At 71.4% G+C, this 112,818-nt stretch carries 99 protein-coding genes and 1 pseudogene (1 of these 100 only partly in view); 50 read left to right on the top strand and 50 right to left on the bottom strand.

The genetic code is table 11. The features are described 5' to 3' along the window. Nucleotides 1-751: the 5' portion of an endo-1,4-beta-xylanase gene (locus ACIHFD_RS53165; protein ID WP_397373403.1), read on the bottom strand. The gene continues 641 nt to the left of window position 1, outside the view; only the first 751 of its 1,392 coding nucleotides appear in the window; the start codon lies at nucleotides 749-751; its stop codon lies off the left edge, out of view. Nucleotides 752-1,448: 697 nt separating this feature from the next. On the opposite strand from ACIHFD_RS53165, the gene ACIHFD_RS53160 reads away from it, so the two are divergent. The 3 genes from ACIHFD_RS53160 to ACIHFD_RS53150 all read left to right on the top strand — a co-directional run bounded on the left by ACIHFD_RS53160 (nucleotide 1,449) and on the right by ACIHFD_RS53150 (nucleotide 4,131). Further along, nucleotides 1,449-1,622 (top strand): hypothetical protein, encoded by a 174-nt coding sequence (locus ACIHFD_RS53160; RefSeq protein WP_363967140.1) that lies wholly within the window; start codon nucleotides 1,449-1,451, stop codon nucleotides 1,620-1,622. Between the two features lie 101 nt (nucleotides 1,623-1,723). After that, entirely contained in the window at nucleotides 1,724-2,251 is a 528-nt protein-coding gene (locus ACIHFD_RS53155; protein WP_397373401.1) for a TlpA family protein disulfide reductase, read from the top strand. Continuing rightward, nucleotides 2,248-4,131, top strand: coding sequence for an ABC transporter ATP-binding protein (locus tag ACIHFD_RS53150; RefSeq protein ID WP_397373400.1), 1,884 nt, complete (start codon nucleotides 2,248-2,250; stop codon nucleotides 4,129-4,131). The genes ACIHFD_RS53155 and ACIHFD_RS53150 overlap by 4 nt, the downstream gene beginning before the upstream one ends. Here ACIHFD_RS53150 and ACIHFD_RS53145 read toward each other — a convergent pair. From ACIHFD_RS53145 to ACIHFD_RS53135, 3 genes are all read right to left on the bottom strand, one after another. Further along, on the bottom strand, nucleotides 4,056-4,535 hold the full coding sequence (locus ACIHFD_RS53145) for a S26 family signal peptidase (RefSeq protein ID WP_397373399.1): 480 nt from the start codon (nucleotides 4,533-4,535) through the stop codon (nucleotides 4,056-4,058). The two genes, ACIHFD_RS53150 and ACIHFD_RS53145, sit on opposite strands and share 76 nt — an antisense overlap. 181 nt (nucleotides 4,536-4,716) lie before the next feature. Then, nucleotides 4,717-4,845, bottom strand: a complete 129-nt coding sequence (locus ACIHFD_RS53140; protein ID WP_397373398.1) for a hypothetical protein — start codon at nucleotides 4,843-4,845, stop codon at nucleotides 4,717-4,719. 36 nt (nucleotides 4,846-4,881) lie between these two features. Continuing rightward, the gene (locus ACIHFD_RS53135) at nucleotides 4,882-6,195 is read right to left on the bottom strand and encodes an RNA-guided endonuclease InsQ/TnpB family protein (protein ID WP_397373397.1); all 1,314 of its coding nucleotides are present in this window, start codon (nucleotides 6,193-6,195) and stop codon (nucleotides 4,882-4,884) included. Nucleotides 6,196-6,254: 59 nt separating this feature from the next. Here ACIHFD_RS53135 and tnpA point away from each other — a divergent pair. After that, nucleotides 6,255-6,491: pseudogene (gene tnpA / locus ACIHFD_RS53130) on the top strand (IS200/IS605 family transposase); the annotation flags it as partial. Between the two features lie 57 nt (nucleotides 6,492-6,548). Here the strand turns inward: tnpA and ACIHFD_RS53125 are convergent. From ACIHFD_RS53125 to ACIHFD_RS53105, 5 genes are read right to left on the bottom strand one after another with little or no spacing between them, the layout of a single operon-like run. Next, the gene (locus ACIHFD_RS53125) at nucleotides 6,549-7,520 is read right to left on the bottom strand and encodes a branched-chain amino acid ABC transporter permease (protein WP_397373396.1); all 972 of its coding nucleotides are present in this window, start codon (nucleotides 7,518-7,520) and stop codon (nucleotides 6,549-6,551) included. Then, the gene (locus ACIHFD_RS53120) at nucleotides 7,517-8,377 is read right to left on the bottom strand and encodes a branched-chain amino acid ABC transporter permease (protein ID WP_350736669.1); all 861 of its coding nucleotides are present in this window, start codon (nucleotides 8,375-8,377) and stop codon (nucleotides 7,517-7,519) included. The genes ACIHFD_RS53125 and ACIHFD_RS53120 overlap by 4 nt, the downstream gene beginning before the upstream one ends. Beyond that, entirely contained in the window at nucleotides 8,374-9,033 is a 660-nt protein-coding gene (locus ACIHFD_RS53115; protein ID WP_397373395.1) for an ABC transporter ATP-binding protein, read from the bottom strand. The genes ACIHFD_RS53120 and ACIHFD_RS53115 overlap by 4 nt, the downstream gene beginning before the upstream one ends. Then, nucleotides 9,030-9,785, bottom strand: a complete 756-nt coding sequence (locus ACIHFD_RS53110; protein WP_397373394.1) for an ABC transporter ATP-binding protein — start codon at nucleotides 9,783-9,785, stop codon at nucleotides 9,030-9,032. The genes ACIHFD_RS53115 and ACIHFD_RS53110 overlap by 4 nt, the downstream gene beginning before the upstream one ends. Before the next feature lie 3 nt (nucleotides 9,786-9,788). Beyond that, nucleotides 9,789-10,970 (bottom strand): ABC transporter substrate-binding protein, encoded by a 1,182-nt coding sequence (locus tag ACIHFD_RS53105; RefSeq protein ID WP_350736678.1) that lies wholly within the window; start codon nucleotides 10,968-10,970, stop codon nucleotides 9,789-9,791. Nucleotides 10,971-11,173: 203 nt separating this feature from the next. Here ACIHFD_RS53105 and ACIHFD_RS53100 point away from each other — a divergent pair, with 203 nt between their 5' ends. From ACIHFD_RS53100 to ACIHFD_RS53090, 3 genes are all read left to right on the top strand, one after another. After that, entirely contained in the window at nucleotides 11,174-11,980 is an 807-nt protein-coding gene (locus ACIHFD_RS53100) for a PaaX family transcriptional regulator C-terminal domain-containing protein (protein WP_397373393.1), read from the top strand. 96 nt (nucleotides 11,981-12,076) lie between these two features. Beyond that, a complete protein-coding gene (locus tag ACIHFD_RS53095; RefSeq protein ID WP_397373392.1) occupies nucleotides 12,077-13,516 on the top strand; it encodes a long-chain fatty acid--CoA ligase in 1,440 nt (479 codons plus the stop codon). A 6-nt stretch (nucleotides 13,517-13,522) separates the two neighbouring features. After that, nucleotides 13,523-14,635 (top strand): 5-methyltetrahydropteroyltriglutamate--homocysteine S-methyltransferase, encoded by a 1,113-nt coding sequence (locus ACIHFD_RS53090; protein WP_397373391.1) that lies wholly within the window; start codon nucleotides 13,523-13,525, stop codon nucleotides 14,633-14,635. A gap of 24 nt (nucleotides 14,636-14,659) precedes the next feature. On the opposite strand, the gene ACIHFD_RS53085 is transcribed toward ACIHFD_RS53090, so the two are convergent. Continuing rightward, entirely contained in the window at nucleotides 14,660-15,943 is a 1,284-nt protein-coding gene (locus ACIHFD_RS53085) for a Gfo/Idh/MocA family protein (RefSeq protein WP_397373390.1), read from the bottom strand. A gap of 72 nt (nucleotides 15,944-16,015) precedes the next feature. On the opposite strand from ACIHFD_RS53085, the gene ACIHFD_RS53080 reads away from it, so the two are divergent. The 4 genes from ACIHFD_RS53080 (at nucleotide 16,016) to ACIHFD_RS53065 (ending at nucleotide 20,229) form a co-directional block, all read left to right on the top strand. Beyond that, nucleotides 16,016-17,143 carry an ROK family transcriptional regulator gene (locus ACIHFD_RS53080; RefSeq protein WP_397373389.1) on the top strand — a complete coding sequence of 376 codons (1,128 nt, stop codon included), beginning with the start codon at nucleotides 16,016-16,018 and terminating at the stop codon, nucleotides 17,141-17,143. 72 nt (nucleotides 17,144-17,215) lie between these two features. Then, nucleotides 17,216-18,469: an ABC transporter substrate-binding protein gene (locus tag ACIHFD_RS53075; RefSeq protein ID WP_397373388.1), complete on the top strand. Its 1,254-nt coding sequence runs from the start codon at nucleotides 17,216-17,218 to the stop codon at nucleotides 18,467-18,469. 1 nt (nucleotide 18,470) lies between these two features. Next, nucleotides 18,471-19,418, top strand: a complete 948-nt coding sequence (locus ACIHFD_RS53070; RefSeq protein WP_397373386.1) for a carbohydrate ABC transporter permease — start codon at nucleotides 18,471-18,473, stop codon at nucleotides 19,416-19,418. Next, nucleotides 19,411-20,229: a carbohydrate ABC transporter permease gene (locus tag ACIHFD_RS53065; protein ID WP_350736700.1), complete on the top strand. Its 819-nt coding sequence runs from the start codon at nucleotides 19,411-19,413 to the stop codon at nucleotides 20,227-20,229. The genes ACIHFD_RS53070 and ACIHFD_RS53065 overlap by 8 nt, the downstream gene beginning before the upstream one ends. 57 nt (nucleotides 20,230-20,286) lie before the next feature. On the opposite strand, the gene ACIHFD_RS53060 is transcribed toward ACIHFD_RS53065, so the two are convergent. From ACIHFD_RS53060 to ACIHFD_RS53045, 4 genes are all read right to left on the bottom strand, one after another. Next, a complete protein-coding gene (locus ACIHFD_RS53060; RefSeq protein ID WP_397373385.1) occupies nucleotides 20,287-21,609 on the bottom strand; it encodes a glycoside hydrolase in 1,323 nt (440 codons plus the stop codon). A 174-nt stretch (nucleotides 21,610-21,783) separates the two neighbouring features. After that, the gene (locus ACIHFD_RS53055) at nucleotides 21,784-22,722 is read right to left on the bottom strand and encodes a thermonuclease family protein (RefSeq protein ID WP_397373384.1); all 939 of its coding nucleotides are present in this window, start codon (nucleotides 22,720-22,722) and stop codon (nucleotides 21,784-21,786) included. Nucleotides 22,723-22,795: 73 nt separating this feature from the next. Next, entirely contained in the window at nucleotides 22,796-23,233 is a 438-nt protein-coding gene (locus tag ACIHFD_RS53050) for a VOC family protein (protein WP_350736709.1), read from the bottom strand. 1 nt (nucleotide 23,234) lies between these two features. Beyond that, on the bottom strand, nucleotides 23,235-23,807 hold the full coding sequence (locus ACIHFD_RS53045; protein WP_363967104.1) for a DinB family protein: 573 nt from the start codon (nucleotides 23,805-23,807) through the stop codon (nucleotides 23,235-23,237). Nucleotides 23,808-23,868: 61 nt separating this feature from the next. On the opposite strand from ACIHFD_RS53045, the gene ACIHFD_RS53040 reads away from it, so the two are divergent. Then, on the top strand, nucleotides 23,869-24,840 hold the full coding sequence (locus tag ACIHFD_RS53040) for a helix-turn-helix transcriptional regulator (RefSeq protein ID WP_397373383.1): 972 nt from the start codon (nucleotides 23,869-23,871) through the stop codon (nucleotides 24,838-24,840). Here the strand turns inward: ACIHFD_RS53040 and ACIHFD_RS53035 are convergent. The 9 genes from ACIHFD_RS53035 to ACIHFD_RS52995 form a co-directional block, all read right to left on the bottom strand. Next, on the bottom strand, nucleotides 24,837-25,445 hold the full coding sequence (locus tag ACIHFD_RS53035) for a GPP34 family phosphoprotein (RefSeq protein WP_397373382.1): 609 nt from the start codon (nucleotides 25,443-25,445) through the stop codon (nucleotides 24,837-24,839). The genes ACIHFD_RS53040 and ACIHFD_RS53035 overlap by 4 nt on opposite strands. A 16-nt stretch (nucleotides 25,446-25,461) precedes the next feature. Next, on the bottom strand, nucleotides 25,462-26,841 hold the full coding sequence (locus ACIHFD_RS53030) for an APC family permease (RefSeq protein WP_350736719.1): 1,380 nt from the start codon (nucleotides 26,839-26,841) through the stop codon (nucleotides 25,462-25,464). Between the two features lie 124 nt (nucleotides 26,842-26,965). Next, the gene (locus ACIHFD_RS53025; protein WP_397373381.1) at nucleotides 26,966-27,691 is read right to left on the bottom strand and encodes a TetR/AcrR family transcriptional regulator; all 726 of its coding nucleotides are present in this window, start codon (nucleotides 27,689-27,691) and stop codon (nucleotides 26,966-26,968) included. Between the two features lie 42 nt (nucleotides 27,692-27,733). Continuing rightward, complete coding sequence (locus tag ACIHFD_RS53020) at nucleotides 27,734-29,254, bottom strand: multicopper oxidase family protein (protein WP_397373380.1); 1,521 nt, start codon at nucleotides 29,252-29,254, stop codon at nucleotides 27,734-27,736. A gap of 57 nt (nucleotides 29,255-29,311) precedes the next feature. Then, a complete protein-coding gene (locus ACIHFD_RS53015; protein ID WP_350736728.1) occupies nucleotides 29,312-30,682 on the bottom strand; it encodes a sulfatase-like hydrolase/transferase in 1,371 nt (456 codons plus the stop codon). Between the two features lie 10 nt (nucleotides 30,683-30,692). Continuing rightward, on the bottom strand, nucleotides 30,693-31,499 hold the full coding sequence (locus ACIHFD_RS53010) for a carbohydrate ABC transporter permease (RefSeq protein ID WP_363967094.1): 807 nt from the start codon (nucleotides 31,497-31,499) through the stop codon (nucleotides 30,693-30,695). After that, nucleotides 31,499-32,374 (bottom strand): sugar ABC transporter permease, encoded by an 876-nt coding sequence (locus tag ACIHFD_RS53005; protein ID WP_363967092.1) that lies wholly within the window; start codon nucleotides 32,372-32,374, stop codon nucleotides 31,499-31,501. The genes ACIHFD_RS53010 and ACIHFD_RS53005 overlap by 1 nt, the downstream gene beginning before the upstream one ends. Further along, on the bottom strand, nucleotides 32,371-33,636 hold the full coding sequence (locus ACIHFD_RS53000) for an extracellular solute-binding protein (protein ID WP_397373379.1): 1,266 nt from the start codon (nucleotides 33,634-33,636) through the stop codon (nucleotides 32,371-32,373). Before ACIHFD_RS53000 ends, ACIHFD_RS53005 begins: the two co-directional genes overlap by 4 nt. A 27-nt stretch (nucleotides 33,637-33,663) precedes the next feature. After that, nucleotides 33,664-34,665, bottom strand: a complete 1,002-nt coding sequence (locus ACIHFD_RS52995; protein WP_350736740.1) for a LacI family DNA-binding transcriptional regulator — start codon at nucleotides 34,663-34,665, stop codon at nucleotides 33,664-33,666. Nucleotides 34,666-34,894: 229 nt separating this feature from the next. Between ACIHFD_RS52995 and ACIHFD_RS52990 the strand changes: the two genes are divergently transcribed. The 3 genes from ACIHFD_RS52990 to ACIHFD_RS52980 all read left to right on the top strand — a co-directional run bounded on the left by ACIHFD_RS52990 (nucleotide 34,895) and on the right by ACIHFD_RS52980 (nucleotide 40,260). After that, nucleotides 34,895-38,368, top strand: a complete 3,474-nt coding sequence (locus tag ACIHFD_RS52990; RefSeq protein WP_397373378.1) for a serine/threonine-protein kinase — start codon at nucleotides 34,895-34,897, stop codon at nucleotides 38,366-38,368. An 11-nt stretch (nucleotides 38,369-38,379) separates the two neighbouring features. After that, on the top strand, nucleotides 38,380-39,324 hold the full coding sequence (locus ACIHFD_RS52985; RefSeq protein WP_397373377.1) for a hypothetical protein: 945 nt from the start codon (nucleotides 38,380-38,382) through the stop codon (nucleotides 39,322-39,324). A 78-nt stretch (nucleotides 39,325-39,402) separates the two neighbouring features. Then, nucleotides 39,403-40,260, top strand: coding sequence for an aldo/keto reductase (locus ACIHFD_RS52980; RefSeq protein WP_397373376.1), 858 nt, complete (start codon nucleotides 39,403-39,405; stop codon nucleotides 40,258-40,260). Between the two features lie 50 nt (nucleotides 40,261-40,310). Here the strand turns inward: ACIHFD_RS52980 and ACIHFD_RS52975 are convergent, their stop codons facing one another. From ACIHFD_RS52975 to ACIHFD_RS52965, 3 genes are all read right to left on the bottom strand, one after another. Further along, nucleotides 40,311-42,251: a glycosyl hydrolase family 18 protein gene (locus tag ACIHFD_RS52975; RefSeq protein WP_397373375.1), complete on the bottom strand. Its 1,941-nt coding sequence runs from the start codon at nucleotides 42,249-42,251 to the stop codon at nucleotides 40,311-40,313. A gap of 108 nt (nucleotides 42,252-42,359) precedes the next feature. After that, nucleotides 42,360-43,091, bottom strand: a complete 732-nt coding sequence (locus tag ACIHFD_RS52970) for an aspartate/glutamate racemase family protein (protein ID WP_397373374.1) — start codon at nucleotides 43,089-43,091, stop codon at nucleotides 42,360-42,362. Continuing rightward, nucleotides 43,088-44,569, bottom strand: a complete 1,482-nt coding sequence (locus tag ACIHFD_RS52965; RefSeq protein ID WP_397373373.1) for an NCS1 family nucleobase:cation symporter-1 — start codon at nucleotides 44,567-44,569, stop codon at nucleotides 43,088-43,090. The genes ACIHFD_RS52970 and ACIHFD_RS52965 overlap by 4 nt, the downstream gene beginning before the upstream one ends. A gap of 124 nt (nucleotides 44,570-44,693) precedes the next feature. Between ACIHFD_RS52965 and ACIHFD_RS52960 the strand changes: the two genes are divergently transcribed. Further along, nucleotides 44,694-45,293: a helix-turn-helix domain-containing protein gene (locus ACIHFD_RS52960; protein ID WP_350736760.1), complete on the top strand. Its 600-nt coding sequence runs from the start codon at nucleotides 44,694-44,696 to the stop codon at nucleotides 45,291-45,293. Between the two features lie 3 nt (nucleotides 45,294-45,296). Here ACIHFD_RS52960 and ACIHFD_RS52955 read toward each other — a convergent pair whose 3' ends face one another. The 5 genes from ACIHFD_RS52955 to ACIHFD_RS52935 form a co-directional block, all read right to left on the bottom strand. Continuing rightward, nucleotides 45,297-46,253 carry a VOC family protein gene (locus ACIHFD_RS52955; RefSeq protein ID WP_397373372.1) on the bottom strand — a complete coding sequence of 319 codons (957 nt, stop codon included), beginning with the start codon at nucleotides 46,251-46,253 and terminating at the stop codon, nucleotides 45,297-45,299. A 36-nt stretch (nucleotides 46,254-46,289) separates the two neighbouring features. Continuing rightward, a complete protein-coding gene (locus tag ACIHFD_RS52950) occupies nucleotides 46,290-47,414 on the bottom strand; it encodes a 4-oxalomesaconate tautomerase (protein WP_397373371.1) in 1,125 nt (374 codons plus the stop codon). Between the two features lie 41 nt (nucleotides 47,415-47,455). Continuing rightward, complete coding sequence (locus tag ACIHFD_RS52945) at nucleotides 47,456-48,154, bottom strand: 4-carboxy-4-hydroxy-2-oxoadipate aldolase/oxaloacetate decarboxylase (protein ID WP_397373370.1); 699 nt, start codon at nucleotides 48,152-48,154, stop codon at nucleotides 47,456-47,458. After that, the gene (locus ACIHFD_RS52940) at nucleotides 48,151-48,876 is read right to left on the bottom strand and encodes a PIG-L deacetylase family protein (protein WP_397373369.1); all 726 of its coding nucleotides are present in this window, start codon (nucleotides 48,874-48,876) and stop codon (nucleotides 48,151-48,153) included. Before ACIHFD_RS52940 ends, ACIHFD_RS52945 begins: the two co-directional genes overlap by 4 nt. A gap of 223 nt (nucleotides 48,877-49,099) precedes the next feature. Beyond that, entirely contained in the window at nucleotides 49,100-50,392 is a 1,293-nt protein-coding gene (locus tag ACIHFD_RS52935; protein ID WP_397373368.1) for a PQQ-binding-like beta-propeller repeat protein, read from the bottom strand. 495 nt (nucleotides 50,393-50,887) lie between these two features. On the opposite strand from ACIHFD_RS52935, the gene ACIHFD_RS52930 reads away from it, so the two are divergent. Next, entirely contained in the window at nucleotides 50,888-51,223 is a 336-nt protein-coding gene (locus ACIHFD_RS52930; RefSeq protein ID WP_397373367.1) for a hypothetical protein, read from the top strand. Between the two features lie 874 nt (nucleotides 51,224-52,097). Here ACIHFD_RS52930 and ACIHFD_RS52925 read toward each other — a convergent pair. Further along, nucleotides 52,098-52,367, bottom strand: coding sequence for a hypothetical protein (locus ACIHFD_RS52925; protein WP_394492397.1), 270 nt, complete (start codon nucleotides 52,365-52,367; stop codon nucleotides 52,098-52,100). A 400-nt stretch (nucleotides 52,368-52,767) separates the two neighbouring features. On the opposite strand from ACIHFD_RS52925, the gene ACIHFD_RS52920 reads away from it, so the two are divergent. Beyond that, nucleotides 52,768-52,935, top strand: coding sequence for a hypothetical protein (locus ACIHFD_RS52920; protein WP_397373366.1), 168 nt, complete (start codon nucleotides 52,768-52,770; stop codon nucleotides 52,933-52,935). Between the two features lie 173 nt (nucleotides 52,936-53,108). On the opposite strand, the gene ACIHFD_RS52915 is transcribed toward ACIHFD_RS52920, so the two are convergent. Then, nucleotides 53,109-53,465, bottom strand: a complete 357-nt coding sequence (locus ACIHFD_RS52915; protein ID WP_397373365.1) for an ArsR/SmtB family transcription factor — start codon at nucleotides 53,463-53,465, stop codon at nucleotides 53,109-53,111. Then, entirely contained in the window at nucleotides 53,462-54,376 is a 915-nt protein-coding gene (locus ACIHFD_RS52910) for a ketopantoate reductase family protein (RefSeq protein ID WP_397373364.1), read from the bottom strand. The genes ACIHFD_RS52915 and ACIHFD_RS52910 overlap by 4 nt, the downstream gene beginning before the upstream one ends. Nucleotides 54,377-54,727: 351 nt before the next feature. Between ACIHFD_RS52910 and ACIHFD_RS52905 the strand changes: the two genes are divergently transcribed. Further along, nucleotides 54,728-55,345 (top strand): DUF1932 domain-containing protein, encoded by a 618-nt coding sequence (locus ACIHFD_RS52905; protein ID WP_397373363.1) that lies wholly within the window; start codon nucleotides 54,728-54,730, stop codon nucleotides 55,343-55,345. A 43-nt stretch (nucleotides 55,346-55,388) separates the two neighbouring features. Here the strand turns inward: ACIHFD_RS52905 and ACIHFD_RS52900 are convergent, their stop codons facing one another. Next, nucleotides 55,389-56,027: a GntR family transcriptional regulator gene (locus tag ACIHFD_RS52900; RefSeq protein ID WP_397373362.1), complete on the bottom strand. Its 639-nt coding sequence runs from the start codon at nucleotides 56,025-56,027 to the stop codon at nucleotides 55,389-55,391. 209 nt (nucleotides 56,028-56,236) lie between these two features. Between ACIHFD_RS52900 and ACIHFD_RS52895 the strand changes: the two genes are divergently transcribed. From ACIHFD_RS52895 to ACIHFD_RS52870, 6 genes are all read left to right on the top strand, one after another. Next, complete coding sequence (locus ACIHFD_RS52895) at nucleotides 56,237-56,728, top strand: hypothetical protein (RefSeq protein ID WP_364259395.1); 492 nt, start codon at nucleotides 56,237-56,239, stop codon at nucleotides 56,726-56,728. Next, nucleotides 56,728-58,110, top strand: coding sequence for a hypothetical protein (locus ACIHFD_RS52890; RefSeq protein WP_397373361.1), 1,383 nt, complete (start codon nucleotides 56,728-56,730; stop codon nucleotides 58,108-58,110). The genes ACIHFD_RS52895 and ACIHFD_RS52890 overlap by 1 nt, the downstream gene beginning before the upstream one ends. Continuing rightward, nucleotides 58,107-59,438: a VWA domain-containing protein gene (locus ACIHFD_RS52885; protein ID WP_397373359.1), complete on the top strand. Its 1,332-nt coding sequence runs from the start codon at nucleotides 58,107-58,109 to the stop codon at nucleotides 59,436-59,438. Before ACIHFD_RS52890 ends, ACIHFD_RS52885 begins: the two co-directional genes overlap by 4 nt. A gap of 12 nt (nucleotides 59,439-59,450) precedes the next feature. Next, nucleotides 59,451-60,566, top strand: a complete 1,116-nt coding sequence (locus ACIHFD_RS52880; protein ID WP_350736798.1) for an AAA family ATPase — start codon at nucleotides 59,451-59,453, stop codon at nucleotides 60,564-60,566. Beyond that, nucleotides 60,563-63,319: a DUF5682 family protein gene (locus tag ACIHFD_RS52875; RefSeq protein ID WP_397373358.1), complete on the top strand. Its 2,757-nt coding sequence runs from the start codon at nucleotides 60,563-60,565 to the stop codon at nucleotides 63,317-63,319. Before ACIHFD_RS52880 ends, ACIHFD_RS52875 begins: the two co-directional genes overlap by 4 nt. Nucleotides 63,320-63,512: 193 nt before the next feature. Next, nucleotides 63,513-65,432 (top strand): serine/threonine-protein kinase, encoded by a 1,920-nt coding sequence (locus ACIHFD_RS52870; RefSeq protein ID WP_397373357.1) that lies wholly within the window; start codon nucleotides 63,513-63,515, stop codon nucleotides 65,430-65,432. A gap of 168 nt (nucleotides 65,433-65,600) precedes the next feature. Here the strand turns inward: ACIHFD_RS52870 and ACIHFD_RS52865 are convergent, their stop codons facing one another. Beyond that, entirely contained in the window at nucleotides 65,601-66,488 is an 888-nt protein-coding gene (locus ACIHFD_RS52865) for a polysaccharide deacetylase family protein (RefSeq protein WP_397373356.1), read from the bottom strand. Between the two features lie 307 nt (nucleotides 66,489-66,795). On the opposite strand from ACIHFD_RS52865, the gene ACIHFD_RS52860 reads away from it, so the two are divergent. Continuing rightward, nucleotides 66,796-68,298, top strand: coding sequence for an IS200/IS605 family accessory protein TnpB-related protein (locus ACIHFD_RS52860; protein ID WP_397373355.1), 1,503 nt, complete (start codon nucleotides 66,796-66,798; stop codon nucleotides 68,296-68,298). Between the two features lie 39 nt (nucleotides 68,299-68,337). On the opposite strand, the gene ACIHFD_RS52855 is transcribed toward ACIHFD_RS52860, so the two are convergent. Both ACIHFD_RS52855 and ACIHFD_RS52850 read right to left on the bottom strand, forming a co-directional pair. Further along, nucleotides 68,338-69,852: a cytochrome bc complex cytochrome b subunit gene (locus ACIHFD_RS52855; RefSeq protein WP_397373354.1), complete on the bottom strand. Its 1,515-nt coding sequence runs from the start codon at nucleotides 69,850-69,852 to the stop codon at nucleotides 68,338-68,340. A gap of 65 nt (nucleotides 69,853-69,917) precedes the next feature. After that, entirely contained in the window at nucleotides 69,918-70,538 is a 621-nt protein-coding gene (locus ACIHFD_RS52850; RefSeq protein ID WP_364259372.1) for a hypothetical protein, read from the bottom strand. Between the two features lie 193 nt (nucleotides 70,539-70,731). On the opposite strand from ACIHFD_RS52850, the gene ACIHFD_RS52845 reads away from it, so the two are divergent. Then, nucleotides 70,732-71,922: an Ig-like domain-containing protein gene (locus tag ACIHFD_RS52845; protein WP_397373353.1), complete on the top strand. Its 1,191-nt coding sequence runs from the start codon at nucleotides 70,732-70,734 to the stop codon at nucleotides 71,920-71,922. 203 nt (nucleotides 71,923-72,125) lie between these two features. Here the strand turns inward: ACIHFD_RS52845 and ACIHFD_RS52840 are convergent, their stop codons facing one another. Together ACIHFD_RS52840 and ACIHFD_RS52835 are read right to left on the bottom strand one after the other, a co-directional pair. Beyond that, nucleotides 72,126-72,791, bottom strand: a complete 666-nt coding sequence (locus tag ACIHFD_RS52840) for a response regulator (protein ID WP_397373405.1) — start codon at nucleotides 72,789-72,791, stop codon at nucleotides 72,126-72,128. A 65-nt stretch (nucleotides 72,792-72,856) separates the two neighbouring features. Further along, complete coding sequence (locus ACIHFD_RS52835) at nucleotides 72,857-73,978, bottom strand: sensor histidine kinase (protein WP_397373352.1); 1,122 nt, start codon at nucleotides 73,976-73,978, stop codon at nucleotides 72,857-72,859. A 197-nt stretch (nucleotides 73,979-74,175) separates the two neighbouring features. Between ACIHFD_RS52835 and ACIHFD_RS52830 the strand changes: the two genes are divergently transcribed. The 3 genes from ACIHFD_RS52830 to ACIHFD_RS52820 all read left to right on the top strand — a co-directional run bounded on the left by ACIHFD_RS52830 (nucleotide 74,176) and on the right by ACIHFD_RS52820 (nucleotide 77,030). Beyond that, nucleotides 74,176-74,619, top strand: a complete 444-nt coding sequence (locus tag ACIHFD_RS52830; RefSeq protein WP_397373351.1) for a hypothetical protein — start codon at nucleotides 74,176-74,178, stop codon at nucleotides 74,617-74,619. Continuing rightward, complete coding sequence (locus ACIHFD_RS52825) at nucleotides 74,616-76,082, top strand: multicopper oxidase family protein (RefSeq protein WP_397373350.1); 1,467 nt, start codon at nucleotides 74,616-74,618, stop codon at nucleotides 76,080-76,082. The genes ACIHFD_RS52830 and ACIHFD_RS52825 overlap by 4 nt, the downstream gene beginning before the upstream one ends. A 72-nt stretch (nucleotides 76,083-76,154) precedes the next feature. Then, a complete protein-coding gene (locus tag ACIHFD_RS52820) occupies nucleotides 76,155-77,030 on the top strand; it encodes a fumarylacetoacetate hydrolase family protein (RefSeq protein WP_397373349.1) in 876 nt (291 codons plus the stop codon). Nucleotides 77,031-77,069: 39 nt separating this feature from the next. Here ACIHFD_RS52820 and ACIHFD_RS52815 read toward each other — a convergent pair whose 3' ends face one another. Beyond that, entirely contained in the window at nucleotides 77,070-79,055 is a 1,986-nt protein-coding gene (locus tag ACIHFD_RS52815) for a glycosyl hydrolase family 28-related protein (protein WP_397373348.1), read from the bottom strand. Nucleotides 79,056-79,216: 161 nt separating this feature from the next. Between ACIHFD_RS52815 and ACIHFD_RS52810 the strand changes: the two genes are divergently transcribed. From ACIHFD_RS52810 to ACIHFD_RS52795, 4 genes are read left to right on the top strand one after another with little or no spacing between them, the layout of a single operon-like run. Beyond that, on the top strand, nucleotides 79,217-80,251 hold the full coding sequence (locus ACIHFD_RS52810; RefSeq protein WP_397373347.1) for an ABC transporter ATP-binding protein: 1,035 nt from the start codon (nucleotides 79,217-79,219) through the stop codon (nucleotides 80,249-80,251). Between the two features lie 9 nt (nucleotides 80,252-80,260). Continuing rightward, a complete protein-coding gene (locus ACIHFD_RS52805; protein WP_397373346.1) occupies nucleotides 80,261-81,463 on the top strand; it encodes an ABC transporter substrate-binding protein in 1,203 nt (400 codons plus the stop codon). After that, on the top strand, nucleotides 81,460-82,317 hold the full coding sequence (locus ACIHFD_RS52800) for an ABC transporter permease (RefSeq protein WP_397373345.1): 858 nt from the start codon (nucleotides 81,460-81,462) through the stop codon (nucleotides 82,315-82,317). Before ACIHFD_RS52805 ends, ACIHFD_RS52800 begins: the two co-directional genes overlap by 4 nt. Beyond that, entirely contained in the window at nucleotides 82,314-83,120 is an 807-nt protein-coding gene (locus tag ACIHFD_RS52795) for an ABC transporter permease (RefSeq protein WP_397373344.1), read from the top strand. Before ACIHFD_RS52800 ends, ACIHFD_RS52795 begins: the two co-directional genes overlap by 4 nt. Nucleotides 83,121-83,155: 35 nt before the next feature. On the opposite strand, the gene ACIHFD_RS52790 is transcribed toward ACIHFD_RS52795, so the two are convergent. From ACIHFD_RS52790 to ACIHFD_RS52765, 6 genes are read right to left on the bottom strand one after another with little or no spacing between them, the layout of a single operon-like run. Then, on the bottom strand, nucleotides 83,156-85,381 hold the full coding sequence (locus ACIHFD_RS52790) for a family 43 glycosylhydrolase (RefSeq protein ID WP_397373343.1): 2,226 nt from the start codon (nucleotides 85,379-85,381) through the stop codon (nucleotides 83,156-83,158). Next, nucleotides 85,378-86,847, bottom strand: coding sequence for a sulfatase-like hydrolase/transferase (locus ACIHFD_RS52785; RefSeq protein ID WP_397373342.1), 1,470 nt, complete (start codon nucleotides 86,845-86,847; stop codon nucleotides 85,378-85,380). The genes ACIHFD_RS52790 and ACIHFD_RS52785 overlap by 4 nt, the downstream gene beginning before the upstream one ends. Further along, nucleotides 86,844-87,812 carry an aliphatic sulfonate ABC transporter substrate-binding protein gene (locus tag ACIHFD_RS52780; RefSeq protein WP_397373341.1) on the bottom strand — a complete coding sequence of 323 codons (969 nt, stop codon included), beginning with the start codon at nucleotides 87,810-87,812 and terminating at the stop codon, nucleotides 86,844-86,846. Before ACIHFD_RS52780 ends, ACIHFD_RS52785 begins: the two co-directional genes overlap by 4 nt. A gap of 46 nt (nucleotides 87,813-87,858) precedes the next feature. Further along, nucleotides 87,859-88,629, bottom strand: coding sequence for an ABC transporter ATP-binding protein (locus tag ACIHFD_RS52775; RefSeq protein WP_397373340.1), 771 nt, complete (start codon nucleotides 88,627-88,629; stop codon nucleotides 87,859-87,861). Then, nucleotides 88,626-89,426: an ABC transporter permease gene (locus ACIHFD_RS52770; RefSeq protein WP_397373339.1), complete on the bottom strand. Its 801-nt coding sequence runs from the start codon at nucleotides 89,424-89,426 to the stop codon at nucleotides 88,626-88,628. Before ACIHFD_RS52770 ends, ACIHFD_RS52775 begins: the two co-directional genes overlap by 4 nt. Then, nucleotides 89,423-90,673 (bottom strand): ROK family protein, encoded by a 1,251-nt coding sequence (locus ACIHFD_RS52765; RefSeq protein ID WP_397373338.1) that lies wholly within the window; start codon nucleotides 90,671-90,673, stop codon nucleotides 89,423-89,425. The genes ACIHFD_RS52770 and ACIHFD_RS52765 overlap by 4 nt, the downstream gene beginning before the upstream one ends. A gap of 222 nt (nucleotides 90,674-90,895) precedes the next feature. Here ACIHFD_RS52765 and ACIHFD_RS52760 point away from each other — a divergent pair, with 222 nt between their 5' ends. Beyond that, complete coding sequence (locus ACIHFD_RS52760; protein WP_397373337.1) at nucleotides 90,896-93,757, top strand: beta-galactosidase; 2,862 nt, start codon at nucleotides 90,896-90,898, stop codon at nucleotides 93,755-93,757. A gap of 93 nt (nucleotides 93,758-93,850) precedes the next feature. On the opposite strand, the gene ACIHFD_RS52755 is transcribed toward ACIHFD_RS52760, so the two are convergent. After that, nucleotides 93,851-94,183: a putative quinol monooxygenase gene (locus ACIHFD_RS52755; protein ID WP_397373336.1), complete on the bottom strand. Its 333-nt coding sequence runs from the start codon at nucleotides 94,181-94,183 to the stop codon at nucleotides 93,851-93,853. A gap of 112 nt (nucleotides 94,184-94,295) precedes the next feature. On the opposite strand from ACIHFD_RS52755, the gene ACIHFD_RS52750 reads away from it, so the two are divergent. The 15 genes from ACIHFD_RS52750 to ACIHFD_RS52680 all read left to right on the top strand — a co-directional run bounded on the left by ACIHFD_RS52750 (nucleotide 94,296) and on the right by ACIHFD_RS52680 (nucleotide 110,848). Then, nucleotides 94,296-95,906, top strand: a complete 1,611-nt coding sequence (locus ACIHFD_RS52750; RefSeq protein WP_397373335.1) for an ABC transporter substrate-binding protein — start codon at nucleotides 94,296-94,298, stop codon at nucleotides 95,904-95,906. Beyond that, nucleotides 95,903-96,874, top strand: a complete 972-nt coding sequence (locus ACIHFD_RS52745) for an ABC transporter permease (RefSeq protein WP_397373334.1) — start codon at nucleotides 95,903-95,905, stop codon at nucleotides 96,872-96,874. The genes ACIHFD_RS52750 and ACIHFD_RS52745 overlap by 4 nt, the downstream gene beginning before the upstream one ends. Further along, nucleotides 96,871-97,677: an ABC transporter permease gene (locus tag ACIHFD_RS52740; RefSeq protein WP_350736863.1), complete on the top strand. Its 807-nt coding sequence runs from the start codon at nucleotides 96,871-96,873 to the stop codon at nucleotides 97,675-97,677. Before ACIHFD_RS52745 ends, ACIHFD_RS52740 begins: the two co-directional genes overlap by 4 nt. Beyond that, a complete protein-coding gene (locus ACIHFD_RS52735) occupies nucleotides 97,674-99,281 on the top strand; it encodes a dipeptide ABC transporter ATP-binding protein (RefSeq protein ID WP_397373333.1) in 1,608 nt (535 codons plus the stop codon). The genes ACIHFD_RS52740 and ACIHFD_RS52735 overlap by 4 nt, the downstream gene beginning before the upstream one ends. A gap of 32 nt (nucleotides 99,282-99,313) precedes the next feature. Further along, complete coding sequence (locus ACIHFD_RS52730) at nucleotides 99,314-100,642, top strand: lanthionine synthetase LanC family protein (RefSeq protein WP_350736869.1); 1,329 nt, start codon at nucleotides 99,314-99,316, stop codon at nucleotides 100,640-100,642. Nucleotides 100,643-100,738: 96 nt separating this feature from the next. Then, entirely contained in the window at nucleotides 100,739-102,061 is a 1,323-nt protein-coding gene (locus tag ACIHFD_RS52725; RefSeq protein WP_397373332.1) for an NtaA/DmoA family FMN-dependent monooxygenase, read from the top strand. Continuing rightward, complete coding sequence (locus ACIHFD_RS52720; RefSeq protein WP_397373331.1) at nucleotides 102,058-103,272, top strand: LLM class flavin-dependent oxidoreductase; 1,215 nt, start codon at nucleotides 102,058-102,060, stop codon at nucleotides 103,270-103,272. Before ACIHFD_RS52725 ends, ACIHFD_RS52720 begins: the two co-directional genes overlap by 4 nt. Further along, on the top strand, nucleotides 103,269-104,303 hold the full coding sequence (locus ACIHFD_RS52715; protein ID WP_397373330.1) for an LLM class flavin-dependent oxidoreductase: 1,035 nt from the start codon (nucleotides 103,269-103,271) through the stop codon (nucleotides 104,301-104,303). Before ACIHFD_RS52720 ends, ACIHFD_RS52715 begins: the two co-directional genes overlap by 4 nt. Beyond that, nucleotides 104,300-105,424 (top strand): LLM class flavin-dependent oxidoreductase, encoded by a 1,125-nt coding sequence (locus tag ACIHFD_RS52710; RefSeq protein WP_397373329.1) that lies wholly within the window; start codon nucleotides 104,300-104,302, stop codon nucleotides 105,422-105,424. Before ACIHFD_RS52715 ends, ACIHFD_RS52710 begins: the two co-directional genes overlap by 4 nt. 174 nt (nucleotides 105,425-105,598) lie before the next feature. After that, nucleotides 105,599-106,609, top strand: a complete 1,011-nt coding sequence (locus tag ACIHFD_RS52705; protein ID WP_397373328.1) for an ABC transporter substrate-binding protein — start codon at nucleotides 105,599-105,601, stop codon at nucleotides 106,607-106,609. After that, on the top strand, nucleotides 106,606-107,412 hold the full coding sequence (locus ACIHFD_RS52700; protein WP_397373327.1) for an ABC transporter ATP-binding protein: 807 nt from the start codon (nucleotides 106,606-106,608) through the stop codon (nucleotides 107,410-107,412). Before ACIHFD_RS52705 ends, ACIHFD_RS52700 begins: the two co-directional genes overlap by 4 nt. Then, nucleotides 107,405-108,313: an ABC transporter permease gene (locus ACIHFD_RS52695; RefSeq protein WP_397373326.1), complete on the top strand. Its 909-nt coding sequence runs from the start codon at nucleotides 107,405-107,407 to the stop codon at nucleotides 108,311-108,313. The genes ACIHFD_RS52700 and ACIHFD_RS52695 overlap by 8 nt, the downstream gene beginning before the upstream one ends. Further along, entirely contained in the window at nucleotides 108,310-109,656 is a 1,347-nt protein-coding gene (locus tag ACIHFD_RS52690; RefSeq protein ID WP_397373325.1) for an LLM class flavin-dependent oxidoreductase, read from the top strand. The genes ACIHFD_RS52695 and ACIHFD_RS52690 overlap by 4 nt, the downstream gene beginning before the upstream one ends. Beyond that, nucleotides 109,653-110,177, top strand: a complete 525-nt coding sequence (locus ACIHFD_RS52685; protein WP_397373324.1) for an NADPH-dependent FMN reductase — start codon at nucleotides 109,653-109,655, stop codon at nucleotides 110,175-110,177. The genes ACIHFD_RS52690 and ACIHFD_RS52685 overlap by 4 nt, the downstream gene beginning before the upstream one ends. Before the next feature lie 146 nt (nucleotides 110,178-110,323). Continuing rightward, nucleotides 110,324-110,848 (top strand): flavin reductase family protein, encoded by a 525-nt coding sequence (locus tag ACIHFD_RS52680; protein ID WP_350736894.1) that lies wholly within the window; start codon nucleotides 110,324-110,326, stop codon nucleotides 110,846-110,848. Nucleotides 110,849-110,973: 125 nt separating this feature from the next. Here the strand turns inward: ACIHFD_RS52680 and ACIHFD_RS52675 are convergent, their stop codons facing one another. Further along, nucleotides 110,974-111,876, bottom strand: coding sequence for a TauD/TfdA family dioxygenase (locus ACIHFD_RS52675; RefSeq protein ID WP_355201302.1), 903 nt, complete (start codon nucleotides 111,874-111,876; stop codon nucleotides 110,974-110,976). 400 nt (nucleotides 111,877-112,276) lie between these two features. Next, nucleotides 112,277-112,612 carry a hypothetical protein gene (locus ACIHFD_RS52670; RefSeq protein ID WP_397373323.1) on the bottom strand — a complete coding sequence of 112 codons (336 nt, stop codon included), beginning with the start codon at nucleotides 112,610-112,612 and terminating at the stop codon, nucleotides 112,277-112,279. Between the last annotated feature and the right edge of the window lie 206 nt (nucleotides 112,613-112,818).

The raw sequence follows: 112,818 nt of genomic DNA, 5'->3' as shown, positions 1-112,818 counted from the left end.
TGTTGAAGTGCGACTGCAGGCCCACGCAGTCGATCGGCACGCCGCGCTGCTTGAAGTCGCGGACCATGTTGTAGACGCCCTGGGTCTTGGCCCAGGTCCAGTTGTCGATGTTGTAGTCGTTGTAGCAGAGCTTGGCGGCCGGGTCGGCGGCGCGCGCGGTGCGGAAGGCGACCTCGATCCAGTCGTTGCCGGTGCGCTGCAGGTTGGAGTCGCGCCGGCCGCCGGAGTTGCCGTCGGCGAACGCCTCGTTGACCACGTCCCAGGCGTAGATCTTGCCCTTGTAGTGGGCCATGACGCCGTTGATGTGGTCGATCATCGCCTGGCGCAGCGTGCCGCCGGACAGGGACTGCATCCAGCCGGGCTGCTGGGAGTGCCAGGCCAGGGTGTGGCCGCGGACCCGCTTGCCGTTCTGCACGGCCCAGTTGTAGACGCGGTCGCCGTTGGTGAAATTGAACTGGCCGCGGTTCGGCTCGGTGGCGTCGATCTTCATCTCGTTCTCGGCCGTCACCATGTTGAACTCGCGGCCGGCGATCGTGGTGTACTGCGAGTCGCCGAGCCTGCCCGCGCTGATGGCGGCGCCGAAGTACCGCCCGCTCTGCGCGGCGGCCGCGCCGAGCGTGCTCGCCGCCGCACCGGCCGGCGTGATCGGTACGGTCACCGCGGTGACCACGGCGATAGCGCCGACGGCGGCGGCGATCAGAACCCGCGGGCGCCTGAGGGGCCGCGGCGGAAGTATGGCTGTGTCGCCCATGGCTGAGTGCTCCAGACTGAATCACGGAAAAGCGGACACGCGAGGTCACCCCCACGCGATCGACGCCGCGTCCCGTGATCGGGGAACGCACACCACCAGGGCATCGTGAACGGCGGTCCTCGCCGCGCACCACCACATGTCGGGAGGAAGCCTTCTCGGACACCCAGTCTGGAAACCGCTCCGAAAGTTGTCAAGTAACGGCGAAAGTTTCAGAGTGGCGCTCTCGCCGTCACGTCAGGCGACCCCTATAACGCCTGATGAGCCGCACGCGCGTCCGCCGCCCCGCCGCGGGCGCGAGGTGCCCTCCTTGACGTCGCCTCTTCGTCTCGTATTGGCTCGACCTGCCACCACAGCCATCTGACAGAGAAGGAAACGCGACAGGGAAGAAGACGTGTGAGCGCTAACAGCCGACCCGGGGCCACCAACCGGCGGCCATGGCGCGGGGCGGTCCGGCGGACAGACACCACGTCCCTGGAGCCGCCCCTCTCGGAGAGTCGCCGATGAGGAGGTACACCGAGGCAAAGCGCCGCCGCAGGATCCAGCGCCTGGTCATCGGCCGTCACCTGGCCAAGTGGCCTCTGTCAAGATCCTGAACCGCCGAACGATGTTCCGCAGTGTCGGCCAATCTCTCCATTAACAAGGTGCTCTTGCTGGGTGACGGTGAGCGCGTAAAGATCCCCCATGCAAGGAGGTCGCCATGATCCGCGCACTCAACAAGCTGGGAGACCGACTCCTCGACAAGTTCCTGCCGTCGGCGAACGCCTCGGCAGCGTGCTGGACCGACTGGTGCTGCCAGGGCAAGTTCTGCCGGACCTGCTGCTACCACGACTCCACCGGCACGACCAGCTGCGGCAGCTTCGACTACTGCTGACGCGCCCTACCGACAGCCCCCAGGACAGTGCGGGCCGACACCAGGCCGGCACCGTCCTGGTGGGTTTTCCGTGCTTCGCCGCCCACCCCTGAGGAGCTCGCATGCCGTATCTCGTGGCCGCCGTCGTCGTCGTCGGATTGCTGTGCCTGGTGGATCTGGTGCTGACCCTGGCGGTGATCCGCCGGCTGCGCGTGCACACGCTGCGGCTGGCCGAGCTGGCGCCGACGGGCGCCCCGATGGTGCAGCCGGGAACGACGCTCGGCGATTTCAGCGCGACCGCCCTCGGCGGTGAGACCGTGTCGCGCGCGTTCTTCTCGGGGCCCTCCGTGGTGGCGGTGTTCTCCACCGAATGCGCGTCCTGCCACGAGCGGCTGCCGGAGTTCGCGTCCTACCTGGCCGACAACCGTCCCGAACGCGTGCTGGCCGTGGTCACGGGCGACCCCGACGAGGCCCGGCTGTTCACCGGCGAGCTGACCTCGGCCACCGTCGTGGTCGAGCCGATGGGCGGCCCGGTGAGCAGGGCGTTGCAGGTCTCCCGGTTCCCCAGCTTCTACCTGGTCGACGGGGACGGGGTGGTCGTCGCGGCCGACACCGCCCCGGGCAGGCTGCCGGCGGCCACGCGCCGATGACCTCTCCTGCCGGGCACGGCGGCGCCACGCCGCGACGGCGCTTTCGCGCGGCCGCGGCGTCGGCCTGGCGGGCGCACCCGGCCGCCGTCCTGGCATCCGGGATCACGGTGCTGCTCATGGGCCTGGTCCCGGTGGTCACCGCGTGGCTGACCAAGCTCGTGCTCGACGGGCTGGCGGCCGGGGCGGGCCTTGCCGAGCTGCTCCCGTACGGCGTGGCTCTCGGCGTGACCGGCCTGGCGGGCGCGGCCCTGCCCGCGGCCGCGGAGTACGCCCAGGAGCAGCTGCGCCGCGCGCTCCAGGTGCTGATCCAGGACCGGCTCTTCCAGGCCGTCAACGCCCACCCGGGGCTGAGCCGATTCGAGAACCCGGCCTTCCACGACCGGGTACGGCTGGCGCAGGACGCCGGCCAGAACGCGCCGCAGCGGATCGTCCGCTCCTCCCTGGGCATCGCCCAGGGAGCCGTCACCCTCGCCGGGTTCACCGCGGCGCTGGCCGTGCTGGCGCCGGGGATGATCCTCGTCGTGGCGCTCTCCGCGCTCCCCTCGGTCCGCGCCCAGCTCGACCTGTCCCGGCGCCGCGCCGGGATGATGTGGGGCGTCAGCTCGAGGAGCCGGCGGCAGATCTTCTTCGCCGGCCTGCTCACCAGCCCCGACGCGGCCAAGGAGATCCGGCTGTTCGGCCTCGGCGACTTCCTGCGCGCCAGGATGCTGGGCGAGCTGCGCGCGGTCAACGCCGCCGAGCAGGGGCTCGCCCGCAGGACACTGCGTACCCAGGGGACGCTGTCGCTGCTCGGGGCGGCCGTCGCCGCGCTCGGCCTGCTCTGGGCGATCAGCGGCGCCGCGTCGGGCACGCTGAGCGTCGGCGACGTCGCCGTGTTCGTCGCGGCCGTCGCCGGGGTGCAGTCCGCGCTCGCTTCGATCGTCAGCCAGTCCGCCGACGCGCACAACGCGCTGCTGATGTTCGGGCACTACCTCGACGTCGTCGCCGACGCGCCGGACCTGCCCGTCCCGCGGCGTCCGCGCCCCGTCCCCGCGCTGCGCGAGGGCATCGAGGTGCGCGACGTGTGGTTCCGGTACGACGACGCGCATCCGTGGGTGCTGCGCGGAATCGACCTGTTCATCCCGCGCGGCGGCTCCCTCGCCCTGGTCGGGCTGAACGGCGTGGGCAAGAGCACCCTGGTCAAGCTGATCTGCCGGCTGTACGACCCGGTACGCGGGTCCATCCACTGGGACGGCGCCGACCTGCGGGAGATGGACCCCGCCGAGCTGCGCGGCCGCATCGGCGCGGTGTTCCAGGACTACATGTCGTACGACCTGACCGCGGCCGAGAACATCGGGCTCGGCGACGTCGCGGCGCTCGACGACCGGGACCGGGTCGAGGCCGCCGCCAGGCTGGCCGGTGTCCACGAGACGGTCGCCGGGCTGCCGCGGGGCTACGACACGCTGCTGAGCCGGATCTTCTTCGGCGACCGGGACGACCCCCAGGCCGGAGTGGTGCTGTCCGGCGGGCAGTGGCAGCGCCTCGCGCTGGCCCGCGCCCTGATGCGGAAGGGGCGGGACCTGCTCGTGCTCGACGAGCCGAGCTCCGGCCTGGACGCGCAGGCCGAGCACGCCATCCACCAGAGCCTGCGCCGCCACCGCGCGGGGCGGACCAGCCTGCTGATCTCGCACCGGCTCGGCGCGGTGCGGGAAGCGGACGTGATCGTCGTGCTCGCCGAGGGGCGGATCGCCGAGCGCGGCTCGCACGCGGAGTTGATGGCGCTGGGAGGGGAGTACGCGGGGCTGTTCACCCTGCAGGCGCAGGGCTACGAGCCGACGGAGTCGGAGGAGGGGGCGAGCCGGCGGACGACGACGCCGAGCACGCGGTCGAACGGCACGTAACCCCATGCCCGCGAGTCCTCGCTGACCGGCCCGTCACCGAGGACGACCAGCCGGCCCGCCGGCACCGTGCCGCCCGGCGACGCCTCCACCCGGGCCATGACCTGGGCGGGCACCGGGTCGCCCGGCACGGCCACCGCGCGCTTGATGAACCACATGGCCGCCCCCGGCCGAGGCAGCGGCCCCGTACGCCACTTCCCCCCGGGCAGCGCGGTCTGCAGCACCACGACCTGGCCGCGCCCGACACCCGACCCCGTGGTCCTGCGGACGAGCACCCGGTCGCCCGTGCGGTAGGTCGGCAGCATGCTCGCCCCGCTGATCCGTACGACGACGAACCGCCGCCGGGCGACGACCAGAGCGGCGGCCAGGGCCGCGATCGGGGCCAGCAGGATCATGACGCGCCGCACGGCGCCCTCCAAAGTCGATCACCATGGGTGGACTGCCGACACTAATGCCCCATCGCCTCCGCCGGGGCGGGGGTTCGGCGCACCCGTACCGCCAGCACGATCAGGACGACGGGGAGGAGCGCGTACAGCGCCCACGCGAGCGTGACTGGGCCGCGCACTTGCGGAGGCGAGGCGACGTGCTTCAGCGGACGAGCAGGTGGACGAGAGCGACCCCGCCGACGGCCACGATCAGGAACCGTAGCGTCGCAGGGCTGAAGCGGCGGCCCGCCTCGGCACCGAGCCGGGGGAGCCCATGAGGGACATTTGACATGCTCCTCCCCGTGTATGGGGAGGATTCTCATGGTCGTTACGCGGCCGCCCCTTGCGGGGCGGGCGTGGTCTCACGATGAGTGGCTTGACGCTTCACAGGCCCCAGTACCGCAAGGCCTCCACGTCCGTTTACCGCCTGTCCGACGGCTGAGTTGTACCGGTACACCTGAGTGCGGGCGGCATTGGTGTCGGCGTTGCCGATCCACCCACAAGCTGGGTTTTTGCACACGAACCTGGCCTGGGATTGCCGTGATCCCCGGGTGATCGTGTGGCACTGGTGGCATTCCCGGCTGGTGTTCGCCGCCGGGATGTAGGCGACTTTCCCGCCCTTGTCGAGGGCTTTGTAGGCGAGGAACTCGGCGGTGCGCGACCATGCCTCACCGGCGATGGCCCGGTTCAGGCCGCGCTTTTGGGCGACGTTCGTCCCCGGTTCCTCCACGGTGCCCGATGCGGCGGCCATCATGTTCTTGACCTTGAGGTCTTCGAGCACGATCACGCTGTAGCGGTCGGTGAGTTTCGCGGTGATCTGGTGTTGCCAGTCGATCGCCCGGCGCTTGGCTCTCGCGCGCAGGCTGGCGATCTGGTCATAGGTTCTCTTCAACCGGTTCGAGGTTGGCCGTCCCGGCTTGGCGGCCCGTTTCTGGCGGGCGGCCTTGCGTTCCAGCCGGAGCAGACGCTCGGCCTCCTTGTGCGACAGCCACTGCTCGCGGTGGCGGATCTTCTCCCCTGATGCCAGGGCCAGGGGGACGGTGATGCCCCGGTCGATCGCGGTCACCGGGCCCTCGTGCAGGGCCGGGGGCATCTCCATCGTCTGGGTGCGGAAGATGATGTGCCAGCCGGTGGTCTCCTTGACCAGCCGGGCACCGGTGATCTTCCCGTCGGCGGAGGATCTGGTGATGCCGGGCAGGTCCTTGGTCCACCGGAACCGGACCCGGCCCAGTTTGGGGATGTTGACCTCGCCCCACCGCCGGTTGACCCGGGTGATGTGCAGATCCCGCCCCTGTGGCACATCCACGGCCATCCGGGACCGAAAACGCGCTTTGAACGTCGGCCGCTCAGCGGGATGGTCGGGGTTGAAGAAGTTCGCCCACGCCTGCCGATAGGTCTTGAGCACGGCTTGGGAAGCTTGCGCGGGCAGGTCCTTCAACCAGTCGATGTCCCTGCGCGCCTGCCGGATCGCCTCATCGCAGTCCTTCAGTGTGGCGAAGCGGCCCTGCCGGAAGGTGTAGTACTCGTGCAGCAGGTTCCACAACGTCCGCGCGTTGTGCGCCTGGCCATCCAGGATGGCCGACTGGCGTCTGTCCAGCTCCAGGCGCGCAGCATGAGCGCGGTGGCGTTTCTCCAGCTCCACAAACCACATTTTGTCATTTGGTGTATGTCGGCGAGGTGAGAACCGAACTCGAGATCAGAATGGGTCGCCGTTGCGTTCACGAGCTGACTGCATATTTGGTATTTGTCACCATGTATCGGCGCAACGTCTTCACCGATGAGATGGTCAGCCGCTGCCGGCAGATTATGAAGGAGGTGTGTGAGAAGTTCGCATGCGTCCTCGCTGAGTTCAACGGCGAGGACGACCACGTGCACCTTCTCGTCCGCTACCCGCCCAAGGTCGCCCTGAGTGTCTGGTCAACAGCCTCAAAGGGCCGAGGCGCTCGTACGCGACCTCGATGCCCGACGGACCGACGTTCGACGCCTTCTCAACGGTCACCGATGCATCATCCCCCGGCGCTCCCGGTCGATGCGGCCGGAGACGGCGGGGAGCAGGCCGCGGGGCAGGAAGAGCACGACCAGGATGAGGACGAGCGCGTACACGGCGTACGACAGCACGCCGGGCGCGTACGACGGCATCCCCGGCAGCGCGGCCAGGCTGTTCAGCCCCTGCACGAGCAGCGTGATCGCGGTCGCGCCGACCACGGCGCCCCAGATCGTGCCCAGCCCGCCGACCACGGCCATCACGATGTACTGGATCGAGATGAGCACGGGGAACGAGCCCGGCGCCACGTACCCCGTGTAGAAGCAGTAGATCCCGCCCGCGAGCCCCGCGAACGCCGCCGACAGCGCGAACACCACCAGCTTGTACCGCCCGACCGGGATCCCCGAGGACGCGGCGGCGGTCTCGCTGGTGGCCAGCGCGCGCAGGGCGCGGCCCGGCCGCGAGGTGATCACGTTCCGGGTCACCAGCATCACCAGCGCCAGCCCGATCCAGGTCAGGTACGCGTACGCGGACGCGCCGCCCGCCTCGAACGACCCGACCGAGAACTGCGGGATGGCCTGCAGCCCGATGTCCCCGCCGGTGACCTCCAGCTGCCCGGCCAGCGAGAGCAGGATGAGCTGCATGGCCAGCGTCGCGAACGCCAGATGGTGCCCGCGCAGCCGCAGCAGCGGCACGCCGATCACCAGCGCCGCCGCGGCCGCCACCACGGGTGCGGCGATCAGCCCGGCCAGGGGCGGCACGCCGTGCAGGGACAGCAGCGCGGCGGTGTAGGCGCCGACGGCGTAGAAGGCGCCCTGGCCCAGCGACACCTGCCCGGCGTAGCCCATCAGCAGCGACACCCCGACAGTGACCATCGCGGCCAGCCCGAGCAGGATGTACACGGCCAGCGCGCTGTCGTCGAGCACCGCGGGCAGGGCCAGCGTCACGGCCGCGACCAGCAGCCCGGCCACCAGGCGGATCATGTCTGCTCCTGCGAGATGGCCGAGCGCCGGCTCGCCTGTACGATCATGACGACGATCATGAGACCCAGCGCCACCTCCAGCTGGTGCGATCCGTAGCCGTACCCGGCGGCCATGGTCTCGGCCACGCCCAGCAGCAGCGCTCCGGCCAGCGTGATCACGGGCCGGGTGAGCGCGCCGAAGACGGCCGCGGCGAAGGCGTTCACGATGAGCGTGACGTCGGTGTCGAACGAGATCGGCCGCAGCGGCGTCACCAGCACCCCGGCGATCCCGCCGAGCAGCCCGCCCAGCGCGAACGCCAGCAGCCCCATCAGCCGCGTGTCGATCCCGACCACGCGGGCGGCGTACGGATTGGAGGCGCACGCCGTCAGCGCCTTGCCCAGGTAGGTGCGCCCGAAGAAGAGCGCCAGCAGCGCGAACGCGGCCGCCGTCACGCCGATGACCAGCAGGTGCTGCGTCTGGACGCGCGCGCCCGCCAGCGTCACCGAGCCCGCCAGGCCGGGCGCCGAGCGCGGCTGGTCGCCCCACAGGACGATCTCGACGGCGTACGCGAGCACGCCCACGCCGAGCGTCACGATCAGGGACGACAGCGGCGTGGTGCCCCGCCGGCCGATGGCGGCCAGGCCGGTCAGCAGCCCCGCCAGCGCCGCGACCAGGACGGCGGCCAGCTCGCTCAGCCCGTGCGGGAACCCGAGCCCGAGCAGCGACGACGCGCACAGCCCGGCCACGACCGCGAACGTGCCCTGCGCGAAGTTCACCACGCCCGTGACCCGGTGGATCACGACCAGGCCGCTGGCGATGAGCGCGACCGCGCACCCGACCGCGAGCCCGTTCAGCAGGTACGTGAGGAAGGCGCTCATGTGATCGCCCCGCCCAGGTACGCGCTGGCCACCCGAGGGTCGCCGGCCAGCTCCGCGCACTCGCCCTCGGCCACGATCCGACTGGACTCCAGCACGTACGCCCGCCCGCACAGGTCGAACGCCAGCCGCGCGTTCTGCTCGATGAGCAGCACGGTCAGCCCCTGCTCCCGGTTCAGCTCGGCGAGGTGGCCGGCCAGGTCGGCGGTCACGTTCGGGGCCAGGCCCAGGGAGAACTCGTCCACCACGAGCACCTCGGGCCGCGACATCAGGGCCCGCCCGAACGCCACCATCTGCTGCTCGCCCCCCGACAGCACCCCTGCCTGCCGCCCGGCCAGCTCCGCCAGCCGGGGGAGCAGGTCGTACACGGACGAGGGATCCCGCAGGCCCGACCGCCACCCGCCCAGGGCCAGGTTGTCGGCGACCGACAGGTCCGGGAAGAGCTGGCGGCCCTCAGGGATGAGAGCGAGCCTGCCCCCGATCCCGACCGTGCCCGCGGCGGGCCGGAGCAGCCCGGCGAGGGTGTTGGCCAGCGTGGACTTGCCCGCGCCGTTCGGGCCGAGCAGGGCGACCATCTCGCCCCGCCCCACCGTGAGCGTGACGTGGTCGAGCGCGGTCGCGGTGCCGTACGAGACGACCAGGTCCTTGACGTCGATCATGCGGTCTGCCCGAGGTAGGCGGCGAGCACCAGCGGATCGGCCCGCACCTCGGCGGGCGAGCCGTCGGCGATGACCCGGCCCAGGTCGAGCACCACCACGCGGTCGGCCAGCCGGGTCACGAACGCGACGTCGTGCTCCACGAGCAGGATCGTCAGCCCGTCCGCGCGCAGCTCCTCCACCAGCGCCGCGAGCTGCTCGCGCTCCTGGCCGCGCAGCCCCGAGGCGGGCTCGTCGAGCAGCAGCAGCCGGGGCCGGGCGCACAGGGCGCGGGCGAGCTGGAGCGCCCGCTGCTGCCCGATGGGCAGCAGGTCGGCGGGCCGGTCCGCCCACTCGGCCAGCCCCACGCGGCTCAGCACGGCATCCGCCTCGGCGGTGATCTCGCGCTCGTCGCGCCGGTGCCGCGGCAGCCGCAGCGCCGCCGACACGAACCCCGCACCGGTACGGCCGTGCATCCCGACCATGACGTTCTCCCTGACCGTCATGCCGCGGAACACCCTGGCCGCCTGGAACACGATCGACATGCCGAGCCTGGCCCGCCGGTGCGGCGCGAGCCGGTCCACCCGGTGCCCGCGGAAGGAGATCTGGCCCTGGTCGGCCGTCAGATGCCCGGTGATGAGGTTGAACAGCGTGGACTTGCCCGCCCCGTTCGGCCCGATGACGCCGCAGACTTCGCCGTCCGCGACGGCCAGGGACACGTCGCGGACGGCGTAGACGCCCCCGAAGGAGCGGGAGAGCCCGGTGACCGTCAGCACCCGCTACCCCGCGCCGACGGTCTTGGTGAGCTGCTCCTTGGCCCAGTCGGTGGGAACGAACTTCCCGTTCTGCACCGTGTTGACCGAGATGAACTCGGGGGAGAGCCCGGAGTGGTCGGTGGGGGAGTAGCGGAAGCGGCCGTTGGGCGTGACCAGGTCCATGCTCTCCAGGGCCTGCTGCACCTTGGCCTTGTCGGTGCTGTTCGCCTTCTTGATCGCCTCGAAGAGCAGCAGGCTCGCGCTGTAGCCGTCCTGCGCGAACTGCGGTGGCGGATAGCCGTGTTTCTGCTGGTACGGCTTGGCCATCTGCTCGATGACCTGCTTCTGCTTGCCGTCGGGCAGATATTCGCCGACGACGCCGATGGCGCTCTGCACCGTCATGCCCTCGGCCGCGCCGCCCATCGGCTCCAGCCACAGCTTGCTGGCCTGCGACGCGGTCAGGAACAGCGGCGTCTTGAGCCCCGAGGCCACGTACTGCTTGGCCGCCGTCACGCCGGGCGCGCCCGAGCCCCAGAACACCAGCGCCTCGGCGGCGGAGTCGCGCACGTGGGTGAAGAGCGGGCTGAAGTCGGAGGTGGTCGTCTCGTACGGCTCGTCCACGGCGACCTTCACGCCGTACTTGGACGCGAGCGCGATCATCGACTTGTGGCCGGAGACCGAATAGGCGCTCTTGGAGTCCCAGGCCACGGCGATCGTCTTGATGCCCTTGGCCTGGATGTACTGCAGGTAGCGCTCGGCGTACATGCCGGACAGGGCGGGGGTGACGAAGATGTACGACTTGATCGGCTCGACCTGCTCCTGGGCGGGAGCCAGCGACAGGTACGGCATCTTGTCGCGCTGCGCGAGCGGCTCGACCGCCAGCGCCGAGTTGGAGAACACCGGGCCGATCAGCACGTCGATGTCGCCCTTGATCTGGTTGTAGGCCACGATGCCCTGGTCGGGGGCGGTCTTGTCGTCGCGCGCGACCAGCTCCACCTTGCGGCCGAGCAGCCCGCCCTGCCCGTTGACCTGCTCGACGGCCAGCTCGACGGCCTTCTTGTCCTCGCTGCCCAGCGGCGTGTAGTTGCCGGTGAGGGAGACGATGAGGCCGACCTTGATCGGGTCTTGGGCGCCACCGCCGGAATCACCGCCGCAGGCGGTCGCGGCCAACGCGAGACAAACCAGAGACGGGAGCAGCCTGCGCATCAGGACCCTCCAAGCCGTGCTTATGGCCTCCACTCCGTGGAGGCGGCTCGGTCGCCGGGGAGCCGTCGCCTTCCCTCGTCACTCCGGTCGCTGCGCTCCCTGCGTTCCTCAGTCCAGGCGACGGCGCTCCCTCACGTGGCCCTGAATGTAGGCAGATATATTACGGGTGTCAAGAGAATGCCCAAGATGCGGGGAGGGCTGAGATGCGGCCTCAGTCGGTGATTCTGACGTTCCTCGGCGATCACGTGTACGGCCGCGGGATCTGCGTGTCCTCGGGCAGCTTCATCGAGGCGTTCGCCAAGGTCGGGATCTCGGAGGAGGCGACGCGTTCGACGCTGACCCGGATGGTCCGCCGCGGCCTGCTGCGCCGCCAGCGCGCGGGCCGCCGCATGTACTTCGGCCTCACCCCGACGAGCACCGAGGTGCTCAAGGACGGCGAGCGGCGCATCTGGCACAGCGGCGTCGTCAACGACGCGGACGAGGACCGCTGGACGCTGATCGGCTTCTCGCTGCCCGAGTCCTGGCAGCGGGAGCGGCACGAGCTGCGCTCGCGGCTGGTCTGGGCCGGGTTCGGGCCGCTGCAGAACGGCCTGTGGATCGCTCCCGGCGACGTGGACGCCGCGCACGTGATCGAGGACCTCGGCGCGAACGTGAAGGTCTTCTCCGCCGAGCCCCGGCACCCCACCGACATGCAGGCGCTGGTCGGTGACGCCTACGACCTGTCGGGCCTGGGCGAGCGCTACCGGGAGTTCCTGCGCCGCTGGGACCGGGCCGACCCGGCGGCGGACGCGCCCGACGACCTGGCGCGCTCGCTGACGCTGCTGACCGGCTGGCTGCAGATCATCAGGGCCGATCCGCGGCTGCCGCTGCGGTACCTGCCGCACGACTGGCCGGCGGAGAAGGCCCAGCGGGTGTGCCACACGCTGCACGAGCGGTTCAGGCCGGAGGCGGGGCGGATCGCGGAGCGGCTCCTCGACGTTGTGCCGGATGAAACTTGGGCAGAACGGTGACAGCCATCGCCCAGTGGCCTAACTTGATGGCTTGAGCGTCAAGGAGCGCCGATGCGGAATCAGGGGATTGGCTCATGGCCCGCACGCCGGGCCCGCATGACGCCCGAACGGGTGGCGGTGACGTACCGGGGACATGACCGCACGTACCGTGAGCTGAGCGAGCGGACGTACCGGCTGGCCTCGGCGCTCGGGGTGGGGCGCGGCGAGCGGGTCGCCTTCCTCGGGGTCAACCAGCCCGCGCTGGTGGAGACGTTCTTCGCGGCGGGGCTGGTGGGGGCCGTGTTCGTGCCGCTCAACGCCCGGCTGGCCCGGCCGGAGCTGCGCTACATCCTGGAGGACGCGCAGGCGTCGGTCCTCGTGCTGGGCGAGGAGCAGGACGGCGAGGGGCTGCCGGGGCGGCACGTCACCGACTATGAGGCGCTGCTCGCCTCCGGCTCGCCCGAGCCGATCGACGAGCCGGTGCGCCAGGACGACGTATGCCTCATCATGTACACGTCCGGGACGACGGGACGCCCCAAGGGGGCCATGCTCACCCACGCCAACCTGACCTGGAACACCTTCAACCTGCTGGTCGACGTGCCGCTCGCGCACGACGAGGTCACGCTGGTCAGCGCGCCGCTGTTCCACATCGCGGCGCTGGCCCAGACGCTGGTGCCGACCGTGCTCAAGGGCGGCCGGGTCATCCTGGAGCCCTCCTTCGACGTGGACCGGACGTTCGACCTGATCGAGGCGGAGCGGGTGACCGTGATGTTCGGGGTGTCGTCGATGTTCGGCTTCCTCACGCGGTCGCCGCGCTGGGCGGGGGCGGACCTGTCGAGCCTGCGGCACCTGCTGTGCGGGGGAGCGCCGGTGCCCGAGCCGCTGATCCGGATTTATCAGGATCGGGGGCTGACGTTCCTGCAGGGGTACGGCATGACCGAGACGGCGCCCGGCGCTCTCTTCCTCGGGGCCGAGCACTCGATCGCCAAGGCGGGCTCGGCCGGGGTGCCGTGCTTCTTCTCCGACGTACGGCTGGTCGCGCCCGACGGCTCCCCGGCGGGTCCCGGTGAGCCGGGCGAGGTGTACGTACAGGGGCCCAACGTCATGACCGGCTACTGGCGGCGGCCGGAGGAGACCGCGAAGGTGCTGTCGGCGGACGGCTGGTTCCGCTCGGGCGACGTCGGCATCGCCGACGAGGACGGCTACGTGCGCATCTCCGACCGCCTCAAGGACGTGATCATCTCCGGTGGCGAGAACATCTATCCCGCCGAGGTGGAGAGCGTCCTGTTCGGGCACGAGGCGGTCGCCGAGTGCGCGGTGATCGGCGTGCCGGACGACACGTGGGGCGAGGTGGGCAAGGCGCTGGTCGTGCCGGCCCCGGACGCCGTGATCGAGCCCGATGAGCTGCTGGCGTACCTGGACGGCCGCCTGGCCCGCTTCAAGATCCCGAAATATCTGCAATTCGTGCCTGAGTTGCCGAAGAACGCGGCGGGCAAGCTGCTCAAAGCCCACCTCAGACAGCTCTACGGGCACAACCTTGACGACCAGAGGAGATGATCTTCGATGCGCACCTCGCCGCCGTTCCGCGCGGACCACGTCGGCAGCCTGCTCCGCCCGCCCGCGCTGCTCCGCGCCCGCGAGACCCTCACGGGCGACGCGCTGCGGGAGGCCGAGGACGAGGCCGTCAGGGAGGTGGTACGCCGCCAGGAGGAGATCGGGCTGCAGAGCGCCACCGACGGCGAGTTCCGGCGGGCCTCGTGGCACATGGACTTCATCTACCGGCTCGGCGGCATCGGCCAGGCCAGCGACGAGCACATCACGGTGCGCTTCCACAACGAGCAGGGGGACATCGAGTTCACCCCGGCGGCGCTGCGCGTGCACGAGCGGATCCGGCTGAACGAGCCGATCTTCGCCGACGACTTCACGTTCCTGCGCGACACCGCCACCAGCCGTAACAGCGGGGTCGTGCCGAAGCTGACCATCCCCTCGCCGAGCATGGTCCACTACCGGGGCGGGCCGGCGGCCATCGACCCCGAGGTCTACCCGGACGTGGAGGAGTTCTGGCGGGACCTGAGCGCGGCCTACGCCGAGCAGGTGCGCAGGATCGGCGCGCTGGGGTGCACGTACCTGCAGTTCGACGACACGAGCCTGGCGTACCTGAACGACCCGGCCCAGCGGGCGGAGCTGAGCTCGCGCGGGGACGACGCCGAGCACATGCACCTGCGCTACATCAAGCAGATCAACGCCGCCCTGGCCGCCAAGCCCGCCGGGATGACGATCACCACCCACATGTGCCGGGGGAACTTCCGCTCCTCCTGGGCCGCCTCGGGCGGGTACGACTTCGTGGCGGAGGCGCTGTTCGGCGAGCTGAAGGTGGACGGGTTCTTCCTGGAGTTCGACGACGAGCGGTCCGGGGGCTTCGAGCCGCTGCGCTTCGTGCCGCCGGGGAAGATGGTGGTGCTGGGGCTGGTCACGACCAAACGGGGCGAGCTGGAGTCGAAGGACACGCTCAAGCGGCGGATCGACGAGGCCGCCAAGTTCGTCGACCTCGACCAGATCTGCCTGTCGCCACAGTGCGGGTTCTCCTCGACGGTCGAGGGCAACCAGCTCACGGCCGACGAGCAGTTCGCCAAGCTCCGCCTGATCGTCGAGACGGCCCAGGAGGTCTGGGGCTAGCCCCCACCCGCCCCCGGCGGCGCTTCACGCGTGGGGGGCGAACGTGACGACCGAGCCCGTGCGGCGGGCCTGCTCGGCGGCCCACACCACGCGATGGGTCATGAGGCTCTCGAACGCGTCCGAGCGCAGCGGCGACGGGTCGCCCGAGGCGACGGCGGCGAGGAAGGCGTCCACCAGGCCCTCGTCCCCGCCGCCGTGCCCGTCCGCCGCCGAGGCCCCCTCCGAAGCTCCCCGCGCGCCCGCGTGGGCGGCGGTCGTGTCGACGAGTTCCTCCTCGCCCGTGCGGAAGTCGACCACGCGCAGGGTGCGGCCGTCGCCGTCGACGTAGCCGTGGGTGCCGAACAGCCGCGTCCGCCGGTCCTCCATCGGCGTGAACGCGCTCATCGTGAACGAGCACGTCGCCCCGTCGTCGAACTCCATCACCACCTCCTGGTGATCGACCACGTCGTTGTCGCACGCGTACACGCACCGCCCGTACGGCCCCACCCGGAGCGCCTCCAGCACCGCCTCCCGCGTGCGCCCGGGCGTGACGGCCGACAGCGGCCAGAACTCGCTCGACGCGTCCCCGAGGCACCCGAGATAGAGCCGCGGCGCCGAGTACGGGCAGGACGGCTCCAGGGGGCAGTCCACGCACCGGTCCGCGGCCGACGCGGGGCGGTCCTCGGCGCGGAAGTGGGACAGGGAGCCGAACGACGACACCCGCGCGGGCGGCCGGCCGAAGAGGTGCACGAGCCAGTCGATGTCGTGGCAGGCCTTGGCCAGGAGCATCGGCGCCGAGGTGTCCTGGCGGCGCCAGTGGCCGCGGACGAAGGAGTGCGCCTGGTGCCACCACCCCACCGGCTCGAGGTGCTGGGCGCTGATCAGCCGCCCGATCCGGCCGGAGTCGAGCAGGTCCCGCACGGCCCGCGTGTATGGCGTGTACCGCAGCACGTGGCACACGGCCAGCATGATCCCGTTGCGCCTGGCGGCCTCGGCGATCCGTGCCGCCTCCCGCTCGTCCGGCGCCATCGGCTTCTCCAGGAGAATGTGGTAACCGAGGTCCGCCAGCGCCACCGCGGGGTCGGTGTGCAGCTGGTCCTGCGTAGCGATGACGACCGCGTCGGCCAGCCGATCCGCCGCCGCCAGCTCCTTCCACCCGGGGAACGCCGACTCGGCCGGGACGCCGAACTCCGCCGCGAACGCGGCGCGGCGCCGCGGGTCGGGCTCCGCGACCGCCACCACCCGCCCCGCGCCCGTGGCGTGCGCGTGGCGGGCGTAGGTCAGCCCTCGCAGGCCGCCGCCGACGACGGCTAGAGTCACCTCAGTCATGGAACCTTCCCGGCGAAATATCATGGAGACCATCATTATTAGGAGTCGGCTGGCTGACGGCAAGGGGCGTCCATGGGCGAGGATCTGAGCGGCGGTGACCTGTCGCGGCTCAGGCAGCTCAACGCGCTCGCCGTGATCAAGGCGCTGCGGGGCGGGTCCTCGCTCACGCTCACCGAGGTCGCCAAGCGCACCGGCCTGTCGCGCGCGTCCGCCGAGGACGTGGTCCGCGAGCTGCTGCAGAAGGGCTGGGTGGCGGAGGCGGGCGCCACCGCGGGCAGCGTGGGCCGCCCGGCCAGGCGCTACCGCTTCAGGGCGGACGCGGGGCGGGTGCTCGGCGTCGACATCGGCGGCCACAAGATCCGCGCCGTCGTCGCCGACCTCGACGGGAACGTCGGCGACCGGGCCGCCGTCCCGGTGACGCCGGAGATGGGCAGGCCGGAGCGGCTGGAGGCGGTGGACGCCGCGGTGGCCGCGTGCCTGGAGGGCGCCGGCCTGGCCGCGGGCGACGTCTGGGCCGCCGGCGTCGGCACGACGGGCCTGGTGGACGGCGCGGGCCGGGTGATGCTGTCGGAGGCGCTGCCCGAGTGGACCGGTGTCGACCTGGCCGCCCACGTGCGCCGGCTGGTCCCCGGCCCCGTCCTGGTCGAGAACGACAGCAAGCTCGCCGCCAGGGCCGAGTGCTGGCGCGGCGTGGCCCGCTACGCCAAGGACATGGTGTTCCTGCTGGCCGGGCTCCGCACCGGCGCCGGCCTGGTCATCGACGGCAAGGTGCACCGGGGCTTCGCCAACGCCTCGGGCGAGATCGGCGCGCTGCCCGCGCTCGGCTGGATCCGCGCCCAGGAGCACCTCAAGGCCGCCAGCGGCGAGGCGGGCGACGTGTTCGCGGCGGCCCGGGCGGGCGAGCGGGCCGCCGTCACGGCCGTGCGCCGCTACGTCAGGGACCTGGCGCTCGGCGTGTCCGCCCTGGTCCTGGCGCTCGACCCGCAGATGGTCGTGGTCGGCGGCGGCTACTCCCGCTCGGCCGACGTGCTCATCGAGCCGCTCAAGCGCGAGCTGGACCGCTGGTGCATCCGCACGCCCGAGGTCCTCATGTCCGCGCTGGGCGACGAGGCCGTGGTGCTCGGCGCCGTACGGATCGCGCTCGACGACGTCGAGGACCGCCTGCTCGACGGCCGCACCCCGCTCGTGAGCCATCTGTAACAAAGGAGGCCCTTGAAGAAAATTTCACTGGACTCCATCATTACTCCCACGTTCTAGGAGAGGACACGGGAGATGTGGAAGTCGGCACGGAGCGGTGCGGCGCTCCTTTGCGCGGCGTTGCTGGCCTCCGCGTGCGCGGGCGGTGAGCAGGCTGGCACGGGTGCGCGGTCGCAGGAGAAGGTGACGCTGTCCTACGGCGTCTGGGACGCCACCCAGCAGGCGGTCATGCAGGAGCTGGCCGCCGAGTTCACCAAGACGCACCCCAACATCGCCGTCGACGTCCAGGTCACGCCATGGGCCGACTACTGGACCAAGCTCAAGGCGGCGGTGACCGGCGGCGCGGCCCCCGACGTCTTCTGGATGAACGGCCCCAACTTCCAGCTGTACGCCTCCAACGGCGTCATCAAGCCCATCGAGGAGCAGGTCGACAGCTCCGTCTACCCCAAGCCGCTGGTCGACCTCTACACCTACGACGGCAAGCTGTACGGCCTGCCGAAGGACATGGACACCATCGGCGTCTGGTACAACAAGACGCTCTTCGACGCCGCGAAGGTGAAATATCCGGCAGCCGACTGGACCTGGGCCGACTTCAAGGCCGCCGCCGCCAAGCTCACCGACGCCAAGAAGGGCGTCCACGCGATCGGCGCGGAGCTCACGAGCTTCCAGGAGTACCAGTACAACACCATCTACCAGGCCGGCGGCCACGTGATCTCGCCCGACGGCCGCAAGTCCGGCTACGACGACCCCAAGACCATCGAGGGCCTGCGGTTCTGGACCGACCTGATCGCCGGCGGGCAGTCGCCCGACCTCAAGACCATGACCGACACCGCCCCGATCCAGCTCTTCGAGGCCGGCAAGCTGGCGATGTACTGGGGCGGCTCCTGGGACGTGGCCGAGTTCACCAAGAACGACTACACCAAGGACAAGGTGGACGTGGCCCCGCTCCCCAAGGGCGAGAAGCAGGCCACGATCATCCACGGCGTCGCCAACGTCATGTCGGCCAAGACCGAGCATCCGGCCGAGGCGTGGGAGTTCGTCAAGTTCCTCGGCTCCAAGCCGGCCGCCGACCTGCTGGGCAAGAAGGGGCCGATCCCGGCGTACAACGGCACGCAGAGCGCGTGGGCGGCCGCCCATCCCGAGCTGAAGCTGCAGGTCTTCCTCGACGCCGTCGCGTACGCGGTGCCGTACCCCGTCTCCAAGAACACCGCCGCCTGGCAGGAGGCCGAGCTGACCCACCTCACCAAGGCGTGGTCCGGCGAGGTGCCGGTCGAGAAGGCGGCCGTGGACCTCGCGGCCGGGATGAACGAGCTGCTGGCCAAGGAGTGACGTGACCGCCACCGCCGAGAAGCGCCTCACCAGGGCGGCTCACGCGGCGAGGAGACGTCCGCCGCGCACCGAGGCCCTGTGGGGGTACGTGTTCATCGCCCCCACCGGGCTCGGGCTCGCGATCTTCTACCTCTGGCCGGTGCTCCAGACCGCGTACTTCTCCTTCACCGAGTGGGGCGCGTTCGGGGGCCACACCTGGACCGGGATCGACAACTACGTCCGGCTCGTCGCCGACCCGGAGGTGGGCCGGGCCGTGCTCAACACGCTCGCCTACACCGGGCTGGGCCTGGTGGGGATCCCGCTGGCCATCGTGTTCGCCGCGCTGCTCAACCTGCCGGGGCTGCGGGGCGTGGCCGTGTACCGGACGGCCTTCTTCCTGCCTGTGGTCACCATGCCGGTCGCGGTCGCCATGCTCTGGCGGTGGCTCTACAACGGCGACTACGGCCTGGTCAACCAGGTGCTCGCGGTCGTCGGCGTGGACGGGCCCAACTGGATCGCCGATCCGGACACGGCCATGTACGCGCTGGTCGTGGTGGGGATCTGGAGCAGCATCGGCTACAACCTGATCATCTTCCTGGCCGGGATGCAGGCCATCCCGAAGGAGCTGTACGAAGCGGCGAGCCTGGACGGGGCCGGTCGCGTCCGGCAGTTCTTCTCGGTCACGCTGCCGATGTTGTCGCCGACCGCGTTCTTCATCTCGATCGTGTCCGTGATCGGCTCGCTGCAGCTCTTCGACCTGGTCTTCGTGATGACCGGGTCCGGGCAGGCGGCGCGGGCCAACCCGGCGTACTCGCGGCTCCAGACGGTGGTCCAGCTCTTCTACGAGCGCGCCTTCGTCACCGACGACCGCGGCTACGCCGCCGCCATCGTGATCGCGCTGCTCCTGCTCATCGCGGCGCTGACGGTCCTGCAGTTCCGGCTCCAGCGCAGGTGGGTGCACTATGTCTGAGCGTCGTCGGTCGTTCGGGGTGCACGCGGTGCTGGCCGCGGCGTCGCTGGCGATGGTGGCCCCGTTCGTGTGGCAGGCCGTCACCTCGCTCAAGACGCTCAGCGGCGCCACCCGGGTGCCGCCTAGCCTGCTGCCCGAGTGGCGGTGGGACAACTACGCGAAGGTCTTCGAGCTGCTGCCGTTCGGCGACCAGTTCCTCAACACGGTGGTGATGGCGGCGGGGCGGGTGGCGGGGCAGGTGCTGTTCTGCTCGATGGCCGCCTACGCCTTCGCCCGGCTGCGCTTTCCCGGCAGGAACCTGCTCTTCGGCGTCTTCCTGTCGGTGCTCATGGTGCCGCCGCAGCTCTTCGTGATCCCGCAGTACCAGATCATGTCGTCGCTCGGCTGGCTCAACAGCCTGCAGGCGATCATCGTGCCGGGGCTGTTCAGCGCCTTCGGGGTGTTCCTGCTGCGGCAGTTCTTCCTCGGGCTGCCGCGCGAGCTGGAGGAGGCCGCCCGGCTGGACGGCGCCGGGCCGGTGCGCATCTACTGGTCGATCATGCTGCCGCTGGCCCGGCCGGGCCTGGTGGCGCTGGCCATCCTGGTGCTGCTGTGGGCCTGGAACGACCTGTTCTGGCCGCTGGTGGTCAACACCGACCCGGACAAGATGACGCTGTCGGCGGGGCTGGCCGCGCTCCAGGGCCAGTACCAGACGGACTATCCGGTGCTGATGGCCGGCTCGCTCATCGCCTCGCTCCCGGTGATCGCCGTCTTCGTGTTCCTGCAGCGGCAGTTCATCCAGGGCATCGCCACCACGGGCTCGAAGGGCTGACCGCCCCGCTCATGACGGGAGCCCGGGCCGGCACCTGCCCGGGCTCCCGCGGCCTCCTCAGCGGATGACGATCGTGGTGAGCGCCCGCGGCTGCAGCGTCACCGTGCGGCCCGTCACCGCGGACGGGGTGAGCGAGTTGGCGCCGTCCGTGAGGTACGCGGTCGCCCGGCCGCGCACGCCCTGCCACGTGACCGGCGCGGTGCCCGTGTTGAGCACCTCGACGACGCGCGAGCCGTCCGGGTTGCGGAAGGCGGAGACCTTCAGCGCCGGATCCGCCGCCGCCGTCTCCAGCCTGACCGCGCCCGGCCGGATGAACCTGCTGTACGCCGCCAGCGCCCACAGCCGCTTCGACACGCGATACGTCTTCGCCGTGTCGTCGAGCTGCAGCAGCGCCCGGGTCGCGCCGCGCGAGCCGCCCAGCCAGTAGACGTAGCCGCTGACGTTCCCCAGCGTGAGCGCGTCGTGGACGGCCTGCGCGATCGCGAAGCCGTCGTAGCCGCTGCCGTCGTCCCAGCTCTCGTTCCAGGTGCTGCCGTTCGGGTTCCACTCCGACATCCAGGTCTTCCTGGTCGTCGGCAGCGGCGCGTCCACGGGGCTGGCGTAGGTGTGCCCGGTGTGGGTCTTCACCCAGCGGCGGGCCTCGGGGTCGGCCTCGATCGCGGCCGTGTATGCCTTCGCCTGGTTCCAGCCGAAGGAGTCGCAGCAGGTCACGTGCACGCCCTTGGCCACCGGGCCCAGCACCTTGGCGAACTGGGCGGCCTGCTCCGGGGTGAAGCGCATGGAGGCGTACGTGGCCGTCCAGTCGGGCTCGTTCGTGAACCCCAGGTCGGTGATCTTGATGCCTTCCTTGGCGTAGAACTTCGTGTACGCCACCAGGTAGTTCGCGTACGCCCGCTGCCACTCCGGCTTCAGCGTGCCGCCGCCCTTGTCGTCGCCGTTGTCCTTCATGTAGCCGGGCGCGCTCCAGGCGTCGGCGAAGAACCGCTTCACGCCGTACGCCTGGGCCGCCTTGGCCACCCACACCTGGCTGTTGTCGTCGCCGTCCCACACGTACTTGGGCGTGGCGTCGGGGCCGCCGGGGTCCTCGGGCTGGATCGACACCATGTGGTCGTACGGGCTCCCGGCGGGGGAGGAGCCGATGCCGAGCCGCAGGATGCTGAGCCCGGCGCCCTTCTCACGGTCGAACCACAGGTCCAGGACCTCGCGCTGCTGCGACTCCGGCAGCGCCTTGAGCAGCTCGTTGCGCCGGAACGCCTGGGAGATGCCGAAGCCGTCGATCTCCTGGTGCCTGACGTGCTCGTTCACGGTGATGGCGGGGGGCTGGGAGGGATTCACCGCAGGGAGGCCGAGCAAGGCGACCGCGACGACTCCACGAAACATGACGCCTCCGAAAGTTTCGGATTTATATCGATATATTTCACCGATATCGCCGGAACCGTAAGCGGTCCGGAGGCCTCCCGTCAACCGGTGTTCAGCGCGCGGACACGGCGGGGGCCGGGGCGCTGTGCGCGCGCCCCGGCCCCCACTCTGGTGCGTCACTGCCGATGCGGCCGGTCAGCCGCTCGCGACCGGCGGCGGATTGACGACGGTGCCCGGCGGCGCCGGGTCCGGGGCGATGATGAACTCCTCCGGCCACACCGTGAGCTGGATCTGCTGCCCGGCCCCCTTGATCACGTCGTGCAGGTTGCCGCGTTCGAGCTTGGTGAGCAGGAACACCTCGTCGTCCCGGTTGACCGGGTCCGCGCGCAGCCAGGCGTCGAAGCCGTCGAAGTCGGTGAAACCGGCCGCGAGGTACGGCACGAGGCGGCGGAACAGCTTCGGCCACATCACCAGGCCCTCGGCGTCGGCCAGGCCGGTGACGGTGGCGGCTCCGTTGGGGTCGGCGGTCGAGCCGGGCCAGATGCCGGCGGCCTTCCCCCTGGCCGCCTGCGACACCTCCGCCAGGTGCGTACGCAGCTGCGCCGGCAGCGTCGCGTAGAACGCCGGATAGACCAGCCCGCCGGCCAGCAGCGTGCCGTTGGCGGACGCGTCCACGAGCGCCGGGTCCAGGAACACCGAGGCCCCGTCGGCCCCCGGAGGGTCACCGGCGTAGGCGAACCCGATCAGCCGGCCGTTCGCGTCGACCCCGTTCGTGAGCACGTGCCCGCGGAGGGAGTCCTGGTCCGCCGACTGCACCTTGTTGGGCAGGTCCTCCCAGTAACGCACGTTCGTGAACCCGAGCAGGCGCAGCAACTCGTCCCTGGCCGCGTTGGCCCCGGCGAGCTGCTGGTGCGTCTCCTCGAAGTGGGTCTCCAGCGCGTCGATGGCCTCCAGGCGCACGGAGACACCGCGGCGGTTGATCTTCGGCGGGTGGCCGGAGCGCCGCGGCAGCCCCTCCACCAGCGCGGGCGAGTCGGGCAGGAACTTCACGGTGTCGCCGTCGGGCTCGGGGCCCTGACGCGGGAGATCCGCGTACCGGATCACGAAGTTCCCGCGTAAAAGCGTGTAAGTCATGGATTGCCCCCCATCTTGTGGCGAGCGGAGCGTAACCCGCGCACCTCGCGCCGTCCATGGGGGGCGCGGCCGATCAGTCGAGGCAGAACTCGTTGCCCTCGGGGTCGGCCATCACGATGTGACCGGCACCGAGCGGGGGAGCGGGCTCGTGGCGCTGGAGCCGCGTGGCGCCGTGGGAGACGAGCCGCTCGGCCTCCGCCTCCAGGGCCGCCATCCGCGCGTCGCCCTCGAACCCGGGGGCGGCCCGCACATCGAGGTGCACGCGGTTCTTGACCTGCTTGCCCTCCGGCACCCGCTGGAAGAACAGCCGAGGCCCGGCCCCGTCGGGGTCGATCACCGCCGAGGCGTCGTTGCGGCGCTCGGGCGGCACGCCCATCGCCTCCAGGGCCTGCTCCCACGACTCGAAGCCCTTGGGCGGGTCCTGCACCCGGTAGCCGAGGGCCTCGGCCCAGAACGCGGCCAGCCCGGCCGGATCGGCGCAGTCGAAAGTGATCTGAACGTCGCGGGCCATGTCAGCTCGCCTCCCGGTGAGTGTGCAGGTAGAGGTCGCGCAGCAGGCAGACCTCCGCCAGATGGTGGATCAGTTCGCGGTTGATGTGCAGCACCAAGGCCGCCAGCGGAAACTCGGCGTACGGCCCCTCCGCCTCCCCGCACGGGCGGGCGAGGCCGGCCTCGCCGAGGGACTCGACCCCGGCCAGCCACGTGGCGTATTCGGCGTCGAGCTGGGCCAGCGCCGCGTCCGCGGTCGGAGCGTACTCGAACGACCCGTAGTCGGTCGGCGTGGCGCCGAAGTGCGAGGCGTTGCGCATCGCCAGCACGCCGACGATCACGTGCCCGAGCCGCCAGGCGATCGTCGTCAACGGCGGCGGCTCGGGCATCGGGAATTCGAAGTCGATGGTCATCGCGCCGGCCCCGGCCTGCACCGGCGCGGCGCCGGTGCCGCGCGGCCGCACGCTCCAGCAGCCGGGCGCCGGCTCCCAGAAGTACTCGTCATCGGTGAGCCCGTCGAGGCGATCGCGCAGCTGATGGGTCCAGTGCCAGTCGGTCTGATCTCGGAGCAGGGTGTTCCAGGGCAGGTCGTTCATGGCTCAAGCCTCTCGCATATAGCGGACAGGATCGGTCCGTGATCTGTGGAACGATGAGCGCGTGTCTGTTGAGTCGACGACCGAGCGGGTGCTGCGGCTGCTGGCGCTGCTGCAGCGCCGGCCGTCCTGGACCGCTGTCGAGCTCGCCGCCGAGCTGGGGGTCACCGACCGCTCGGTGCGCCGCGACGTGGAGCGGCTGCGCGCGCTCGGCTATCCCGTGCACGCGACGGCGGGCGTCGGGGGCGGCTACCAGCTCGGCGCGGGCACCCGGCTGCCGCCGCTGCTCCTCGACGACGAGGAGGCGATCGCGACGGCGGTGTCCCTGCGGCTGGCGGCGGGAGGCACGGTCGCCGGGGCGGGCGAGGCGGCGCTGCGGGCGCTCGCCAAGCTCGACCAGGTGATGCCGCCCCGGCTGCGCGCCGAGGTCCGGGCGGTGTACGGCGCCACCGAGACCCTCGTCGACCCCGGGGTCGAGATCGACGCGGAGCTGCTGATGATGCTCGCGCGGGCCTGCCGCGACGCCGTGCGGGTGCGCTTCCGGTACGCCGGCCACGCCGGCGGGGAGCGCGAGCGCACGGTCGAGCCGGTGCGGATGGTCTCCACCGGCCGCCGCTGGTACCTGATGGCCTGGGACGTCGACCGCGACGGCTGGCGCACCTTCCGGCTGGACCGCATGCACGAGGTGGAGGCGACGACCTGGCGCTTCCGGGCGAGGGAGCATCCTGACCCGGCCGCCTACGTGCAGCGGTCCGTGGCCGAGGCGCCCTACCGCTATCTCGCCCGGGTGCGCCTGCACGCGCCGCCAGAGCGGGTGCGGGAGCTGGTGCCGCCCCAGGTGGGGCGCGTCGAGGACGATCGCGACGGGTGGTGCGTGCTCGTCGCCGGAGGGCAGGACCTCGACTGGCTCGCCGTGCACGTGGCCCGGCTGGGCTTCGAGGCGGAGGTGCTGGAGCCCGCCGAGCTGCGGGAGGCCGTCGCCCGGCTCGCCCGCCGCCTCGCGGCGATGGCCGGGCCCGGCTCAGGTCACGGCTAGCGGTAGACCGCCACGGCGGCCTCCCCGACCAGGGTGTCCACGACCGCGACCAGCTCGCCCACCACGGGCGGGGCGGCCGAGGCGATCTCGCGCAGGCGGCCGACCAGCCGGTTCGCCGGCTGGTCGAGGTAGAGCTCCGACTCCAGCCGCAGCACCGCCACCAGCCCGCAGAGCGCGGCGCACCGCGCGTCCGGCGGCTTCCAGCCCTCGACCGCCGAGCGCACCCCCGAAGAGGCCCGGACGACCGAGGCGATGTCGGCGAGCTGGTGACGCGTGTACGGCAGCATGCCCAGGCGGCGCCTGCTCACCCTGACGAGCACGCCCGAGGCGACCAGGGCCTCGCGGGTGCGGTCGTAGAGGCCGTTCGCCGCTTTCTTGATCAGGAGCCTGACGTCGCCGTCCGCCAGGGAGACGGGGATGTCGCCGGCCGGAGGGCGGGAGACGCTCGCCTGGCCGTCGGAGACGGTGACGCGACCGCTGACGGCCAGTTCGAGCACCACCGCGCCGGCCAGCCCGAGAGCCATCGACGACTGGTGGATCAGGGGCTTGCCGGACTGGTCGTGCGCGATGAGATACAGGTCCTCGTGGAGCGGCAGCCGGTTCATGGTGTCCCCTCGCCCGTCAGAGACGTCCGGTCAGGCCCTGGAGGGTGGGCCGGCGGCCGAGCGCGTACAGGCCGGCCAGCACCAGGCCGCCGACGCCGAGCCAGATCAGGCCCACCAGCTGCGCCATCACATGAGCGTTGATCACGACGAAGACGAGGATCCCCATCCCGATCAGCGGCGCGACGAGGTGCGTCCACATGGCGTCCGAGCCGAGGCGCAGCGAGTAGTGCACGATCACCGACGCGTGCAGGACGATGAACGCGACCATGGCGCCCATGCTGATCAGGCTGCTGAGGAGGTCGACGCCGTCGGAGCGGGTGGACATCCAGACCCCGAGGCCGACGGACAGCAGGGAGACGAGCGCGATGGCGTTGGCCGGCACCGACTGCCTGACCGACACCTTCGCCAGGAACGACGGGAGCTGCCGGTCGCGGGCCATCGCGTACAGCAGGCGGGAGGCCGCGACCTGGGCCACCATGGTGTTGGCCACGCCCCAGGAGAGCGCGGTGGCGGTCGAGGTGAGGTGCCTGAGCCACTGGCCGCCGGCCACCGCGGCCGCGTCGTAGAACGCGGTGTCGCCTCCATTCCGCAGGAGGCCCGCCGGGTCGGGCACCAGCAGCGCGGCCACCCACACCTGCACGATGAACAGCACGCCCGCCAGCACCAGGGCCAGCCGCATGGCCCTGCCCACCTGCTCGGACCCGCCGGTGGACTCCTCGACCAGCATGCTGATCCCGTCGAAGCCGATGAACGACAGGACGGCCACCGACACCGCGGCGAACACCACCGGCCAGGAGAACGTCTCCAGGTTGAACAGCGGGGAGAGGCTGAACCCGCGGCCCTTGCCCTGGAGCAGGGCCCAGACGCCGACCACGAGGAACAGCGCCAGCACGACCAGCTCGAACACGATCATGATCCGGGTGAGCTTGACCGTCATGCGGATGCCCCGGAGGTTGATCGCGGTGTTGAGCGCCACGAAGGCGATCAGCCAGACCCACACGGGGATCTCCGGCACGATGGCGTGCATGGCGATGGAGGCGACGAGGTAGAGCAGGCACGGTACGAGGATGTAGTCGAGCAGCACCATCCACCCGGTCAGAAACCCGGCCGGCGGTGCGATGCCGCGGCCGGCGTAGTTGTAGACCGAGCCGGACAGCGGGAACGCCTTGACCATCTGCGCGTACGAGGCTGCCGTGAACAGCAGCGCGATCATCCCGACGAGGTACGCCAGGGCCGGCATGCCGCCCGAGCGGGCGTAGACGGAGCCGAAGATCGCGAATGGGGAGATCGGCACCATGAACACCAGGCCGTAGGACACGAGGTCGGTCATCCCGACCCCGCGACGTAACTCCTGCCGGTATCCGAACTGCTCGACGTTCGCGTGCTGTGTGGGCACGACGGCCACTCCAAGGTCATGCGGGAACGGGGGGTTCGATTGGGCGATCCTTCCGTAGCCCGAGGCCGCGTCGCAAGACCGATGGCAGGCTTATGTCACACGTGAGCAGGGCTCGAAATGGGGTTCAGCCGAGGCGGGACTGGAGGCCGTCGAGGACCCGCTGGAGGCCGTACTCGAAGCCGTCCTGGTCGGCCTGGGAGGAGAGCTGGCCGCGCTGCGCGGCGTAACGGGCGCGCAGCCGCGGGTAGTCCTGCACGGCCCGCTCGGCCGCCGGCCACAGTTGCTCCACCCACTCCTGCTCGGTCTGACCGCTGCGGGCGATCATGGACAGGATCGCGGCCTCGCTGGTGGTGACGCCGAGCACGTACGCGACGAGCGTGCTCATCGCCTGGTCGGCCTCGTCGAGCGGGAACCCGGCGGACTCGAAGACGCCGAGCATGTGCTCCGTCTGGCGCAGCATGTTGGGCCCCAGGTAGGCCAGCCCCACCTCGCCGAGCTTGGCGGCCATCCAGGGATGGCGCAGGATCGTGGCGCGCAGGCCGTGGGCGATGCGCGCGATGACCTCCCGCCACCGGGTGGCGTCGGTCTCCTCGGGCAGCGGCAGCTCGCCGTAGACCGCGTCCACGGCGAGCTCGATCAGCTCGTCCTTGTTGGCCACGTGGCGGTAGAGCGAGGTCGCCCCGGCGTTGAGCCGGCTGCCGAGGCGGCGCATGCTCAGGGCGTCGATGCCCTCCTCGTCGAGCAGCCGGACGGCCTCGGTCACGATCTGGTCGCGGCTCAGCGCCGGCTGCTCCCGCTCGCGGCGGGGCCGCGCCCACACCGAGGGGATGGACTGCTCGTCTTTCGCCATGCCCCTCACCATAGCGCACATTGTACGCATGTGCGAACAGTGTCAGCGACGACGCTTCCGCTTGCGGTCGTGCTGCTGGGGACGGTGGCCGGCGTGGGCCGCGGCCGGGGTCCGGGCGGGGCCGTAGCCGATGGCGCCCATCATGCCCTGCTCCTGGTGATACAGGTTGTGGCAGTGGAACATCCACTCGCCGGGGTTGTCGGCGAGCACGTCCAGGTGGAGCCGCTGGCGCGGCTTGATGTTCACGGTGTCCTTGCGCGGCCCGCGCCCGTCGGGCAGGCGCAGCTGGAACGTGTGGCCGTGCAGGTGCATCGGGTGCCACATGGGCGACTGGTTGTCCAGGATCAGCCGGACCGTCTCCCCCCGGTCCACGCGCAGCCGCAGGTGGTCGCCGGCGACCTTGTCGTTCATCGTCCACTCGTTGCCGGACGGGCGCATGCCGAGCGTCACCGTGATGGCCCTGGACGGGCGGGGGAGATCGAGGGACGACGGGGCCTCCAGGTCCCGGTACGCCAGCATGCGCTCGGTCAGCTCCGGCACCTGGACGGTGCTCGCCGGCGCCTCCGCCCGCCGATCCGTCCGCACCACCGCGAACGCCCGCCCCCGCTTGCCCTCCGCTATCGCGACCAGCGGGAACGCGCCCGAGTCAAGCCGGGCCAGGAAGTCGTAGCGCTCGCCCATGCCGATGAGGAACGTGTCCACGTCCACGGGCCGGCACGGGAACCCGTCGGTGTGGGTGACGGTCATGCGATGCCCGCCGAGCGCCACCCGGAAGGCGGTGTCGGACGCCGCGTTGATCACCCGGAACCTGACCCTGCGGCCCGGCGCGGTGCGGAAGGTCATGGGGGAGTCCGGCGCCTGGCCGTTGACCAGGTAGAGCGGGTGCACCATCTCCGCCGCCACGCCGCCGAGCGCCTCGCTGCGCAGGGTGTCGTCGTGGTCGGTGGAGGCGTTCAGCCGGGCCAGGGCGTCGTCGGGAGTGCCGTCGATGCCGTCCAGCCAGTCGTCGAGCACGACGGTGAACTCCTCGTCGTAGTCGAGCGGCTCCCGCGGGTCGAGGACGACCAGGGTGCCGTACAGGCCGCGGTCGGGCTGGGTGCCGACGTGCGAGTGGTAGAAGTACGTGCCGGGATCGGGCACGGTGAAGTCGTAGTCGAACGTCTTGCCCGGCTGGGTCGCCTCCTGGCTGAACCCCGGCGCGCCGTCCATGGGGAAGTCGAGCCTGATGCCGTGCCAGTGCACGGTGGTCGCCGCGGGCAGGTCGTTGACCAGCTTCGCGCGGACCCGCTCACCGGCCATGACCCTGATCTGCGGGCCGGGGACCTCGTCGTTGTACGTCCAGGTGCGCACCGTGCGCCGCCCCAAGGTGACCGTCGCGGGCCGGGCCCGCAGCACCATCGCCCGGGGCCGCGGCTGCGCCGCCGAGGGCGGGGCCCCCAGCAGGGGGACGGCGCCGGCCAGCGCACTGGCGAATGTGCCGGTGACGAACGCCCGGCGGGACACCCGCCCGCCCGTACCCCACGAACTCGACCAACCACCCACGACGCCTCTCCCTCCGCTCACCAGGCGAGATTACGGAGGGTAACGGGCGAACTCCCCTCGCCACGCCGATGGAGATCCCTAGCGCGTGCCGGGCGGGCGCTGGTGGCCGAAGCGGACCGGCTTGGAGCCGCTCAGCCGCACCTCCGGGTCGGTCATCGCCTGCGGCGGCGCCGGTCGCTCGACGGCCGCTTCGATGACCGGCTCGGCCCCCTCGGCCTCCGCGATCCGGCGGACGAGCCGCTCCCGCAGCTCCGCCGCCACCCCGGCGTGCGACGGGAATCCCGCCAGGTTGACCAGCTCGTGCGGGTCGTTCTCCAGGTCGTACAGCGCCTGCTCCCGGTAGCGGTCGGAGGCGGGGTCGTCCCACGGGTGGGCGTCCTCGGCGACGGCGTAGTACTTCCAGCGCGAGGTACGGATCCCGCGTCCCACCTCCGACTCGCTCACCTGGAAGAACACCTCCTCGGGCCACGCCGCCCCGGGGTCCCGGACCAGCGGGAGGAACGAGCGGCCCTGCATCCCGTCGGGGACGGGCAGCCCGGCGGCCTCCAGGAGCGTGGGAGGCAGGTCGATGGTGCTGACCGGCCGGGAGACGGCGCCGCCGCCGTCGAAGCCGGGGCCGCGCAGCGCCAGGGGCACGCGCAGCGAGGCGTCGTGGCACGAGCGCTTGTACTCGCCGTTGCGGGTCTTGAAGTGGTTGCCGTGGTCGGAGGTGTACGCCACGATCGTGTCGTCCAGCAGGTCCATGCTGCGCAGCGCGTCCAGCAGCCGCCCGAGCCCCTCGTCCAGCCGCTTGACCTGCCCCAGGTAGCCGCCCATGTGCTGGTGGGCGGTGCCGCCGAGGGCGGCCAGGTCCGGCGGCATCCAGCGGCCCTGGTAACGCTCCTCGTAGCCGTCGGGGGCCGGGTAGTTGTCCACCTCGTTCTGATGGTGCGGCTCCAGGAACGACAGGAACAGGAAGAACGGCTCCTCGTGGTGGTCGGCGACGTACCTGATGGCCGCGTCCACGAGGGCGTCGGAGCGGTAGCCGGGCAGCATCACGGGCTCGTTCGCCTCGTCGTACACGATCGTGCGGTAGGCGTCCGAGGTGTGCTCCAGCGCGTTCGCGGCCAGCCACGACCGGTAACCACCGCGCCGGTCGGCCGGGACGGGCTCGCCGCCGCCGAGGTGCCACTTGCCGATGTAGCCGGTGGCGTAGCCGGCCGCGCCGAAGTGGTGGGCCAGCGTGCGCTCCTCGGGCGGCAGCACGCGGCCGTTGCGGTGGACGCCGGTCGTGGTCGGGTAGCGGCCCGTCTGCAGCGCGGCGCGGGCGGGCGCGCACACCGGCTGCGGCGTGAGCGCGACCGTGGCCTGCGTGCCGTGCCTGGCCATCCTGTCGAGGTTGGGGGTGAAGGGGCCGACGGTGTCCCACCGCTGCTGGTCGGTGAAGACGACGATCACGTTCGGACGCAAGAAATGACTCCTATTTGAGGCCGGTCAGCGCGATGCCGCGCACGAAGTATCGCTGGGTGAAGATGAAAAGGACGGCGGTGGGGACGAAGAGGATCACCGAGCCCGCGGCCGTGAGGTGCCACAACGTGAAATACTCCTGGTTGAACAGGGTGAGCCCGACGGGAATGGTGCGCATCTCGGGCGTCGTGGTGGCGACCAGCGGCCAGAGGAACTCGTTCCACTGGAAGACGAACGTGAACAGCCCGAGCACGGCCAGCGCGGGCCGCGTCTGCGGCAGGATGATCCGCCGGTAGATGCCCAGCTCGGAGGCGCCGTCGATGCGGGCCGCGCTGATCAGGTCGTCGGGGATGGGCTGGATGAACTGCCGCATGAGGAAGATCCCGAACGCGTCCATGAGGAACGGCGTGATCAACCCCTGGTACGTGTTGAGCCACCCCAGGTTGGCCATGAGCACGTACAGCGGGATCATCCGCACGAAGAACGGCACCATGAGCGTGGCCAGCAGCGCCACGAACAGGGTGTTGCGCAGCGGGAAGCGGAACTTGGCGAACACGTACCCGACCAGCGGGTCGAAGATCAGGTGCGCCAGCGTGATGGCGCCGGCCACGACGAGGCTGTTGACGATGAAGTTCCCGAACGGCGCGCGGGCGAACAGCTCGGCGTAGTTGCCCCACTGCGGCGACTCGGGCCAGACCACGGCCTCGGCCGACAGCGTCTCGGCCTCGGTCTGGAGCGACAGCGACAGCATGTAGAGCAGCGGCACCACCATGACCAGCGAGGCCGGCCCGAGCAGGAGGTAGAGGAGCGTCCTGCGCATCAGTACACGACCTCCCCGCGCCGCCCCGCCCGGAGCTGGACCAGCGTGAACGCCACGATCACGATCAGCAGCAGCACCGACTGCGCCGAGGAGTAGCCGAAGTCCCTGGTGCGGAAGGCCACGTTGAAGATGTGGAAGACGGACAGGTCGGTGGCGTCGCCGGGTCCGCCGCCCGTGATGATGTACGCCTGCCCGAACGCCTGCAGCCCCGAGATGACCGCCATCACCGACACGAACAGCGTCGTGGGAGCCAGCAGCGGCAGCGTGATGCGCCAGAAGCGCCGCCACGAGTCGGCGCCGTCGATCTTGGCGGCCTCGTGGTACGTCTCGGGGATGCCCTGCAGCCCGGCCAGGAACAGCACCATCGTGTAGCCCACGCTCTGCCACAGCGTCACCGCGGCGATCGTGAGCAGCGGCGCGGTGTTGAGCCACTGCTGCGCGGGCAGCCCGGCCGCGAGCAGCACCCGGTTCAGCACGCCCAGCTCGGGGTCGAGGATGTTGCGCCACAGCAGGCCGACGATCGCCACGGAGGTCAGGTACGGCACCAGCAGCAGCACCCGGAACGCCACCCGCCCCTTGAGCGGCTGGTCGAGCGCCATCGCCAGGGCCAGCCCGAGCACGATCGAGCCCACGACCACGGCCACCGCGAAGGCCACCGTGACCAGGAACGAGTGCCGCACCGCCGGGTCGGCCAGCGCCTGCGTGTAGTTGCCCAGCCCGGCCCACTGGTCGGCCTGCGGCCCGGAGCGCAGGCTGGTGGCCACGACGTTGCCGATCGGCAGGTAGAAGAAGGCCGCGAAGAACAGGATGGCGGGAAGGAGGAACAGGTAGGCCGTCCGCGCGTAACGACCGGCGAGCGTGCGGGGCCTGATCACCGCAGGAAGCCCTCGGCCGACTTGGTGAACGCGGCGAGCGCCTCGGCGGCCGGCTCGTTCTGGATGAGCACCTGCTGGTACATGACCTTGAGCTGCTCCTCCCACTTGCCGAGCTGCCCGGTGAGGCGCACCTGCTGGGAGGAGTCCTTGGCGTACGGGAGAGCGTCGGCGAAGACCTTGGTGACCTCGTTCGACGCCACCTCGGGCAGCTTCGTCCAGGAGACGCGCGGCATGAGCATGCCGGTCTCCTTGGTGGCGGCCTGCTCGACCTCGATGGCGGTGATGCGCTTGATGAAGTCCCACGACAGGTCGGGCCTGGCGGCCTTGGCGGGCACGAACATGCTGACCCCCGCCGCCTGCGTGGCCTGCGTCTTGTGCTTGAGCGGCGGCGCGACACCCACCTCGATGTCGGGGCTGGTCTTCCTGATCGGCTCCAGGTCCCACGGGCCCGTGAAGATCATCGCGGCGCGCTTGGCCGAGAACAGCTTCTGCGGGCCCGAGTAGTCGGTGCCCGACACCGGCACCGGGGCCACCTTGTGCTTGTGGACGAGGTCGGCCTGGAACTGCAGGGCGGCGACCGCGTCCTCGACCGGCGTCATGACCTTGCCGGTCGACGGGTCGTAGGGGGTGACGCCGGCCTGGGTCAGCCAGGGCCACAGGTACGTGTAGTCCTGGTTGAGCGCGACGCCGTACACGCCGTCCTTGGTGAGCTTCTTTGCGGCGGCCAGGAACTCCTCCCACGTGGCCGGCACCTCCACCCCGGCGTCCCTGAGCATGGCCTTGTTGTAGAAGAGCGTGTTGCAGGTCAGGTGGAGCTGCACGCCGTACACCTTGCCCTGGTACGAGTTGCGCTCCACGGTGACCGGCTGCCAGTCGGAGGGGAAGCCCATCGCCTGGCCGTCGCGGTCGACGTACTCCTGCAGCGAGCGGGCGTTGCCGGAGACGGCGAACTCCTGCACCCACCCGCCGGGCTCCTCGACCAGGTCGGGCACGGTCCCGGAGGCGAAGTCCGCCAGCAGCCGCGTGCGCAGGTCGGGCCACTGGTACTTCTGCAGGTTGACCTTGACCTTGTTGGCCTGCTCGAACTCGGCGATCACCTTGCGGTAGGCCTGGTAGTCGTGGCCCGCGTTCCAGTAGACGGTGAACGTCCCGGGCGCGGCGGCCTGGGTGGTCGGGGCGCCCGCACAGGAGGACAGGACGGGCCCGGCGACGGTGGCGGTGGCGGTGGCGGCGGCCAGGCGGAGCAGGTCACGGCGAGACATGGGGGAGGACATCTCGGGTTTTCCCTTCTACGAAGAGCCCCGCCGCAGGAAGGTCCAGGAGCGGACGATCTCGCGGGCGGGTGGCTGCTCCTCGGCCTGGAGGCGGTCGAAGAGCAGGCGTGCGACGTCGGTGTAGTCGTGGCGGAGCGGGCCGACGGTGCTGAGCTGCGGATTGCTGATGAGACCCTCGTCGATGTTGCCGGCGCCGACGATCGCGACGTCGCCGGGCACGGTGAGCCCGGCGTCCCTGGCGGCCCAGATCGCGCTGATCGCGGCCCGGTCGGAGGCTGCGAAGATCGCGTCGGGGCGGTCGGGCGAGCGCAGCAGCTCGGCGGCGGTCTGGTAGGCCGCCACGCGGTCGTCCGCGCCCGTGGTGATGATCCGCTCGCTCACGCCGTGCCGGTCGAGGGCGGTCGTGTAGCCGAGCAGCCGGCCCGCGGGTTGTTCCCGGTGGAGCTCGTGGCGGTGCGCCAGGAACGCGATGCGCCGCCTGCCCTGGGCCAGCAGGTGCTCGACCGCCTCCGCGCACGCCTCCGTCTCCGGAGTGCGTACGACGTCGCAGCCCTCGAGCCCGTCCTCGTTGCTCAGGACCACCATCGGCAGCCCGGTGCCGGCGAGCCCGGTGACCAGGTCGCGGGTGAGGTGGTCGCCGGCGAGGTTGATCAGCGCGCCGTCGGCGACGCCGCCGCGCAGCACGTCGACGGCGGCCTTCGCGCGGGCCTCGGAGTAGACGGCGAGCGTCACCACGGAGTAGCCGCGGGCGTCGGCCATCTCGTGCAGGTCGGTGGCCAGGCGCTCGTCGCTCGGCACGCCGCCGAGCGAGCTGAGCACCAGGCAGATCCGCTGGGTGCGGCGCTTGCGCAGGCTCCTGGCGGCCTGGTTGGGGGTGTAGCCGAGCTGCCTGGCTGCCTCGAGCACCCGCTGCCTCGTCTCGGCGGCCACGGGGCGATCCCGGCCGCTGAGCACGTAGGAGACGGTCGCCACTGACACGTTCGCCAGCTCGGCCACTTGTCGCGCTGTAGGTCTCATGTTAGTCGTATAACCTAGCATTCCCTATAGAGATAAAGGGAAATCTTTGGCCGCTGATGTGGATGGAGACGTCGGGATGCCGATGGTTCTCACCGGCTGTGCCGACGGCATGTTAATCGTTTAGCACCGTATGCCTCCGACGTTCGCCGGATCAACCCCATCGGCTCGGGTTTTCCCTAGGGGCTACCCGGTGGCGCGCGATCGTGGGCAATCGCTAGCTTGGGTTCCTGTGACGCCTCTTTTGCCGGGAGACCCGGCACAACTGGGCGAATACTGGCTGGCGGGCCGGCTGGGCGCGGGCGGGCAGGGGGTCGTGTACGACGCCTACGACGACGCCGGCCGGCGGGTGGCGATCAAGGTCATCCGCCCGGAGTTCCTGGAGCACGCCGGGGCCCGGGCCGACTTCGTCAAGGAGGTGACGGCCGCGCGGAAGGTGGCCTCGTTCTGCACGGCCCGCATCATCGACGCCGACCTCGACGGGCCCGCGCCGTACATCGTGAGCGAGCACATCGAGGGGCCCAGCCTGCGCACGGCCGTCGAGCGGCACGGGCCGTTCGACGCCGACCGGCTGCACCGGCTGGCCGTCGGGGTGGCCACGGCGCTGGCCGCCATCCACGACGCGGACGTGGTGCACCGGGACCTGAAGCCGGGCAACGTGCTGCTCGGGCCCGACGGGCCGCGCGTGATCGACTTCGGGCTCGCCAGGACGGGCGAGATGTCGCAGACGACCGAGGGCGAGTTCGCGGCGGGCACGCCGCCGTACATGGCGCCCGAGCGACTGGCCGGGCAGCGCGGCGGATCCGCCGTGGACGTGTGGGCGTGGGGCGCGATGATGCTGTACGCGGCCACCGGGCGGCCGCCGTTCTCCGGCGACCTCGCCCTCCTGCGCTACCAGGTGACCGGCACGCGGCCCGACTTCACCGTGCTGGCGGAGCCGCTGCGGCGCCTGGTCACCGAGGCGATGTCGCTGGACGCGCAGGCCCGCCCGCCGGCGCGTTCCCTCCTGCTCGACCTCATCGCCATGAACAGCGCCGTCAACGGGCCGGGCCTCTCGCAGGGCGGGCTCTCCGGGCTGCTCAGCAGCGGGAGCCGGGCCGCCGTCGAGGTCAGGCCCCCCGCCGATCTGGCCGCCGATCTGGCCGCCGATCCGGCCGAGTCGCCGCCGGCCGAGGTCGCCGAGACCGTCTACGGGCGGCTCAGCCCGGAGGACCAGGCGCTCGTCCCCTCGGCGCTGCTGCGCATGGTCCGCTCCGACGAGAGCGCCGAGACCGCGCTCAGGGACGCGGCCACCCGGGATCTCGTCGACGGCGCGCGGGACCCGGCCGGCGTGCAGCGGGTGCTCCAGGCGTACACGGACGCGGGGCTGCTCGTCCACAAGGGCGAGTCGATCACGCTGGCGGGGGCGGCGCTGCTGCGGGCGTGGCCGCGCCTGCGGGACTGGGTGGAGTCCGACCGCGCGGCGCTGAGCGTCCACGACGCCCTGAACAGGGCGGCCACCGTGTGGCACGCGAACGGCCGCCGCCCCGACGACCTCTACCGGGGCACGGTCCTGGACGAGAGCTTCGAATGGGCCGCGAACGGGCGCGGGCCGCTCCGGCCGAACCAGCGCGAGCAGGCGTTCCTGGACGCCTCCCGCGAGCGCACCCGGGAGCTGGCCAGGCGGCGCCGGCGCGTCCGGGGCACGATCGCGGCACTCGTCGCGGTGCTGCTGGCCGCGGTGGGGGTCGTGGTCGTGCAGGACGTGCTGGGCACGCGCCAGCGGGACACGTCGGCCGCCCGCCGGGTGGCCGCGCTCGCGAACCGGACCCGGGCCGGCGACCCGCTGACGGCGCTGCTGCTGAGCGTGGCCGCGTGGCGGATCGCGCCGGTGGCCGAGGCGCGCTCCGCCATGTACGCCTCGCTGGCCCAGCGCGAGCGCTCGGCCTTCCGCCCCGGCCCGGTCTCCGGCTCGGCCCGCTTCGACCTCGGCGACGACGGCACGCGGCTGGCCGTGCTGGACGACGGCAGGTTCACGCTGTGGGACGCGACCACCGGGCGGCCCGCTCGCGCCTTCGGCGGGGTGAGCGGGCCCGTGAGCGCGATCGCGCTGAGCGCCGACGGCCGCAGGCTGGCCGTGGCCGGCGAGCGGTCGATCTCCGTCTGGGACGCCGAGCGCGGGGTGCGGGTCGCCGAGTTCGGGGAGGGGGCGCAGCGGCTGGCGTTCAGTCCCAGGCGGCTGCTGCTGGCCGCCACCACGGCCGAGGGCCGCGTGCGGGTGTGGGACCTCACCAGCCAGCGCCCGCTGGCCGTCGGCGACGCCACCGAGGTCGCCTTCTCCGCCGACGACGCCCTGATGGCCACGACCCTGCCCGGCGGCCGGATCGAGCTGCGCGACTGGCAGGGCGTGCTGGCCCGGCTCCCCGGCGCGGCGCTCGCGTTCGACCCGGCGCGGCGCGAGCTGGCGGTACGGGCGGGCGGCGAGGTCCGCTTCTGGGACCTCATCGCGCGGCGCTGGCGGGAGCCGGTGCTGAGGGGATTCGGGGCCCGCGCGCTGCGCTTCAGCCAGGACGGCCGCCACCTGGCCGCCTACGACGGCTCCGACCTGGCCCTCTGGTCGCGGAACGGCACCCGGCTGCTGTCCCATCCGGTCGGCGAGCTCGTGTCCGGGCTCCGGCTGGGCCCGGGCACGCTCGCCTTCGGCCTGCTCGACGGCACGGTCGTGACCCTGGACGTCTCCGACCTCACCCGCCCGCGCACGCTGGCCCCCGGGGTCGAGGCCGGGCTGATCGACCCCGCGCGGCGGACGGTGATCGTGCGGCGGCCCCGGGTGGAGGTCTGGCGCCTGGATGAGCCGGCGCGGCCGGCGGCCCTGCCGGTATCCCCGACCGCGATGGCACTGAACCCCGGTGGCACGCTCCTGGCCGTCGGGACGGCCGATCCCGCGCGGGTGACGCTCTGGAACCTGACGACGGGCACGAAGGACCGGACGTTCCCCATCAAAGGCGCGAGCGAGGTGGGCGGGCTCGCGTTCGCCCCGGACGGCACGACGCTGGCGGTGGCGCCCTTCCAGGAGACCGTCACCCCGCCCGCGAACAACTGGCGCGACGTCCAGCTCTGGGACGTCCGCCGCGGGGTCAGGACGCGGACGCTGAGCGTCCCCGGCGGCTCCGGGATGATCTTCCGCCCCGACGGGCGGGAGCTGGCGGTGAACGGCGCGGACGGCGCGCTCGCGTCGCTGGGCGGCGCCGAGGCCGTCACCAGGCCGTTCGGGGAGAGCGCGGACGGCGTGCGGGCCATCGCGTACAGCCCGGACAGCAAGGTCATCGCCACCGGCGCGCTGGCCGCCGGGGTGACGCTCTGGAACGCCGCCGACCGCCGGCAGCTGGCCCACCTGCCGCTCAAGGGGTTCGGGGCGGTGGACGTGCTGGCGTTCTCGCCCGACGGGCGGACGCTGGCCGTCGGCGGCTCGAACCGCGTCCAGCTCTGGGACGTCGCCGAACGCGCCCCGCTCGGCTCGCCCGCCGTGTACCCGGCTGGCGAGGTGGTGGCGCTGGCCTTCGACGCCGGGCAACTGCGCTGGCTGCGGACCGACGGCACGCTCGGCGACCAGCCCGCCACCGCCGCCGGCGTGGCCGCCGCCCTGTGCGCCAGGGCCGGGCGCTCGCTCTCCCGGAGCGAGTGGGACCGGTTCATCCCCGGCACGCCCTACCGCGAGATCTGCTGACAGGAGGAGACATGCAGGCTTCGCCCGACATCGTCGCCATCCAGGTGACGCCACAGCCGGTCGTCCTGGACACCGGCGAGGTCGCGCTCCGGATCGAGGTGTCCACCGCGAACGCCACCCGGTTACGCGGCCGGCTGCTGAGCCCGGACGGGACGCGCGTACCGCTCGACTTCGCCGCCCAGCCGCCGCCGTGCGACTGGCTGGCCACGCACACCCTCCGGCCCGCCGACCCGGAGGGAACGTGGCAGGTCGAGGCGCGGGCCGGCCGGGCGACGGCCGTGCACGAGTTCGACGTGGACCGGCGCGGGGCGAAGGCGGAGGCGCGGTTCGAGTCCTTCGACGCGCAGCCCCGGCAGGTCCCCAGGGGCGACCTGATCCGGCTCATCGGCCGGCTGGAGCTGGTCAAGAACGGCGCCTCCGGCCCGGCGGCCGGCCTGACCGTCGTGATCGCGTACCAGGAGCAGGAGACGTGCGGCCGGCGCGAGCTCGCCGACGCGGTCACCGACGACCTCGGCCGGTTCCTCGCCCAGGCGGCCGTCATGGAGAGCGGCGAGTGGCGGGCCGAGGTCCGCAGCGGCCCCGAGGTGATCGGGGCGGTGAGCGCGGCGGTGTTCGTGGAGGCGACGGCGGAGCAGCGGTACGCGACACGGCTCGACTACGCGGTACGGCGGGCGGGCGGCAGCACCGTGCACTCGGGACGGCTGCGCGGCAAGCCGGGCGCGTCCTGGGAAGGGCTGGGGAACCAGCGCATCTGGGTCTTCTACCGCAAGCCGGGCGCGCCGTCCGGGGCTTTCAACTCGGTCAACAAGAGCACCCTGACCCGGGACAGCCCGGTCCTCAGCCAGGGCCGCTTCGAGGTCCGCACCGGGTCGAAGAGCGGGGGAGCGTGGCGGGTGCAGTACTTCGGCACCAACCTGGCGGCGGGCGTCGTCAGCGACGCCAAGCCCGCGCCCTGATGGGGGAGACGTGTGGTGTCCACGGGAAGATGGGAGGTGCGTAGACGGCCCAGATGACAGCGAAACGGGGAACCCCGCATGTCCATAGAGCTCCAGTCCACCGGCACGTTCGCCATCGGTGACAAGATCGTTCACCGGCTCGGTTTCGGGGCCATGAGTCTCACCGGGCCCGGGGTCTGGGGGCCGCCGCGCGATCACGACGAGGCCGTGCGGGTGTTGCGGCGGGCCGTGGAGCTGGGCGTCGATCTCATCGACACCGCCGACTCCTACGGGCCGTACGTCAGTGAGGAGATCATCCGGGAGGCGCTGCACCCGTACCCGGAGCGGCTGCTGATCGCGACCAAGGCCGGGTTCGTGCGGCCGGGGCCGGGGCAGTGGGTGGTCGTGGGGCGGCCCGCGTACCTGCGGCAGGAGGTCGAGATGAGCCTGCGGCGGCTCGGGGTGGACCGGATCGACCTGCTCCAGCTGCACCGCATCGACCCGGAGGTGCCGCTGGAGGACCAGCTCGGCGAGCTGAAGGCGCTGCGGGACGAGGGCAAGATCGGCAGCATCGGCCTGTCGGAGGTGAGCGTCGAGGAGCTGGAGCGGGCGCGGCGCATCGTCGAGATCGTCACCGTGCAGAACCGCTACAGCCTCACCAACGCGTTCTCGGAGGACGTGCTGGAGCACTGTGAGGAGCAGGGGATCGGGTTCATCCCCTTCAGCCCCATCGCCAAGGGGGCGCTGGCGGTGGCCGGGAGTCCCGTGGACCACGTGGCCAAGGCCGTCGGGGCCACGCCCGCGCAGGTCAGCCTGGCCTGGTTGCTGGCGCGTTCGCCGGTGATGATGCCGATTCCGGGCACGTCGTCGGTGGCCCATCTGGAGGAGAACCTCGCCGCGTCCACCGTGGAGCTGACGGGTGAGCAGGTGAGCGAGCTGACGGCAGCCGCCCGCTGACAGGCCCCACGGCGGGCCCCTGCTTCCAGGGGCCCGCCGTAGGACGGTGGTCAGTTCAGGCCGGACTTCATGGCCGTGAGGAGTTCGGCGTTCGTGGTGTCGCCGCTGAGCTCCCAGAAGAAGGCGCCGCCGAGGCCCTGGCTCTTCGAGTAGCTCATCTTGCCGCCGATCGTGCTCGGCGTGTCATAGCTCCACCACTGGCCGCCGCAGTACGCGTACGCCGTGCCCGCGACCGTGCCGGTGGACGGGCAGCGGGTCTTGAGCACCTTGTAGTCCTCGATGCCCTGCTCGTACGTGCCCGGCGCGGGTCCCGAGGCGGTGCCGCCGGGCGCGGACTGCGTGACGCCGGCCCAGCCGCGGCCGTAGAAGCCGATGCCGAGCAGCAGCTTGCTCGCCGGCACGCCCTTGCCCTTGAGCTTCTGGATCGCGGCGTCGGAGTAGAAGCCCGGGGTCGGGATCCCGGAGTAGGAGGTGAGCGGGGAGTGCGGGGCGGTCGGGCCCTGCGGCGCGAAGGCGCCGAAGTAGTCGTACGTCATGACGTTGTACCAGTCGACGTACTGCGCGGCGCCCGCGTAGTCGGCCGCGTCGATCTTGCCGCCGTTCGTGCCGTCGGCGGTGATGGCCGCGGTGACCAGGTTGCCGGAGCCGAAGCGGGAGCGCAGTGCCGACATGACGTTCCTGAACGCCGCCGGGCCGCTGGAGTCGCAGGTGAGGCCGCAGGCGTTCGGGTACTCCCAGTCGATGTCGATGCCGTCGAACACGTCCGCCCAGCGCGGGTCCTCGACCAGGTTGTAGCAGGAGTTGGCGAAGGCCGTGGGGTTCTGCGCGGCCTGGGTGAAGCCGCCGGACCAGGTCCAGCCGCCGAAGGAGAACAGCACCTTCAGGTTCGGGTACTTCTTCTTGAGCTTGCGCAGCTGGTTGAAGCTGCCGCGCAGCGCGCCCGCGTCCCAGGTGTCGGCCACGCCGTCCACGCTCTCGCCCGCCTGGTAGAAGCGGTCGTAGTCGGCGTAGCTGTCGCCGATCGTGCACTGGCCGTTCTGCACGTTGCCGAACGCGTAGTTGATGTGGGTCAGCTTGGCCGCCGAGCCGCTCGTGTCGATGTTCTTGACGTGGTATCCGCGCTGGTAGACGCCCCACTGCACGAAGTAGCCGAGCACCTTGTTCCCGCCGCCTCCGCCGCCCGTCGTGGTGGCGGTGGCGGTGTTGCTGTTGGCGGAGCGGTTGCCGGCGGCGTCGCGGGCGCGGACGGTGTAGCTGTAGGCGGTGTTGGCGGCCAGTCCGGTGTCGGTGTGGGTGGTGCCGGTGACGGTGGTGATGAGGGTGCCGCCTCGGTAGATCTCGTAGCCGGTGACGGCGACGTTGTCGGTGGAGGCGTCCCAGGCGAGGGAGACGGTGCTGCCGCTCACGCCGGTCGAGCGCAGGTTGCCCGGCACGGTCGGCGGGCTGGTGTCCGTGCCGCCGCCCGTCGTGGTGGCGTTGACGGTGTTGCTGTTGGCGGAGCGGTTGCCGGCGGCGTCGCGGGCGCGGACGGTGTAGCTGTAGGCCGTGCCGGCGGCCAGCCCGGTGTCGGTGTGGGTGGTGCCGGTGACGGTGGTGATGAGGGTGCCGCCTCGGTAGATCTCGTAGCCGGTGACGGCGACGTTGTCGGTGGAGGCGTCCCAGGCCAGGGAGACGCTGCTGCCGGTCACACCGGTCGAGCGCAGGTTGCCGGGCACCGACGGGGCGGTGGTGTCGGTGCCGCCGCCGGTCGAGGGCTTCCACAGAGCAGGCACGTTCGGGGGCTCCCAGCCGGGCTGGGAGGTGTGGCTCTGGATGCACTCGTACTCGACGCCGTTGTACGTGACGTGCGTGCCCGCCGTGTACGCCGTCCACGGGGCCCACTCGGCGAGGGCGGCGTACGCCGAGGCGGAGACCGGCGGCGGGGCGACCGCCACGGCGGTGAGGGGCAGCAGTAACGCCACCAGGATCTTGCTCAGGACACTGTGTCTCATGACTCTCCGACATCCGGTTGGGGGTGTACGAGGGGTGGGATGTCAGGAAACTATTAGGAAAGTTTCCTTTAAGTTATGAGACGACGTTAGCCTCTGCCTGTGGAGGCGTCAATGAGTGAAATCCCGGAGTAAACCCGAGTACCGCTTCGGCGGCGGCGGGGCGTACTCGCCGCGCGTGCTGGTCCGCAGCCCGAGCGACACCAGCGACTCGACGAGCTTGGTCGCCGCCGTCACCCCGTCGATCACCGGCACGCCCGTCTCGCGCGACACCTCGGCGCAGAACGACGCCATGCCCGCGCAGCCGAGTACCACCGAGTCGCTCCCGTCGCGCTCGACCGCCGCGGCGCACAGCTCGGTCACGGTCTTGCGGGCGGCCGGATCCTCCAGGCCGAGCACCGGGATGTCGCAGGCGTGCACGCCTCGGCAGGCGGCGGCGAAGCCGTACCGGTGGGCCAGTTCCCAGGCCCGGCCCACGGTCCTGGACAGGGTCGTGACCACGCTGAACGAGCGCCCGACCAGGGTGGCGGCGTGCATGGCGGCCTCCGCGATCCCGACCACGGGGCCGATGGCCAGCTCGCGGGCCGCGTCCAGGCCCGGGTCGCCGAAGCAGGCGATCACGTACCCGTCCACGCCGTCGCGCTCGCCCGCCGCGACCTCGGCCAGCACCCCCGGCACGGCGAGCGCCTCGTCGTAGTGGCTCTCGATCGACTCCGGGCCCATGCTCGGGCTGACGGCCGTGACGACGGTGCCCGGCGACGCCACCGCCCTGGCGCATCGACCGATGGACTCGGTCATGGCCAGGGCGGTGTTCGGGTTGATCACTTTGATGCGGTACGTCATGCCGCGGCGATCCTGGGCACGCGCCGCTCCAGGGCCACCAGCGCCACGAAGCCCAGCCCGCAGCCGATGAACCAGCTGTAGTCGGCGATCCACGTCAGGTCGGCCGTCGTGACACCGAGGTCGAGGAGCATCTTGGGCACGAGCACGGAGGCGATGGCGGGCACGCCGCTCGCGACGGTGGCCCAGATCGCGTTGGGGTTGTAACCCTTGCTGAACCAGTAGCGGCCGGATCGGTCGAGGGTGAACAGGTCGTCCACCGCCACCCGCTGCCGCGCGCACACGTAGAAGCCCGCGATGAGGATCCCGAACAGCGGGCCGATCAGCGCGCCGAGCAGGCCGAGGGTGTAGTGGATGGCGTCGGGGTTGCCGTACCAGTTCCACGGCGTGAGCAGCACCGAGCCGACCGCCGCGATCATCCCGCCGGTGCGCCAGCTGATCCGCTGCGGGTTGACGTTGGAGAAGTCGAACGCGGGCGAGATGAAGTTCGCGACGATGTTGATGCCCACGGTCGCGATCACGAAGGTCAGGCCGCCGAGGAGGATCGCGAACGGCGTGTCGATGCGCTGCACGGTGTGGATCGGGTCGGTGATGAGCTCGCCGAAGACGGGGACCGTGGCCGAGGCGGTGATGACCGTCAGGATCGAGAAGAACAGGAAGTTGACCGGCAGGCCGAGGAGGTTGCCCTGCTTCACCGCCCGGAATGACCGGCCGTACCTCGAAAAATCGCCGAAATTCAGCATCGGCCCGGAGAAGTACGACACGACCAGGGCGATCGCGCTCAGCATGACCGGGATCGACTCGCCGAACCCGAGGCTGTCGCCCTGCGACAGGTCCAGGCTGATGTTCTCCCAGCCTGCCTTGCTCACCAGGTAGATGGCCAGCACGACCATGACCACGTACACCGCGGGCCCGGCCCAGTCCACGAACCGCCGGATCGCGTCCATGCCCCGCCAGAACACGGCCGCCTGCGCGACCCACAGGATCGCGTAGCAGATGTACCCGAGCGCGGACAGGCCGAGGAAGCTCGGCCCGTTCAGCGCGGCGGTGGCCGGCCAGAACTTGAGGAAGACGATGATGAGCGACTGCGAGGCCAGGTACGTCTGCACGCCATACCACGCGATGGCGATGGCGCCGCGCACGATGGCGGGGATGTTCGCGCCGAGCACGCCGAAGACGGCGCGGTTGATCACCGGGTACGGCACCCCGGTGACCTGGCTGGGCTTGGCCACCAGGTTGCAGAAGACGTTGACGATGACGATGCCGGCCAGCAGCGCGAAGAGCACCTGCCAGCTCGCCAGCCCGAGCGCGAACAGGCTGCCCGCGGTGACGTAGCCGCCGACGCTGTGCACGTCGGACATCCAGAAGGCGACGATGTTGTACGACGACCAGGTCTGCTCGCGCAGCGGCGCGAGGTCCTCGTTCGTCAGTCGAGGGTCGTAGGCAGGGGGCTGCGTTACCGAGACGGTGGGCTCTGTCATGTGCGGCATCCTTGGGGGGTGACGTGCGTCCGAGTGTTAAGTGATCGCTTAACAACTACTGTTAATGTATGCCTTGACATCCGAGCGATGATTGCGCCCGCGTTAAGCCCTTGTGACGGAGACGATGGACAGCCGAACTGACCTCGAAGCGGTCGGCAACGAGCGCCTCGGTCAGCGGCTCCGCGAGCTCCGCACCCGCTCGGGGAAGTCGCTGCGGGCGGTGGCGCGGGAGCTGGGCATCTCGGCCAGCGCGGTGTCGCAGATCGAACGGGGGACGATGCGCCCCTCGGTGAGCCGGCTCATCGCGTACGTCTCCGCCATCGGGGTGCCGCTGGCGGCCGTCTTCGACGCGCAGGAGGAGCCCCGCACGAGCTCCGCGTCGCCCGGCTTCGCGATCAGGCGGGCCTGGGAGGTCGCGCCGATACAGCTCAGCGGGGGAGTGACGTTCCGCCGGCTGTCACCGGGGCCGACGCCGGACGTGGAGTTCTTCGAGTCCACCTACCCGCCGAACGCCGTCTCCACGGCTCACGGGCAGTTCCTCAAGCACGAGGGGTACGAGGTGGGCACGGTCACGGAGGGGGAGCTGACCATCGAGTTCGAGTCGGAGGTCGTGACCCTGTCCAAGGGCGATTCGATCACCTTCCCGTGCAGCCGGCCGCACATCATCGGCAACCGCTCCGGCACCGTCACCGCCGTCGCCACCTGGCTGATCGTGCACCGCTGAGCATCATCCGGGGGCGATGGGCGGGGTGCCGTGGGTGTGGAAGGAGGCGATGGTCTTCAGCCCCCACGCCTGGCCCTTGGCCCGCTCGGCCTCCGTCCACGTGATCGTCCGCCAGTCGGGGGCCAGGATGAGTCTGGTCAGCGGGTTGCACAGCTCGACGCGGTTGCCGCCGGGCTCGTAGGCGTACAGGAAGAAGGTCTGCTGGATGGCGTGCTTGTGCGGGCCGGTCTCGATGAACACGCCGCTGTCCAGGCAGAGGTCGGCGGCCCGCAGGATGTCCTCGCGGGTGTTCGTGGCGAACGCGAGGTGGTGCAGCCGGCCCGAGGCGCCCGACCAGTCGTCGGTGTAGACGAGGTCGTAGGACTTGTTCGCGAAGTGCAGCCACTGGGCGGAGATCCGGCCGCTGTCCAGCATGATCTGCTCGGTCACCCGGGCGCCGAGTACGTCGCGCACGAAGGCGCCGGCGGTCGCGGCCTCGGCGGCCAGGAAGTTGACGTGGTCGAGGCGGCGCACGCCCACCCCGTGGCCGGGGAACGCCTGCGGCTGGTTCTTCAGCGCGGGACGCAGCTCCTCGGGCGCCTCGTACCACTGGGACTCCCAGTAGAGGCGCAGCTCGTGGCCGTCGGGGTCGCGGAAGGCGTACGTCGGGCCGCGGCCCGGGGCGCCGTCGCGCCAGCCGATGCCCAGCCCGGCGTCCTTGATCGCGCGCACCCGGCGCTCCAGCGCCTCCTGACTGCTCGCCCGCAGTCCGGTCGAGCCGATGCCCGAGGTGCGGTGGGCCGTCAGCGTGAGGCTGTGGTGCTCGTAGTCGTCGTACGTGCGCAGGTGGACCGAGTCGCCGTCCTGCCCGGCGGCCGTCATGCCGAGGATCTCGGTGAAGAACCACAGGCTCCGCTCCGGCTCGGGGGTGAGCAGCTCGACGTGGCCGAGGTGGGCGATGTCGTGCAGCAGAGCGTTCATCTCAACCTCAGGGGCATCTCGACCTTGGGCGGCATCTCAACCTCGGGGGCGGGGGAAGACCGTGCCGTCGAAGAGCTTGCGCGCGGTGCGTACGTTCGCCGCCCGCACCGCGGTCGGCGGGCTGGTGGACAGGTCGAGCTCCACCTCGACCTCCAAGTGGCCGGTGGGGTGCTCGACGTCCACGCGGGCGCCCCCGGGCAGCCGGGCGAAGCGCCGGGCCACGCCGTGCGGGAGTAGCGCGGCGGTGACGACGCTGACCGCGCCGAGCACCCCGATCGCGGTGTGCGGCCGAACCGGGATGAACGTGCGGGTGCACAGTGCGCCGCCGTCGCGGGGCGGCGCGACCAGCGTGGTCTTGGGCACGGCCTCGCCGGTGACGTCGCCGAGCCCCATGAGCTTGCCCGCCTGAACGCGCAGCGACTGCACGCGCTCGCGGAGCCCGGCGTCGGCCGCGAGCGTCTCGTACCGCTCGTAGCCGGTGATGCCGAGGTCCTCCGCGGCCGCCACGACCACCGGCATGCCGTTGTCGACGCAGGTCACCTCGATCCCGTCGATCACGTCCACCTCGCGGCCGGTGGGCAGCAGTCGCCCCGTGCCCGAGCCGGCGGTGTCCTCGAACCCGAGCACCACGGCCGCGGCCGTGCCCGGGACGCCGGAGATGGCCGTGCCGCCGCGGTAGTCGACGCGTCCGCCCGGGGTGGGGAAGCGGGCGGTGGCGAGGCCGCCGGTGTTCACCAGGCGGATGCGGACCTCGGTGTCGTCGCCTCGCGGACGGACGAGGCCGCGCTCCACGGCGAACGGGCCGACGCCGGCGAGCAGGTTGCCGCAGTTCTGCCGCCCGGAGACGGCCGGCTCGTCCACCGCGACCTGGAGGAAGAGGTAGTCGAGGTCCGCGCCGGGATCGGCGCTTGGCGACACCACGGCCACCTTGCTCGTGAGCGGGTGGGCGCCGCCGATGCCGTCGATCTGGCGCGGGTCGGGGCTGCCCAGGACGCGCAGGAGCAGGTCGTCGCGCTCGCGGGGATCGTCGGGGAGGTCGTCGGCCAGGAAGTAGGCGCCTTTGGAGGTGCCGCCGCGCATCAGCGTGCACCGCACGCCGCCGTCGTCGCCGATGCCCGTCACGTCGGTCCGTGGTCGGCGGTCGTCGTCGCCGGTGCTCATCGCATCGGTCCTTGGTCGGCGGCGGTCGTCGTCCATGCCCGTCACATCGGTCCGTAGTCGGCGGCCGTCATGTACGTGATGCCGAGACCGGGCAGGCGCTCGCGCAGGCCGTAGCGGTCGAGCCCCAACTCGCCCTTGGCGAATGCCTCGCGGGCCGCGGCCTCCTTCGCGGCCCTGGCGGCGGAGGCGGAGATGCCTCGCTCGAGGTCGCCCCGCGGCACCACCAGCACTCCGTCGTCGTCGCCGAGGATCGTGTCGCCGGGCCGGACGAGCTGCCCGCCCACGGTGACGGGCACGTTGACCGCGCCGGGCGTCGCCTTGACCGTGCCCTGGGCGCTGACGGCCGCGCTCCACACCGGGAAGCCCATGGCCCGCAGCCCGGCGACGTCGCGCACGCCCGCGTCGATCACCAGCCCGCGCACGCCCCGGGAGCGGAGCGAGGTGGCCAGCAGCTCACCGAACATCCCGTCGGTGGACGGCGAGGCCGTGGTCACGACCAGGATGTCGCCCTCCTGGCACTGCTCGACCGCGACGTGGATCATCAGGTTGTCGCCCGGCCAGCACAGCGCCGTGACCGCGTTGCCGCCCACGCTGCACCCGGGCCACGCGGGGCGCAGCCCGGGCCCCAGGTAGCCGGTGCGGCCGAGCGCCTCGTGGACGGTCGCGACGCCGTACGCGGCCAGGGTGTCGATCCGGTCGAGGCTCGCCCGCGGCGTGCCGGTGACGACCACGTGTCTCATGCCAGCACGTCCGTCACCTGCGGGTAGAGCCGCATGTAGGCCTCGCCCATGGTGTCGTGCGGCAGACCGAGGTTGGGGCCCGCGTTGCGGCGCAGCTGCACCCCGCGGCGCTTGGCGAGGTCGGTGTAATAGTCCCACATGTGCTGCTGGGCCGGCAGACACTCCATCGCCTTGCGCTTCCTGTCGAACACCGGGGTGATGTCGAGCAGCACGTCGGGCTTGAAGTCACACTGCTCGGGCTGGTGCGGCTCGAAGAAGAACACGGGTGGCGCGCCGAGCGGCTCGCCCGGCGCGTCGTAGCCCGCCGCCTGCGCCAGCACGCGCGCCTGCAACGCCATGCGGGCCGCGGCGGGGTGGTCGCCGTTGTACGGGTCGGCCAGCGGATGCGTCAGCACCACGTCGGGCTCGACCTCCCGGTAGATCCGCACCAGCCGGTCGACCAGCTCCGGGGTCTCCACCAGGGGATAGTCGCCCGCGTCGAGGAACTCGATCTCGGCGCCCAGGGCCGCGGCGGCGTTCTGCGCCTCCTCGCGGCGGATCGCCTTGATCTCGTCGAGAGTGCGGCCGGCGCGCCACGCCTTCGCGGACTCGCCGCGCTCGCCGAAGCTGAGACAGACCACCTTGGCCCGCTCGCCGCGGCCGGCCGCGAGCGCTATGGCGCCGCCCGCGCGCCAGACGAAGTCGCCCGCGTGGGCGCTGATCACCAGAAGTGTGGGGGTCATTGCCGAGGTCACTCGCTGACGCTACGAGCCGATCGATCAGATTGTCAACAGTTTCATCGACAGTCTGCCTCTAGCGCAACATCGGGCCTAGTTGAGCGTGGACTTCGACAATATTGTCAACGATATGGCTTCTCTCGTGCAGGTGGCAGTGCTCGGCCCTCCGCTCCCGAACGTGTTCCCAGCCGCCAGGTAGGTCTTGGCTGGGATTGAGCTAAGTCTGAGCTCAGCCGATCACCGGGTAGCTGCTCGACCCGAGGCCGCCGCCGGGCCACGGGCCGATCGCCATGGAGCTGTTCACCACTGACGGTGCGACTCCCGGTTGGGTCTCCCGGTCCGTTCCGGTCCTGCCATCGAGGACGACGGGCCCGTTGGCGGTTCTTCCGTAGACGACCCCATGCCAGGCTCCGGTCACGAGGGGAACCAGGCGCCCGTCGCCCTTCGTGATCGACCACAGCCACGAGCCGGTCTGCGCGTCGAGCGCGGCGACCCAGTCATTGCCTGAGCAGACTGCGATGGCCTGCTCGTCGTACCGGCAATTCAACGGATGCGGGGCTGGTTTACCGGACTTCTCCTCGGTGACGGTCACCGCCTGTCCCGTCGTGATCTCCACGACATCGACGTACTTCTTCCCGCCCGGGTCGGTGCGTCCTCGGACGACTGCCTTGGAGGGGCCGGCCGGGAATACCTCGACCGAGTAGGCGTCGCGGGGCGACGCCCATCGCTGCCGGCCGGTCCGCGCGTCGATCCCGCGGACCTGGACCTTCGGCGTCCGCCCGGTTCCGGGCTGTTGGCCCGTGACCATCCCCGCCGCCACGGCTCGGGCCTCGAACCCGCGCATGCTCCACCGCACCTTGCGGCTACTCAGGTCCAGCGCGTACGTGTCGCCGCGTCGAGCCGACAGCGACGGGTCCACGATCCGAACGACCCCCACCCCGTCGGCCACACCCGCGAACGAGACCTCGACGCCACTCGAACGGCCCGTCCCGGTCCACCCCTCGATGGGGATCTCGGTACGCCAGTCGGTCTTCCCGTTCTCTGGGTCGATCGAGACGACCTCGACCAGCGGGCGGCCGGGGGTAGTGCCCTGTCCCGGTGCCTCGCCGAGGAACGGCGCGAGCACGGTCGGCCGGCCTTGGACGGACGTGAGCGTCGGCAGCGCGATCACCGTGCCGATTTTCGGCTGCGGGTAGGTCGGCTTGATCACCTTCCGCACCTTGTTGGCGCGAGTGTCGATCAGGCGGATCTCCTCCCCGGAGGACACGGTCGGCTTGCTGCCATGGATCGGGACGACCGCCGTTGTGCCGTGCAGCAGCACCTCATCCGCGTTCGTGGAGACTTCCAGCGGCGCGGCGGCGGCGGCGTTGAAGCGGGTGGGCGGGTCGATGGACTTGAGGTCGACCGGCGGCCTCGACGTGAAGCGGTTGCCGGGGTCCACCGGTTCGATCGGCGTGATCGGCGTGGACGTACACCCGCCAACCGCCGCCAGCACCAGCACGATTCCCGTGACAAATCGCATCGCATCCCCATCGTCGGCATTCACGTTCGCCAATGCAGCAAACTACTGGCTCGCGCGGGCCGGCCCGTTCGGCGTCCGCCCCGAATCGACGCCGGAGCCCGCCGCACCGGGGGATGACACCGAGCACCCGCCAGGTGAAGGTGCTGCTGCACTCGAGCGAGCTGCTGGTGTCCGCTGACCGGAAGCTCATCGCTCGGCACGAGCGACTGATCGCCAAGGACTCCTGTCAAGGGGCGTCCTGCGACGGATGGGACCATGCAGTCCGCAGCTGAGCCACCGAGGCCAGGGGCGGGCCCCTATCCGAAAAGCGCGATCTTCGGGACGCGGCCCGGATAGTCGCAGGCCATGTCCCTTGGTTCAATCTAAGTCGCACCCAGCAGCCCGATGAGCGGGATGGCCGTTCCCGGTTACGACTGATGACGTTCCCCGACGGGCCATGCGATCTGGGCGCGGAACGCGGTAAGTCCACGATCCCGAAGTACGAGTAAGGAAAATATGAAGCCTGTCAAAAAGGCAATGATCAGCACGACGATGCTTGGCGCGGTCCTCTGTCTCACGTCCGTGCTGGGGGTCCCAGCTGCTCAGGCTGAAGTATGGCGTTGCGAGCCATACGTCGATACCACCCGCAACGTGGGACAAACCACCTGCTACGAAGGCTACGGCAACTATCGCGTAGTGGTCGAATGCAACTCGGCCCACTGGCCGTACACCAGAAACATCGACGGCCCGGTGGTGTACAAAAGCACAGAGCAGCAGTTCGGGCCGACTTCCTCGGTCTATGGGCAGCCAAATGGCTGCCATGTCGTTCGCGCGTGGACCGTCGCCCTTTGACCTCAGCCCTCCGTGCGCCCAGCAGGACGGAGTACGAGGGCGTGACGTAATGGCTGATCGAAAGCTTGTCTCGTCCGCGTAGCTGCCAGGAAGCCCGTGACAGGCCGGCGGCTTCGGCTGGAAAAAGCTGGTCCGCAGAGTCGCGAATCGGGCGTTCCGTCAGTGTGATCTGAGCGGCGACAAGGGAGCGCAGCTGCTCCGGACATAGGGCCAGGCGGTCGGCAAGGGGTCCTCCAGGCAGGACGAAGGGCGGGGACCGTACGGTTCCCGCCCTTCGTTTCCGGAGGTCAGGCCACGGCCGCTTCCGGTGTCCGCAGCGTCCCGGCCGGCTCGCGGTCGAGCGGCTGGGGCGGGGCGTTGACCGATCACTACGACAGGCATCGGCCGCATCAGGCTCGTGGGCAGCGACCACCCGATCACGATAAGCATGTGGTGGTGCCGATGGAAGGCCGGATCAAGCGCCACGAAATGCTCGGAGGGGTGATGAGCGAGTTCCGCCGAGCCGCATAGCTCGCGGTCGGCGAAACTCCAGATCAAACCACACGCGCGAGTTTCGAAGCCCTACAGGCTTGTGGCGACAGATCCACCGGCGGGCGAGCGCCTTGAACCCGGTCTGCCCAGGACTGCCGTCTTCTTCCCCGGCTGACCGGTCAGGGGTCATCCCGTCTCTTGGTCAAAGCCCTGTATCCGTGCGGCTCGGACAGCTTTGTTCCACGAGCCCGGCAATTCGCTGAGTTCACATCAGTGCCGAGCGCCTGGCCTGGCAGTGCCTCCGGTATTGGGTCATCGCGGAGGCACTGCCGAAGCTGACATTGATAAGCATCCGTCCGGATGATCGCTGGATATCCGTAGCGGGATCTGCTCGCTCGCTGGACTAGTTGGGACTTACCTGGATATAGAGATCCACCCAGCTGGTGCCAGGCCTGCAGTCATAGTCATACCACTCACCTCTCTGCAGCCCGAGATTTCCGCGCTGAGCGCATGACCACCAAGGATTCGGCCCGTAGAAGGTGTCGTAGTAACGGAAGGGCGACATCGCGCTGGGAGAAGTAGCGTTTGCCGTCGCCGCGTGAGCGGGTGCGGTCGCGAGGAGGCCGGCCGCCAGGGCGGCGCTCACGCCCGCGAGCGCCAGGAACTTCTTCATGTAGATCTCCAAATTCGGTACGTGCTTTCGTGCATTCACAAAAGCGCTTCCATCAAGGATTGTCGCCGAGGCCTGAACCCGGCTGCGAGAACTTCGAGTGAACACGGGGGGAATATTGATTATGCATGCTTTAGGTATATCCCCATGGTGGGATGCGTGGGTATTTTAGTGCGCCCTCTCTCGAAAGCTATCCGATAACCGCAATAAGGTTTTCGTTTTCTGGATCGCAATAATGTTGAGTTGGCCTCAAGAGGTGGCGCTAAAGCGATCCGCGGGCCCGGCTGCTGGACGGCCAGGCGTGGGAACAGGCGCGGCCGCGCGTGCTGCTCTCACTGGAGCAGGAGCAGGAGCTGGAGCCCGCCGGACACCTGGCCGAGCTCGCGAGCGCGCTTACGCCCGGGTGCTGGACGGGCTGGGATCCAACACCGCGGTGCAGTTCGTCGGCGGCCGCCTGCGGCTGGAGAAGCCCGGCGCGCTGGCCGAACCTCCGCTGATGAAGGAGCTGCGTGCCCTGGTCGACGGCATGCTGCCCCGGCTGGGACGGCCGAGGCCGGCCAGGTGCTGGTGACGGGACCTGGCCCGCAACTCGGGCGCGGTGCGCCCGGCGGCGGCCAGGTAGGGTCAGCGCCGAGTGGCGCAGTTGGTGCAGCGTCCAGCCGTCGCCGGGTGTGCCGCCGCGGGTCGCCCGCACGGCGACCATGCCCGTACCCAGCCGGTCAACATGATGATCAGCGCGTGTCGCTACTGGCTGCTCGGCTGTTCCTCCAGGCCGGAAGCACAAGAGATGATCAACGTGATGAGGTCGCGCATCGGGGTCAGGAGGTCCGGGTAGGCCTTGGCGTTGAGGTCGTACAGGCGCAGGGCGCCGTTGCGCCGTACCGTCAGCAGATCCGCATCGCGCAAGATCTTGAGATGGTGGGAGGTGGCAGGCTGGGACAGCTTCAGGTGCGCAGCGATGTCACCGACGCTGCGTGGGGCCGCGGACTCCAGGAGGAAGACGACGATCTCCTGCCTGCGCTCATCCCCCAGAGCGGTGAACAGCGGCCGGGTCCGCGCGAACAGCGCGAGGACGTCCTGGGCCCCGATCGAGCCGCTCATGCGGGCAATGAGTCGCGCAGAGCGGACAGATGGCCGACCGGCAGCGTCCTGGCGGCGCCTTCGGCGATCCAGCCGTCCAGCATCAGCCGCGTCTGCGCGCTCACCTTCGTGAAATGCGTCTCCAGGTAGCTGCGCAGGTTGAAGGGGAGCAGCCATGGCAGCACGCGCAACGCCAAGCCCACGGCCCAGGACGGGACGGAGACGGGAGCGCGCAGCCCGTACTGAGCGGAGACCACGGCGACGGCCTCCCGGACGGACGCGGTAGCGCCCCGCAACCGTGTGCTCGACGCGGGCAGCCTCCAGCCGGAGGCCTCCAACTCGGCGATGTAGGGGATCATGCGGGCGGCGGCGAGCTCCCCCGCACCGGCCCGCGTCACCCGCTTGGCCCGCACGCCACCGGCCTGAAGTGCGGCGACGACCTGCGGGGCGCGCGCTCCGGTGACGCCCACCGCCGAACCGGGTGGCACCCAGTACGCCACCCCCGGCGCGGGGACCTCTCGCTCCAGCGGCGCCTGGTAGGCGAGCAGCGTCGGGGCCACCTGGACGATCTGCTCCTGTGGCCAGACCCGGGCGAGGGTGCTCAGATCGCCCGGGTCCTGGCCGATGGTGACCACCGTCGCCGCTCCGGCCGCCGCGCGCAGCGCACGCGTCCACTCGCCCCGCAACGCGGGCGAATCCACGCAGAGCCACACCATGTCCCACTGTTCGCGGCGCGGCTCACTGATCACCTCGTACGGCACAATCCGCTCGCTCACCGGCGCTCGCCCCCGCCTGAGCCGGTACAGCGATGCCCCTTCCCAGCTCTCCCGGCCCGGCCTCACCAAATAGCTGACCCGGGCCCCGGCCGCGGCCAGCCACAACCCGAAGACCTGCCCCAGCGCCCCGGCCCCGACAATCAGCACCTTTGACATCGCTGCTCCATATATCTAAATATTTGGATATGTAGAACATTATCATCGCAGAAGTCCCCAGCTTCCGCAGCGACCAGCGTGCCACCCGTCACGCTGACCAGCTCCCTGGCAATGTTCATGTTCGGGAGGCTCGGTGTTACCTGTCGGACTCGCGGTGCCCTTGCTGGCCGCGGCGTCAGCCCTCGTCTCGCTCCCCGCCAACGCGTCCACCGCTGACCATCCGGCCGGCAAAGGCGCCCGTAACCGCCACCCGTCTGCGCAGGCCGTACGGCAGAGCACGCCCACCCGCCGTCGCCGTCCGGCGGGCCGCCGCTGGTCGCGTGCAACGCCGAGGCCGTACGCGGGGCCGACGTGGTCATCGCCGTGACCACCGGCGCCGACAGCCTGGCCGCCTGCGAGGAATCCCGCCCCAACCTCAGGCCCGGCGCGCTCTACGCCGACCCGTCCACGAGCGCGTGCGGCGACAAGCTGCGCGTCGCCGAGCTGGTGGCGTCGGGGGGCGCGTCGGCCGTGGACGGCGCGATCATGGCGCCCATCCCGCTGCGGGGCCTGGCGACCCCCATCCTGGCCAGCGGCGACGACGCGGCCCGCTTCGCCGACTTCGCCGGCCGCCACGGCATGGACATGACGCCGATCGGCGGCTCGCCCGGCGACGCGGCGGCCCGCAAGCTGCTGCGGAGCGTGCCGGTGAAGGGGCTGAGCGCGCTCGTCATCGAGTCCCGGCGCGCCGCCGAGGCGGCAGGGCTGGGGGAGTGGTTCTGGGAGCACCTGCTGGAGACGGTGTCCGCGGCCGACGAACGGTTCGTGGTGCGGCTGCTGGAGGGGGCGGGGCAGTACAGCGTGCGCCGGGTGCACGAGATGCACGCGGCCACCTGGATGCTGGAGTCCCTCGGGGTGCCGCACGCCATGACCGCCACCCTGGAAGAGGTGACCCGCACCGACGTCCCACCCTCCCCGGGCAGGCCGTGATGGCGGCCCGCCCGCCGGTGGTCTCCGAGGCGATGGCGGCTCGTCAGTCGGCGGCCTCCAGGGCCTTGGCGACGCTGCGCAGGTGCTGCTGCATGGCCGTCTGCGCCGCCTCGGGGTCGCGGGCGACGATGGCGGCCACGATCAGCTCGTGCTGCGGCAACGACAGCGCCGCCCGCCCCGGCTGCCGGGCCAGGCGGAACTTGTGCCGGATCACCTGCGCCCCCAGCCGTTCGATGATCGACGCCGAGGTCTGGTGGGCGGCGATCTCGCGGACCTTGGCGTGCAGCGTCGCGTTGAGCTCGGAATATCGGTCGAGGTCGTTGCGCTCCACGGCGGCGCGCATCTCGGCGACGATCTCCCGCAGCCGCCCGGCCTGCTCGGGGGTGACGCGCTCGGCGGCCTTGGCGGCGGACAGGCCCTCCAGCACCATCCGCACCTCCGTGATCTCGATGGCCTCCGCCTTGGAGATCGCCCGTACGCGGGCGCCCTTGTTGCGTAGGATCTCGACCAGCCCCTCCGAGGCCAGCTCTCTGAACGTCTCGCGCACGGCCGCGCGGGTGGCCCCGAACTGCTCGCATACGTCGGCCTCGACCAGCCGCTGGTTGGGCACGAAGTCCCCGCCGAGCACGGCCGCTCTGAGCCGGTCAGTCAGCGTCTCCTCCAGCGGGGACTCAGGGGTCACGGAATCCTCCCGTAGTTGAGCTTCGTTGACAATATTATCGACAATTATCCCAGGCGGCCTGAACCCGCGCGGACCTTGGGCTTTGATCGTTTAGACCCGATCTGTCGGTGAGCTCCGGTAAGTTCCCGGTTCATTGATCAGCCGGTCGCGAAGGCGCGGGCATTCCCGCCTGCGCCCGTGAGCCGGCCGGGGCGGGAGGGTTCGAGGTCGTGGACGCGGACAGAGCCGCGTGGGAGCAGCACAGCGTGGTACGGGTGGTGCCGCCTGTCGAGCCGAGGAAGCTGGCGAAGGTTCCCTTCGTCGAGCTGGCCGACGGGCGGTTGCAGGGGGTCGTGTCGAGCGGATCCGACATCGAACGGGTCTACGTCTCGTCCATCACCGCCGGCACCCACGCTTTGAGCTGCAGCACCAACAACAACCGGCCGTGCGGCGCGCTGCACGGCTACGCCTGCAAGCACATCCACCAGCTGGCCGACGAGGCGGTCCTGCAGTACGGGCTGGACCGGGTGGCCCGTTACCTGGGGGTGGAGGTGCCGGAGGGCCAGTCCCTGATGTCCTTCATCAAGGGACCGGTCGAGCGCACCCCGGCCGCCGTGGTGTTCAGCAGGTTCCTGCGCCACCTGGCCTACCTGGAGGTGCCCGACAGCACGGAGCCGCTGGCCGAGCTGCACTGGTTCCCCGCGACGAAGGCGGTGCGCTGATGCTCGACGTACAGCTCGGAGAGCTGCAGGGCGACGCCCCGGCCGGGGCCGGCGAGGCGCTCGACCTGGTGACGGGGTTCGACGACGCGCTCACCCACGGGTTCGCCCGGCTCGGCGAGGAGGCGTCCGGGGCGCTGGCCGCCCTGGCGGGCGCGCTGGCCGGCAGCCCGCTCGGCGACCGGCTGGCCGAGGCGGCGGAGAAGGTGAGCGCCGGGTCGGTCGGCGACGAGCACCTGGCGGCGCTGGCCGGCGGGCGGGCCGCGCTGCTCGGCGCGGTGCACGACGCGCTGCTCGCCCGGTTCGACACGGCGCTGGGCCGCACCCGCGCGGCCTGGGAGCCCGCCGGAGACGCGGGCGACCCGGCGGGCGTGCTGGCCGCGTGCCGGGGCTGGCTGCGCGAGCTGGCGATCACCGGCTGGCGCGGCGTCGACCACGACGTGGTCTCCTCCGCCGATCCGGCGATCGAGGCGCTGCTGGCCACGCCCGGGCTGCGCGGGCTGGCGGTGCTGCTCGACGGCCTGGCCGCGGAGCTGCGGGCGTCCTGCCCGGTGGGCACGATGGACCGGCTGCCCGTGCGCAGGTGGGCCGACCTGTGGACGCGCGCCCTGCTGCTGTCCCAGAAGGGCACGTGGTACGGCGCCGCCGAGCCGGTCTCGGGGCGGCTGCTGATCCTCGGCGCCGACGTGCACGAGCACGCCACCGTGGTGCGGGTGCAGGTCCACGGCATCCTCGAGCCCGCGGGCGGCGCCCCCTCCCGGCTGGTACGCACGAGCGTGGCGGCCGCGAAGGTGGACACGATCTCCGGCCCGTCCGTGTGGCGGCTGATGGGCGACCACCCCGTGCTCATGGGCGCGCTGGCCGGGCACCTCAGCCTGGAGCTCACCGACATGCCGCTGCTGCCGGGCGGCGACCTGGTGTGGCACGACGGCAAGGCGAGCGCCGGCGCGGCGGCCGACCCGTTCGCGACCGCGCGGGTCCAGCTCGCCGAGGCCGTGGCCCCGGCGACCCCGCCGCTCGACCGCCATCCCGTACGCATCGCGGAGCCCGTCTTCCTGGAGGGCTACACGATCCGCGACGAGACGCTCGACCTGGGCGGCAGCTCGCTCCCGGTGACCCTCGACCGGCTGCCGGCCTGCGGGCCGCTCACGCCCGAGCTGGTGTCGGCCTCCTCCGCCTGCATCGGCCTGATGCGCTGGGACGGCGGGCAGTGGCTCCTGCAGCCGCTCGCCGTGCAGGCCACGGTCAAGAAGAAGGCCGTCACCGCGCACAACGGCGACTGGGCCATGGGCCCCACCGACCCCAAGGTGGTCAAGGCCGAGGCCAAGGCCGGCGACGTGGTCGCCGTGCTGCGCGAGCGAGCAGGGCGGCTGCTGCGGAAATGACCGACACAGACAACGACACCGGCAACGACACCGACAGCGTGCAGGACTCCGACGCGACCCGGCGCCAGGTGCTCTACTGGCGCCTGCTGTCGCGCGTGTTCGGCGCCGACGAGCAGCCCACTCTGGAGCGGGCGAGCGTGGCCATCGTCGACGACCTCGGCCTCCCCGCCGCCCTGCTCGACCCGGGCGTCTCGATCGACAACCTCGTGCAGCGCTTCCCCGGCCTGGCCGACGAGCTCCAGGACCTCATGGCCGAGAAGGAGCACGAGGACGGCGGTGAGGTCCGCCGCGCGGCCCTGGTCTCCAAGCTGCTGCTCAACGTGTTCTCGACGGGCACCGGCAACGTCACCGCGGGCCGGCTGGAGAGCTGGAAGAAGGACGCCGGCTGGTTCGAGCGCGGCATGGGCAGCGAGCCGGGCGGGCTGCGCCACAGCCCCGGCGACGAAGAGGTGGCCGCGGTCCTGGCGGGCATCGAAGGCGACCTGGTCAAGCGCATGCACCTGCGCGAGGTGCTGGCCGACCCGGCGCTGTCCAGGCAGCTCACGCCCAGCATGTCGCTCATCGAGCAGCTGCTGCGTGACAAGTCCAACCTGTCGGGCGTCGCGCTGGCCAACGCCAAGGCGCTGATCCGCAGGTTCGTGGACGAGGTCGCCGAGGTGCTGCGTACCCAGGTGGAGAAGACCAGCGTGGGCGTCATCGACCGGTCGGTGCCGCCGAAGCGGGTCTTCCGCAACCTCGACATCGAACGCACCATCTGGAAGAACCTCACCAACTGGAGCCCGGAGGACCAGCGCCTCTACGTCGACCGGCTCTACTACAAGCAGACCGCCCGCCGCACCACCCCGGCCCGCCTGATCGTGGTCGTCGACCAGTCGGGCTCGATGGTGGACGCGATGGTCAACTGCACCATCCTGGCGTCGATCTTCACCGGGCTGCCCAAGGTGGACGTGCACCTCATCGCGTACGACACCCGGGCCATCGACCTGACCCCGTGGGTGCACGACCCGTTCGAGGTGCTGCTGCGCACCACGCTCGGCGGCGGCACCGACGGCACGGTCGCGATGGCCCTGGGCCGGCCGAAGATCACCGATCCGCGCAACACCGTGATGGTGTGGATCTCCGACTTCTACGACAACCGATCGCTGATCAACGACTTCGAGGCGATCCACCGCTCGGGGGTCAAGTTCATCCCCGTCGGCTCGGTCAACAGCTCCGGAAACGCGAGCGTCGACCCGTGGTACCGCCAGAAACTCAAGGACCTGGGCACTCCCGTGATCTCAGGCCATATCCGGAAGCTCGTCCTCGAGCTCAAGAACTTCCTCGCTTAGGAGATTTCACCCATGAGTGACGACATGCTGCGCGCCCCCGCAGAGGTGAAGTACGCGGAGGAGCTCGACTGGCTGGAGTCGATCGACGACGGCCCCAAGCCGTTCTCGTGGCGGCTGAGCCCCCGCATGATCAGGCTGTTCATCCTCGGCTCCGAGCGCTCCGACGGGCTCGACCGGGAGATCTCCCAGAAGTGGTTCGGCGACCGCAGCTTCGTCGAGCGCAGCATCGTGACCCTGGCCTCCGACCGGGGCCTGCTGCTGATCGGCGACCCGGGCACCGGCAAGAGCTGGCTGGCCGAGCTGCTGTCCGCGGCCATCTGCCGCAACTCCACCCTCGTGGTCCAGGGCACGGCGGGCACGACGGAAGACCACATCAAATACTCCTGGAACGTCTCCATGGTCATCGCCAAGGGCCAGTCCCGCGACTCGATGATCCCCTCGCCGATCATGACGGCGATGGAGACGGGCGTGATCGGCCGCTTCGAGGAGCTGACCCGCTCGACCAGCGACGTGCAGGACGCGCTGATCTCGATCCTGTCGGAGAAGTACGTCTCCATCCCCGAGCTCGACGACGACAACATCGTCTTCGCCCAGCCCGGCTTCTCCATCATCGCCACCGCCAACAGCCGCGACCGGGGCGTCAACGACCTGTCCTCGGCCCTCAAGCGCCGCTTCAACTTCGTCCGCATCCCCGTCGTGACGAACAAGAAGAGCGAGGCGGAGATCGTCCGCTTCCGCACCGAGGAGCTGCTGCGCCGGCACAAGATCGAGCTCGACCTGCCGCCGACGCTGCTGGACATCCTGCTGCAGAGCTTCGCCGACCTGCGCTCGGCCGCCGCGTCGGCCACCAGCGACGACGAGAAGCTGGAGTCGGCGCTGTCCACGGCCGAGCAGATCGGCGTGCTGGAGGACGCCATCCTGCACAGCAACTTCTTCGGCGACCGCGTGCTGCGCGCGCAGACCCTCGCCGGCTCGCTGGTCAGCTCGCTGGCCCGGCGCAGCCCCGAGGACCTCGCGATCCTCAACAAGTACTGGCACGGCGTCGTCGAGCCCCGCAGCAAGAAGGACGGCGGGGAGTGGCCGGAGTTCCTCGAGGGCGGCCGCGAGGCCATCGCCACCCTCTCATGACCGGCCAGACGAGCCCGTTCGGCGCGCTCCGCGAGCAGCTCCTCGACGCCGCCGGCGCGTTCGCCGGCAGTCCCGTGGCCGTGTCGGACATCCTGTCCGGCCTGGTGGACGACGTGGACCGGGCGCTGCGCGAGGAGCTGGAGATCTTCCCGGTCTGCCACCACTCGCCGGCCTCGGCGCTGGCGATGGTGCGCAGGCTTCGCGAGAAGCAGCCGAAGGTCATCTACCTGGAGCTCTGCGAGGACCTGCGGCCGCTGCTGACCGAGCTGCGCAACTGCCGGCTGCCGGTGGCGGTGCAGGCGTTCGCGACCGACATCGACGGCTTCCCGCCGTCGTGGGCGCCGCTCAGCGTGGTGGCGCCCATCACGGAGGCGTCCGCCGAGTACCAGGCCATCTCGTACGCGCTGGAGACCCCCGGCGTCGAGCTGGTGCTGGTCGACCGCTCGACGGACCACGTCTTCCAGTGGGCGCCGAACGAGGAGCCCGGCAAGAAGGAGCACGCCGAAGAGGCCGGCCTGCACGGCGACGCGGTGGGCGTCGAGCTCGGCGACCTGCGCCCGCGCTTCGCCGAGCTGGAGGAGCACCTGCTGCACCACGGCAAGGTGCGCCACTGGTCCGAGTGGTGGGACCAGTACGTCGAGCAGCCCCTGTCGGGTGCCGACTACGACACCTACCGCCAGGTCATGGTGCTGATCGGCAGCCTGTTCCGCCGCCTCGACCGCGACGGCGGCCGGCGGACCGTGGACGAGGACCGCGAGCGCTACATGTGGACCAGGATGCGCGAGCACCTGGCCACCTCGGGCGCCGACCCGGCCGACTGCCTGTACGTGTGCGGCGCCTTCCACGCCGCCAGCCACGTCGAGCAGTTCGGGCTGAAGTCCACGGCGACGTTCGAGATCACCCCGCGAACCGGCACGAAATGGGTGTACGGCCTCATCCCGTCCAGCCACTCGGCCATCGAGGCGCAGTTCGGGCTGGCCTCCGGCTCCGTGTCGATCGCGGCGGCGACCTGGGACAAGGCGCTGACCCGCGGCAAGCTGACCCCGTTCCAGCTGGCCGGGCAGAGGGGCGCGCGCAAACGCGTGGCCAAGCTGCCCGCGCCCGTCCCCCAGGGCGAGGTGGCCGACCAGCTGACCGGGTTCCTGTCGAAGCCGCCCGCGCTCGACGAGCTGGACGAGGCCGAGCTGCTCGGCTGGAGCGTGGAGATCGTCCGGCTGGCCCGCCGCAACGGCTACCTGGCCAGCACCGCCGACGCCATCGCCGTGTTCGAGACCTCGATCCTGCTCGCCGGCATGCGCAACCGGGCCAGGCCCACCCCGTACGACTTCCAGGACGCGGCCGTCACCTGCATCGAGAAGGACGTCGTGCCGGGCCGCCGCGACGTGCGGCGGCTGTGCGAGATCATGCTCGGCGGCGACCGCGTCGGCGAGGTCGGCTACGACGCCCTGCCGCCGTTGGCCCGCGACGTGTACGACCGGCTCGCGCCGCTCAAGCTCGACCTGGAGAAGCGCACGATCCAGCGGGCGCTGCTCGACCTCAACGCCAACCCCGAGCTGGTGCCCTGCTCCGACCTGCTGTGGATGCTGCGGTACCTGCTGCCGTCGGAGGCCGTCCGCCCCATCATGGGCGAGCGCGGGCTGGGGGAGCGCTCGATCCAGGAGAGCTGGGACCTGGCGTTCGGCAAGCACCAGCGCTCGATCATCGAGCTGGGCTACGAGGGCGTCACCATCGAGCAGGTGATGGAGCAGCGGCTGCGCCGTTCGGTGTGGGACCCCAAGGCCACGGCGGCCGTCGCGCTGGCGGCCGTCGAGGACGCGGTGCTCTTCCTCGGCAGCCGCCGCTTCGCCGACGAGCTGGGGCAGCGGGCGGTGGAGCTGCTGGCGTCCGAGCGCAGCGTGGACGACGCGCCCGAGGTGCTGCGCAGGATCCGGCGGCTGATGTCCTACTACCGCGCCCACGAGCCGGAGCTGCCGGCCTGGTGCGAGGAGTTCGCGACCTCCGGCTACGCGCATTACTGCACCCTCCTGCCGACGGCCTTCGTGTCCGACGACACGGGGGCGCGGCAGGTGGCGGCCATGCTGGGGTTCCTGTTCTCCATGGAGAGCCTCGCGCTCTCGCTGGGCTGCGACCGGGCCCAGCTGGAGCTGGCCGTGCAGCAGTCGCACCCGGAGGCGCCGGACAAGGTGGCGCTGCTGTGGGCGGCGCGGACCCAGCTCGGGCTGCTGCCGCTGGCCGAGCTGCGGGCGCGGTGCGACGAGCTGCTGGCCAACCCGCTGGTCGTCCCGTCGTTCCCGCTCTACATCCTGGGGTTCGTCCAGGCGATGGAGCCTGTCCCGACCCTGTCGGGCTTCGTGGTGGAGGTGATCTCGAAGGCGTTCGGTCAGCTGCCCGACCGGGTGCTGCTGCCGTGGCTGCCGAAGCTGATCACGACGCTGCGGGACCAGGCGGGCGAGCTGATGCCGGTGCTCGTCCGCGAGGCCGGGCGCACGTTCCCCGGCACGCTGGCCGCCGTGGACGGCTGGGTGCCGCCGTGGACGGCGCGTCCCGCCGCAGCACGGGTCGGGTCGGAGCCGGTCGCGTCGGGGCCGGTGGCCGAGCTGCTCCTGGGGCATCCGGCCGCGTGTGACGCGGTGGCCGGGCTGCTCGGCTGCGAGGGCTTGTGGCAGGCCCCGGCGCCGGGCCGCGGGGAGGTGGCCGCGCTCCTGGCCGGCCACCCGGAGCCCGCTCTGGCGCTGGCGGGCCTGCTCGCCTGACGCCGCGGGCGGTCCCGTCCGGTACGGGGCCGCCCGCGCTCTCCGGGAGATGAATCACCGGGAAACAGCGCATGACGTTTCTCTGACCAGGGCAAATATGTCCATTTATGTCGCCCTCCGGGGTCATCCACGAGGGCCTTCCGAATCGTAGTATCCGGTGCTGAAGCTCCTGCGCGATTCGAAGAGGGAAGCAGTGTCGCGTCCGCAATCGGGGGATCACCTCGGTCAGATCGCCGCCTACCGCCTCGTCCGGTTCCTCGGCGAGGGCGGGCAGGGCGTGGTCTACGTGGGCCTGAGCCCGTCGGGCGACGAGGTCGCGATCAAGGTGCTGCACGCCCGGCTCTCGGACGATCCCGAGGCGCGGCGGCGGTTCTTCAGGCAGGTGGACCTCGCCCGCCGGGTCGCCCCCTTCTGCACCGCCCGGGTGCTGGACATGGGCATGCAGGCCGACCGGCCGTACATCGTGAGCGAGTACGTACGCGGCGAGTCCCTCGAACGCGCCGTCAGGGAGGACGGCCCCCGCACCGGCGGCGGGCTGGAACGGCTCGCGGTCGCGACGGCGACGGCGCTGGCCGCCATCCACCGCGCCGGGGTCGTCCACCGCGACCTGAAGCCGGGCAACGTCATCCTCGGGCCCGAGGGCCCCGTGGTCATCGACTTCGGCATCTCGCGGGCGCTCGACCACGCCGTCACGCAGACCGGGGTGTTCGGCACACCCGGGTACATGGCGCCCGAGCAGGTGAGCGGCGGGGAGGTGGGGCCTGCGGCCGACGTGTTCAGCTGGGCGGCCACGATGGTGTTCGCGGCGACGGGGCGGCGGGCGTTCGCCGGGGAGTCGGTGGCGGCGGTGCTGCACGCGCTCCTGTACGACCCGCCCGACCTGTCCGGAGTGCCCGCATCGCTCCGGTCGCTGGTGACCACGTGCCTGGACAAGAACCCCGCGCGGCGGCTCACGGCGGACGACCTGGTCCGCGCCCTGACCGGCGACGACACCCTGACCATGCCCGACGCCTCGCCGCCCGACTTCGAGGACGCGCCGCCCCGCCGGGTGCCGCGCCGCGCGGTGCTGGCCGTCGGAGTGGCCGCCGCGGCGGCGGCCGTGGCCGTGGCGATGTGGCCGCGCGAGCGGGATCCGGTACGCCCGGCCGCGCCCGCCCTCCGGTTCGGCGCGGAGCTCGGCAAGCCCCTGACCGGCCACACCAACGACGTGCGGGCGGTGTCCCTGGGCACCCTCGACGGCGTCCCCGTCACCCTGACCGGCTCGGACGACGAGACCGCCCGCCTGTGGAACCTCCGCACCTCCCAGCAGATCGGCCGCCCGCTCGCCGGCCACACCGAATGGGTCAGATCGGTCGTCCTCGACCAGCTCGACGGCGCGCCGATCGCCGTCACCGCGAGCGACGACGACACCGCCCGCGTCTGGGACCTCCCCGCCGGCGCGTCCCGCGTCCTGGCCGGGCACGAGGGTGACGTCAAGTGCGTGGCGACCGGCCGGATCGGCGGCCGGCACGTCGCCGTCACCGCCTCCACCGACGGCACCGCCCGCGTCTGGGACCTGCGTACGGCCAAGGAGTACGGCGACCCGCTGACCGGCCACGAGAGCGGGGTATGGGCGGTGACCGTCGGCCAGGCCGCCGGCACGACCGTGGCCGTCACCACCGGCGACGACGGGACCGTGCGCGTCTGGGACCTGGCCTCCAGGAAGCAGCTCGGCCGGTCGCTGACCGGCCACTCCGGCTGGGTGCGGTCGGTGGCGCTGGGCTTCCTGAACGGCACGCCCGTGGTGGTCACCGGCGGCGAGGACATGACCACCCGGGTCTGGGACCTGATCGCCTGGAAGCAGCTCGGCACCCCGCTCACCGGCCACACCGGCGTCGTCTGGTCGGTGGCGATGGGCAACCTCGACGGCACGCCCGTGGCGGTCACGGGCAGCGAGGACAGAACGGTACGCGTGTGGGACCTGAACACCAGGAGACCGCTCGGCAGCCCGTTCACCGGGCACTCCGACTGCGTATGGTCGGTGGCGGTGGGCCTGCTCGACGGACGGCCGGTCGCCGTCAGCGGCAGCCGCGACCAGACCGCCCGCACCTGGAACCTCGCCCCGGTCCGCTGACCAGCCCGACCCCCGCAGCCCGCGCGGGCCGGCAGCCCGGCCGGCCCACGCGGTGTCCCTGCTGCCGGTGACGCATCCTTTCTGGTCGGCGCCTAAGCGCGATCACCGCTCACACCCGGAGATACGCGGAGGATGCGAGAAGAGTTCACGCTTGGCCGGAAGAGTCGATCAGTGCAGGTCAGGCGGGGCGGCGTTGAAGACGAGGCGCGGCGGGTGGCCGCCGAACAGCTGGCTGACGGTGACGAACCGGTAGCCGCGCCCGGCCAGCTTCCGCAGCACGCGCGGGATGGCCCGCACGGTCGTCGGGTGGATGTCGTGGAACAGGATGACGCTGCCGGGCCGCACCGACCTGAGCGCCCGGCGGGCCACCGTGGCGCTGCTGCGGTAGCGCCAGTCCAGGGTGTCCACGCTCCACAGCACCATGGGTCGGCCGGTCTGGCGGCGCACGGTGGCGTTGATCGCCCCGTACGGCGGGCGGACGAGCCTGGGCACGATGCCGGTGATCGCCCTGATCGCCTGGTCGGTGCGGCCCAGCTGGGAGCGCACCCGGGCGGGCGACAGTCTCGTCAGGTCGGGGTGCGACCAGGTGTGGTTGCCGATCTCGTGCCCGGCCGCGACGGTGCGGCGCAGGACTCTGGGGTACGTCACGACGTTGCTGCCCACGACGAAGAACGTGGCTTGGGCGTGGTAGGCGGCCAGGTAGGCCAGCAGCGTGTCGGTGTAGGGGCCGGGGCCGTCGTCGAACGTGAGCGCCACGCACTTGACGCGGCGGCAGTCCACGCGGGGCCGCGGCCGCGGCCGGACCTCGGCCCTGTCGTCGGGGGCGGCCATCGCCGCCACGCCCTGAGCTCCGGCCGCCGCCGCGCCCCACGCCCCGGATACCGCCGCGCTCGTGGCCGCGGCCGGTGGTGGAGCCGCGTGGGCGGCCTGGGAAGGCGCCGCCAGTGTGCTCGCGCCGCAGGTCATCGCCACCAGCACCGCAGTGGCGACCGTCCTGGCCGTCCCCCGCCTGGCCCCGCCCAGGAAGGGCGGGCGTGACCTCGCACCGATGTCCATCGATCCCCCTCGCGCACCGCCCCCGGCGCGTCTCCCCATAGTGACGACCCCGGCGGGGATCGTTCCACTGAGTACGACAACCGCCGCCCACTCCTGGTTCGCCGGAGACCGCTTTCCAGATGACGAAACCCGGCAGTGACCGACCCGACCAGTGGTGCTTGACCGCCGTGTGGGGCTGGGCGGCTACATTGCGCGACGGTAGCCCCTGGTATTTATCGCGCACGTGTTCTATCGGGCGGGTTCAACTCTTGGTATCATTATGGTCACGTAACGTTAAACCGGGAGGGCGAGTACCCATCATGCGAGCGTGCCCGCTCGGCCACTGTCCAACGGCATCGGCAGTCCGGCATGCCCCCGCCCGCCCGTCGGCCACCGACCGCGCCACCACCGCACCGACGGCCCTCCGGCATGGCTGAGCTGCGCCCGATCGCCCCCGCCTTCGTCGTGCCCGGCCCGTCCGGCGTCGCCGTCCGCGACCGGCTCAAGCACCTCACTCCCGCAGACGAGCAGGTGCTGCGCCTGGTCGGCGCGCATCACCCGTCGGCTGTCACTGCCCGTCGGGAAGAAGGGCACCCGCAAGGAGCCTGGCGGATACCGGTCAGCACAGGAGTGGTTCGCCAAGTCCCGCCGCCTCGGCGTGTTGCAGGATCGGCTGCAGCAACGGCGGGCCGACCGGCAGGCCGGGCGGGTGCGTGTGGTGCGGGGCGGCAAACGGCTGGCCCGTGCTCGGCACCACCTGGAGGCCGCCGGGCTCACCGAGGCCGAGTGGCGGCGGCAGTGGGAAGCCACACGCTGGTTCCTGTCCGCCGACGGAGAGTCAGGCAAACGCTACGGTAACGAGACCATCCGCATCACCCCTGATGGCCAGGTGTCGATCCGGCTGCCCGCGCCGCTGGCGCACCACGCGAACGCGCCGCACGGCCGCTACGAGCTGGCCTGCCGGGTGGCCTTCGCCCGCCGACGCAGCGAGTGGGCCGATCGAATCGAGGCCAACCGGGCGGTGGCCTACCGCATCCACCTGGACGCGGCACGCGACCGCTGGTACATCACCGCCTCCTGGCAGATTCCCGCGGCCCCGGCCGTGCCCCTCTCGGCTGCGCTCGCCGCAGGGGTGATCGGGGTGGACACCAACGCCGACCACCTGGCCGCCTGGCGCCTGGACAGCCACGGCAACCCCATCGGCGACCCCCGCCGCTTCACCTACGACCTGTCCGGCAACTCCGAGCACCGCGACGCGCAGGTCCGCCACGCGCTGACCCGGCTGCTGCACTGGGCAAGGGCCTGCGGTGTGAACGCCATCGCCATTGAAGACCTCGACTTCGATGGCGAGAAGACGCGGGAAAAGCACGGCCGCCGCAAACGCTTCCGCCAGGTGATCTCCGGCATGCCCACCAGCAGGCTGCGAGCCCGGCTGACCTCGATGGCCGACGCCACCGGGATCGCGATCATCGCCGCCGACTCGGCCTACACCTCCCGGTGGGGCGCCCAGCACTGGCAGGCCCCGCTGACCAGCAAGACCCGCACGACCACCCGCCACGACGCAGCCGCCGTGGCGATCGGCAGACGCGCCCAAGGGCACCCGATCCGGCGACGGACGGCACCGCCCCCTGCCCACCGGAGCGATGAGCAGGGGCATCGGACCGTCCAGGCCGGACCGGAAGCCCGCGGGCGTGAGGGACCCCGCCCCCGCATCCCCGGACCACGGACACGATCCGTGCCGCCCGGACGCGGCGCGAACGCGGGCGACCAGAACGCTCAACACCGTCCGGAGCGATCGGCTGAGCACGTACACCTCATGCTCAGTCCATAGGAACGGTCTGGAGGGGAGTCCGGGCAGCGAGCGGGGCCGTCAGCGGGACCAGGAGCGCTGGACGGCGTCGTGGACGCGGCGGCGGGCCGGGGGAGGCACGTCGCCGTCGGCCGCCACCGGGAGCGCGGGCCGCGCGGGCGGCACGAGCACCGCGGACTCCTCGTCCGTGACCGGCCGTTCGATCTCGGTGAACGCGCCGTCCGCGCCGCGCACGATCACGCCGGTCTCCACCCCGTGCGCCACCGTGTGCCGGTCGCGCGCCAGCAGCCCGAGGCAGATCCGGCGGGCGATCACGAACCCCAGCACCGGCCCCGCGACCACCAGGACCCGGAAGATCCACGTCGTCGCGTACAGCGAGATGTGGAAGGTCGAGGAGAGCACGTCGTTGCCGCCGGCCAGCCAGAGCACGCCGTAGTAGACGATCCCCGCGACCCCGAGGCCCACCCGGACCGGCGCCTCGCGTGGCCGGTCCAGCAGGTGGTGGATCGCGTGGTCCCGGGTGATCCACCGCTCCACGAACGGGTAGACCGCCAGCGCGGTGAACAGCAGGCCAGGCGCCCCCAGGGCCGGGATCAGCACGCTCATGGTCACCGTGTGCCCGAAGACCGTGAACTCCCACGGCGGCATGACCCGCAGCGCACCTTCGAGGAAGCCCATGTACCAGTCGGGCTGCGAGCCGGCGCTGACCGTGCTGGGCGCGTACGGGCCGTACAGCCAGATGGGGTTGATCTGGAACACCGTGGCCAGCGCCGCCACCACCGCGAGCACCCACAGGAAGAACACCGTCGTCTTGGCCAGGAACGCCGGGAAGAACGGCGCGCCCCGCACCACCCCGTCGTTCAGCCCCTTGGCCCTGAACTGGGTGTGCGTCTGCCGCCACGTGAGCACCACCGCGTGCAGCGGCAGGAGCACGAGCAGCAGCCCGGGGATCAGCAGCACGTGCAGGCTGAACAGCCGGGAGATGATGTCCGCGCCGGGGAACTCGCCGCCGAACAGGAACATCGCCAGGTACGTGCCCACCAGCGGCACCGAGATCGTGACCCCGTGCAGGATGCGCAGCCCCGCGCCGGACAGCAGGTCGTCGGGGAGCGAATATCCGAACAGCCCGTTGAGCATCACCAGCCCGAACAGGGCCACGCCGATCAGCCAGTTCAGGTCGCGCGGCTTGCGGAAGGCGCCGGTGAAGAAGTTGCGCAGCAGGTGGATGACGATGGCGCCGAGGAAGACGAGCGTGGCCCAGTGGTGCATCTGCCGCATCAGCAGGCCGCCGCGCACCTCGAAGCTGATGTCCAGCGTGGAGGCGTACGCCTGGCTCATCTGGACCCCGCGCAGTGGCACGTAGGCGCCGTCGTAGACGACTTCCTCCATGGTCGGCTTGAAGAAGAACGTGAGGAAGACGCCCGTGAGCAGGACGATCACGAACGCGTACAGCGCGATCTCGCCCAGCAGGAACGTCCAGTGATCGGGAAAGACCTTCCGCATCGCCTTCTTGAGGAACCCGGCCCCGCCGATCCGATCGTCGAGCGCCTGGGCCAGTGAGCTGGCCTTCATCATCACCCCGCCTATGACTGGATGGGTACGTCACAGACAAGACGGAATAGGACTGGGAAATGTGACAGTCAGGCGAAACGTTCTACGGTGACCGGAATCAGGCCCTGCTCGCGGATCGCCTGCCGGTGGTGGTCCAGCAGCGCCCCGAGCACGCCCGCCGGGCCGCTCCCGAGGCGTACGGTCACGTCCACGCACCACGCGATGCCCGCGCCGATCCTGCGCAGCTCCCACGCGAAGCCGTCGCCCGACGCCCGGCCCGCCACGCGCGGGTCGTCGGCGGGCTCCAGGCGCAGGGCCGCACGGGCGTTCGCCAGCCCGTCGGCGTCGAAGTCGCCCGCGAACAGGATGCGGTAGCGGTGCGCGTCCGGCGACGAGCCCAGGTCGAGCGGGGCGGTCGTGGGCAGGGGCTGGCGCTGCCGGAAGAGCCCGCGCAGCCGCTCCTCCCCGGGCAGCTCGCCCCCGCCGAGCCTCGCGTACGCCTGCGCCGCCGCGCGCCGGCCCATCGGGGTCACCAGCGCGCGGAGCCGGGCGTCGGAGCGCAGCTCGCGGCTCAGATCGGGGGAGGCGGACCACCTGCCGGCCTCCGGGCTCCACACGGCGCTGTCGATGCCGGCGGCGGTGTAATCCTGGTGGAGGGCGAACTCCTCCACGAGGATCCCGTCGGGGCCGGAGATCAGGTAGTAGTCCATCCGCCCCATGATTGTCCTGGGCGGATGGCACGGCAATCTCACACGCGGCGGCTCTCCCTTCGCGACGAAGCCCCGGACCGGGTGGCCGGGGTGCCGCATGTCCGCAGCCGTTCGGGGCAGAACTGGACCGGGCTATAGAAATACCGTCTAGTGTGAAATGTCCCTATTTGTCAGGTTGTGGGAGGCATTAGCGATGCGGAACGCCCGGACCGTATTCGTCGGCACCCTCGCCACGGCCCTGCTCCTGGCCGCCGGCTGCACCTCGGGTGGAGGCTCGGGCGGCGGCCCCGGCGCGCCCGGCACGTCGCAGGAGCAAGGACCGGTGGCCAAGCTGTCGATCACCCCCGCGAACGGCACGAAGAAGGTGGCCCCGGACACCGGGGTCAGCGTCAAGGCCACCGACGGCAAGGTCACCAAGCTGACCGTCGCCGACGCCAAGGGGCGTGAGGTGCGCGGGACCCTCGGTGCGGACGGGACGTGGCACCCGACGTGGCCGTTGCGGCCCTCGACCGCGTACACGGTGAGCGCGCAGGCGACCGGCACGGACGGCAAGCCCGTCACCGCGCAGGCCACGTTCACCACGCTCAAGCCGAAGCGGGTGCTGGAGAGCGGCATGTCCCCGCTGGACGGCGAGAAGGTCGGCGTCGGCATGCCCGTCCAGCTCCTGCTCTCGCAGCCCGTGACCGCCGAGAAGGACCGGGTCGCGGTCGAGAAGTCGCTGGTGGTGCGGATGTCCAAGCCGGTCGAGGGCGCGTGGAGCTGGGTGAGCGACCGCGAGGTCCAGTTCAGGCCGCGCGAGTACTGGCCGGTCGGCGAGAAGGTCACGGTGGTCGCGCACCTGGCCGGGCTGCGGACGGGCCGGGACCTGTGGGGCACGAAGGACCGCAGCCTGACGTTCACCGTCGGCGACGAGCACATCACCGAGGTCAGCAACGCCACCCACCAGGCGGTCGTGCGGGAGAACGGCGAGGTCGTCAAGACCATCCCGGTCAGCCTGGGCAAGCCCGGGGACGACAGCTGGTCCGGCGTCATGATCGCCCAGGAGAAGGCCGCGTCGACCGTCATGGACTCCGCCACCATCGGCAAGCCGGGCGAATACCGCATCACCACCAAGTGGAACGTCCGGATGACCTACAGCGGCACGTTCTTCCACGCCGCCCCCTGGTCGACCGGCGCGCAGGGCAACAGCAACGTCAGCCACGGCTGCGTGAACGCCAGCCCGGCCAACGCCCGCTGGTTCTACGAGTTCACGCAGCGAGGGGACATCATCGAGGTCAAGGGGACGTCGCGGAAACTGCGCTTCGGCAACGGCCCGACGCCGTGGGCGAAGTCGTGGGACGGCTGGCTGGCGGGCAGCGCCCTGGGCAAGCCGATCAACAGCTAGTCGCCCCGGATCACCCTGTTACGTCACCATCCGGGCCGGGCATGGTCTGGGAGGCACACCGGAATTGTCATCGCCGTCGAGAGAAGGGCGTTGTGAAACTGCGTGCTGAATGACGGAATCGGACGGGGGATGGCCCGGCTTCCCGCCGTGGCCCTGTGGCTGCTGGTCTGGCTCTTGAACGCCTACGAGTTCCTGCTGACGATCTAGGCGCTCGTTCCCGGGACCACCAGGCCGGACTCGTACGCGACGACGACCAGCTGCGCCCTGTCGCGCACGCCGAGCTTGGTCATCGACCTGCTCACGTGGGTCTTGGCGGTGGCACCGCTGATCACCAGGTGCTCGGCGATCTCCTCGTTGGACATGCCCCGGGCCACCAGGGCCACGATCTCGCGTTCGCGGTCGGTCAGGCGTTCGAGGCCGGGCGCGGGAGTGGGGCGGGGAGGGGTGCTGACGTACTCCTCGATGAGGCGGCGGGTCACCGAGGGCGACAGGAGCGCGTCGCCGCGGGCGGCCACCCGTACCGACTGGAGCAGGTCGCCGGGCTCGATGTCCTTGAGCAGGAAGCCGCTGGCCCCGGCCCGGAGCGCGGCGAAGACGTACTCGTCGAGCGCGTAGTTCGTGAGGATCACCACGCGGACGCCGTCGAGGTCGGGGGCGGCGCCTATCCTGCGGGTGGTCTGGATGCCGTCGAGCAGCGGCATGCGCACGTCGAGCAGGGCCACGTCCGGGAGCAGGCGTCTGGCCAGCTCGACGGCCTCCACGCCGTTGGCCGCCTCGCCGACCACGGTGATGTCGTCGGTGAGCTCCAGCAGCGCCCGGAACCCCGCACGGATCAGCGGCTGGTCGTCCGCCAGCAGAACCCTGATCACCGCAGGACCCGCGCCGCCGGCCGCTGTCGCCTCGGGACCGTCACCGCCGCCCCCGTCGGACGCCGTCATGCCGGGACCCGGACGGGCAGCTCGGCGCGGACCGCGAAGCCGCCGTTCTCGTGGGGCCCCGCGGTGAGCGAGCCGCCGATGGCGACCGCGCGCTCGCGCATCCCGATCAACCCCATCCCCGGCCCGGCGGTGCCCGCCTCGCCATCGTTCTCCACCCGCAGCACGATCCTCGACGGATCGTATTCGACCGCGACCGTGACCGTCGCGGCGCCCGCGTGGCGCAGCACGTTGGTCAGCGCCTCCTGCGCGATGCGGTACGCGGCCCGGTCCACCTCGGGCGGCAGCGCGTACGGCGTCCCGGCCACGGTGTGCGCCACCCGCAGCCCCGCCCCCTCTGCCCTGGAGACCAGGCGCGGCAGCCTGGACAGCCCTGCCTCCTCCGGCTCGCTCTGGCGCAGCACGCCCAGCGTGGCCCGCAGCTCGCGCATCGCCTCGTGCCCCGATTCCTTGATCGCGACCAGCGACTCCCTGGCCCGCGCCGGGTCGCGCTCCAGCAACTGCATGGCCACCGCCACCTGCACGTTGACCACGGAGATGCTGTGGGTGAGCGAGTCGTGCAGCTCCTGCGCGATCCACAGCCGCTCCTCGCCGGCCCGGCGCAGTGCCGCCTCCTCGCGGGTGCGCTCGGCCTCCTCGGCGCGCTGCTCCACCGCCCGCAGGTACGCGCGGCCCTGCCCGGTCAGCCGGCCGATCACCACCATGGCCACCAGCCACCCGCTCAGCAGCCCCATCCAGCTGCCCGGGGGCGGATCGTCCGCGCCGATCGCCATGAGCCCGTACATCCCCGCGGCCAGCGCCACCGACAGCCAGATCGCCGCCTTGTGGCGGCCGAGCGAGGCCAGCGTGTAGATCGAGGCCAGCGCGGGCGCCGAGGTGAACACGCCCGGGTAGTGCAGCGCGTAGTAGACGACCCCGGCGGCCGCCGCGACCACGCCCGCCGCCAGCGGCGCGGCGCGCCGGAAGGCCAGCGTCAGCGACGCGACCACGATCAGCGTCAGGCCCATCGGGTCGAGGGGGCGCTCCAGCGGGCCGGTCCACGAGAGGTTCGCGTACGTCCCTCCCGTGATCGCCGCCAAGGCGGCCGCCGCGACGAGGGCGTCCGTTCTCCGGCTGTCCATGCTCACAAGGTAGGCGACCGGGCCGGGGCCGGTCGTCGCCCCACGGTTGTATGTTCGCGGCCCTGGTGCAGGCCCGGTGTCATCCCGCGGTCGTACGTTCGTGGCCCCGGACGGGCGGCGTACTCCACGGGGCGTATGCCCGGAAGCCCTCCTGCGTGGGACGCGGCTCCAGGGGGCCTGCCTGGAGCATTCCGTGCATGACCGCATCACCCTCCCCTCCGCCCGGCTGGATCGTCTGGTCGCTGCGGGTGCTCGCCACCGGGCACCTGGCCGGAGTGCTCGGGCAGGCCGCGCTGGCCGGGCTCTTCGTCACCGGCGACGTCGACCTGCTGGCCTGGCACCAGAACAACGCCGGGTTCACGCACGGCCTGCTCTACCTGCAGCTGGTGGCCGCCGTCCTGCTGTGGCGGCCGGGACGGGGGCCGGGTTGGCCCGCGCCGGCCAGCCTGGGCCTCGTGGCGCTGGAGACGGCGCAGGTGGCGCTGGGGCAGTGGCGGGTGCTGGGGCTGCACTTCCCGATCGGCATGGCGATCTTCGGGCTGTCCGCCGTCTTCACCGTCTGGACCTGGCGGGCCTACCGCCACGGCGCCGGCGCGAAGGTCTCACGTGGTGTCGGCGCGGACCGCCCGAGCGCCGCATGAGCGCCCTGACCAGGCGGGGGTTCCTCGGGGTGCTGGGCGGGGCCGCGCTGGCCGCCGCCGGGTGCGCCGAGATCTCCGGAGAGCTGCTGCGCAGCCGGCTGACCCTGCCCCGGCCGTTCACCGTGCCGCTCCCGATCCCCGAGGTCGCCCGCCCGGTACGCCCCGGCCGCTACGAGGTGACGCAGCGGGCCGCGAGGATCGAGATCATCCCCGGCACCACCACCGAGGTCCTGGGCTACGGCGGAACCTTCCCAGGCCCCACGTTCGACCTGCGGCGCGGCAGTCGCGTCACGGTCGCCGTGCGCAACGAGCTGAGCGTGCCCACCTCCACCCACCTGCACGGCGGCGTCACCCCGCCCGGCTCCGACGGCTACCCGACCGACCTCGTGGCGCCCGGAGGCGGGACGAAGGACTACGACTACCCGCTGGAGCAGCGGGCCGCCACGCTCTGGTACCACGACCACCGGATGGACTTCACCGGGCCGCAGGTGTGGCGGGGGCTGGCCGGGATGGCGCTGGTGCGCGACGAGGAGGAGGACGCGCTGCCGCTGCCGAGGGGGGAGCGGGAGCTGCCGCTGATGATCTGCGACCGGGCGTTCGACGAGGACGGCTCCTTCCGGTACCCGAGCCCGCCCGAGAGCGGTCACACCGGTCACACCGGTCACATGGGCGGCCACATGGCCGCGGTCGACGGCGACTACATGGAAGGCGTCGAGGGGGACGTGATCCTCGTCAACGGGGCGCCCTGGCCGGTGGCCGAGGTGACGGCCACCCGCTACCGGCTGCGGCTGCTGAACGCCTCGAACGCCCGCCGCTACCGGCTCCGGCTCGCGCCGGGCGGCCGGTTCACGCAGATCGGGAGCGACTCCGGCCTCCTGGCCGCGCCCGTCGCGCACGACGAGCTCCCGATCGCGCCGGGCGAGCGGTACGACGTGGTGGTCGACTTCTCCGCCTACCCCGTCGGCACCGCGGTCACCCTCGTCAACACCCTCGCCGACGGCCCCGCCCGGAACGTCATGCGCTTCGTCGTCGCCCGCCGCGCCGCCGACGACACCGCCGTACCGGCCGTGCTGTCCCGCCCGCCCGGTCGCGTGGCGCCCGTGACCACCCGCGGGTTCGACTTCCGCAGGTCGCCGGAGGGGGTCTGGACGATCAACGGCCGGCCCTACCGGCCCGGCGTCCCGCTGGCCCGCCCCCGGCTGGGCACCGCCGAGGTCTGGCGCCTGTCCAGCGACTTCCACCACCCCGTGCACGTCCACCTGGCCCACTTCCTGGTGCTGGCCAGGAACGGCCGGGCCCCCGCCGCCTCGGACGCGGGGTGGAAGGACACCGTGGACGTGCGTCCGTACGAGGTGGTGGACGTGCTCGCCCGCTTCGACGGCCACCGCGGCCGGTACATGCTCCACTGCCACAACCTGGAGCACGAGGACATGGCGATGATGGCCGATTTCGAGGTGATCTGACCCACCAGAAGCCTGCCCGGCCGGGTAGGGAAGACTCTCATCAGACTCGTCTGATGAGAATGAGGAGCAGGCATGCACATCGTACGGTTCGTCAGCCCTTTGACCGACGCTCCCGCGGTCGGCGTCGACGACGGCGAGCAGGTGGTGGAGCTGGCCGGCGTCACGACCGTGGCCGAGCTGCTGCGGCTCCCGGTCGAGGGGCTGCGCGAGCGGCTGGCGGGGGCCGACGGGCAGGGGCACCCGTCCGCGTCCGTGCGGCGGCTCGCGCCGGTGGACGGGCAGATGGAGGTCTGGGCGGCCGGCGTGACGTACCGGCGCTCGCGCGAGGCGCGGGTGCTGGAGAGCGAGCGCGCCGCCGACGTGTACGAGCTGGTCTACGACGCCGAGCGCCCGGAGCTGTTCTTCAAGTCGGTGGCCTGGAAGGTCTCGGGTGACGGCGGGCGCATCGCGGTGCGGTCGGACTCCGAGATCGACGTGCCGGAGCCGGAGCTCGGCCTGGTGCTGAACACGGCCGGGGAGATCGTGGGCTACACGGTCGTCGACGACGTGAGCTCGCGCACCATCGAGGGCGTCAACCCGCTCTACCTGCCGCAGGCCAAGATCTACCTGGGCGCGTGCGCGGTCGGCCCGGCGATCAGGCCCGTGTGGGAGGTGTCCGACCCGTACGCGCTGGACATCACGCTCACGATCGCCAGGGGCGGCGAGACGGTGTGGGACGGCAAGGCGTCCACGTCGGGCCTGCACCGGCGACTCGACGAGCTGGCGGGCTACCTGTTCCGCGCCGACTCCTTCCCCGACGGCGCCGTGCTGGCCACCGGCACCAGCCTGGTGCCCGACCTGCCGTTCACGCTGCAGGACGGCGACACGGTGACGATCGGCATCGCCGAGATCGGCATCCTGACGACCACCGTGGTCAGGGGCCTGGAGGCCATGCGCCGCCCGGTGTGAGCCCCCGGCGGGGCCGGCGCGGCGAGCGCGCCGGCCCGGTCACCAGGGGGACGGAGGCGGGGGCGCCACGACCGGCGGACGGTCGTCGCAGGTGATGGTGTTCGGCAGGAGCCACGGCGCCAGCCAGGGCCCCGCCGTGCCGCCACCGTCGTTCCCGCCGAGATCGGTCAGGGCGAACTCCGAGCCCGTGGGCGGGAAGCCGAACGAGCCGCAGTTGTTCACCCCGACCGCGCCGACGTTCCGCGCGTCCACGTTCTCGAACGTCGCCGACCCCTTCACCCGCGCGCTCACCACCGACGTCCCGGTCCCGTCGACCCGGATGTCCTTGAAGTGCACGTTCGTGATCGAATACAGGTCCTTCACCGACCACTCGCTCACCAGCATGATCGCGTTGTACGTGTTGTCCAGGAAGTGGTTGCCGGCCACCTGGACGTCCGCGGAGATGTCTCTCTCCAGCGCGTAGAACCAGATGGCCCCGAGCCCGATGTTCCAGTTCAGCTCGTACGTCCCGGACCTGACCGTGGTGTTGCCGGTGATCAGCAGCCGCCCGGTGAACGGCTCGGCGCCGAAGCGGGAGCCGACCTGGATGGCGCTGCCCTCCCTGACCGGGTCGGCCACGAGGTTGTTCGAGATCGTGTTGTCCCTGCCGCCGTAGACGGCGATGCCGTTGGCGAGCACGGGCGTCTGGACGGTGTTGTGGTCGAACGTGTTGCCGCTGTCGGCGCTCTTCTCCGACCACATGGCCAGCGCGTCGTCGCCGCTGTTGCGGATGAAGTTGTTCGACACGACGGAGCCGGTGACGCCGGTGTGGAAGTTCACGGCGTCGGCGATCTGGTCGACGATCACGTTGTCGGTGATCCGCACGTTCGTCATCGGCCCGTCGAACCACATGCCGACCTTGGTGTGCCGGATGTGCAGGCCGTCGATCGTGGAATCGCTCATCGCGCCGCCGATCGCGTTCACCTGGTCGGTGTCGACGCGCTCCCGCACGTCCCCCTCGATGGCGAACCCCGACAGGTGCACGTTCGTGCTGCCGCCGGGCTTGCCGTAGAAGCCGACGCCCGTGTGCACCGAGCCGTCCGGCGCCGGGCTCCCGAGCGGGACCTCATGGCCCTTGATGATCGTGTACCAGTTCCCCGCGCCCGTGATGGTCACGTCGTCCACGATGATGTGCCGGTTCACCTGGTACGTGCCCGGCGGGACGTACACCTCCAGCCGCTTGCGCTGGGCGAAGGCGATGGCCCGGTCGAACGCGTCCGACGACTCGCGCCGTCCGGACGGGTCGGCCCCGAACGCCAGCACATTGGCCGCCGCGAGCCTGACCCGCGGCGGTCCCACGAGCTGGGAGTCCAGCAGGTCGATGACCGTCCACGCGGCGGCGCTCCCCACGGGGGCCGTGAGGCGTACCCGGTCGCCCGCGCGGTACGTGCGGCCGAGCAGCAGGCGCTGCTCGTCGTAGAAGTGGTTCGGGCGGAACGGCTTCGCGATCACGGGTGGCGGCGTCGTGGCGCTCGGCACGCACGAGCACTCGGTGATCCACCAGTCGGGGTGCAGCAGGCCGGCGCCGGGGTCGTTGGAGAACGGGTACTGGTTGTACAGCCACGCGTACTGGGACGTCAGCGTCATGGTCCGGCTGCCCTTGCCGTTGACCGTGACGTCGAGCGGCGCGGTGATGCCGCCCCCGCCGGGCGCGTCGGGGATGCTGTAGCGGACGGTGATCGCGTCGGCCGCGCGCGGCAGCGTGAACTCCACGTGCTGCCCCGGCGCCAGCCGCACCGCCTTCCGGCCCGACGCCTCCGCGGGCAGCGTGTACGCGCCGCGGTCGGGGCCGATGACCGTGCCGTTCGTGACGGCGTTCTCCGCCTCCTGCTCCAGGAAGTCCACGGCGGCGCCCCGCCCCGCGACGAGCGCCGGATCGAGGGCCGCCCGCGTCACGACGGGGGCGGGGCCGGAAGAGGCGTGGGCCGGGGAGGCGGTGAGGGCCGCCGCGGCCGCGCATAAGACAGCCAGGACCGTGCGTGGCATCCGGTGCTCGTTTCTCTCGGGGGTGAGGCGACAGTAGGCGTCCGCACACCGATACACAAGATGTTGTGAAGTAGTTTCGCGAATCTGCCGATTTCTTGCGTTGACTTGCGTTCTGTTGCGGACCATGGCTTTGTCAGGGATGCGCATTTATGTTCATGAATATGAGCGAGACGGCCGTCGGGCTGCGCGGGCTGCGCAAGGAGTTCGGACCCGTCACGGCCGTCGACGGCGTCGACCTGGACGTACGCGACGGGGAGTTCTTCGCCATGCTCGGGCCGTCCGGCTCGGGCAAGACCACCGTGCTGCGGATGATCGCCGGATTCGAGGCGCCGACGGCGGGCGGCGTCGAGCTGGACGGCAGGGACGTGACCCGCCTGGCCCCGTTCGAGCGGGACGTCAACACCGTCTTCCAGGACTACGCGCTCTTCCCCCACATGAACGTGCTGGCCAACGTCGAGTACGGGCTGCGCGTGAAGAGGGTGCCGCGGGCCGAGCGGCGCGAGCGGGCACGGGACGCGCTGCGCTCCGTGCGCCTGGAGGGCTTCGAGGACCGGCGCCCGGCCCAGCTCTCCGGCGGCCAGCGGCAGCGCGTCGCGCTCGCCCGCGCGCTGGTCAACCGCCCGCGCGTGCTGCTGCTGGACGAGCCGCTCGGCGCGCTCGACCTCAAGCTGCGCGAGGAGATGCAGGTCGAGCTGAAGGAGCTGCAGCGCGAGGTCGGCATCACCTTCCTGTTCGTCACGCACGACCAGGAGGAGGCGTTGACGATGAGCGACCGGGTGGCCGTGTTCGACAGGGGCAGGATCGAGCAGGTCGGCCCGCCGGCCGAGGTCTACGAGCGGCCCGCCACCGAGTTCGTGGCCGGGTTCGTGGGCACCTCCAACCTCATCTCCGGCGCAGCCGCCGAGAAGGTGCTCGGCCGCGCGGGCACCTACAGCATCCGCCCCGAGAAGCTGCGCGTCGCCCTCGACGGCGCCCCGGACGCCGGTCCGGGGGAGCAGTCGGCCGCGGGCACGATCGCGGAGATCGTGTACGCCGGCGCCGCCACCAGGTTCGTCGTGGACCTCGATGCCGGCGGCAGGCTGATCGCGCTCCAGCAGAACCTCCAGGTCTCGTCCATGGACGTGACGGGCCTGCGAGGTGCCCGCGTCCGGCTCGTGTGGCAGCGGCGGCACGAGTTCGCGATCACGTCCAGGTAAGGAGAGGACATGCGACCGAGCGGATTAGCTATCACCGCGGCGGCACTCGCGCTCGTCACCGCCTGCGGTGGCGGCGCCGCCACGACCGGCGGCGCGCCGGCGCCGGGCCAGAGCGGCTTCGTGCCGCCCAAGATCGACGCGCTGGGGAGCCTCGGCGCGGGCGAGGGCCAGGTCAACCTCGTGGCCTGGGCCGGGTACGTCGAGGACGGCACCAACGACCCCAAGGTCGACTGGGTCACCCCGTTCGAGCAGGCCACCGGATGCCAGGTGAACACCAAGGTCGCGGGCACCTCGGACGAGATGGTCAACCTCATGAAGACCGGCCAGTACGACGCGGTCTCGGCCTCCGGCGACGCCTCGCTGCGGCTGATCGCGGCCGGCACGGTTGCGCCCGTCAACACCGCCCTGATCCCGAACTACGCGGACGTGTTCGACGGCCTGAAGGAGAAGCCGTGGAACTCGGTCGGCGGCGTCCCCTACGGCGTCCCGCACGGCCGCGGCGCCAACCTGCTGATGTGGCGCACCGACACCGTGCAGCCCGCGCCCGACTCGTGGAGCGTGGTGTTCGACCCGGCCTCGCCGTACAAGGGCAAGGTGACGGCCTACGACTCGCCCATCTCCATCGCGGACGCGGCCGTCTACCTGATGGCGACCAGGCCGGAGCTCGGCGTCAAGAACCCGTACGCGCTGGACGACCGGCAGTTCCAGGCCGCGGTCGACCTGCTCAAGCAGCAGAAGCAGATCGTCGGCGAGTACTGGTCCGACTACACCAAGGAGATCCAGGCGTTCAAGAGCGGCGACTCGGTGGTCGGCACCACCTGGCAGGTGATCGTCAACGTGGCGCAGGGCGAGAAGGCGCCGGTCCAGGCGACGCTGCCGAAGGAGGGCGCGACCGGCTGGTCGGACACGTGGATGGTGGCCGCCAAGGCCGCGCACCCCAACTGTGCGTACAAGTGGCTCGACCACATCATCTCGCCGAAGGCGAACGCCCAGGTGGCGGAGTACTTCGGGGAGGCGCCGTCGAACGCGAAGGCGTGCCAGGAGACCGCCGACCCCAAGCACTGCGACACGTTCCACGCCACCGACGAGGCGTACTTCTCCAAGGTCCACTACTGGACGACGCCGATCGCGCAGTGCCTCGACGGGCGCACCGACGTGAAGTGCAAGGACTACGCCGAGTGGACGCGGGCCTGGACGGAGATCAAGGGGTGAGAGCGGCCGCCCGGGGCCCGGCGCGGCGGTGGCTCGCGGGCTTCCTGCACCGCCGGGCCGGGGTGCGGCTGTCGCTGCTGCTGTCGGCGCCGCTGGCGTGGCTCGGGCTGGCGTACCTGGGTGCGCTGGCGGCGCTGTTCGTCACCGCGTTCTACACCACCGACACCTTCACCGGGAACCTGGTCAGGACGCTCACCTGGGCGAACTTCCGGGACCTCGTCACCGTCGAGGTCTACAGGACGGTCGCGCTGCGCTCGGTCGGCGTGGCGCTCGCGGTGACCGCGATCGATCTGGTGGTGGCCTTCCCGATGGCGTTCGCCATGGCCAAGCTGGCCTCGCCGCGGGCGCGACGCTGGCTGGTGATCGCGGTGCTGACGCCGCTGTGGGCGTCGTACCTGGTCAAGGCGTACGCGTGGCGGGTCATGCTGTCGTCGGGCGGGCTGCTGGGGTGGGGGTTCGGGGTGACGGCGACGATCCTGACGCTGGCGTACCTGTGGCTGCCGTACATGATCCTGCCGATCTACGCGGGGCTCGAGCGGCTGCCGGACTCGTTGCTGGAGGCGGCCGGGGATCTCGGGGCGCGGTCGTGGCGGGTGTTCCGCACGGTGGTGTGGCCGCTGGCGTTCCCCGCCGTGGTCGCGGGGTCGATCTTCACCTTCTCGCTGTCGCTCGGCGACTACATCGCCGTCAAGATCGTCGGCGGGCGCAGCCAGCTCATCGGGAACGTCGTCTACGACAACATCGGGGCGGCCAACAACCTGCCGTTCGCGGCCGCGGTGGCGACCGTGCCCGTCGTGATCATGCTGGCGTACCTGGCGGCGGTGCGCCGTACCGGGGCCTTGGAGAACCTGTGAACCTTTCGCGCACGGCCCGGCTGCTGTTCCGCCTCGCGCTCTTCGCGGGGCTCGGCGTGATCTACGTGCCGCTGCTCGTCGTGCTGCTCAACTCCGTCAACGCCGACCGCACCTTCGGCTGGCCGCCCCCGGGGCTGACGACCCGCTGGTGGGGCGCGGCCTGGAACTCGTCGGGGGTGCGCGACGCGCTGTGGACGTCCGTGCAGGCGGGGCTGGGGGCGACGGCCGTCGCGCTGATGCTGGGGACGATGGCGGCCTTCGCCGTGCAGCGCTACCGCTTCTTCGGGCGCGACACGGTCTCCCTCGTGATCATCCTGCCCATCGCCCTGCCGGGCATCGTGACCGGGATCGCGCTGAACAACGCCTTCCGCACCGTGCTGGAGCCGTTCGGGATCGGTCTGGGGCTGTTCACGGTGGTGGTGGGGCACGCCACGTTCTGCGTGGTGACGGTCTACAACAACGTGCTGGCGCGGCTGCGGCGGATGGGCGGCTCGCTGGAGGAGGCGTCGGCGGATCTGGGGGCGGACCCGTTCACCACCTTCCGGTTGGTGACGTTCCCGATGATGCGCTCGGCGCTGCTGGCGGGCGGGCTGCTGGCGTTCGCGCTGTCGTTCGACGAGATCATCGTCACCACCTTCACGGCGGGGGCGGGGGTCCGGACGCTGCCGATCTGGATCTTCGAGAACCTCTTCAGGCCGAACCAGGCGCCGGTGGTGAACGTGGTGGCCGCCGCGCTGATCGTCGCCTCGGTGGTGCCGGTCTACCTCGCCCAGCGACTGTCCACCGACGTGGGCGCCCACTGACCCGCCGTCAGAGGGCGCCCACGGGAGGGCGTGTGTCAGTCGCGGTACGTGCGGACGTAGTCGAACTCGGCGAGGGCGCCCGACCGGTTCATCGAGATCAGCCCGATCCTGAGCGGCCCCTTCGCCGGGAGGGTCCACACGCCGTTGCGCACCCAGCGCCGGCCGTCCCGGCTGGTCGCCGCGCGCACCTCGTTCTCGCCGTTCGCCGCGTCGAAGTGGTACGACATCCGCAACCACATCGTCCCGGCCGTCGGCCCTCCGAACATGGGCCCGTTGAACACGGCGGTCGGCGGCGTGGTCGTCGGCCGCTCGCCCTCCTTGGAGAACTCGCTGACCTGCAGCATCGCCCCGTTGCCGCGGGCCAGCGGCAGCACCGAGTGGGCCATCTTGAAGTACCGGTCGTCGTTCTCGTACAGCACGAGCCCGGCCTGCTGGTTGCCCTGCGTCGGCGCGAAGTCCAGCTTCGCCTCCACCGTGTAGTCGCCCTGCGGCGCCTCCCGCAGCAGCACCGACGCCGTGTTGGTGCCCCGGTGCAGCTCGGCGTTCTGGGTGGGCCAGGACAGCGCGCCGCCGGAGACGGCGACCCCGGGCGCCGGGCCGCGTACCCACTGCCACTTCGCGTCGATCGCCGTGCCGTCGAACTCGTCGCCGAACTCCGGCAGCAGCTCCCCGGGCGACGGCTCGGGCACCCGTTGGGTGACGGGCGTGTACAGCCTGGCGGCCCCGACGTTGTCGGCGTCGGCCGCGCCGCGCGCCACCACGCCGACCGAGCCGGGGCGGGCGGCGGCCCGCGGCAGGGAGCGCGTCTGCTCCGCGACCGGATCGCCGAGCTTGTCACCGCTCACCTGGACGGTGAGCCGGGTGCCGCGCAACTCGGCGACCACGGTGTGCCAGGTGCCGAGGTCGAACCCGGCGGGCAGCGCCGTCACCTGCGCGCCGCGACTCGTGCCGCCGATCACCACGTCGGTGACCAGGGCTTTGCGGTCCCGGTCGAGCCAGGCCGCCACGTGGTTGTTCCGGTTGACGTGGGCGAGCGTGAGCCCGGCCGCGCCGGAGGACACCCGCAGGTCCGCCTGCGCCCGCACGTCGGCGGACGGCGTCTTCTTCGCCGAGACCAGGTAAGACAGGGCGCCGGTGTGGCTCGCGTACCCGTGGGCGTCCTGGCCGGTCCTCGCCTGCCAGCCGGGCCCGGTCTGCCAGCCGTTCAGCGAGCCGTCGCCGAAGGTGCCCCCGGCGTCGTACGAGGTGACCGGCGCGGGCTGGGCGCCCTCCGACGGCCCGGCCCCCGCGCGGACCACGGGCCAGCCGTCGATCCAGTCCAGCCGGTCGATCAGCAGCGGGCGCTTGGTCAGCCCCGACGGCCCGTTGGTGATCGGCGGGAAGTCCGGGTCGGCCGTCGAGATGGCGTGGTAGACCAGCCAGTCCTGGCCGGACAGGTCCGTGACGAAGCCGCTGTGGCCCGGCCCGGCCCAGCGGTTGCCGTTCGCGCCGACGACGATGGCGCCCTTGGAGGTCAGCTCCATCAGGTCCACGCCCTCGTCGTCCGTGAACGGGCCGAGCGGGCTGGTCGCGCGGCCGGCCTTGACCTGGTAGCCGCTGTAGGAGCCGTCGCAGCAGCCGGCGTCGGAGTAGAACAGGTAGTAGAAGCCGCCGCGGCGGACCACGTACCCGCCCTCCATCCGGCGGCCCCTGGCGACCTGCGTCACCGGGCCCTCGACGCGGGTGGCGTCGGCGTTCATCCGCGCGACGCAGATGGTGTCGTAGCTGCCCCAGTACAGGTAGTGGCTGCCGTCCACGTCCGTGAACTGGGCCTGGTCGATGGTGTTCGTCGGGCACGCGTCCTGGGCGGCGGCCGGGATCACGTCGCCCCGGTCCGTCCACGGGCCGGTCGGGCCCGGCGCGGTGGCCAGGCCGACGTCGCCGGAGGCCAGCGAGTAGTAGAGGTGGTACTGCCCGCCGACGTAGCGGATGTCGGGGGCCCAGAGCCGGGCGCCGGCGTGCCAGGCGGGCTTGGTCTGCGGGGTGAAGACCTCGCCGGCGTACTCCCAGCTCACCAGGTCCTTGGAGCGCAGGATCGGCAGCATCCGCTCGCCGGCCTCGCCCTTGCTGCTGAACACGGGGTTCTGGGTGCCGTAGGCGTACCAGAGCCCATCCCTGGCGTGGATCACCGTCGGGTCGGGGAGGGAGTCGACCACGCCGGCCGAGACCGGGTTGGTGAACAGCCCGGACAGCAGGGCGGCGACGCCTAAGAGGATCTTCATCCCGTGGTGCCCTCTTTCTCGAAAGCGCTCAGCGTGGGGTCGTAGTCGGAATGGCCGATGTCGTACATCGGGGTCATCCAGTGGTAGAAGTTGTCGCCGCGCTCCCGGAGCAGGTCGTACATCCTGCGCATCAGGCGGCGGCGGACCGGGGCCAGCTCGGGGTGGGTGTAGCGGTTGCTGAGCTCGTACGGGTCGGCGTGCAGGTCGTACAGCTCGTTGACCGACTCCGGGTTGACGACCAGCTTGTAGCGGTCGTCGCGGAGCATCCGCTGCGGGTAGGGGAAGTGATGGCCGTGGAACTCGGCGAGCAACTCACCCGGCCACTCCGGACGCTCGCCGCGGACCAGCGGCACCAGGCTGCGGCTGTCCACCGCGGGCTTCGTGTCGCAGCCCGCCAGCTCCAGGATCGTCGCGGTGCAGTCGGTGAGCGTCACGAACTCGTTCCTGACCTGCGGTTCCGCGCCGGGGATCCGGACGATGCCGGGGATGCGGTAGATGTCCTCGTACATGGCCGGGCCCTTGTCGTGCAGCCGGTGCGCGCCGGTGAACTCGCCGTGGTCGGCGGTGAAGAAGACCGAGGTCTCGTCCGACAGACCCAGCTCGTCGAGGCGGTCGAGGATCCGCCCGAGCTGCCGGTCGATCAGCGTCACGTAGCCCCAGTAGACCGCGATCAGCTTCCGCGTGACCTCGATCGGGATCGTGTCGAACGTCCAGTGCTCGCTGTAGTTGCGCTGCACCGGTGGCTTGCCCTCGAACGTCTCCGCGATCGACGGCGGCAGCTCGACCAGCGCCGGGTCGTACATGTCGAAGTACTCGTCCGGCAGCAGGTAGGGCAGGTGCGGCCCGAAGAAGTGCGCGGCCAGGAAGAACGGCCGGCCGTCGGCCGCGTACCTGTCCAGGTGTTCGATGGTCCGGGTCGCCAGGTAGTGCTCGAACGTGGCCTCCTCCGGCTGGTGCAGCCGCGCCGCCAGCAGGTTGCCCTGGTTGCCGTTGGGCGTGGTGCCCCGGATCAGGTCCGAGATCCGGTACGGCGGCAGCCCTCGCTCCTCCAGGTACGCCAGGTAGTCGGGATGATCGACCGGGTTGTGCCAGCCGGGCAGGTCGGGCCCGTCGAAGCCGTAGGAGGCGGCGTTGCGCGTGGTGCCCCCGTGCCACTTGCCGATCAGCCCCAGCTGGTAGCCGCGCTCCTTCAGCGCGCCGGGGAAGGTGAAGGCGTCCTCCCGCAGGTCCTCCAGGTAGCCGACGTTGCGCTCGTAGTTCGCCAGCAGCCGGTGCCGGAACGGCGCCTGCCCGGTGAGCAGGCTGGCCCGCGCCGGCGTGCAGATGGCCGTCGGCGTGTAGAACCGGTCGAACCGGGTGCCGGTCGCGGCCAGCCTGTCCAGGTTGGGCGTGGCCACGTGCGGGTTGCCATAGCAGCCCAGGGTGTCGACGCGGTGCTGGTCGGTCATCAGGAACAGCAGGTTCACTTGCTGAACGCCTTCTCGTAGAGGTCGCCGGTGTAGTACGTGGCCGGGTCGGGCCGCGACTTGAGCTGGCCGGTGCCGACGAAGAAGTCGCCCAGGCTGTTCAGCCACTTGGCGACCGTGCCGTCCTTGGTCTTGGCGACCAGGTCGGCCGTCGTCATCGTCTGGACGTTCGCCGCGTCGGCCTTGACCTTGGCCGGGTCGAGCTTGAGCAGCGCGGCGGCCTCGGTGATCGCCTCGTCGGGGTGGGCGGCCCGCCAGTCGTTGGCCTCCTGCAGCACCTTGATGACCTTGCCGGTGAGCTCCTGGTCCACCTTGGGGCCGCCGACGAACGCGGTCGGGAACGAGTTGTCCGGGAACTCCCTGGTGCTGGCCACCTCCACCATGCCCGGCACCTTCTGCTTGATCGTGTCGATCAGCGGGTACCAGATGCCGGCGCCGTCGATCTGCCCGGCCGAGAACGCCGACACGACGGTGGCCGGGTCCATCGGCACCTTCTGGATGTCCTGGGCGGTCATCCCGGCCTTCTTCAGCGCCAGGTTGAGCACCATGTCGCCGGACGTGCCCTCGGGCACGCCGACCTTCTTGCCCTTGAGGTCCTGCATGGTCGAGATGCCGGGGCGGCCGATGACGCGGTCGGCGTACGCGAGCGTGTTGATCGCGACGACCTTGGCCTTGCCGGTGGCGGGCAGCCACATGGCGCCCGGGCCGATGTAGCCGAAGTCGAGGTCGCCCGCGCCGAGCGCCTGGATCTGCAGCGGCCCGTTGGTGAAGACCTTGATCTCGGGGGTGAGGCCCTGCTTCTGCCACAGGCCCTGCTTGTTCGCGATCGCGAGCAGGCTGGCGCCGTTGTAGTCGCTGATGTAGCCGAAGCGGACCGTGCTGCCGTCGCCGGAGCAGGCGGTCACGGAGAGTGCCAGCACGGTCGCCGCCGTGGCGGCCGTCAGGGCGCGGCGAAGAGAACGCATGGCGGGTGGCTCCTTTCGGGAAAGGGGGGAGGGGGAGGGAGCAGGGTCAGGCCGCGGGTGCCTGGTGGTAGACGGAGTGCCAGACCTCGTTGCGGATCCGCCCGAACTCGGGCGACAGCCGCATCTCCTCTGTCCTCGGGTAGGGCAGGTCCACGTCGATGACCTGCTGGACGCGGCCGGGCCTGGCCGCCATGACGATCACGCGCCTGGCCAGGTAGACGGCCTCGTCCACGTCGTGGGTGATGAACATGACCGTGCGCTGCTCCTGGCTCCAGGTGTCGAGGAGCTGGTCCTGCAACTGCACCCGGGTGAGCGCGTCGAGCGCGCCGAACGGCTCGTCCATGAGCAGGACCTGCGGGTTCACCGCGTACGCGCGGGCGATCGCGCAGCGCTGCTTCATGCCGCCGGACAGCGTCTTGGGCAGCGCGTCGGCGAAGTCGGACAGCCCGACCAGCTCGATCGCCCGCTCGGCCCGCCGCCTGCGCTCGTCGGCGGGCAACTGGGCCAGCTTCAGGCCGAACTCGACGTTCTTGCGCACGGTCAGCCACGGGAACAGCGCGTACTGCTGGAAGATCACCCCCCGCTCGGGCCCCGGCCCGGTGACCGGCACGCCGTCCACCAGCACCTCGCCCGACGTGGGTTCGACCAGCCCGGCCGCCATGCTCATCAGCGTGCTCTTGCCGCACCCCGACGGGCCCACGACCGTGACGAACTCGCGGTCGGCAATGTCCAGGGACACGCGGTCGAGCGCGGTGAACGTGGTGTCCTTCATCGGGTACGTCTTGATGACGTCCCGGAACGAGATCTTGCTGTTCATCGGCGTTCCTGCCAGTCGGTGAGGTGGCGCTCGGCCAGCAGCAGCAGCCGGTCCATCAGCAGGCCGAGCACGCCGATGGCGATCAGGCCCACGAAGATCGTGGACAGGTCGTAGTAGAGCTGGGCCTGCTGCATGCGGAAGCCCAGGCCCTCCTGGGCGGCGATCAGCTCCGCGGCGACCAGCGTGCCCCAGGCCGAGCCGAGCCCGACCCGCATGCCGACCAGGATGAACGGCGTGGAGGCCGGCACCACGACCTTGAGGAAGATCGTCCGGTCGGACGCGCCGAGCACGCGGGCGGCGTTGATCAGGGTCCTGTCCACATCCACCACGCCCTGGAAGGTCGCCACGACGCTGGACAGGAAGGCCGCCAGGAAGATCACGAAGACCTTCGGCACCTCGCCGATGCCGAGGAGCACGATGGCCAGCGGGATGATCGCCAGGGGCGGGATGGTCCGGAAGAACTGGATGTAGGGCTCGAGCAGGCCGCGTGCGGTGGCGTACCAGCCCATGAGGAAGCCGATCGGGACGGCCAGCAGGGTGCCGAGCAGGAAGCCCAGCAGCACCCTGCGCAGGCTGGCCAGCGCGTCGCCCAGGAGCGTGCCGTCGGCGATCAGCTCGCCTGCCTTGGCCGCGACCTCGAGCGGGGTCGGCAGGCCCTGCACGCCCAGAACGCCCAGCAGCGTCCAGACGGCCAGCCCGGCGGCGACCGCGATCAGGTTGAGCGCGACGGCCCGCTGAGGGCGCCTGGGTGCGCGCCGTACCGCCGGGGATTTGGCCAGCGTGGTGAGCTGAGTCATGGTTGCCTCTGCTTGGTGTCCTCGAGGAGGTCGGGTGCGAGATCGGGGCCCGCGGGGTAGCGGGACAGCAGCGGGGACTCGTGCAGCACCAGGGCGATGCCGCCGAGGGCGCCCGCGGCCTCGCCGAGCGTGGCCCGGCGCAGGCTGACGCGGTGCCTGGAGACCGGCATGACCCGGGCGCGCAGCGCCCGCTCGACCGGCTCGACCAGCGCGGTGCCGGTCTCCGCCAGCTCGCCGCCGACCACGATCACGGAGGGGCCGATCGCGTTGCACACGGCCGCGAGCACGCCGCCGATCGTGCCACCGACGTCCTCCAGGAGGGTAAGGGCCGTGCCGTCGCCCGCCCTGATCGCCTTCACCAGCTCGGGCACGTCGTCGGCCCGCCCGCCCGCGGCGCGGTAGGCGTCCAGCACGGCTCTTATCGAGGCCACGGTCTCCAGGCAGCCGCTGCCGCCGCAGTCGCAGGGCGCGCCGTCCGGGTCGACCGTGATGTGGCCGAACTCGCCGGACAGCCCGTACGCGCCCCGGTGCAGCGCGCCGCCGACCACCAGGCCACCGCCGACACCGTGGGACAGGCGCAGGTAGAGCACGTCCCGGTCGCCGGCGGCGGCGCCCCAGATCGCCTCGCCCAGGGCAGCCAGCCTGGTGTTGTTGTCCAGCAGCACCGGCGCGCCGAACCGCTCGCGCAGCAGCGACTGCACGGGGTGGGCGGGCTCGTCCGCCGCCAGGTCGTCCTCGGGCTCCGGCGCTTCCAGGTCGTCCTCGGGCTCCCGCCAGCCGACCGGGCCGACCACGCCGGCGCCGATCGCGCTGAGCGCGCCCAGCCGCAGGCCGCCGTCGTTGAGGGAGCCGACGAGCCGTTCGGCCAGGTCCACCCGCTGCTCCCAGGGCAGGTCGGCGTCGTGCGGCTCGCTGGCCGAGCCGACGATCTCGTGGGCCAGGTTGACGGCGGCGACGTGCACCGCGCGGCGGGCGAAGTCGATGCCGATGGCCTGGCCGGCCTCAGGGTTGAGGGTCAGCGTCTCGGCCGGCCGGCCGCGGCCGCGCGGGGTGTCCTGCGGGCTGGCGGTGACGACCGCGCCGCCGGCGACCAGCCCGGCGAGGATGTCGTACAGGGTGGTGCGGGAGAGCTGGCAGAGCTTGCCGAGCTCGCCCCGGCTGAGCGGGCCGTGCTTGCGCAGCAGCCCGAGCACGAGCTCTTCGTGCCCGCGCCTCAGCTGCGCCAAGGGACCACGGGGGTGTGACATAACGCGAAGTGTGCCGACCTTGCGTGTTTTTCGTCAATAACCCGGAAAAAACCACAAATATGGCGATGAGCTGGGAGAACGCCGTGCGAAGGGTTTCGCGGCGCTCGTAACTTTCCGGTAACAGGCCGTGCGCGGTGATCGCCCCGCAAGTCCGATCCGTTGACTTTTGTTTGGATGGTCGCCAAATTAAAGACAGTCCGCAGCCGACCCTGGAAGGCGACCATGAGGCGCTTGCTCGCGGTGTTCCTGGTCCTGCTCTGCGTCCTGCTGGGAGCGCCCGCGGGCGTCGGCGCGGCCGCGCACGAGGTCACGTACGACAGGTACTCGCTGAAGGTGGACGGCGAGCGGCTCGTCCTGCAGTCGGCCGAGTTCCACTACTTCCGGCTGCCGAGCCCCGAGCTGTGGCGGGACGTGCTGGAGAAGCTCAGGGCGGCCGGGTTCAACGCGGTCTCGATCTACTTCTCGTGGGCGTACCACTCGCCGAAGCCCGGCGTGTACGACTTCACCGGCGTGCGCGACGTGGACCGCCTCCTGCGGACCGCCCGGCAGGCCGGCCTGTACGTGATCGCCCGCCCCGGGCCGTACATCAACGCCGAGAGCACCGGCGGCGGCCTGCCCGCCTGGGTGAAGACCGTGCCGGGCCGGGCCCGCAGCAGCGCGCCCGGCTACCAGGCCGCCTACCGCGAGTGGCTGCACCGGATCAACCCGATCATCGCCCGGCACCAGGTCACCGGCGGCGGCCCGGTCATCCTCTACAACGCGGAGAACGAGTACCAGGTCAACACCGACGCCGCGTACATGCAGGACATCCAGGACCAGGCGCGGGCGGACGGCATCGACGTGCCGATCACCACGAACGACTGCTGCGACGCCGGGAGCTGGAGCTCGACGTGGGCGACCGGCCCGGGGGCGGTGCAGATCCCGGGGGTGGACGACTACCCGCAGTCCTTCGAGTGCGCCACTCCCGAGGTCTGGGGGCCCTGGGGGGAGGGGCTGACCGAGCGGCTGCGCGACGACATCCCGGTGTTCGCCGCCGAGTACCAGGCGGGCGCGATCGACCTGGGCAACGCCGGGTACGACAGGTGCCGCGAGCTGACCGGCCCGGCCTACATGAAGTACTTCTACAAGAACAACCTGGTCACGACCGGGGCGACCATGTTCTCGTACTACATGGGGTACGGCGGCACGAACTGGGGCTGGCTGGCCCAGCCCAACGACGTCTACACCTCCTACGACTACGGCGCCGCCATCACCGAGGCCCGGCAGCTCACGCCCAAATACGACGAGTTCAAGCGCCAGGGCTACTTCCTGGAGGCCGTCGCGCCGCTGGCCAAGACCGACCCGGTCACCTTGCCGGCCGCGCCGGACAACCCCGCCCTGACCACCACGGCCCGCGCGAACCCCGACACCGGCACCCAGTTCGTCCTGGTGAAACACGCCGACCGGGCCGCCACCGGCACGGACGACGCCACCCTCGACTGGGCCGCCCCTGACGGCCGCCACCGGGTGCCCGTGCGGGTCAAGGGGCGCGACGCGCACGTCCTGGTCGCCGGGTACGACCTGGGCGGCCAGCGCCTGGTCCTGTCCACGTCCGAGATCATGACGCACGCCTCCATCGGAGGTCGTGACGTCGCCCTCCTGTACGGCACCGCGGGCTCGCCCGGCGCCACGATGCTGCGCTACGGCTCGCGGCCGGCGGTCAAGGTGCTCGAAGGGGACGTACGGGCCGAGTACACCGGGGGCGACCTGCGCCTCGACTACACGCACGACGGCCTGGCCCGGGTGCTCGTCACGGGCGGCGGGCGGCGGCCGCTGCTGCTCCTGCTCGGCACGGACGAGACGGCGGCCGGGTTCTGGCGGGCCGAGACGGGGGCGGGGCCGGTGCTCGTCCGCGGCACCGAGTTGGTCCGCTCGGCCTCGGCGAGCGGCGACACCCTGAGGCTGGCGGCGGACACCGCGGGCGGGCAGGTCGAGGTGTTCGCGGGCCCGGCGGCGAGGCGGCTGCGGATCGGCGCGGAGGACGTACCCGTCACCCGCACCCCGAGCGGCTCGCTCCTGGGCGCCACCCGCGCCCCCGAACCGGTCCGCCTGCCCGCGCTGGCCGCCTGGCGCTCCCGCGCCGAGGCCCCGGAGGCCGCGCCCGGCTTCGACGACTCCCGCTGGACCGCCGCCGACCACACCACGACCGTCAGCCCGCACCAGCCGAAGACCCTGCCCGTCCTGTACGCCGACGACTACGGCTACCACTACGGCAACGTCTGGTACCGGGGCCACTTCACCGCCGCCGGATCCGAGACCAGGATCGACCTGAACGCCGTCACCGGCCTGCGCGGCAACTACCTGGTCTGGCTGAACGGCCGCTATCTCGGCTCGGCCGTCGGAGGCGTGGAGGCGGACTCCGGCGACGCGTCGACCCCGCCCAACCCCGACCCGGGCCCCGGCCACTTCGACCTCCCGGCGGGCGTGCTCAGGCCGGGCGCGGACAACGTGATCTCCGTCCTCATCGCCAACATGGGCCACAACGACGACTGGATCGCCGACGACCTGCGCTTCAAGCAGCCGCGCGGCCTGGTGGCCGCCACCGTCGGCGGCCCTGTCAGCGGCCCTGTCAGCGGCACTGTCGGCGGCACCCCGATCTCGTGGCGCATCCAGGGCTCGCCGGGCACGGACCCGCTGCGCGGGCCGCTCAACAACGGCGGCCTGTACGGGGAGCGCACCGGATGGCATCTCCCGACTTATCCCGACAAATCATGGAAAACCGCCAGCGCTGAGCTGCCCCCCGGCGTCACCTGGCTCCGGACCGCGTTCCGCCTCGACCTCCCCAAGGACCAGGACGCGCCGGTCGGGCTCCGCTTCGGCGGCGACCCGTCGCCCGCGTACCGCGTGCAGATCTTCCTGAACGGCTGGAACGTCGGCCAGTACGGCGGCGACATCGGCCCGCAGCGCGACTTCGTGCTGCCCGCCGGGATCCTGGACGAGCACGGGACCAACACGATCGCCCTGGCCGTCACCGCCGAGCAGCCCGTGGCGGGCCCTGGGCCGATCAGCCTGTTCACCTACGGCAACGTCCGCCAGGGCCGCTGACCGCCGTACTCCGGCGAAGGTCCTTTTTGGGGGGAAGGGGGCGCCGCGCTCGGGCCCTAGGGCTTCGGAAGGTCGGCCGTCGCGCTCGGGCCGCTAGTCGCGGTCCGGGACGGCGAGTTCGCCGAGCAGGGACCAGTCGTCCTGCGGGACGCTGGCGTTCACGATGCGCGGCGTCTCGGCGAGGTGGGGCGGCAGCGTCTGCTGGGCCTGCTTGAAGTGGGCCGACTGGACGTGCGCCGCCCCGGCGTCGCCGTCGCGGAACGCCTCCACCAGGATGTACTCCACCGGGTCCTCGACACTGCGCGACCAGTCGAACCACAGGCAGCCCGGCTCGGCCCTGGTCGCCTCGGTGAAGTCGGCGACGATCTCCGGCCAGCGGTCGGCGTGCTCGGGCAGGATACGGAACTTGGCGGTAATGAAGATCATCGGGCTGGCTCCTTCGAGTCCGTGGGGATCAAGCGTATCGAGATGACGTTGACAGGCATTCATGCATTACCTACCGTTTAGCTAGGTAATGCCTCGGCCCCAAGGAATGCGTGTGAAGAGACTCAAGGGCATCGTCCCCTTCGTCCTCGTCGTCTCCCTGACCGCCTGCGGCTCTCAGCAGCCCGCCCAGCAAACCCAGGACACCTCCCTGACCTGGGCCATCGAGACCCAGCCGCTCACCTTGAACCCCCAGCAATGGGGCCAGAACAAGGTCAGGCTGCTCGTGTTCAACCAGTTCGACGCGCTGCTCTCGCGCCAGAAGGACGGCACGTTCCAGCCATGGCTGGCCAAGTCGTGGAAGGTGTCGGACGACGGTCTGACGTACACGCTGGAACTACGCGACGACGTGACCTTCCACGACGGCACGAAGTTCGACGCGGCGGCGGTCAAGGCGAACCTGGAGCAGTTCCTGGTGCCCGGCTACAACCCCGGCATCGCCTCCATCCAGCTCAAGTCCTTCGCCAAGGCCGAGGTGAAATCGCCGACCACCGTCGAGATCACGCTGAAGGAGCCGGACGCGCTCTTCCTCGACTTCCTCGCCTCGCCCCTCGCGGGGCAGGTCTCGCCGAAGTCGCTGAAGGCGGCCAAGGACCTCAAGTCCGGCGGGCCCGACCTGGTGGGCACCGGGCCGTTCATCCTGGAGTCGTACGTGCGGGGCCAGGAGATCCGCTACCGGCGCAACCCGGACTACAAGTGGCCGCCCGCCGGGTCCGGGCACCAGGGGCCGGCCTACCTGTCGCGGATCACGTACCGGTTCCTGCCCGAGGCGGCGGTGCGCGTCGGCGCGCTCACCTCGGGGCAGGTGCAGGTCATCGAGGGCGTCCCGGCCACCGACGCCGCCATGATCAAGCAGGATCCGGGTCTGACGTACCAGACCTCGCTCAACTCGGGCACCTCCTTCTCCTACTACTTCAACACCGCCCACGCCCCCTTCGACGACCAGCGCGTACGGGAGGCGTTCCGCGAGGCCGTGGACGTGGACGCGGTGTTGAAGGCCGTCTACCAGGGCACCGCCACCAGGGCGTGGAGCGTCGTCACCAAGGGCGGCCCGTTCTACGACGCCTCGCTGGAGGGCGCCTTCGGCGGCGACACCGCCAAGGCCAACGCCCTGCTCGACGCGGCCGGCTGGAAGCAGCGCGACGCCCAGGGCTATCGGGTCAAGGACGGCAGGCGGCTCACCGTGCGCTCCGTCGCCTCCGCGCCGTTCGTCCGCGACCGCCGCGACATTCTCGCCCAGGCCATCCAGGCGCAGGTCAAGCAGAGCGCCGGGATCGACTTCCAGGTCAAGATCGTGGACCAGGGAACGGCGCAGAAGGCCTACACCGAGGGGGAGTACGAGATCTTCGAGAACTCCCGCGGTGACGCCGACGCGGGCGCCGCGCTCAACCTGATCCTGCCGCGCAAGGGGCCGATCAACCGCACCGGCTTCACCGACCTCGACGTGGAGAAGTGGCTGGCCGCGGCCGCGGCCTCCGCGTCCCTGGACGAGCGGAAGGCGCTGTACGCCAAAGTGCAGCGGGTCGTGGTGAAGGACAAGGCGATCGTGTTCCCGGTCTACGTGCCCGCCGACCAGATCGCGGCGCAGAAGAGCGTCCAGGGCCTGGGCTTCGAGGCCGGCTCCGGCACGCCGCGCAGCGCGTACGACGTCCGGATCGGCACATGACCGGACAGCCGGCGACGGCCCGCGGCAGGGACGCCGTCAAAGCCCGGGTCAGGGGTGTCGTCAAGCGGGTGCTCGCCGGGCTCGCCGTGCTGTGGGCGGCGGCCAGCGCCTCGTACGTCGCGCTGCTGCTCGCGCCGGGCGACACCATCGACATCCTGGTCGGCGACGGCCCCGACACCCCCGAGATCCGGGCGCGGATCGTCGCCGAATGGGGGCTCGACCGGCCGGAGGTCGTCCAGTACGTGTCCTACCTGTGGCGGCTGCTCCACGGCGACCTCGGCCGCTCGTACCAGCTCCAGCTCGGCGTCGGCGAGATCCTGTCCACCCAGCTGGGCCCGACCCTGCAGCTCACGCTGGCGGCGGCCGGGGTCGGAGTGTCGCTCGCCGGGGTGATCGCCGTCGTGACCGCGGGGCGGGGCCGGTGGCTGCGCGGCGCGGCCTCGGCGGCCGAGCTGGTCTCGGTGTCGGTGCCGCCGTTCCTGATCGGGCTGGTGCTGCTGGCGGTGTTCTCGTTCACGCTCGGCTGGTTCCCCGTGTCGGGCGCGTCCGGGCCGCAGGCGCTCGTGCTGCCCGCGCTCGCGCTGGGCCTGCCGATCGCGGGCGTGCTCGGCCAGGTGCTGCGCGGCGGCCTGGAGCGGGCGCTGGAGCAGCCGTTCGCGGTCACGGCCAGGGCACGCGGGCTGAGCGAGCCGCGGCTGGTGGCCAGGCACGCGCTCCGGCACGCGCTGATCCCCGCCGTGACGCTGGCCGGCTGGTTCACCGGCACGCTGCTCGGCGGGGCCGTCATCACCGAGGTGCTCTTCGGCCGGCCGGGGCTCGGGCAGGTGGCGATGCAGGCCGTCACGGGCCGGGACATGCCGGTGGTGATGGCCGTCGTCCTGCTGTCGGCCATCGTGTACGTGACCATCAGCACCCTCCTCGACCTGGCCTACCGCGCCATCGACCCCCGGATCGGAGGCCGGCCGTGACCTCGTCGCGCTCGCTGCTCGCGCCCGCGGCGTTCCTCGTCCTGCTGGCGGTGGCGGTGGCTGCCCCCGGGCTGCTGACCGGCGTGGACCCGCTGGCGGCCGACCCGGTGAGCGCGCTCGCGCCGCCCGGCGGCGCGCACTGGTTCGGCAGCGACCACCTCGGCCGCGACGTGCTGTCCAGGGTCGTGCACGGCGCCCGCCACTCGCTCAGCATCGGCGTCACCGCGACCGCCCTGGCCGTGACCGCCGGGGTGCTGCTCGGCCTGGCCGCCGGGCTGTCGCCGAAGTGGCTGGACGAGGCGCTGGCCAGGTCGTTCGACGTCCTGTCCACCCTGCCGGAGCTGCTGCTCGCCCTGCTCGTCATCGCCGTCACCGGCCCCGGCACGGGCAATGTCATCTTCGCCATCGCGGTCGCCCAGATCCCCAACTACGCCCGCGTCATCCGCGCCCAGACCTTCGTCGTGCGCCACGCCGGATACGTCGAGCAGGCCGTCACGTTCGGCCGGTCCAGGGCCGCGATCACGGCCGGGCACGTGCTGCCGAACGTGCTCGGGCCGATCCCTGTCCTGGCCACCATCGGGCTCGGCCAGGCCGTCATCGCCGCCTCCGGGCTCAGCTTCCTCGGCATGGGCCCGCAGCCCCCGGCCGCCGAATGGGGCGCGATGCTCTCAGAGGCCCGCAACTACCTGCGGGTGGCCTGGTGGGAGGCGCTGTTCCCGGGCGTCGCGATCACGCTGACCGTGGTCAGCCTCACCGTCGTCGGCCGCCGGCTCCAACGCCGCTTCGAGGGGAGAACCCCATGACGACCTTTGTCTCCCCTCCGACGGTCGCCACCCTGGTCGCCGTGGAGGACCTGCGCGTGAGCTTCGGCGGGACCGAGGTCGTGCGCGGGGTCTCCTTGTCGCTCGCCCCGGGCGAGTGCGTGGCCGTCGTCGGCGAGTCCGGGTCCGGCAAGAGCGTCACGGCCCGCACGCTGCTCGGCCTGGCCGGGCCGGGCGCCACCGTGCGGGCGGCCGCGTTCAGCGTCGGCGGCCGGGACGCGCTCGGCTTCGGACCGGCGCAGTGGCGCGGGTTGCGCGGCGGGTTCGCCGGGCTGGTGCTGCAGGACGCGCTGGTCTCCCTCGACCCGCTGCGGACCGTGGGGGCCGAGATCGGCGAGGTGCTGGCCGTCCACGACGTCGTCCCGCGGGCACGGCGCCGCGACAGGACGCTCGAACTGCTCGACGCGGTCGGCGTGCCAGATCCGCCGCTGCGTGTCGGGCAGCACCCGCACCAGCTCTCCGGCGGGCTGCGGCAGCGGGTGCTGATCGCCTCGGCCATCGCGGCCGGACCCGAGCTGATCATCGCCGACGAGCCGACCACCGCGCTCGACGTCACCGTGCAGGCCCAGATCCTGCGGCTGCTGGCCGAGCGCCGGGCCGCCGGCTGCGCGCTGCTGCTGATCAGCCACGACCTGGCCGTCGTCGCCTCGATCGCCGACCGCATCCTCGTCATGAAGGACGGCCGCGTCGTCGAGGAGGGCCCTGCCGGGAGCGTGTTGTCGGCGCCGTCGCACGACTACACCCGCTCGCTGCTGGCCGCCGTCCCGTCGGCCGCCTCCCGGGGCACCCGCCTGTCCACCGCGCCGCCGGGCTCGCCGCTGCCGCGCCGTACGCCGGACCTGTCGGCGCCGGTGCTCGCCGGCACCGGCCTGTCCAGGTCGTACGGGCCGCGCCGGGTGGTCGACGACGTCTCGTTCACCCTGTGCGAGGGCGAGACGCTCGGCGTCGTCGGCGAGTCGGGCTCGGGCAAGACCACCCTGGCCCGCCTGGCCCTCGGCCTGCTCGAACCCGACGCGGGCGTGGTCACCCTGCACGGCCGCCCGTGGAGCCAGGTGCCAGAACGCAAGCGCCGCCCGCTCCGCCGCCGGATCCAGCTCATCTCCCAGAACCCGCTCGACTCCTTCGACCCCCGCCACACCGTCGGCCGCCTGGTCGCCGAGCCGCTCGACCTGCCCGCGGCCGAGCGCCGGGCGCGGGTGCTCGACCTGCTCGAACGCGTCGGCCTGCCGCCCGGCGTCGCCGGCCGCCACCCGCGCGAGCTGTCGGGCGGCCAGCGGCAGCGCGTCGCCATCGCCAGGGCCCTCGGCCCCCGCCCCGACGTGCTGGTCTGCGACGAGCCGGTCTCCGCGCTGGACGTCTCGATCCAGGCCCAGGTGCTGGACCTGCTCGCCGAGATCCAGGCCGAGTACGGTACTGCCATGCTGTTCATCAGCCACGACCTCGGCGTGGTGCACCACGCCAGCGACCGGGTCCTGGTCATGAAGGACGGCCGGGTGGTCGAGGAGGGCGACGTGACGGAGGTGTTCACCCGCCCCCGGCACCCGTACACGCGGGAACTGGTCGCGGCGGTTCCTCGGCTTTCCTGAATTTCCTACCAAATGTGTGGGATACTGGACGGGTGAGTCTGGACAGGATCCGCGCGTCGAGCGCCCGAGCCGATTCCCCGCTGACCGCCGCCATCCTGGCGGGGCGATGGATCAGATCCGCCGCGGCCGACGACGAGCACGGAAGGCGCTGGCTGGCCAATCCCGATCCGCACGGCGGGTCGGCGGTCACCTCCGAGCCCTCGTCCCTCTACTCGGGGGCGGCGGGCGTCGTGCTGTTCTTCCTCGAACTGGCCGCGGCCACCGGCCACGAGGCGTACCTGGAGGACGCCAGGCAGGGGGCCCGCAGGCTCGCCGCCACCTGGCGCGAGCAGGACGACGTCTCCCTCTACCACGGGCTGACCGGCACGATGGTCGCGCTCATGGAGGCGGGCTGGGTGCTCGGCGACGGCGCGTTCGAGGCCGAGGCCGCCGCCATCGCGGACGTGATCGTCCGCCGGGGCCGGGAGTCCGAGGGCGGTGTCGGGTGGTCGCGGGATCCCGCGCAGCGCGGCGAGGGCGGCGTCATCCTCGGGCTGCTGCGGGCCGCCGCCCACCTCGGCGTGCCCGCGTACGAGGAGGCGGCCGTCGAGGCGGGCCTGCGGATCGCCCGGCTGCCCGTCCCCGGGCACCGGTTCGGCGACTGCGCCGACCTGCCCGTGGACGCCGTCACACCGGGCTTCCTCGCCGGCACGGCCGGGACCGCGTTCCTGCTGGCCCGCCTGTACGGGGTGACCGGCGACGAGCGTTTCCTCTTCGCCGCGCGCAGCGGCGCGGCCTTCGTCCGCGAGGTCAGCGTCGTGGCCGGCGGCTGCGCGGTCGTGCCGCACCACGTGCCGCACGCCAGGGAGCTGCACTATCTGGGCTTCTGCTCCGGCTCCGCGGGCGTGGCCAGGATGTTCTACGAGCTGTACCGGGTGGGGGGCGACCCCGGCGACCTGGAGTGGGTGGAGCGGCTGGCCAGCGGCATCGTCAAGAGCGGCGTGCCGCGCCGCCGTACCGAGGGCTACTGGAACGTGGCCTGCCAGTGCTGCGGGACGGCCGGGCTCATCGAGTTCTTCGTGGGGCTGTGGGCGGCGACGGGGGAGGAGTCCCACCTGGAGTACGCCCGCGGGCTCGCCACCGACCTGATCGGCCGGGCCACCGACCACGACGGGCGCGGCTACCGCTGGTACCAGGCCTACCGGCGGCTGCGGCCGGGAGAGGTGACGGCCGACACCGGCTACATGGTGGGCGCGGCCGGCATCGGCGCCGCCCTCCTCCACCTCGACGCCGCAGGTCAGGCCGACCATCCGCGCCGCGTCATCCTGCTGCCCGACAATCCGTTCCCCGCGATCCCGCTGCCTGCTTCTGCGCTCCGTTGACAGCGATACCCAGTTTTCCTACTGTTTAACTGGGTGTTGAGCCAAGGAGCACATCATGACCGAATGTGACGTCCCCTGCCACCGCGAGCAGGTCGCATGAAGCAGGTCCACCTGGCCGCGCACTTCCCCGGCGTCAACAACACCACCGTCTGGACCGACCCCCGCTCCCGCAGCCAGATCGACTTCGAGTCGTTCGCCGACCTGGCCCGCACCGCGGAGCGGGGCAAGTTCGACTTCTTCTTCCTGGCCGAGGGCCTGCGGCTGCGCGAGCTGAAGGGCCGCATCCACGACCTGGACGTGGTCGGCCGCCCCGAGTCGCTCACCGTGCTGGCCGCGCTCGCCGCCGTCACCGAGCGCCTCGGGCTGGCCGCCACCGTCAACGCGACCTTCAACGAGCCGTACGAGCTGGCCAGGCGGCTGGCCACGCTCGACCACCTCAGCGCGGGCCGGGCCGCCTGGAACGTGGTCACCACCTCCGACGCCTTCACCGGCGAGAACTTCCGCCGCGGCGGCTACCTGGATCGTTCCGAGCGCTACACGCGGGCCGAGGAGTTCGTCCGGCTGTCGCGCGAGCTGTGGGACTCCTGGCGGCCCGACGCCGTGCTCGCCGACCAGGAGAGCGGGCGGTTCCTGCGGCCCGGGTCCGTCTCGGCGGTCAGCCACCGGGGCCGCCACTTCACCGTCGAGGGGCGCTTCAACGTCCCGCGCGGGCCGCAGGGCCATCCCGTGGTCATCCAGGCGGGGGACTCCGACGAGGGCAGGGAGTTCGCCGCGGCCAACGCCGACGTCATCTTCAGCCGCCACGGCACGCTGGAGGAGGGCCGGGCCTTCTACGCCGACGTCAAACGCCGGCTGGCCAGGTACGGGCGGCAGCCGCACCAGCTCAAGATCATGCCGGCGGCGACGTTCGCGCTCGGCGACACCGACGCCGAGGCGGCCGAGCGCGCCGCCGAGATCCGCCGCCAGCAGGTGGGGCCGCAGACCGCGATCGCCTTCCTGGAGCAGATCTGGGGCCGGGACATGTCCGCCTACGACCCCGAAGGGCCGCTGCCCGACGTGGAGCCCGCCGTCGAGCAGGGCGTCTCCCAGGGCCGGGTGCAGGTGGCCGACCGGGTCGCCGTGGCGGCGCGATGGCGGGCCGTGGCCGAGGAGAAGGAGCTGAGCATCCGCGAGCTGGTGATCCACATGACCGGGCGGCAGTCGTTCGTGGGCTCGCCCGCGACCGTGGCCGCGCAGATCGAGGAGTTCGTGCGCACGGACGCCGCCGACGGGTTCATCCTGGTCCCGCACCTCACGCCGGGCGGGCTGGACGACTTCGTGGCCGAGGTGGTGCCGCTGCTGCAGGAACGCGGCGTGTTCCGTACCGACTACGAGGGCGCCACGCTCCGCGACCACCTCGGGCTGGGAGGCGCGGCATGACGCGGGCACCCCTGCACCTGGCCGTCGCGCTCGACGGCGCCGGCTGGCATCCCGCCGCCTGGCGGGACCCCGCCGTCGACGCGCGGGAGCTGTTCACCGCCCGCCACTGGGCCGGGCTGGTCGCCGAGGCCGAGCGCGGTCTGCTCGACTTCGTCACCATCGAGGACGCCCTGGGCCTGCAGTCCTCGGGCCTCGACGGGCCCGACGACCGCACCGACCAGGTGCGCGGCCGGTTCGACGCGGTGCTGCTCGCGGCGGCGCTCGCGCCGCTGACCACGCGCATCGGGCTGGTGCCCACGGCCACGACGACGCACACGGAGCCGTTCCACGTGGCGGTCGGCATCGCGAGCCTGGACCACGTCAGCCTGGGTCGCGCCGGGTGGCGGGTCCAGGTCTCGGCCCGCGCTTGGGAGGCGGCCCACTTCGGCCGCAGGGAGATCCCGGCGCTCATCCCCAAACGGGACACGGCGGGCCGGTGGGAGCTCGACGAGCGGGCCCGGGAGCTCATCGCGGACCTCTTCGAGGAGGCGGGCGACGCCGTGGAGGTGGCCAGGCGGCTGTGGGACAGCTGGGAGGACGACGCCGAGATCCGTGACGTGGCCACCGGCCGGTTCGTCGACCGGGACAAGCTCCACTACATCGACTTCGCCGGATCCCGGTTCTCCGTCAAGGGGCCGTCGATCACGCCCAGGCCGCCGCAGGGGCAGCCGGTCGTGACCGTGCTCGACCACGGCGGGTCGCCGGTGCCGTACGAGCTGCCGGCCCGCGCCGCCGACGTCGTCCTCGTCACCCCGCACAGCCGTGACCACGCGCGGGACATCGTCGAGCAGGTCAGGAGCCGTCCCAGAGACGGGCACCCGCTCAAGATCCTGGCCGACCTGCTCGTCCACATCGGCGACGACGCGGCCGAGCGCAGGGCCCGGCTCGACGGGCTCGCCGCGCCGCCCGAATCGGACGCGTACACCTTCGCCGGCTCCGCCGCCGAGCTGGCCGACCTGCTGCTGGACTGGCAGGAGGCCGGGATCGAGGGGTACCGGCTGCGGCCCGGGGTCGCGCCGCTCGATCTGACGGCGATCACCCGCGAGCTGGTCCCCGAGCTGCGGCGGCGCGGCGCCTTCAGGAGCCGGTACGAGGCCGCCACCCTGCGCGAGCACCTCGGCCTGCCGCGCGCGATCAACCGTTACGCCTCCCAGAAAGCGGATATTGCGTGAAATTTCTGGCCATCACCTTGATCGTTCACGACGGCCGCACGTCCACCAACGAGCGATTCCGCGAGGTCGTCTCCAACGCGGTCCTGGCCGAGGAGCTCGGCTTCGACGGGTTCGGGGTGGGGGAGCGGCACGAGCGGCCGTTCATCTCCTCCTCCCCGCCCGTGGTGCTCAGCCACATCGCCGCCCGGACCTCCCACATCCGGCTGTTCACCGCGGTCACCACGCTCAGCCTGCTGGACCCGGTCCGGGCGTACGAGGACTACGCCACCCTCGACCACCTGTCCGGCGGGCGGCTCGAACTGATCATCGGCAAGGGGAACGGCGCTGCCCAGGCCCAGCTCTTCCACGTCACCGCCGAGGACCAGTGGGAGCGCAACCGCGAGTCGTACGAGCTGTTCCGCAGGCTGTGGCGGGAGGACAAGGTCACCTGGGAGGGGCGGTTCAGGCCGTCGCTGACCGAGGCCGAGACCTGGCCGCGCCCGCTCCAGCGGCCGGTGCGCGTCTGGCACGGCAGCGCCACCAGCAAGGAGTCGGTGGACCTGGCCGCGCGCTTCGGCGACCCGCTCTTCTCCGCGAACGTCACCAACCCCATCGAGCCCTACGCCGAGCTGATCGAACACTACCGGGAGCGGTGGGCGCACTACGGGCACGACCCGGCCGAAGCCCTGGTCGGAGCGGGCACCGCGGGCTACTACGCCGCGAAGACCTCGCAGGAGGCCATCGAGACGTACCGGCCGATCTTCGAGGCCCGCCAGGAGACCTTCAAGCGGTACGGCGCCCCGCTCGTCTTCCACTCGCTGGAGGACGCCATCGAGCGCAGCTCCATCCTGGTCGGGAGCCCGCAGCAGATCATCGACAAGGTGCACCGCTACCACGACCGGTTCGGGCATGAGGTGATGCACCTGCACGCGGACGCCGACGGGCTGACGGACGCGCAGCACCGCTCGGCGCTGGAGCTGTTCCAGTCGGACATCGCTCCCGTGCTGCGCAAGGAGATACCCAGCAGGCCGTTCCCGGGAGGTTCCTCATGACGGTCCCCCTGTCCATCCTCGACCTGGCGCCGATCCCCTCCGGCGGGACCGCCCGGGACGCGATCCGCAACACCGTCGACCTGGCGCGGCAGGCCGAGTCCTTCGGCTACCGCCGGTACTGGCTGGCCGAGCACCACTTCGCGCCCGGCGTGGCCGGCTCGGCGCCCGCCGTGCTCATCGGGCTGGTCGCCGCGGCGACCGGCCGGATCCGGGTCGGCTCGGGGGCGGTGCAGCTCGGCCACCAGACGCCGCTGGCGGTGGTGGAGCAGTTCGGCCTCCTGGACGCGGCCCATCCGGGGCGCATCGACCTGGGTCTCGGCCGTTCCGGCCAGCGCCGCGCCGAGCTCGCCCGCCCCTCGGAACGTCCCCCGGAGCCTCCTCCTGCCGAGGCGAGGGTGGTGGACGGGCTGCTCATCCCGCCCCCGTTCGACTTCTCCGCGCTGATCAGGGCGGCGCCGCACCTCGCCGTCCAGGCCTCCCTCCTCCAGCAACCCGGCGCCGAGACGCCGGACTTCGCCGACCAGCTCGACGACGTCCAGGCGTTCCTGGCCGGCACCTACACCTCCGCCGACGGGCGGAGCGCCCATGCGATCCCGGGCGAGGGCGCGGACGTCGAGGTGTGGATCCTGGGCAGCAGCGGCGGCCAGAGCGCGCAGGTGGCGGGGGAGCGGGGCCTGCCGTTCGCGGCCAACTACCACGTCAGCCCGTCCAGTGTGCTGGAGGCGGTGGAGGCGTACCGGGAGGCGTTCAAGCCGTCCGACGTCCTGGAGGAGCCGTACGTGATCGTGTCCGCCGACGTCGTCGTGGCGCGGGACGCGGCCACGGCGCGGGAGCTGGCCAAGCCCTACGGCCTGTGGGTGCGCAGCATCCGCACCGGGCAGGGCGCGATGCCGTACCCCACGCCGGAGGAGGCCGACGCCCACGTGTGGAGCGAGGAGGACAGGAAGCTGGTGGCCGACCGCCTCGACACCCAGTTCGTCGGCGACCCGGAGGCGGTGGCGGACGGGCTGCGGGTGCTCCAGCGGGTCACCGGGGCCGACGAGCTGCTGATCACCACCATCACGCACGGCCACGCCGACCGCGTCCGCTCGTATGAGCTGCTCGCGGACGCTTGGGGGTAATTCATGTATGTCCAGTAGGAAAAGTTGACTTTAGGGACCGGGGAACGTAGTTTCGTAGGCATGGGCCTTTACCTGACCCGGCGCCCGCACGTGGACTTCGGCCACGTCGCCAGCGCGCAGTGTCGCTGATCACGTACCGCTGAACCCCCCTCTCTCCCCTTCAGAGGAAACAACGTGATCAAGACCAGACATGCCCTCCTGGCCGCCTTGATGTCCGCCGTACTGGCGGCCTGCGGCACGGCCCAGGCGAACCCCCAACAAGAGGTGAAGGTGCTGCGCTACCAGGGCAGCGCCGGCAACGTCACCTTCCCCGAACTGGCCGAGGAGCTCGGCTATCTCGGCGACGTCAAGCTCAGGTGGGTCGGCAACACCACCTCCGGCCCCCAGGACATCCAGTCGGCCGCGACCGGGCAGACCGACTTCGGCGGCGCCTTCAACGGCGCCATCGTCAAGCTCAAGGCCGCCAAGGCGCCGATCAAGGCCGTGATCGGCTACTACGGCTCCGACCAGGCCACCTACAACGGCTACTACGTCAAAGAGGACAGCCCGATCAGGTCCGCCCGGGACCTGATCGGCAAGAAGATCGGCGTCAACACCCTCGGCGCCCACCACGAGGCCGTCATCAAGGAGTACCTCAAGCGCGAAGGGCTGACGCCCGAGGAGGTCAAGCAGGTCCAGCTCGTGGTGATCCCGCCGGTCAACACCGAGCAGGCCCTGCGCCAGGGGCAGCTCGACGTCGGCACCCTCGGCGGCGTGCTCAGGGACAAGGCGCTGGAGCGCGGCGGCCTGCGCCCCCTGTTCAAGGACGTGGACCTGTTCGGCCCGTTCACCGCCGGGTCCGTCGTGCTCCGCGAGGACTTCATCGCCGCCAACCCCCACACCGTCAAGACGTTCGTGACCGGATTCGCGAAGGCCATCGAGTGGGCGCAAACCCACTCGCGCGAGGAGGTCGTCGCCAAGTTCCAGCAGATCATCGCCAAGCGCGGCCGCAACGAGAGCGCCGACGCCGTGCGGTTCTGGAAGAGCACCGGCATCGCCGCCAAGGGCGGTGTCATCGCCGACCAGGAGTTCAAGACCTGGACCGGCTGGCTGGAGCGCGAGGGCGAGATCAAGCCCGGCCAGGTCAAGGTCTCCGACCTCTACACCAACCAGTTCAACCCCTATGCCGGCGGGAGCGGGTCATGACCAAGATCAGCATCCGGAACGTGGCCAAGACGTTCCAGGTCAGGGACGCCGACCAGCCGTTCACCGCGCTGTCCGGCATCGACCTCGACGTGCGCGAGGGCGAGTTCCTCACGCTCGTCGGCCCCAGCGGCTGCGGCAAGTCCACCCTGCTCGACCTCATCGCCGGGCTGACCGCGCCGACGTCCGGGGAGATCCTCATCGACGGCGCGCAGGTGACCGGGCCCGGGCTCGACCGGGGCATCGTCTTCCAGCAGTACGCGCTGTTCCCCTGGCGCACGGCCCAGTCCAACGTCGAGTTCGGGCTGGAGGCCAAGGGCGTGCCCAGGAAGGAACGGGCGCGGCGGGCCCGCGAGCACCTCGCGCTCGTGGGGCTGGCCGGGTTCGAGGAGCGCTATCCGCACGAGCTGTCCGGCGGCATGCGCCAGCGGGTGGCCATCGCGCGCAGCCTCGCGTTCGACCCCGACGTGCTGCTGATGGACGAGCCGTTCGCCGCCCTGGACGCGCAGACCCGCGAGTCCCTCCAGGAGGAGCTCGTGCACGTGTGGGAGCAGACCGGCAAGACCGTCGTGTTCATCACGCACGGCATCGACGAGGCCGTCTACCTCGGGCAGCGGGTCGCCGTCATGACCTCCCGGCCGGGGCGGATCAAGGAGGTCATCGACGTGCGCTTCGCCTCGCGCGAGGGAGATCTGCGGGCGGATCCGGTGTTCGGGGAATACCGGCACCGGGTGTGGGGGCTGCTGCGGGAAGAGGTCGCGGCGGCGCAGGTGCAGGAGCGGAAGGTGGCGACCAGTCGTGGCTGACCAGAAACTGCTCCCCGGCGACGTCCACCAGTACGACGAGGCCGCCCCGGCTCCGACCCCGACCCCGACCCCGACCCCGGCCTCGACTCCGGCTCCGACCTCGGCTTTGGCCTTGACGGAGCCGTCGCGCCGGCGGCTTCCCGGCGGGCGGTGGCTCAGGCGGGCGGTCACGAACTCCACCGCCATCCTGCTCCTCCTCGCCGCCTGGGAGGTGCTGCCCAGGCTCGGCGTCGTCGACCCCGTCTTCGTCCCGCCGCTCTCGGAGAACCTCGTCGCCTGGTACGACCTCCTCGTCGGCGGCCAGCTCCCCGAGCACCTAGAGGCGTCCCTCGCCCGCTCGCTGTCCGGCTTCGGCCTGGCCATCGTGCTGGCGATCCCGCTCGGCCTGCTGATCGGCTGGTACAAACCGGTCGCCGACTTCCTCACCCCGCTGCTGGAGCTGTTCCGCAACACCTCGGCGGTGGCGCTGCTGCCGGTGTTCACGCTGATCCTGGGCATCGGGGAGACGACGAAGGTCACCTTCGTGCTGTACGCGTGCGCGTGGCCGATCCTGCTCAACACGATCAGCGGCGTGAAGACCGTCGAGCCGCTGCTCATCAAGTCGGCCAGGTCGATGGGCCTCGGCCCGGTCCGCCTGTTCCAGAAGGTGATCCTGCCCGCCGCCGTGCCCACCATCTTCACCGGGGTGCGGCTGGCGGGCGCGTACTCGATCCTCGTCCTGCTCTTCGCCGAGATGGTGGGCGCCAAGGCCGGACTCGGGTATCTCATCCTCGACACCCAGTCCAGCTTCCGCATCCCCGACATGTACGCGGGAATCATCACGATCTCCGTACTCGGCCTGCTGTTCAACCTGCTCCTGGTCGGCGTCGAGCGCCGCTTCTCCACCTGGAGGACCACTTGACGAGAAAGCTCCACCTGAACGCCTTCCTCATGGGCGTCGGCCACCACGAGGCGGCCTGGAGACACCCCCGAACCGAACCCGCCCGCCTCACCGACGTCCGCCACTACCAGGAGCTCGCCAGGATCGCCGAACGCGGCAAGCTCGACTCCGTCTTCCTCGCCGACGGCGTGGCCCTGCACGGCAACGTCCGGCACAACGCGCTCGGCGGCCTCGAACCCCTGACCCTGCTGTCGGCCCTGGCCGCCGTCACCGATCACATCGGCCTCATCGCCACCGTGTCGACGACGTACAATGAGCCCTTCCACGTGGCCCGCAAGTTCGCCTCGCTCGACCACATCAGCGGCGGCCGGGCCGGCTGGAACATCGTCACCTCCGCCGGCGAGGCCGAGGCCCGCAACTTCGGCATCGTCCGTCCCTCGCACGCCGACCGCTACGCCAGGGCCGGCGAGTTCCTGGAGGTCACGCGGAAGCTGTGGGACAGCTGGGAGGACGACGCGATCCTGGGCGACCGCGTCGCCGGCGACTACGCCGACACCGGCAAGATCCACCCAATCGAGCACGCGGGGGAGCACTTCTCGGTCAGCGGCCCCCTGAACACCTCCCGCTCACCCCAGGGCCACCCGCTCCTGGTCCAGGCCGGGTCCTCGGAGGACGGCAAGGACTTCGCCGCCCGCTACGCCGAGGCCGTCTTCACCGCCCAGCAGACCCTGCGGGAAGGGCAGGAGTTCTACGCCGATCTGAAGCGGCGGCTGGCCGCCTACGGGCGGCGGCACGAGGACGTGCTCATCCTGCCGGGCATCTCGCCGATCATCGGCTCGACCGAGCGCGAGGCACTGCGGCTGGAGAAGGAGCTGGAGGACCTGATCATCCCCGCGTACGGGCTGGCGCAGCTCTCCCACATGACCGGCATCGACCTCACCGAGGACGCGCTGGACGGTCCCCTGCCCGACGTGCCCGTGGAGACGGAGGGCGCGCAGAGCCGTCGCAAGCTCGTCGTGGACCTGGCCAGGCGCGAGAACCTCACGGTCAGGCAGCTCCTCAACCGCCTTGCGGGCGGCCGGGGCCACCGCGTGGTCGCAGGAACGCCGGAGCAGATCGCCGACCAGCTCCAGGAATGGTTCCTGGCCGGCGCGGCCGACGGGTTCAACGTCATGCCGCCGATCCTGCCCGGCGGCCTGAGCGACTTCGTCGACCACGTGGTGCCGGAGCTGCAGATCAGGGGCCTGTTCCGGTACGAGTACAAGGGGCGCACGCTCCGCGAGAACTACGGCCTGCCCAGACCCCCGTCCCGCTACGCCGCCGCCGGGCGGGCTGCTCGGCGCGAAGCGGCGGTGGCGCGATGAGCATCGTGACCCTCGTGGGCAACCCCCGGCCCGGCTCCCGCACCCTCTCGGTGGCCACCTCCGCAGCCCAGGCCGTCGGCGACCGCCTCGGCGCCGTCTCGGAGGCGTACGAGGTCGTGGACCTGTCGGGCCTCGCGCCCCACCTGCTCTCGCCCGTCGCGCACCCCGAGGTGCGCGCGGCCCTGGAACTGGTGACCGGCGCGAGCATCGTCGTCGTGGCGAGCCCCACCTACAAGGGCACGTACACAGGGCTGCTGAAGTCGTTCCTCGACCGCCTGCCACCGGACGCGCTGGCGGGCACGGCGGCGCTGCCGCTCCTGGTCATGGGGGATCCCAAGCATTCGCTGGCGGTGGAGGTGCACCTGCGCCCGCTGCTGGTGGAACTGGGCGCCTTCGTGCCGACACCGGGACTGGCGGTGCTGGAGTCGCAGATTCCGGAGCTGGGAGAGGTGGTGGCGGGGTGGGCCGATCGTGTGGCGCCGCAGGTGACCGCTGTGCTCAAGGAAGGGGCGCTTTCGTGACGGAGACGGTGGCCGCCCGGGAGGCCCGCCGAGCCAGAGAGGCCCGCCAGGCCCGGGACGCACGCCGCACCTCAGACCCCCGCCCTGTGCCCGACTCCCGCCCTGTGCCCGGCTCCCGCAATGGGCACGCGTCCGAGGCGCCGACGGTGCCTGCGACGCGCCCGGCCCCGGAGGAGCCGGAGAGGAGCGCGGTCGACGCCGACGGGTTCCGCCGGGCGCTCGCCGTACACGCCGCCGGGGTCGTCATCATCACCGCCCAGAACGACGGCATCCCCGTCGGGCTGACGGCCACGTCCTTCTCCTCCGTCAGCCTCGACCCACCCCTGGTCTCGTTCTACGTCGACCAGTCCTCCACCACCTGGCCCTGGCTGCGCGACGCGGACCACTTCGCGGTCAACGTTCTGGCCAGCGACCAGGCCGAGCTGGCCGCCAGGTTCGCGCGCAAGGACATCGACCGGTTCGCCGAGCCCACCCGCTGGCGTCCGGGCCCCCTGGGCGCGCCCCTGCTCCAGGACGTCTCCGCCCACCTCATCTGCCTCCCGCACGAGACCGTGGACGTCGGCGACCACACCCTGGTGGTCGGCCTGGTCGCCGAGGCCAGGGTGCACAGCCCGGGCCGTCCCCTCATCTACCACCAGGGCCGCTTCGGCCGCTTCATCGCCCACCCCTAGAGAAACGACTGAGCGGCCGCCCGGCACATCGCCGGGCGGCCGTTCCATTTCCACCCACAGGGCCCGGACATGCGTATGGCCCTGGCCACGTCATTGGGGCCAGGGCCATACGCAAGGAGCAGAGGTCAGGCGGCGATCGGGGAGTAGGCGGCCGCGTCGCCCTTCAGCACGACACTGGGCCGGCCGTCCACGCCCACCGGCACGTCACCGGCGATCGTGACCCGGTGCAGCCGCCTCGGACGGTCGCCGAAGTCGTGCACCACCCGGTGCTGCGTCGCCCGGTTGTCCCAGATGGCGACGTCGCCGGGTGCCCAGCGCCAGCGCACGGTGTTCTCGACCTCGGTGACGTGCTCCTGGATCAGCCGGATGAGCGAGGCGGACGTGTGCGCCGACAGCCCCACCAGCCGCTTGGCGAAGTCCCCGAGCAGGATCGAGCGTTCGCCGGTCTCCGGGTGCACCCGCACCACGGGGTGCTCGGTCTCGAACACCGTGGAGGCGAACACCTCGGCGCGTTCCCGCGCCCGTTCGGGATCGTCGGAGGTGGCGATGCGGACGTAGTCGTGCTGGTTGGTGTGCACGGCCCGCAGCCGGTCGAGCAGGTCCCGCAGCTCGGCGGGCAGGTGGTCGTACGCGGCCACGGTGTTGGTCCACAGCGTGTCGCCGCCGGCCGCCGGAACGGCGACGGCCCGCAGCACCGACGCCAGCGGCGGCCGGTCCACGAACGTCACGTCCGTGTGCCAGCGATCCACCTTCTGGCCGTCGCGGTAGTCGAGGTCGAGGACGTGGTCGTTCCCGTCGAGCGAGGGGACGGTCGGGTGCGCGGCGGTCGGTTCGCCGAGCAGCCGGGCGAAGGCCACCTGGCTCTGCTCGTCGAGATGGTCTTGTCCGCGGAAGAAGACCACCTTGTGGCCGAGCAGCGCCAGGCGGATCTCCGCGACGACGTCGGCAGGCAGATCGCCGCCGAGCCGTACGCCGGAGATCTCCGCGCCTATCCGGCCGGCGACGGGGATGATGGACAGGGATGACATGGGATTTTTCCTTCCGTCAGAGGGATTGCCTGCGTTCGGAAGGAAGGACAGAGCGCGCTGGCCACGCGGCAGAAGTCCACGTGACCCCGGATGGTCAGAGCCGTCGTCGTCACGCCATCAAACGTAGATCGCCCCACCTCTAAAGTCAATTGAATTGGTAGGGAATTAGGGTTTTCTGTTTCGGTCGGCGATGGCCGGTCAGGAGAACGTCCGGCGGGAGCTGACCGCCGTGCTCCGCGCGGTGAGCGACAGCCGCTCGACCGGCTCGGCACCGACGTCGCCGTTCATGCTCCACGCACCTCGATCTCCTCAATCTCCGCAAGATCGGACTGATCCCGGGAGTTCGGCGGGAGAAGGTCGTGCGGGACCTGGGCGAAACTTGTGGCCCGAGTCAGGCGGGCTACTCGCGCAGCCGATCGAGCATCGACTCGGCAGGCCTGCCCAGCACGTGAGCCAGGTCGGGACTCTGGAACTCCAGCGCCCCCGCCCGTACCTGCACATTGAGCCAGCTCATCGGCCCCGGCCCGGCATCGGGCACCTCCCGGTAGGGCACCCCCAGCACCTCGGCCGCCTCCCGGTAGGTCCACAACGGCCCGGTGAAGTCGTACGCCCGCCCCGGATGCCCGTCCCCGGTCAGCACCTGAACGGCGGCCTCGGCCAGATCGGACCTGAAAGCGGTGTTCAGCCCGCGCCCGCCGGTGCTTCCGGCGAGCTCGCCGCCGGAGACCTGCGGCACGAAGGCGTCGCCGTAGTAGGGATGGCGCAGCAGCGTTTACGGCAGGCCGCTGTCGAGGATGGCCCGTTCGGTGGCGTGGTGGGCCTCGGTGGCGCTGGTGCCCGCTCCCAGCAGGGTATGAACCGTTCTCCATATTCGCTATGAAAGCCAGAGATCCTGCCGTGATCTCTCAGCGCGGTCGAGTGTGTTGAGATGGGCGGCGGCCA

The sequence above is a fragment of the Nonomuraea sp. NPDC051941 genome (assembly GCF_044593615.1).
This window is presented reverse-complemented; position numbering and strand designations above follow the sequence as displayed.

What these genes read in the sequence shown, in the direction of transcription:
- ACIHFD_RS52965 (WP_397373373.1), bottom strand. Translation starts at nt 44,569, where the DNA reads ATGACAGAGCCCACCGTCTCGGTAACGCAGCCCCCTGCCTACGACCCT.
- ACIHFD_RS53115 (WP_397373395.1), bottom strand. Translation starts at nt 9,033, where the DNA reads ATGATCGACGTCAAGGACCTGGTCGTCTCGTACGGCACCGCGACCGCG.
- ACIHFD_RS52970 (WP_397373374.1), bottom strand. Translation starts at nt 43,091, where the DNA reads ATGACGTACCGCATCAAAGTGATCAACCCGAACACCGCCCTGGCCATG.
- ACIHFD_RS52735 (WP_397373333.1), top strand. Translation starts at nt 97,674, where the DNA reads ATGACGACCTTTGTCTCCCCTCCGACGGTCGCCACCCTGGTCGCCGTG.
- ACIHFD_RS52875 (WP_397373358.1), top strand. Translation starts at nt 60,563, where the DNA reads ATGACCGGCCAGACGAGCCCGTTCGGCGCGCTCCGCGAGCAGCTCCTC.
- ACIHFD_RS52790 (WP_397373343.1), bottom strand. Translation starts at nt 85,381, where the DNA reads ATGAAGATCCTCTTAGGCGTCGCCGCCCTGCTGTCCGGGCTGTTCACC.
- ACIHFD_RS52980 (WP_397373376.1), top strand. Translation starts at nt 39,403, where the DNA reads ATGTCCATAGAGCTCCAGTCCACCGGCACGTTCGCCATCGGTGACAAG.
- ACIHFD_RS52935 (WP_397373368.1), bottom strand. Translation starts at nt 50,392, where the DNA reads ATGCGATTTGTCACGGGAATCGTGCTGGTGCTGGCGGCGGTTGGCGGG.
- ACIHFD_RS52835 (WP_397373352.1), bottom strand. Translation starts at nt 73,978, where the DNA reads ATGGACAGCCGGAGAACGGACGCCCTCGTCGCGGCGGCCGCCTTGGCG.
- ACIHFD_RS52850 (WP_364259372.1), bottom strand. Translation starts at nt 70,538, where the DNA reads ATGGACTACTACCTGATCTCCGGCCCCGACGGGATCCTCGTGGAGGAG.
- ACIHFD_RS52885 (WP_397373359.1), top strand. Translation starts at nt 58,107, where the DNA reads ATGACCGACACAGACAACGACACCGGCAACGACACCGACAGCGTGCAG.
- ACIHFD_RS53050 (WP_350736709.1), bottom strand. Translation starts at nt 23,233, where the DNA reads ATGGCCCGCGACGTTCAGATCACTTTCGACTGCGCCGATCCGGCCGGG.
- ACIHFD_RS52960 (WP_350736760.1), top strand. Translation starts at nt 44,694, where the DNA reads ATGGACAGCCGAACTGACCTCGAAGCGGTCGGCAACGAGCGCCTCGGT.
- ACIHFD_RS52945 (WP_397373370.1), bottom strand. Translation starts at nt 48,154, where the DNA reads ATGAGACACGTGGTCGTCACCGGCACGCCGCGGGCGAGCCTCGACCGG.
- ACIHFD_RS52780 (WP_397373341.1), bottom strand. Translation starts at nt 87,812, where the DNA reads ATGCGTTCTCTTCGCCGCGCCCTGACGGCCGCCACGGCGGCGACCGTG.
- ACIHFD_RS53140 (WP_397373398.1), bottom strand. Translation starts at nt 4,845, where the DNA reads ATGTCAAATGTCCCTCATGGGCTCCCCCGGCTCGGTGCCGAGGCGGGC.
- ACIHFD_RS52820 (WP_397373349.1), top strand. Translation starts at nt 76,155, where the DNA reads ATGCACATCGTACGGTTCGTCAGCCCTTTGACCGACGCTCCCGCGGTC.
- ACIHFD_RS53105 (WP_350736678.1), bottom strand. Translation starts at nt 10,970, where the DNA reads ATGCGCAGGCTGCTCCCGTCTCTGGTTTGTCTCGCGTTGGCCGCGACC.
- ACIHFD_RS53000 (WP_397373379.1), bottom strand. Translation starts at nt 33,636, where the DNA reads ATGTCTCGCCGTGACCTGCTCCGCCTGGCCGCCGCCACCGCCACCGCC.
- ACIHFD_RS52855 (WP_397373354.1), bottom strand. Translation starts at nt 69,852, where the DNA reads ATGATGAAGGCCAGCTCACTGGCCCAGGCGCTCGACGATCGGATCGGC.
- ACIHFD_RS53100 (WP_397373393.1), top strand. Translation starts at nt 11,174, where the DNA reads ATGCGGCCTCAGTCGGTGATTCTGACGTTCCTCGGCGATCACGTGTAC.
- ACIHFD_RS52890 (WP_397373361.1), top strand. Translation starts at nt 56,728, where the DNA reads ATGCTCGACGTACAGCTCGGAGAGCTGCAGGGCGACGCCCCGGCCGGG.
- ACIHFD_RS52880 (WP_350736798.1), top strand. Translation starts at nt 59,451, where the DNA reads ATGAGTGACGACATGCTGCGCGCCCCCGCAGAGGTGAAGTACGCGGAG.
- ACIHFD_RS52685 (WP_397373324.1), top strand. Translation starts at nt 109,653, where the DNA reads ATGAGCATCGTGACCCTCGTGGGCAACCCCCGGCCCGGCTCCCGCACC.
- ACIHFD_RS52765 (WP_397373338.1), bottom strand. Translation starts at nt 90,673, where the DNA reads ATGTCACACCCCCGTGGTCCCTTGGCGCAGCTGAGGCGCGGGCACGAA.
- ACIHFD_RS53155 (WP_397373401.1), top strand. Translation starts at nt 1,724, where the DNA reads ATGCCGTATCTCGTGGCCGCCGTCGTCGTCGTCGGATTGCTGTGCCTG.
- ACIHFD_RS53085 (WP_397373390.1), bottom strand. Translation starts at nt 15,943, where the DNA reads ATGACTGAGGTGACTCTAGCCGTCGTCGGCGGCGGCCTGCGAGGGCTG.
- ACIHFD_RS53080 (WP_397373389.1), top strand. Translation starts at nt 16,016, where the DNA reads ATGGGCGAGGATCTGAGCGGCGGTGACCTGTCGCGGCTCAGGCAGCTC.
- ACIHFD_RS53060 (WP_397373385.1), bottom strand. Translation starts at nt 21,609, where the DNA reads ATGTTTCGTGGAGTCGTCGCGGTCGCCTTGCTCGGCCTCCCTGCGGTG.
- ACIHFD_RS52910 (WP_397373364.1), bottom strand. Translation starts at nt 54,376, where the DNA reads ATGTCAAAGGTGCTGATTGTCGGGGCCGGGGCGCTGGGGCAGGTCTTC.
- ACIHFD_RS52930 (WP_397373367.1), top strand. Translation starts at nt 50,888, where the DNA reads ATGAAGCCTGTCAAAAAGGCAATGATCAGCACGACGATGCTTGGCGCG.
- ACIHFD_RS52955 (WP_397373372.1), bottom strand. Translation starts at nt 46,253, where the DNA reads ATGAACGCTCTGCTGCACGACATCGCCCACCTCGGCCACGTCGAGCTG.
- ACIHFD_RS53120 (WP_350736669.1), bottom strand. Translation starts at nt 8,377, where the DNA reads ATGAGCGCCTTCCTCACGTACCTGCTGAACGGGCTCGCGGTCGGGTGC.
- ACIHFD_RS52925 (WP_394492397.1), bottom strand. Translation starts at nt 52,367, where the DNA reads ATGAAGAAGTTCCTGGCGCTCGCGGGCGTGAGCGCCGCCCTGGCGGCC.
- ACIHFD_RS53090 (WP_397373391.1), top strand. Translation starts at nt 13,523, where the DNA reads ATGCGCACCTCGCCGCCGTTCCGCGCGGACCACGTCGGCAGCCTGCTC.
- ACIHFD_RS53065 (WP_350736700.1), top strand. Translation starts at nt 19,411, where the DNA reads ATGTCTGAGCGTCGTCGGTCGTTCGGGGTGCACGCGGTGCTGGCCGCG.
- ACIHFD_RS52830 (WP_397373351.1), top strand. Translation starts at nt 74,176, where the DNA reads ATGACCGCATCACCCTCCCCTCCGCCCGGCTGGATCGTCTGGTCGCTG.
- ACIHFD_RS52805 (WP_397373346.1), top strand. Translation starts at nt 80,261, where the DNA reads ATGCGACCGAGCGGATTAGCTATCACCGCGGCGGCACTCGCGCTCGTC.
- ACIHFD_RS52770 (WP_397373339.1), bottom strand. Translation starts at nt 89,426, where the DNA reads ATGACTCAGCTCACCACGCTGGCCAAATCCCCGGCGGTACGGCGCGCA.
- ACIHFD_RS53095 (WP_397373392.1), top strand. Translation starts at nt 12,077, where the DNA reads ATGACGCCCGAACGGGTGGCGGTGACGTACCGGGGACATGACCGCACG.
- ACIHFD_RS52760 (WP_397373337.1), top strand. Translation starts at nt 90,896, where the DNA reads ATGAGGCGCTTGCTCGCGGTGTTCCTGGTCCTGCTCTGCGTCCTGCTG.
- ACIHFD_RS52700 (WP_397373327.1), top strand. Translation starts at nt 106,606, where the DNA reads ATGACCAAGATCAGCATCCGGAACGTGGCCAAGACGTTCCAGGTCAGG.
- ACIHFD_RS53160 (WP_363967140.1), top strand. Translation starts at nt 1,449, where the DNA reads ATGATCCGCGCACTCAACAAGCTGGGAGACCGACTCCTCGACAAGTTC.
- ACIHFD_RS52725 (WP_397373332.1), top strand. Translation starts at nt 100,739, where the DNA reads ATGAAGCAGGTCCACCTGGCCGCGCACTTCCCCGGCGTCAACAACACC.
- ACIHFD_RS52865 (WP_397373356.1), bottom strand. Translation starts at nt 66,488, where the DNA reads ATGGACATCGGTGCGAGGTCACGCCCGCCCTTCCTGGGCGGGGCCAGG.
- ACIHFD_RS52810 (WP_397373347.1), top strand. Translation starts at nt 79,217, where the DNA reads ATGAGCGAGACGGCCGTCGGGCTGCGCGGGCTGCGCAAGGAGTTCGGA.
- ACIHFD_RS52745 (WP_397373334.1), top strand. Translation starts at nt 95,903, where the DNA reads ATGACCGGACAGCCGGCGACGGCCCGCGGCAGGGACGCCGTCAAAGCC.
- ACIHFD_RS53010 (WP_363967094.1), bottom strand. Translation starts at nt 31,499, where the DNA reads ATGCGCAGGACGCTCCTCTACCTCCTGCTCGGGCCGGCCTCGCTGGTC.
- ACIHFD_RS52940 (WP_397373369.1), bottom strand. Translation starts at nt 48,876, where the DNA reads ATGACCCCCACACTTCTGGTGATCAGCGCCCACGCGGGCGACTTCGTC.
- ACIHFD_RS52950 (WP_397373371.1), bottom strand. Translation starts at nt 47,414, where the DNA reads ATGAGCACCGGCGACGACGACCGCCGACCACGGACCGACGTGACGGGC.
- ACIHFD_RS52985 (WP_397373377.1), top strand. Translation starts at nt 38,380, where the DNA reads ATGCAGGCTTCGCCCGACATCGTCGCCATCCAGGTGACGCCACAGCCG.
- ACIHFD_RS53055 (WP_397373384.1), bottom strand. Translation starts at nt 22,722, where the DNA reads ATGACTTACACGCTTTTACGCGGGAACTTCGTGATCCGGTACGCGGAT.
- ACIHFD_RS52975 (WP_397373375.1), bottom strand. Translation starts at nt 42,251, where the DNA reads ATGAGACACAGTGTCCTGAGCAAGATCCTGGTGGCGTTACTGCTGCCC.
- ACIHFD_RS52915 (WP_397373365.1), bottom strand. Translation starts at nt 53,465, where the DNA reads ATGAGCGGCTCGATCGGGGCCCAGGACGTCCTCGCGCTGTTCGCGCGG.
- ACIHFD_RS52995 (WP_350736740.1), bottom strand. Translation starts at nt 34,665, where the DNA reads ATGAGACCTACAGCGCGACAAGTGGCCGAGCTGGCGAACGTGTCAGTG.
- ACIHFD_RS53125 (WP_397373396.1), bottom strand. Translation starts at nt 7,520, where the DNA reads ATGATCCGCCTGGTGGCCGGGCTGCTGGTCGCGGCCGTGACGCTGGCC.
- ACIHFD_RS52755 (WP_397373336.1), bottom strand. Translation starts at nt 94,183, where the DNA reads ATGATCTTCATTACCGCCAAGTTCCGTATCCTGCCCGAGCACGCCGAC.
- ACIHFD_RS52845 (WP_397373353.1), top strand. Translation starts at nt 70,732, where the DNA reads ATGCGGAACGCCCGGACCGTATTCGTCGGCACCCTCGCCACGGCCCTG.
- ACIHFD_RS52775 (WP_397373340.1), bottom strand. Translation starts at nt 88,629, where the DNA reads ATGAACAGCAAGATCTCGTTCCGGGACGTCATCAAGACGTACCCGATG.
- ACIHFD_RS52710 (WP_397373329.1), top strand. Translation starts at nt 104,300, where the DNA reads ATGACGGTCCCCCTGTCCATCCTCGACCTGGCGCCGATCCCCTCCGGC.
- ACIHFD_RS53075 (WP_397373388.1), top strand. Translation starts at nt 17,216, where the DNA reads ATGTGGAAGTCGGCACGGAGCGGTGCGGCGCTCCTTTGCGCGGCGTTG.
- ACIHFD_RS52815 (WP_397373348.1), bottom strand. Translation starts at nt 79,055, where the DNA reads ATGCCACGCACGGTCCTGGCTGTCTTATGCGCGGCCGCGGCGGCCCTC.
- ACIHFD_RS53150 (WP_397373400.1), top strand. Translation starts at nt 2,248, where the DNA reads ATGACCTCTCCTGCCGGGCACGGCGGCGCCACGCCGCGACGGCGCTTT.
- ACIHFD_RS53025 (WP_397373381.1), bottom strand. Translation starts at nt 27,691, where the DNA reads ATGGCGAAAGACGAGCAGTCCATCCCCTCGGTGTGGGCGCGGCCCCGC.
- ACIHFD_RS53035 (WP_397373382.1), bottom strand. Translation starts at nt 25,445, where the DNA reads ATGAACCGGCTGCCGCTCCACGAGGACCTGTATCTCATCGCGCACGAC.
- ACIHFD_RS53045 (WP_363967104.1), bottom strand. Translation starts at nt 23,807, where the DNA reads ATGAACGACCTGCCCTGGAACACCCTGCTCCGAGATCAGACCGACTGG.
- ACIHFD_RS52720 (WP_397373331.1), top strand. Translation starts at nt 102,058, where the DNA reads ATGACGCGGGCACCCCTGCACCTGGCCGTCGCGCTCGACGGCGCCGGC.
- ACIHFD_RS52675 (WP_355201302.1), bottom strand. Translation starts at nt 111,876, where the DNA reads ATGTCATCCCTGTCCATCATCCCCGTCGCCGGCCGGATAGGCGCGGAG.
- ACIHFD_RS52825 (WP_397373350.1), top strand. Translation starts at nt 74,616, where the DNA reads ATGAGCGCCCTGACCAGGCGGGGGTTCCTCGGGGTGCTGGGCGGGGCC.